This is a genomic window from Variovorax sp. Soil_C_17 (assembly GCF_057657265.1).
This window is the reverse complement of sequence record NZ_JBDGIT010000006.1, coordinates 1-109354: the sequence shown is the minus strand read 5'-3', so window position 1 is coordinate 109354 and position 109354 is coordinate 1. Positions and strand designations below refer to the sequence as shown.

General features: G+C 68.0%; 110 protein-coding genes and 2 tRNA genes (1 of these 112 cut by a window edge). 37 read left to right on the top strand and 75 right to left on the bottom strand.

What is annotated here, in order from left to right:
- The 4 genes from AC3A6Y_RS25335 to AC3A6Y_RS25320 all read left to right on the top strand — a co-directional run.
- Positions 1 to 33, top strand: the end of a protein-coding gene (locus tag AC3A6Y_RS25335) for a CDP-alcohol phosphatidyltransferase family protein (protein WP_487871000.1). It extends 741 nt beyond the left edge of the window; only the last 33 of its 774 coding nucleotides appear in the window; the start codon falls outside the window, past its left edge; its stop codon occupies positions 31 to 33.
- The gene (locus AC3A6Y_RS25330) at positions 30 to 620 is read left to right on the top strand and encodes a YceI family protein (RefSeq protein ID WP_487870999.1); all 591 of its coding nucleotides are present in this window, start codon (positions 30 to 32) and stop codon (positions 618 to 620) included. Before AC3A6Y_RS25335 ends, AC3A6Y_RS25330 begins: the two co-directional genes overlap by 4 nt.
- A complete protein-coding gene (locus tag AC3A6Y_RS25325; RefSeq protein WP_487870998.1) occupies positions 620 to 2281 on the top strand; it encodes a hypothetical protein in 1662 nt (553 codons plus the stop codon). The genes AC3A6Y_RS25330 and AC3A6Y_RS25325 overlap by 1 nt, the downstream gene beginning before the upstream one ends.
- A 70-nt stretch (positions 2282 to 2351) precedes the next feature.
- Positions 2352 to 2570 carry a hypothetical protein gene (locus tag AC3A6Y_RS25320; RefSeq protein WP_487870997.1) on the top strand — a complete coding sequence of 73 codons (219 nt, stop codon included), beginning with the start codon at positions 2352 to 2354 and terminating at the stop codon, positions 2568 to 2570.
- A 22-nt stretch (positions 2571 to 2592) separates the two neighbouring features.
- Here AC3A6Y_RS25320 and AC3A6Y_RS25315 read toward each other — a convergent pair whose 3' ends face one another.
- The 7 genes from AC3A6Y_RS25315 to AC3A6Y_RS25285 form a co-directional block, all read right to left on the bottom strand.
- Positions 2593 to 3600 carry an XdhC family protein gene (locus AC3A6Y_RS25315; protein WP_487870996.1) on the bottom strand — a complete coding sequence of 336 codons (1008 nt, stop codon included), beginning with the start codon at positions 3598 to 3600 and terminating at the stop codon, positions 2593 to 2595.
- A 25-nt stretch (positions 3601 to 3625) separates the two neighbouring features.
- A complete protein-coding gene (locus AC3A6Y_RS25310; protein ID WP_487870995.1) occupies positions 3626 to 4231 on the bottom strand; it encodes an SRPBCC family protein in 606 nt (201 codons plus the stop codon).
- Positions 4232 to 4248: 17 nt separating this feature from the next.
- The gene (locus AC3A6Y_RS25305) at positions 4249 to 5442 is read right to left on the bottom strand and encodes a vWA domain-containing protein (RefSeq protein ID WP_487870994.1); all 1194 of its coding nucleotides are present in this window, start codon (positions 5440 to 5442) and stop codon (positions 4249 to 4251) included.
- A 27-nt stretch (positions 5443 to 5469) separates the two neighbouring features.
- On the bottom strand, positions 5470 to 6369 hold the full coding sequence (locus AC3A6Y_RS25300) for an AAA family ATPase (RefSeq protein ID WP_487870993.1): 900 nt from the start codon (positions 6367 to 6369) through the stop codon (positions 5470 to 5472).
- Positions 6370 to 6504: 135 nt separating this feature from the next.
- Positions 6505 to 7296: an FAD binding domain-containing protein gene (locus AC3A6Y_RS25295; RefSeq protein ID WP_487870992.1), complete on the bottom strand. Its 792-nt coding sequence runs from the start codon at positions 7294 to 7296 to the stop codon at positions 6505 to 6507.
- A gap of 17 nt (positions 7297 to 7313) precedes the next feature.
- Positions 7314 to 9758 carry a xanthine dehydrogenase family protein molybdopterin-binding subunit gene (locus AC3A6Y_RS25290; RefSeq protein WP_487870991.1) on the bottom strand — a complete coding sequence of 815 codons (2445 nt, stop codon included), beginning with the start codon at positions 9756 to 9758 and terminating at the stop codon, positions 7314 to 7316.
- Between the two features lie 119 nt (positions 9759 to 9877).
- Positions 9878 to 10369 (bottom strand): (2Fe-2S)-binding protein, encoded by a 492-nt coding sequence (locus AC3A6Y_RS25285; RefSeq protein ID WP_487870990.1) that lies wholly within the window; start codon positions 10367 to 10369, stop codon positions 9878 to 9880.
- Between the two features lie 118 nt (positions 10370 to 10487).
- Between AC3A6Y_RS25285 and AC3A6Y_RS25280 the strand changes: the two genes are divergently transcribed.
- On the top strand, positions 10488 to 11684 hold the full coding sequence (locus tag AC3A6Y_RS25280) for a helix-turn-helix domain-containing protein (protein ID WP_487871181.1): 1197 nt from the start codon (positions 10488 to 10490) through the stop codon (positions 11682 to 11684).
- A 118-nt stretch (positions 11685 to 11802) separates the two neighbouring features.
- Positions 11803 to 12129 carry a thioredoxin family protein gene (locus AC3A6Y_RS25275; protein WP_487870989.1) on the top strand — a complete coding sequence of 109 codons (327 nt, stop codon included), beginning with the start codon at positions 11803 to 11805 and terminating at the stop codon, positions 12127 to 12129.
- Positions 12130 to 12233: 104 nt separating this feature from the next.
- On the opposite strand, the gene AC3A6Y_RS25270 is transcribed toward AC3A6Y_RS25275, so the two are convergent.
- Together AC3A6Y_RS25270 and aspA are read right to left on the bottom strand one after the other, a co-directional pair.
- Positions 12234 to 12560, bottom strand: a complete 327-nt coding sequence (locus AC3A6Y_RS25270; RefSeq protein WP_487870988.1) for a hypothetical protein — start codon at positions 12558 to 12560, stop codon at positions 12234 to 12236.
- A gap of 73 nt (positions 12561 to 12633) precedes the next feature.
- Positions 12634 to 14055: an aspartate ammonia-lyase gene (aspA, locus tag AC3A6Y_RS25265; RefSeq protein WP_487870987.1), complete on the bottom strand. Its 1422-nt coding sequence runs from the start codon at positions 14053 to 14055 to the stop codon at positions 12634 to 12636.
- 345 nt (positions 14056 to 14400) lie between these two features.
- Between aspA and AC3A6Y_RS25260 the strand changes: the two genes are divergently transcribed.
- Both AC3A6Y_RS25260 and AC3A6Y_RS25255 read left to right on the top strand, forming a co-directional pair.
- Positions 14401 to 14853: a carboxymuconolactone decarboxylase family protein gene (locus tag AC3A6Y_RS25260; RefSeq protein ID WP_487870986.1), complete on the top strand. Its 453-nt coding sequence runs from the start codon at positions 14401 to 14403 to the stop codon at positions 14851 to 14853.
- Positions 14854 to 14915: 62 nt separating this feature from the next.
- A complete protein-coding gene (locus AC3A6Y_RS25255; protein ID WP_487870985.1) occupies positions 14916 to 16130 on the top strand; it encodes a DUF418 domain-containing protein in 1215 nt (404 codons plus the stop codon).
- Positions 16131 to 16152: 22 nt separating this feature from the next.
- Here the strand turns inward: AC3A6Y_RS25255 and AC3A6Y_RS25250 are convergent, their stop codons facing one another.
- From AC3A6Y_RS25250 to AC3A6Y_RS25240, 3 genes are all read right to left on the bottom strand, one after another.
- Positions 16153 to 18426, bottom strand: coding sequence for a hypothetical protein (locus AC3A6Y_RS25250; protein ID WP_487870984.1), 2274 nt, complete (start codon positions 18424 to 18426; stop codon positions 16153 to 16155).
- A 65-nt stretch (positions 18427 to 18491) separates the two neighbouring features.
- Positions 18492 to 18998, bottom strand: coding sequence for a hypothetical protein (locus tag AC3A6Y_RS25245; protein WP_487870983.1), 507 nt, complete (start codon positions 18996 to 18998; stop codon positions 18492 to 18494).
- Between the two features lie 160 nt (positions 18999 to 19158).
- The gene (locus AC3A6Y_RS25240) at positions 19159 to 19911 is read right to left on the bottom strand and encodes a TOBE domain-containing protein (protein WP_487870982.1); all 753 of its coding nucleotides are present in this window, start codon (positions 19909 to 19911) and stop codon (positions 19159 to 19161) included.
- 56 nt (positions 19912 to 19967) lie between these two features.
- Between AC3A6Y_RS25240 and modA the strand changes: the two genes are divergently transcribed.
- Genes modA through modC form a run of 3 tightly spaced genes read left to right on the top strand, consistent with a single transcriptional unit; the run spans position 19968 to position 22505 of the window.
- The gene (gene modA, locus AC3A6Y_RS25235; protein ID WP_487870981.1) at positions 19968 to 20732 is read left to right on the top strand and encodes a molybdate ABC transporter substrate-binding protein; all 765 of its coding nucleotides are present in this window, start codon (positions 19968 to 19970) and stop codon (positions 20730 to 20732) included.
- Positions 20733 to 20742: 10 nt separating this feature from the next.
- Entirely contained in the window at positions 20743 to 21417 is a 675-nt protein-coding gene (gene modB, locus AC3A6Y_RS25230) for a molybdate ABC transporter permease subunit (protein ID WP_487870980.1), read from the top strand.
- Complete coding sequence (gene modC, locus AC3A6Y_RS25225) at positions 21414 to 22505, top strand: molybdenum ABC transporter ATP-binding protein (protein ID WP_487870979.1); 1092 nt, start codon at positions 21414 to 21416, stop codon at positions 22503 to 22505. Before modB ends, modC begins: the two co-directional genes overlap by 4 nt.
- A 3-nt stretch (positions 22506 to 22508) precedes the next feature.
- Here the strand turns inward: modC and AC3A6Y_RS25220 are convergent, their stop codons facing one another.
- The gene (locus AC3A6Y_RS25220) at positions 22509 to 22886 is read right to left on the bottom strand and encodes a nuclear transport factor 2 family protein (RefSeq protein WP_487870978.1); all 378 of its coding nucleotides are present in this window, start codon (positions 22884 to 22886) and stop codon (positions 22509 to 22511) included.
- Between the two features lie 209 nt (positions 22887 to 23095).
- Between AC3A6Y_RS25220 and AC3A6Y_RS25215 the strand changes: the two genes are divergently transcribed.
- Positions 23096 to 23995: a ketopantoate reductase family protein gene (locus tag AC3A6Y_RS25215; RefSeq protein ID WP_487870977.1), complete on the top strand. Its 900-nt coding sequence runs from the start codon at positions 23096 to 23098 to the stop codon at positions 23993 to 23995.
- A 116-nt stretch (positions 23996 to 24111) separates the two neighbouring features.
- Positions 24112 to 24657 (top strand): inorganic diphosphatase, encoded by a 546-nt coding sequence (locus AC3A6Y_RS25210; RefSeq protein ID WP_487870976.1) that lies wholly within the window; start codon positions 24112 to 24114, stop codon positions 24655 to 24657.
- Between the two features lie 12 nt (positions 24658 to 24669).
- Here the strand turns inward: AC3A6Y_RS25210 and AC3A6Y_RS25205 are convergent, their stop codons facing one another.
- The gene (locus tag AC3A6Y_RS25205) at positions 24670 to 25980 is read right to left on the bottom strand and encodes a D-amino acid dehydrogenase (RefSeq protein ID WP_487870975.1); all 1311 of its coding nucleotides are present in this window, start codon (positions 25978 to 25980) and stop codon (positions 24670 to 24672) included.
- A 130-nt stretch (positions 25981 to 26110) separates the two neighbouring features.
- On the opposite strand from AC3A6Y_RS25205, the gene AC3A6Y_RS25200 reads away from it, so the two are divergent.
- Positions 26111 to 26578: an Lrp/AsnC ligand binding domain-containing protein gene (locus AC3A6Y_RS25200; RefSeq protein ID WP_106555267.1), complete on the top strand. Its 468-nt coding sequence runs from the start codon at positions 26111 to 26113 to the stop codon at positions 26576 to 26578.
- Between the two features lie 14 nt (positions 26579 to 26592).
- Here AC3A6Y_RS25200 and AC3A6Y_RS25195 read toward each other — a convergent pair whose 3' ends face one another.
- The 3 genes from AC3A6Y_RS25195 to AC3A6Y_RS25185 all read right to left on the bottom strand — a co-directional run bounded on the left by AC3A6Y_RS25195 (position 26593) and on the right by AC3A6Y_RS25185 (position 28948).
- Positions 26593 to 27423, bottom strand: a complete 831-nt coding sequence (locus tag AC3A6Y_RS25195; protein ID WP_487870974.1) for an ABC transporter substrate-binding protein — start codon at positions 27421 to 27423, stop codon at positions 26593 to 26595.
- Positions 27420 to 28091: an ABC transporter ATP-binding protein gene (locus tag AC3A6Y_RS25190; protein WP_487871180.1), complete on the bottom strand. Its 672-nt coding sequence runs from the start codon at positions 28089 to 28091 to the stop codon at positions 27420 to 27422. Before AC3A6Y_RS25190 ends, AC3A6Y_RS25195 begins: the two co-directional genes overlap by 4 nt.
- Positions 28092 to 28198: 107 nt before the next feature.
- A complete protein-coding gene (locus AC3A6Y_RS25185; protein WP_487870973.1) occupies positions 28199 to 28948 on the bottom strand; it encodes an ABC transporter permease in 750 nt (249 codons plus the stop codon).
- A gap of 123 nt (positions 28949 to 29071) precedes the next feature.
- Between AC3A6Y_RS25185 and AC3A6Y_RS25180 the strand changes: the two genes are divergently transcribed.
- Positions 29072 to 30169, top strand: coding sequence for a substrate-binding domain-containing protein (locus tag AC3A6Y_RS25180; RefSeq protein WP_487870972.1), 1098 nt, complete (start codon positions 29072 to 29074; stop codon positions 30167 to 30169).
- A 3-nt stretch (positions 30170 to 30172) separates the two neighbouring features.
- Here the strand turns inward: AC3A6Y_RS25180 and AC3A6Y_RS25175 are convergent, their stop codons facing one another.
- The 15 genes from AC3A6Y_RS25175 to AC3A6Y_RS25105 form a co-directional block, all read right to left on the bottom strand.
- Entirely contained in the window at positions 30173 to 30673 is a 501-nt protein-coding gene (locus AC3A6Y_RS25175; RefSeq protein WP_487870971.1) for a hypothetical protein, read from the bottom strand.
- Positions 30674 to 30764: 91 nt separating this feature from the next.
- Positions 30765 to 31217 carry a DUF4259 domain-containing protein gene (locus tag AC3A6Y_RS25170; RefSeq protein WP_487870970.1) on the bottom strand — a complete coding sequence of 151 codons (453 nt, stop codon included), beginning with the start codon at positions 31215 to 31217 and terminating at the stop codon, positions 30765 to 30767.
- A complete protein-coding gene (locus tag AC3A6Y_RS25165) occupies positions 31214 to 32131 on the bottom strand; it encodes a DUF72 domain-containing protein (protein ID WP_487870969.1) in 918 nt (305 codons plus the stop codon). The genes AC3A6Y_RS25170 and AC3A6Y_RS25165 overlap by 4 nt, the downstream gene beginning before the upstream one ends.
- A 125-nt stretch (positions 32132 to 32256) precedes the next feature.
- Positions 32257 to 33003 (bottom strand): ABC transporter ATP-binding protein, encoded by a 747-nt coding sequence (locus AC3A6Y_RS25160; RefSeq protein ID WP_487870968.1) that lies wholly within the window; start codon positions 33001 to 33003, stop codon positions 32257 to 32259.
- Between the two features lie 208 nt (positions 33004 to 33211).
- Positions 33212 to 35050, bottom strand: coding sequence for a branched-chain amino acid ABC transporter ATP-binding protein/permease (locus tag AC3A6Y_RS25155; protein ID WP_487870967.1), 1839 nt, complete (start codon positions 35048 to 35050; stop codon positions 33212 to 33214).
- Positions 35047 to 36075, bottom strand: a complete 1029-nt coding sequence (locus AC3A6Y_RS25150; RefSeq protein WP_487870966.1) for a branched-chain amino acid ABC transporter permease — start codon at positions 36073 to 36075, stop codon at positions 35047 to 35049. Before AC3A6Y_RS25150 ends, AC3A6Y_RS25155 begins: the two co-directional genes overlap by 4 nt.
- Positions 36076 to 36235: 160 nt before the next feature.
- Positions 36236 to 37387, bottom strand: coding sequence for an ABC transporter substrate-binding protein (locus AC3A6Y_RS25145; protein ID WP_487870965.1), 1152 nt, complete (start codon positions 37385 to 37387; stop codon positions 36236 to 36238).
- A gap of 34 nt (positions 37388 to 37421) precedes the next feature.
- Positions 37422 to 38507: a 1,2-phenylacetyl-CoA epoxidase subunit PaaE gene (gene paaE / locus AC3A6Y_RS25140; RefSeq protein ID WP_487870964.1), complete on the bottom strand. Its 1086-nt coding sequence runs from the start codon at positions 38505 to 38507 to the stop codon at positions 37422 to 37424.
- Positions 38504 to 39037 (bottom strand): 1,2-phenylacetyl-CoA epoxidase subunit PaaD, encoded by a 534-nt coding sequence (paaD, locus tag AC3A6Y_RS25135; protein ID WP_487870963.1) that lies wholly within the window; start codon positions 39035 to 39037, stop codon positions 38504 to 38506. Before paaD ends, paaE begins: the two co-directional genes overlap by 4 nt.
- Positions 39037 to 39810: a 1,2-phenylacetyl-CoA epoxidase subunit PaaC gene (gene paaC / locus AC3A6Y_RS25130; RefSeq protein WP_487870962.1), complete on the bottom strand. Its 774-nt coding sequence runs from the start codon at positions 39808 to 39810 to the stop codon at positions 39037 to 39039. The genes paaD and paaC overlap by 1 nt, the downstream gene beginning before the upstream one ends.
- 13 nt (positions 39811 to 39823) lie before the next feature.
- Positions 39824 to 40090 carry a 1,2-phenylacetyl-CoA epoxidase subunit PaaB gene (gene paaB, locus AC3A6Y_RS25125; RefSeq protein ID WP_487871179.1) on the bottom strand — a complete coding sequence of 89 codons (267 nt, stop codon included), beginning with the start codon at positions 40088 to 40090 and terminating at the stop codon, positions 39824 to 39826.
- A gap of 107 nt (positions 40091 to 40197) precedes the next feature.
- A complete protein-coding gene (paaA, locus tag AC3A6Y_RS25120) occupies positions 40198 to 41208 on the bottom strand; it encodes a 1,2-phenylacetyl-CoA epoxidase subunit PaaA (protein ID WP_487870961.1) in 1011 nt (336 codons plus the stop codon).
- 17 nt (positions 41209 to 41225) lie between these two features.
- Positions 41226 to 42545 carry a phenylacetate--CoA ligase PaaK gene (gene paaK, locus AC3A6Y_RS25115; protein WP_487870960.1) on the bottom strand — a complete coding sequence of 440 codons (1320 nt, stop codon included), beginning with the start codon at positions 42543 to 42545 and terminating at the stop codon, positions 41226 to 41228.
- Between the two features lie 35 nt (positions 42546 to 42580).
- Positions 42581 to 43018, bottom strand: a complete 438-nt coding sequence (gene paaI / locus AC3A6Y_RS25110; RefSeq protein WP_487870959.1) for a hydroxyphenylacetyl-CoA thioesterase PaaI — start codon at positions 43016 to 43018, stop codon at positions 42581 to 42583.
- Positions 43019 to 43035: 17 nt separating this feature from the next.
- Positions 43036 to 43839, bottom strand: coding sequence for an enoyl-CoA hydratase-related protein (locus tag AC3A6Y_RS25105; RefSeq protein WP_487870958.1), 804 nt, complete (start codon positions 43837 to 43839; stop codon positions 43036 to 43038).
- Positions 43840 to 44021: 182 nt separating this feature from the next.
- Here AC3A6Y_RS25105 and AC3A6Y_RS25100 point away from each other — a divergent pair, with 182 nt between their 5' ends.
- Entirely contained in the window at positions 44022 to 44624 is a 603-nt protein-coding gene (locus tag AC3A6Y_RS25100) for a phenylacetic acid degradation protein PaaY (RefSeq protein ID WP_487870957.1), read from the top strand.
- Positions 44625 to 44628: 4 nt separating this feature from the next.
- Here the strand turns inward: AC3A6Y_RS25100 and AC3A6Y_RS25095 are convergent, their stop codons facing one another.
- The 20 genes from AC3A6Y_RS25095 to xseB form a co-directional block, all read right to left on the bottom strand.
- Positions 44629 to 45285 carry a TetR/AcrR family transcriptional regulator gene (locus tag AC3A6Y_RS25095; RefSeq protein WP_487870956.1) on the bottom strand — a complete coding sequence of 219 codons (657 nt, stop codon included), beginning with the start codon at positions 45283 to 45285 and terminating at the stop codon, positions 44629 to 44631.
- 89 nt (positions 45286 to 45374) lie between these two features.
- Complete coding sequence (locus AC3A6Y_RS25090) at positions 45375 to 45776, bottom strand: type II toxin-antitoxin system MqsA family antitoxin (RefSeq protein ID WP_487870955.1); 402 nt, start codon at positions 45774 to 45776, stop codon at positions 45375 to 45377.
- Position 45777: 1 nt separating this feature from the next.
- A complete protein-coding gene (locus AC3A6Y_RS25085) occupies positions 45778 to 45969 on the bottom strand; it encodes a type II toxin-antitoxin system MqsR family toxin (RefSeq protein ID WP_487870954.1) in 192 nt (63 codons plus the stop codon).
- Between the two features lie 59 nt (positions 45970 to 46028).
- Entirely contained in the window at positions 46029 to 46487 is a 459-nt protein-coding gene (locus tag AC3A6Y_RS25080) for a type II secretion system protein (RefSeq protein ID WP_487870953.1), read from the bottom strand.
- A gap of 5 nt (positions 46488 to 46492) precedes the next feature.
- A complete protein-coding gene (locus AC3A6Y_RS25075; protein ID WP_487870952.1) occupies positions 46493 to 46870 on the bottom strand; it encodes a type II secretion system protein in 378 nt (125 codons plus the stop codon).
- 5 nt (positions 46871 to 46875) lie between these two features.
- Positions 46876 to 47349, bottom strand: coding sequence for a type II secretion system protein (locus AC3A6Y_RS25070; protein WP_487870951.1), 474 nt, complete (start codon positions 47347 to 47349; stop codon positions 46876 to 46878).
- Entirely contained in the window at positions 47346 to 49172 is a 1827-nt protein-coding gene (locus AC3A6Y_RS25065) for a hypothetical protein (RefSeq protein WP_487870950.1), read from the bottom strand. Before AC3A6Y_RS25065 ends, AC3A6Y_RS25070 begins: the two co-directional genes overlap by 4 nt.
- 6 nt (positions 49173 to 49178) lie before the next feature.
- Complete coding sequence (locus AC3A6Y_RS25060; RefSeq protein ID WP_487870949.1) at positions 49179 to 49682, bottom strand: hypothetical protein; 504 nt, start codon at positions 49680 to 49682, stop codon at positions 49179 to 49181.
- The gene (locus AC3A6Y_RS25055) at positions 49679 to 50254 is read right to left on the bottom strand and encodes a GspMb/PilO family protein (protein ID WP_487870948.1); all 576 of its coding nucleotides are present in this window, start codon (positions 50252 to 50254) and stop codon (positions 49679 to 49681) included. The genes AC3A6Y_RS25060 and AC3A6Y_RS25055 overlap by 4 nt, the downstream gene beginning before the upstream one ends.
- A complete protein-coding gene (locus tag AC3A6Y_RS25050) occupies positions 50251 to 50757 on the bottom strand; it encodes a hypothetical protein (protein ID WP_487870947.1) in 507 nt (168 codons plus the stop codon). Before AC3A6Y_RS25050 ends, AC3A6Y_RS25055 begins: the two co-directional genes overlap by 4 nt.
- An 11-nt stretch (positions 50758 to 50768) precedes the next feature.
- The gene (locus AC3A6Y_RS25045) at positions 50769 to 51557 is read right to left on the bottom strand and encodes a hypothetical protein (RefSeq protein WP_487870946.1); all 789 of its coding nucleotides are present in this window, start codon (positions 51555 to 51557) and stop codon (positions 50769 to 50771) included.
- A complete protein-coding gene (locus AC3A6Y_RS25040) occupies positions 51538 to 53076 on the bottom strand; it encodes a GspE/PulE family protein (RefSeq protein ID WP_487870945.1) in 1539 nt (512 codons plus the stop codon). Before AC3A6Y_RS25040 ends, AC3A6Y_RS25045 begins: the two co-directional genes overlap by 20 nt.
- A gap of 106 nt (positions 53077 to 53182) precedes the next feature.
- Positions 53183 to 54406 (bottom strand): type II secretion system F family protein, encoded by a 1224-nt coding sequence (locus AC3A6Y_RS25035; protein ID WP_487870944.1) that lies wholly within the window; start codon positions 54404 to 54406, stop codon positions 53183 to 53185.
- Positions 54407 to 54411: 5 nt separating this feature from the next.
- Positions 54412 to 54837 carry a type II secretion system major pseudopilin GspG gene (gene gspG / locus AC3A6Y_RS25030; RefSeq protein WP_487870943.1) on the bottom strand — a complete coding sequence of 142 codons (426 nt, stop codon included), beginning with the start codon at positions 54835 to 54837 and terminating at the stop codon, positions 54412 to 54414.
- Positions 54834 to 55496 (bottom strand): transglutaminase domain-containing protein, encoded by a 663-nt coding sequence (locus AC3A6Y_RS25025; protein WP_487870942.1) that lies wholly within the window; start codon positions 55494 to 55496, stop codon positions 54834 to 54836. Before AC3A6Y_RS25025 ends, gspG begins: the two co-directional genes overlap by 4 nt.
- Before the next feature lie 122 nt (positions 55497 to 55618).
- Positions 55619 to 55750: an RHS repeat domain-containing protein gene (locus AC3A6Y_RS25020; protein ID WP_487870941.1), complete on the bottom strand. Its 132-nt coding sequence runs from the start codon at positions 55748 to 55750 to the stop codon at positions 55619 to 55621.
- Positions 55751 to 56082: 332 nt separating this feature from the next.
- A complete protein-coding gene (locus tag AC3A6Y_RS25015) occupies positions 56083 to 57162 on the bottom strand; it encodes a TRAP transporter substrate-binding protein (RefSeq protein WP_487871178.1) in 1080 nt (359 codons plus the stop codon).
- Positions 57163 to 57256: 94 nt separating this feature from the next.
- A complete protein-coding gene (dxs, locus tag AC3A6Y_RS25010; RefSeq protein ID WP_487870940.1) occupies positions 57257 to 59140 on the bottom strand; it encodes a 1-deoxy-D-xylulose-5-phosphate synthase in 1884 nt (627 codons plus the stop codon).
- A 15-nt stretch (positions 59141 to 59155) separates the two neighbouring features.
- Positions 59156 to 60052 carry a polyprenyl synthetase family protein gene (locus AC3A6Y_RS25005; protein WP_487871177.1) on the bottom strand — a complete coding sequence of 299 codons (897 nt, stop codon included), beginning with the start codon at positions 60050 to 60052 and terminating at the stop codon, positions 59156 to 59158.
- 107 nt (positions 60053 to 60159) lie between these two features.
- A complete protein-coding gene (xseB, locus tag AC3A6Y_RS25000) occupies positions 60160 to 60429 on the bottom strand; it encodes an exodeoxyribonuclease VII small subunit (RefSeq protein ID WP_487842280.1) in 270 nt (89 codons plus the stop codon).
- Between the two features lie 243 nt (positions 60430 to 60672).
- Between xseB and AC3A6Y_RS24995 the strand changes: the two genes are divergently transcribed.
- From AC3A6Y_RS24995 to AC3A6Y_RS24960, 8 genes are all read left to right on the top strand, one after another.
- Positions 60673 to 61812, top strand: coding sequence for an aromatic ring-hydroxylating oxygenase subunit alpha (locus tag AC3A6Y_RS24995; protein ID WP_487870939.1), 1140 nt, complete (start codon positions 60673 to 60675; stop codon positions 61810 to 61812).
- 4 nt (positions 61813 to 61816) lie between these two features.
- Positions 61817 to 62749, top strand: a complete 933-nt coding sequence (locus AC3A6Y_RS24990) for a DMT family transporter (RefSeq protein ID WP_487870938.1) — start codon at positions 61817 to 61819, stop codon at positions 62747 to 62749.
- Positions 62750 to 62765: 16 nt separating this feature from the next.
- Positions 62766 to 63677: a sulfurtransferase gene (locus tag AC3A6Y_RS24985; protein WP_487870937.1), complete on the top strand. Its 912-nt coding sequence runs from the start codon at positions 62766 to 62768 to the stop codon at positions 63675 to 63677.
- The gene (locus AC3A6Y_RS24980) at positions 63674 to 64219 is read left to right on the top strand and encodes a DUF2796 domain-containing protein (RefSeq protein WP_487870936.1); all 546 of its coding nucleotides are present in this window, start codon (positions 63674 to 63676) and stop codon (positions 64217 to 64219) included. The genes AC3A6Y_RS24985 and AC3A6Y_RS24980 overlap by 4 nt, the downstream gene beginning before the upstream one ends.
- 4 nt (positions 64220 to 64223) lie before the next feature.
- Positions 64224 to 64925, top strand: coding sequence for an ABC transporter ATP-binding protein (locus AC3A6Y_RS24975; RefSeq protein WP_487870935.1), 702 nt, complete (start codon positions 64224 to 64226; stop codon positions 64923 to 64925).
- On the top strand, positions 64922 to 66184 hold the full coding sequence (locus AC3A6Y_RS24970) for an ABC transporter permease (RefSeq protein ID WP_487870934.1): 1263 nt from the start codon (positions 64922 to 64924) through the stop codon (positions 66182 to 66184). Before AC3A6Y_RS24975 ends, AC3A6Y_RS24970 begins: the two co-directional genes overlap by 4 nt.
- A gap of 2 nt (positions 66185 to 66186) precedes the next feature.
- The gene (locus AC3A6Y_RS24965) at positions 66187 to 66786 is read left to right on the top strand and encodes a DUF3299 domain-containing protein (protein ID WP_487870933.1); all 600 of its coding nucleotides are present in this window, start codon (positions 66187 to 66189) and stop codon (positions 66784 to 66786) included.
- A 116-nt stretch (positions 66787 to 66902) separates the two neighbouring features.
- A complete protein-coding gene (locus tag AC3A6Y_RS24960) occupies positions 66903 to 67112 on the top strand; it encodes a dodecin (RefSeq protein WP_106555230.1) in 210 nt (69 codons plus the stop codon).
- Positions 67113 to 67144: 32 nt separating this feature from the next.
- Here AC3A6Y_RS24960 and AC3A6Y_RS24955 read toward each other — a convergent pair whose 3' ends face one another.
- The 4 genes from AC3A6Y_RS24955 to AC3A6Y_RS24940 form a co-directional block, all read right to left on the bottom strand.
- Complete coding sequence (locus AC3A6Y_RS24955; RefSeq protein WP_487870932.1) at positions 67145 to 67375, bottom strand: hypothetical protein; 231 nt, start codon at positions 67373 to 67375, stop codon at positions 67145 to 67147.
- Between the two features lie 136 nt (positions 67376 to 67511).
- On the bottom strand, positions 67512 to 68399 hold the full coding sequence (locus AC3A6Y_RS24950) for a ZIP family metal transporter (RefSeq protein ID WP_487870931.1): 888 nt from the start codon (positions 68397 to 68399) through the stop codon (positions 67512 to 67514).
- A gap of 143 nt (positions 68400 to 68542) precedes the next feature.
- A complete protein-coding gene (locus AC3A6Y_RS24945) occupies positions 68543 to 69277 on the bottom strand; it encodes an aspartate/glutamate racemase family protein (RefSeq protein ID WP_487870930.1) in 735 nt (244 codons plus the stop codon).
- A gap of 41 nt (positions 69278 to 69318) precedes the next feature.
- The gene (locus AC3A6Y_RS24940; RefSeq protein ID WP_487870929.1) at positions 69319 to 70200 is read right to left on the bottom strand and encodes a transporter substrate-binding domain-containing protein; all 882 of its coding nucleotides are present in this window, start codon (positions 70198 to 70200) and stop codon (positions 69319 to 69321) included.
- Between the two features lie 215 nt (positions 70201 to 70415).
- Between AC3A6Y_RS24940 and AC3A6Y_RS24935 the strand changes: the two genes are divergently transcribed.
- Positions 70416 to 71627, top strand: coding sequence for a D-amino acid dehydrogenase (locus AC3A6Y_RS24935; protein WP_487870928.1), 1212 nt, complete (start codon positions 70416 to 70418; stop codon positions 71625 to 71627).
- Here the strand turns inward: AC3A6Y_RS24935 and AC3A6Y_RS24930 are convergent.
- Genes AC3A6Y_RS24930 through polA form a run of 3 tightly spaced genes read right to left on the bottom strand, consistent with a single transcriptional unit; the run spans position 71624 to position 76663 of the window.
- Positions 71624 to 72526 (bottom strand): LysR family transcriptional regulator, encoded by a 903-nt coding sequence (locus AC3A6Y_RS24930; protein ID WP_487871176.1) that lies wholly within the window; start codon positions 72524 to 72526, stop codon positions 71624 to 71626. The two genes, AC3A6Y_RS24935 and AC3A6Y_RS24930, sit on opposite strands and share 4 nt — an antisense overlap.
- Positions 72527 to 72543: 17 nt before the next feature.
- Positions 72544 to 73833 (bottom strand): M20/M25/M40 family metallo-hydrolase, encoded by a 1290-nt coding sequence (locus tag AC3A6Y_RS24925; RefSeq protein ID WP_487870927.1) that lies wholly within the window; start codon positions 73831 to 73833, stop codon positions 72544 to 72546.
- A gap of 37 nt (positions 73834 to 73870) precedes the next feature.
- A complete protein-coding gene (gene polA, locus AC3A6Y_RS24920; protein ID WP_487870926.1) occupies positions 73871 to 76663 on the bottom strand; it encodes a DNA polymerase I in 2793 nt (930 codons plus the stop codon).
- A 97-nt stretch (positions 76664 to 76760) separates the two neighbouring features.
- Between polA and AC3A6Y_RS24915 the strand changes: the two genes are divergently transcribed.
- From AC3A6Y_RS24915 to AC3A6Y_RS24905, 3 genes are read left to right on the top strand one after another with little or no spacing between them, the layout of a single operon-like run.
- The gene (locus AC3A6Y_RS24915) at positions 76761 to 77114 is read left to right on the top strand and encodes a hypothetical protein (protein ID WP_487870925.1); all 354 of its coding nucleotides are present in this window, start codon (positions 76761 to 76763) and stop codon (positions 77112 to 77114) included.
- Positions 77115 to 77121: 7 nt separating this feature from the next.
- A complete protein-coding gene (locus AC3A6Y_RS24910; RefSeq protein ID WP_487870924.1) occupies positions 77122 to 78171 on the top strand; it encodes a homoserine kinase in 1050 nt (349 codons plus the stop codon).
- A 15-nt stretch (positions 78172 to 78186) separates the two neighbouring features.
- The gene (locus tag AC3A6Y_RS24905; RefSeq protein WP_487870923.1) at positions 78187 to 78990 is read left to right on the top strand and encodes a BPSS1780 family membrane protein; all 804 of its coding nucleotides are present in this window, start codon (positions 78187 to 78189) and stop codon (positions 78988 to 78990) included.
- A 108-nt stretch (positions 78991 to 79098) separates the two neighbouring features.
- On the opposite strand, the gene AC3A6Y_RS24900 is transcribed toward AC3A6Y_RS24905, so the two are convergent.
- The 3 genes from AC3A6Y_RS24900 to AC3A6Y_RS24890 all read right to left on the bottom strand — a co-directional run bounded on the left by AC3A6Y_RS24900 (position 79099) and on the right by AC3A6Y_RS24890 (position 86118).
- Complete coding sequence (locus AC3A6Y_RS24900) at positions 79099 to 80928, bottom strand: hypothetical protein (RefSeq protein ID WP_487870922.1); 1830 nt, start codon at positions 80926 to 80928, stop codon at positions 79099 to 79101.
- Between the two features lie 501 nt (positions 80929 to 81429).
- Positions 81430 to 83424, bottom strand: a complete 1995-nt coding sequence (locus tag AC3A6Y_RS24895; RefSeq protein WP_487870921.1) for a hypothetical protein — start codon at positions 83422 to 83424, stop codon at positions 81430 to 81432.
- Between the two features lie 327 nt (positions 83425 to 83751).
- Positions 83752 to 86118, bottom strand: a complete 2367-nt coding sequence (locus tag AC3A6Y_RS24890) for a UvrD-helicase domain-containing protein (protein ID WP_487870920.1) — start codon at positions 86116 to 86118, stop codon at positions 83752 to 83754.
- A gap of 241 nt (positions 86119 to 86359) precedes the next feature.
- Here AC3A6Y_RS24890 and AC3A6Y_RS24885 point away from each other — a divergent pair, with 241 nt between their 5' ends.
- The 3 genes from AC3A6Y_RS24885 to AC3A6Y_RS24875 all read left to right on the top strand — a co-directional run bounded on the left by AC3A6Y_RS24885 (position 86360) and on the right by AC3A6Y_RS24875 (position 89394).
- Complete coding sequence (locus AC3A6Y_RS24885; RefSeq protein WP_487870919.1) at positions 86360 to 88063, top strand: protein kinase domain-containing protein; 1704 nt, start codon at positions 86360 to 86362, stop codon at positions 88061 to 88063.
- Positions 88064 to 88288: 225 nt separating this feature from the next.
- Positions 88289 to 89266, top strand: coding sequence for a GMP reductase (locus AC3A6Y_RS24880; protein WP_487870918.1), 978 nt, complete (start codon positions 88289 to 88291; stop codon positions 89264 to 89266).
- Positions 89267 to 89318: 52 nt separating this feature from the next.
- Positions 89319 to 89394 (top strand) — tRNA-Ala (locus tag AC3A6Y_RS24875).
- A 55-nt stretch (positions 89395 to 89449) separates the two neighbouring features.
- Here AC3A6Y_RS24875 and AC3A6Y_RS24870 read toward each other — a convergent pair.
- On the bottom strand, positions 89450 to 90157 hold the full coding sequence (locus AC3A6Y_RS24870) for an SDR family NAD(P)-dependent oxidoreductase (protein ID WP_487870917.1): 708 nt from the start codon (positions 90155 to 90157) through the stop codon (positions 89450 to 89452).
- 101 nt (positions 90158 to 90258) lie between these two features.
- On the opposite strand from AC3A6Y_RS24870, the gene bktB reads away from it, so the two are divergent.
- A complete protein-coding gene (gene bktB, locus AC3A6Y_RS24865) occupies positions 90259 to 91440 on the top strand; it encodes a beta-ketothiolase BktB (protein WP_487870916.1) in 1182 nt (393 codons plus the stop codon).
- 64 nt (positions 91441 to 91504) lie between these two features.
- Positions 91505 to 91580: transfer RNA gene (locus tag AC3A6Y_RS24860), tRNA-Lys, on the top strand.
- A gap of 82 nt (positions 91581 to 91662) precedes the next feature.
- On the opposite strand, the gene AC3A6Y_RS24855 is transcribed toward AC3A6Y_RS24860, so the two are convergent.
- The 3 genes from AC3A6Y_RS24855 to araD are packed head-to-tail and all read right to left on the bottom strand — an operon-like array spanning position 91663 to position 95161.
- On the bottom strand, positions 91663 to 92643 hold the full coding sequence (locus tag AC3A6Y_RS24855) for a Bug family tripartite tricarboxylate transporter substrate binding protein (protein WP_487870915.1): 981 nt from the start codon (positions 92641 to 92643) through the stop codon (positions 91663 to 91665).
- A 35-nt stretch (positions 92644 to 92678) separates the two neighbouring features.
- Positions 92679 to 93389: a ribonuclease activity regulator RraA gene (locus AC3A6Y_RS24850; RefSeq protein ID WP_487870914.1), complete on the bottom strand. Its 711-nt coding sequence runs from the start codon at positions 93387 to 93389 to the stop codon at positions 92679 to 92681.
- Positions 93390 to 93433: 44 nt separating this feature from the next.
- Complete coding sequence (araD, locus tag AC3A6Y_RS24845; protein WP_487870913.1) at positions 93434 to 95161, bottom strand: L-arabinonate dehydratase; 1728 nt, start codon at positions 95159 to 95161, stop codon at positions 93434 to 93436.
- A 129-nt stretch (positions 95162 to 95290) separates the two neighbouring features.
- On the opposite strand from araD, the gene AC3A6Y_RS24840 reads away from it, so the two are divergent.
- From AC3A6Y_RS24840 to AC3A6Y_RS24830, 3 genes are all read left to right on the top strand, one after another.
- Positions 95291 to 95980 (top strand): GntR family transcriptional regulator, encoded by a 690-nt coding sequence (locus tag AC3A6Y_RS24840; RefSeq protein ID WP_487870912.1) that lies wholly within the window; start codon positions 95291 to 95293, stop codon positions 95978 to 95980.
- A gap of 164 nt (positions 95981 to 96144) precedes the next feature.
- Positions 96145 to 96843 (top strand): HAD-IA family hydrolase, encoded by a 699-nt coding sequence (locus AC3A6Y_RS24835; RefSeq protein WP_487870911.1) that lies wholly within the window; start codon positions 96145 to 96147, stop codon positions 96841 to 96843.
- Positions 96840 to 98021: a M20 aminoacylase family protein gene (locus AC3A6Y_RS24830; RefSeq protein ID WP_487870910.1), complete on the top strand. Its 1182-nt coding sequence runs from the start codon at positions 96840 to 96842 to the stop codon at positions 98019 to 98021. The genes AC3A6Y_RS24835 and AC3A6Y_RS24830 overlap by 4 nt, the downstream gene beginning before the upstream one ends.
- 85 nt (positions 98022 to 98106) lie before the next feature.
- On the opposite strand, the gene AC3A6Y_RS24825 is transcribed toward AC3A6Y_RS24830, so the two are convergent.
- From AC3A6Y_RS24825 to AC3A6Y_RS24785, 9 genes are all read right to left on the bottom strand, one after another.
- Positions 98107 to 98601 (bottom strand): Lrp/AsnC family transcriptional regulator, encoded by a 495-nt coding sequence (locus tag AC3A6Y_RS24825; protein WP_106555205.1) that lies wholly within the window; start codon positions 98599 to 98601, stop codon positions 98107 to 98109.
- Between the two features lie 80 nt (positions 98602 to 98681).
- Positions 98682 to 100085 (bottom strand): aminotransferase class III-fold pyridoxal phosphate-dependent enzyme, encoded by a 1404-nt coding sequence (locus tag AC3A6Y_RS24820; protein ID WP_487870909.1) that lies wholly within the window; start codon positions 100083 to 100085, stop codon positions 98682 to 98684.
- Between the two features lie 144 nt (positions 100086 to 100229).
- Positions 100230 to 101588, bottom strand: a complete 1359-nt coding sequence (locus AC3A6Y_RS24815; RefSeq protein ID WP_487870908.1) for a DUF3526 domain-containing protein — start codon at positions 101586 to 101588, stop codon at positions 100230 to 100232.
- The gene (locus tag AC3A6Y_RS24810) at positions 101585 to 103012 is read right to left on the bottom strand and encodes an ABC transporter permease (protein WP_487870907.1); all 1428 of its coding nucleotides are present in this window, start codon (positions 103010 to 103012) and stop codon (positions 101585 to 101587) included. The genes AC3A6Y_RS24815 and AC3A6Y_RS24810 overlap by 4 nt, the downstream gene beginning before the upstream one ends.
- The gene (locus AC3A6Y_RS24805; RefSeq protein ID WP_487870906.1) at positions 103009 to 103773 is read right to left on the bottom strand and encodes an ABC transporter ATP-binding protein; all 765 of its coding nucleotides are present in this window, start codon (positions 103771 to 103773) and stop codon (positions 103009 to 103011) included. The genes AC3A6Y_RS24810 and AC3A6Y_RS24805 overlap by 4 nt, the downstream gene beginning before the upstream one ends.
- A gap of 16 nt (positions 103774 to 103789) precedes the next feature.
- Positions 103790 to 105946, bottom strand: a complete 2157-nt coding sequence (locus AC3A6Y_RS24800) for a TonB-dependent siderophore receptor (RefSeq protein WP_487870905.1) — start codon at positions 105944 to 105946, stop codon at positions 103790 to 103792.
- Between the two features lie 137 nt (positions 105947 to 106083).
- On the bottom strand, positions 106084 to 106440 hold the full coding sequence (locus AC3A6Y_RS24795; RefSeq protein WP_487870904.1) for a DUF2946 family protein: 357 nt from the start codon (positions 106438 to 106440) through the stop codon (positions 106084 to 106086).
- Positions 106441 to 106505: 65 nt separating this feature from the next.
- Positions 106506 to 107441 carry a 2-hydroxyacid dehydrogenase gene (locus AC3A6Y_RS24790; RefSeq protein WP_487870903.1) on the bottom strand — a complete coding sequence of 312 codons (936 nt, stop codon included), beginning with the start codon at positions 107439 to 107441 and terminating at the stop codon, positions 106506 to 106508.
- Between the two features lie 5 nt (positions 107442 to 107446).
- Entirely contained in the window at positions 107447 to 108325 is an 879-nt protein-coding gene (locus tag AC3A6Y_RS24785) for a GNAT family N-acetyltransferase (protein ID WP_487870902.1), read from the bottom strand.
- A gap of 460 nt (positions 108326 to 108785) precedes the next feature.
- Here AC3A6Y_RS24785 and AC3A6Y_RS24780 point away from each other — a divergent pair.
- The coding region (locus AC3A6Y_RS24780) for a haloacid dehalogenase type II (RefSeq protein ID WP_487870901.1) at positions 108786 to 109354 on the top strand (569 nt) is incomplete at its 3' end.

Here is a 109354-nt window from a genome sequence, read left to right as displayed (position 1 = left end):
CATCGACAACTCTCACTGGAAACCGCGACATGAAAGCTCCCGCCGTGCGCACGCTCTGCGCCACCTTCCTGCTGGCCCTCGCCGCGCTCTCCGCGCGCGCCGAGCCGGCCCGCTACGAGCTCGACCCGGAGCATCTCACCGCGGCCTTCCTGGTCGACCACATCGGCTACGCCAAGGTGCTGGGCCTGTTCCGCGCCGCGCGCGGCAGCTACAGCTTCGACGAAGCCAGCGCCGCGCTCAGCCAGGTGCGCATCGAGATCGACACGCAGAGCGTGTTCAGCAACTACGCCAAGCGCGATCAGCACCTGAAGAGCGCGGACTTCCTCAACAGCGCCGAGTTTCCGCGCATGGTGTTCACCGCGGCCGGCGCCAAGCGCACCGGCGAGCGCACTTTCGAGATCGCGGGCCAGCTCGAGCTGCTGGGCCGCTCGCAGCCGCTCACCCTCAACGCGACCTGGAACAAGAGCGGCACCTCGCCCATCGACAAGTACTACATCATGGGCGTGTCGGCGCGCGGCAGCTTCAAGCGCAGCGCCTACGGCATGCGCTACGGTGTCGACAACGGCTGGGTCGGCGACGAGGTGGCGCTGATCATCGAGTTCGAGGCCAGGCGCAAATGATGACGAGCGCACAGCGGTCCTCGATGCCCCCGCCGGGCTGGGGCCGCTGGCTGGCGCACATCGCCTTGCCGCTGCTGCTGCTCAACGCGCTGCTGACGCTGGAGAACCACGGCCCCGGGCTGTGGCCGCGCCCGGCGCTGCGGCTGTCCTTCGAGCTGGTCGTGACGCTGGTGGCGCTCGCGGGCTGGGTGGCCTGGCGCGGCCAACCCCGAACGCGCGCGCTGCGCCTGCTGGCCGCCGCGAGCGCCTGCTGGATCGTCGCGCGCTACCTCGATGTCACGGTGTCGGCCGTGTTCGGCCGGCAGCTCAACCTTTACTGGGACAGCCGCCATGCGCTGGAGGTGCTGCGCATGGGCGAGTTCCCGGCCTGGCAGATCGGCCTGGGCGTGTTGGCCGTGCTGGCCGTGCCGCTGCTGCTGTACGTGGTGGCGCTGCGCTGCTGGCGCGTGGCCGCACAGGCCCTGGCCTGGCCGCGGCCGCGGCCCGTGATCGGGCTGGCCGGCCTGCTGCTCGGCGGCTGTTTTGCGGCGCACGGCATCGGCGGGCGCGACACGCGCTGGTTCTTCTCCATGCCGGTGGCGCCGATCCTCGCCCACCAGGCCGGCGTGCTGGCGGGCCAATTGCTGCCCGGCCAGGCGAGTGCGCGGCTCTCGCCCAGCCCCGACTTCGCGCAAGGCAGCCTCGCCGGCCTGCGCGGTGCCGACGTGCTGCTGCTCTTCGCCGAGTCCTACGGCGCCACCACGCTGGACCATCCGCAGCAGGCCGCCGCCCTCGCGCCGCGGCGCGCGGCCTTCGCGCAGGCGCTCGCGGCCGGCGGCCTGCAGGTGGTGTCGGCACGGGTGCGCTCGCCCACCTACGGGGGCGCGTCGTGGCTGGCCCATGCCGAACTGCTGAGCGGCGTGGACATGCAGGACCCCGGCGCCTACGAGCTGCTGCTGGCCACGCAGCGCCCGACGCTGGTGCGCCACTTCCGAGCCCATGGCTGGCGCACCGTGAACTGGATGCCCGGCCTGCAGCGGCCCTGGCCGGAAGGCAGCTTCTACGGCTACGACCGCTATGGCGATGCCAAAAGCATCGGCTACCGCGGGCCGGCCTTCGGCTACTGGCGCATCCCGGACCAGGCCTCGATGGCGTTGCTGCACGCGCAGGAACTGGCCGACCCGCCCGGCGGGCGGGCACCGCGCTTCATGGTCTTCGCGACGCTCGCCAGCCATGCGCCCTTCGGGCCGCTGCCACCCTACGTCACCGACTGGGACCAGCTCGCAGGCAGCGCGGCCTACACCCCGGCCGAGCTGGCGCGCTCGCTGGCCGCGCCGGTTTCGTGGCAGGCGCCGGTGCCGGCCTACATCGAATCCCTGGCCTACACCTTGCAGTGGCTGGGCGACTATCTCGCGCACCGCGCGCCGCGGCAGTTGCTCACCATCGTGATCGGCGACCACCAGCCGCTGGCCAGCGTGAGCGGCGCGGGCGCCTCGTGGGACGTGCCGGTCCACATCATCAGTGCCGATGACGCGCTGCTGCGCCGTTTCGAAGGCCATGGCTTCAAGCGTGGCCTGCTGCCGCACGAGGGGCCCGCGCAGATGCGCATGGAGGCGCTCACGCCCCTGCTGCTCGCCGTCTTCGATGGCGGCCCGATGCGCGTGCCCGGCACAGCCGAATGAGGACGGCCTGCCGGCTGCTTCCGAGCAAAAGTTCATAGCCGCGCGCGGCGTCCTCTGGTACTTTCACCCCATGCGTGCCCTACTCCTTCTCGCCAGCATCGCCGTCCCCGCCACTGCCTGGTGGCTGGGTTCCTTCACCGGTCTGCTGATCGCAGTGGGCGTCTGCTTCGCACTCGCTGCCGCGGTCTTCGCCTTCTCCCGGGCCGGCAAGGAGGCCCGCGAGTCGAAGGAAGTGCAGCGCGCCTTCGGCCGCAGCACCACCTTCCTCGCCGGCCTGCGCGAGCGCTGAACGCGGCGCTCGCGCCGCGCGCTCAGCCGAAGGCCGACTTGGCCACCGCGACCTCGGTCTCGCGCGGCAGCGTCACGCTGTTCTTCACCGCCAGGATCTCCGCCATCACGCTCACCGCAATCTCCGGCGGCGTCTTGCTGCCGATGTAGATGCCGATGGGTCCGCGCAAGCGCGCGAGCGAGGCCTCGGTCTGGTCGAAGTGCTCGATCATCCGCTCGCGCCGCGCCTGCGCATTGCGGCGCGAGCCGATCGCGCCGACGTAGAAAGCCTCGCTCTGCAGCGCCTCCAGCAGGGCCAGGTCATCGAGCTTGGGGTCGTGCGTGAGCGCGACCACGCAGCTGCGGCGGTCGGGCTTGAAGGCGAGCACGGCGTCGTCGGGCATCTCGGTGCTGATGTCGACGCCGGGTGTGGACCAGCCCGTGCGGTACTCGGCGCGCGGGTCGCACAGGGTGACCGCGAAGCCGCTGAACTTGGCCATGGTCGACAGGTATTCGGCCAGTTGGCCGGCACCGATCAGCAGCATGCGGTACTCGGGGCCGAAGGTGTTGACCAGCTCCTGGTCGTTGGCCACGAGCTCGGCCGGCGCGCCCGCCTCGGCCAGCCGCACGGCGCCATCGGCCAGCGAGACCGTGCGCTGCATCAGCCGCCCCTGTTCGAGCGCCTCGACGAGCGTGGCCAGCGAAGCGGCATCGGGGTCGTATTCGAGCAGCAGTTCCAGCGTGCCGCCGCAGGGCAGGCCGAAACGGTGCGCCTCGTCGGCGGTGACGCCGTACTTGACCAGTGCCGGCGGGCCGGAGGGCATCTCGCCCGGCGCCCCGTGGGCGCGGCTGTAGCGGGCGATCAGGTCGTCCTCGATGCAGCCGCCCGAGACCGAGCCGACCACCGCGCCATCCTCCGCCAGCGCCATGATCGAGCCGACCGGCCGCGGCGAGGAGCCCCAGGTGCGCACCACCGTCGTGAGCAGTGCGCGGCGGCCCGCGAGCCGCCAGTCGCGCAGCGTGCGCAGGACCATCACATCCAGGTTTTCCATTCCCGTCTTTCCGTCTTCCGTTGCGCTATTCGCCCGGTTTCTCGCCGCTGCCGGCCTCGGGCGTGTCGTCCTTCTTGCCGAAACCCATCTTGCGCATCAGGCCCGCCATCTTGCCGGTCTTCTCCGCCGGTTCGGCCACGGCCCCCTCCGTGCTCTCGACCGCAGGCGGCGGGCCGTAGCGCGCCTGCATCTCGGCCTCGAAGCGCTTGAAGAAATCGTCGGCCGTCGACTTGGCGGCGCCATCGATCAGCCGCTGGCCCAGTTGCGCGATCTTGCCGCCCACCTGCGCCTGCACCGTGTAGTCGAGCACGCAGGCCGGCGCCCCGGCATCGGCCACCGGCTTGAGCGAGACGCTGGAAGATCCCTTGGCAAAGCCTGCCACGCCGCCCTGCCCCTCGAAGGAGAGCCTGTAGCTGTCGGGCGGCATGATCTCGGCCAGACTGACCTTGCCGTTGAACTTGGCCGAGACCGGGCCGATCTTGACCGCCAGTGCCACGGTGTATTCGTTGTCGCCGGAGGGCTCGAACTTGTCGCAGCCGGGGATGCACTTCTGCAGCGTCGCCGGGTCGTTGAGCGCCTCCCAGGCCTGCTGCTGCGTGATCGGGAGCTGGCGGTTGCCGAGCATTTCCATGGTGGATTCCTTGTTGGTTAGCGGCCGCAGCGCATCAGCGCCGCGAGGCTCGAGGCCAGTTGTTCCAGTGCGTTGAGATTGTGGACCGCGAGCATCGCATCCGCATGGCGGTGCAGCACCGCCGCCCCGCGCGCGAGCGGGGCATAGCCTTCGTAGCGCAGCAGCGGGTTGAGCCACAGCACCCGCCGCGAATGGCGCTTGAGCCACTGAAGCTCTTGCTCCAGCACCTCGGGCTCGCCGGTGTCCAGGCCGTCGCTGATCACCAGCACCAAGGTTCGGCGGCCGGTCAGGCGGCGCGCATGGTTGCGGCGCAGCTCGGCCAGCGAGGCACCCAGCCGCGTGCCGCCGGCGAAATCGGCGATCGCTTCTCCGGCGGCCCCCAGCATCGCGTCGGTGTCGGCGAGTCGGAAGGCCGGCGTCAGGTCCGTCAGCTGCGTGCCGAAGGCGAACACGTCGCGCCGCCCCGCCCGCCGCGTCGCCGCATGCAGGAAGGCCAGCAGCAGGCGCGCGTAGCGCTCCATCGAGCCCGAGACGTCGATCAGCACCAGGAGCGGCAGCGGCTGCGTGCGCGGGGAGAGCCGCGGCAGGCGCAACATCTCGCCGCCGGTGCGGCCGGCCTCGTGCCAGACGCCGGGCCAGTTCATGCGCGAATGCGCACCCGCGTTGCCGGCCGCATGCAGGCGGCGCGCAGCCACGGTCGGCACCGGCAAGGCGACATCGCGCGCCAGCCGCTCGACCAGCCGGTACTCGGCGGCGCCCAGCGCGTTGAAGTCGGCATGGTGCATGCGCTGGCGGTCGCTGGCGGTCATGGCCGCATCGAAGTCCACCTCGCGCTCGGTCCGCGCAGCCTGCACCGGATCGCGCGGCGCCGCCAGCGCCTCGCGCACCCGCGGCCGGCGCTTCGAAGGCTCGGCCTTGCCCTCGGCGCTGGGCAGCATCTGCGCGAGCAGCTTGTTGGCGAGCTCCGGGTCGCGGAACCAGGCATCGAAGAGCTCGCGAAAGACCTCGCGGTCCTGCTCGCGGCTGATCATCACCGCCTCCATCGCGGCCGCAAGATCGGGCCGGCTGTCCACGCCCACCAGCATCGCGGCCTCGGCCGCGAGCGCGATGCGCGCGGAGTCGGTGCGCACGCCCGCGCGGCGCAAGGCGCGGCCGAAGCCGGCCATGTTGTCGGCCAGCTTGCCGCGGCGCGCGTCACCGAGCTGCTGCATGTCGCTACCCGTGAAGACCGACGGTCTTCATGTCCCCGCCTCCTCGGGCTTCAACAGTTCCGAGGCCAGCTCCAGCGTCAGCGCCGCCACGTCGTCGCGCTGCTTGAAGAGGATGCCGGCGGTGTCGACCACGACCTCGGGGTCGAGCGCCAGCGTGTCGAGCGCGATCAGCGCCCGGGCCCATTCGACACTCTCGGCGATGCCGGGCGCGCGCTGGAAGGCGTTCGCGAAGGGCGCGCTGCGCAGCCGCGCCACGAAATCCGCCACCTGCGCCGACAGCCGTTCGCCGGCGCCCGGCGCCTGCGCGCGCACGATGGCCAGCTCGCGCTCGCGCTCCGGGTAGTCCAGCCAGTGGTAGAGGCAGCGGCGCTTGACCGCGTCGTTGAGCTCGCGCGTCCGGTTGCTGGTGAGCAGCGTGACCGGCGGCACCAGCGCACGCACCGTGCCCAGTTCGGGAATGCTCACCTGGTACTCGCCCAGGTATTCGAGCAGGAAGGCCTCGAAGGGCTCGTCGGCGCGGTCCACCTCGTCGATCAGCAGCACCGCGCCGGGCGCCGGCGCCTGCAGGGCCTGCAGCAGCGGCCGGCGGATCAGGTAGTGCGGCTGGTAGACCTCGGCCTCGACGTCGCGGGCGGCGCCGTGCGCCTCGGCCGCGCGCATGTGCAGCAGTTGCGCCGCGTAGTTCCATTCGTAGAGCGCCTCGCGCTGCTCCAGGCCGTCGTAGCACTGCAGCCGCAGCAGTTCGCGCTGCAGGGCGCTCGACAGCGCCTTGGCCAGCTCGGTCTTGCCCACCCCGGGCTCGCCTTCCAGCAGCAAAGGGCGCTGCAGCTTGAGCGCGAGAAAAACCGCCGTCGCGAGCCGCCGGTCGGCGTAGTAGCCGGCCTGCTCGAGGGCCGCGATGACAGAGTCGATGCTGGGAAAAATCATTCTTGAACGCGAAGGACTCAGAAGATCCGCAGAAGTCGCAGACGATACCCGCCGAAGGCTTTCAATGTCTTTTCTGCGCCTTTTGCGCCTTCTGCGAAAGCTTCGCGCCTTGCGCGTTCGGCTCCCGCATCCTCCTCAGCCCAGCGCCTTGCGCACCGCCCGCTGCGTCAGCACGCTGATCAGGTTGGCGCGGTAGGCCGCCGTCGCATGCAGGTCGCTGTTGAGATCGCTCGCATCGATCTTCACGCCGGCCGCGGCCTCGGGGGTGAAGCTCCTGGTCAGCGCCTCTTCGAGCCCCGGGTGGCGGAACACGCCGTTGCCCGCGCCGGTCACGGCCACGCGCACGCCGCCGTCGCCCTGGGTCACGAAGATGCCGACCAGCGGGAAGTTGGAAGCCTTCTGCCGCAGCTTCTCGTAGGCCGCGCGCTTCGGGATCGGGAAGCGGACCGCGGTGATCAGCTCGCCCTCTTGCAGCGCGGTGGCGAACAGGCCCTGGAAGAAGTCGTCGGCCGCGATCTCGCGTTGGTTGGTGATGACGGTCGCGCCCGAGCCCAGCACCGCACTCGGGTAGCAGGCCGAAGGATCGTTGTTGGCCAGCGAGCCGCCGATGGTGCCCATGGCCCGGACCTGGCGGTCGCCGATGTGGTCGGCCAGCCAGGCGAGCGCCGGGAAGGCGGCCTTGATCTCGGCGTCGGCTCCGACGTCGAGATGGCGCGTCATGGCGCCGATCACGAAGGCGTTGCCCTCCTTCTTGATGCCGGCGAGCTCCTTGATGCCGCCGAGGTCGACCAGTTGCTCGGGCGCCGCGAGGCGCAGCTTCATCGAGGCCAGCAGGGTCTGGCCGCCGGCCAGCGGCTTGGCGCCGGCCGCAGCCAGCTTGACCGCATCCGCCACGCTGGCGGGACGTTCGAGGGTAAAGGCGTACATGTTCGATTCCTCCGTGTTCAGGGCGCCGGCCGGCCCTGGGTGCTGGCTGTCAGGGGGGCTTGTTGCGGTTCCTGCGTCGGGCTCACGCTGCCTTTGCGGATCGCTTCCCACACGCGGTGGGGCGAGGCCGGCATGTCGAAGTCCTTGACGCCCAGCGGTGCCAATGCATCGAGCACTGCGTTGATCAGCGCCGGCGGCGAGCCGATGGCGCCGGCCTCGCCGCAGCCCTTGGTGCCCAGCGGGTTGTGCGTGCAAGGGGTGCAGGTGGTGTCCAGCTTGAACATCGGGAAGTCGTGGGCGCGCGGCATGGCGTAGTCCATGAAGCTGCCGGTCAGGAGCTGCCCGCTCTCCGTGTCGTAGACGCAGTTCTCCATCAGCGCCTGGCCCAGGCCCTGCACGATGCCGCCGTGCACCTGGCCCTCGACGATCATCGGGTTGATGATGGTGCCGAAGTCGTCCACCGCGGTGAAGCGGTCGACCTTCACTTCGCCGGTCTCCTTGTCCACCTCCACCTCGCAGATGTAGGTGCCGCCCGGGAAGGTGAAGTTGGTCGGGTCGTAGAAGGCGGTCTCGTCGAGCCCCGGCTCCAGCTTGTCGAGCGGGTAGTTGTGCGGCACGTAGGCCGTCAGCGCCACCTGGCCGAAGGGGATCTTCTTGTCGGTGCCCTTGACGGTGAACTCGCCGTTGGCGAACTCGACGTCGGCATCGCTGGCCTCCATCAGGTGGGCGGCGATCTTCTTGGCCTTGGTCTCGATCTTGTCGAGCGCCTTCATGATCGCCGCGCCGCCGACCGAGATCGAGCGCGAGCCATAGGTGCCCATGCCGAAAGGCACGCGGCCGGTGTCGCCGTGCACCACGTCCACGTTCTCGACCGGAATGCCCAGGCGCGCCGCCACGACCTGCGCGAAGGTGGTTTCATGGCCCTGCCCATGGCTGTGCGAGCCGGTGAACACGGTCACGCTGCCGGTCGGATGCACGCGGATCTCGCCGCATTCGAACAGGCCCGCGCGTGCGCCCAGGGCGCCGGCGATGTTGGAAGGGGCGATGCCGCAGGCCTCGATGTAGCTGGAGTAGCCGATGCCGCGCAGCTTGCCCTTGGCCTCGGTCGCCTTCTTGCGTTCCGCGAAGCCCGCCACCTCGGCCAGCTCCTTCGCCTTGTCCATGGAGGCGTGGAAATCGCCCGTGTCGTACTGCAGCGCGACCGGCGTCTGGTAGGGGAACTGGGTGATGAAGTTGCGCTTGCGGATCTCGTCCTGGCCGAGGTTCATCTCCCAGGCACAGCGCGAGACCAGGCGCTCCAGCAGGTAGGTCGCCTCCGGCCGGCCCGCGCCGCGGTAGGCATCGACCGGCGCGGTGTTGGTGAACCAGGCATCCACCTCGACGTAGATCTGCGGCGTGGTGTACTGGCCCGCCAGCAGCGTGGCGTAGAGGATGGTCGGCACCGCGGTCGAGAAGGTCGACAGGTAGGCACCCAGGTTGGCGTCGGTGTGCACGCGCAGGGCGAGGAACTTGCCGTCCTTGTCCATCGCCATCTCGGCATGGCTCACGTGGTCGCGGCCATGGGCGTCGGACAGGAAGCACTCGGAGCGTTCGGCGGTCCACTTGATGCTGCGGTTGAGCTGCTTCGCGGCCCAGGTCAGCGCCACGTCCTCGGCATAGAGGAAGATCTTGGAGCCGAAGCCGCCGCCCACGTCGGGCGCGATCACGCGGACCTTGTGCTCGGGCAGGCCGAGCACGAAGGCCGTCATGAGCAGGCGTTCGACGTGCGGGTTCTGGTTGGCGACGTAGAGCGTGTACTCGTCGTTGGCGCGGTTGTAGCTGCCGATGGCGACCCGCGGCTCTATCGCGTTGGGCACCAGCCGGTTGTTGACGAGGTCCAGCCTGGTCACGTGCGCCGCCTTGGCGAAGGCCGCATCGACCTGCCCCTTGTCGCCCAGCGTCCACTTGTAGCACTGGTTGTCGGGCGCGGCGTCATGCAGGGTGACGCCGCCGGCCTTCTTCGCCGCGTCCGCCACGCTCACCAGCGCGGGCAGCACGTCGTAGTCGACCTCGATCGCCTCGGCGGCGTTCTTGGCGTTCTCCACCGTATCGGCCACCACGATCGCCACGTGGTCGCCGACGTAGCGCACCTTGCCGATGGCGAGGATGGGATGCGGCGGCTCCTTCATCGGCGTGCCGTCGGGGTTGTTGATGAGCCAGCCGCAAGGCAGCCCGCCCATCTTGCCGTCGATGTCCTTGCCGGTGAAGATGCCCGCCACGCCCGGCATCTTCGAAGCCGCAGCGGTGTCGATGGACTTGATCGCCGCATGCGCGTGCGGCGAGCGCAGGAACACGGCGTGGCTCTGGTTGGCCAGGTTCACGTCGTCGGTGTACTGCCCGGCACCGGTCAGGAAGCGGTAGTCTTCCTTGCGCTTGAGTGCCTCGCCGATGTGCGGCAGCTTCGCGAAGTCGGGTGCGCCCATATTGAATCCTCTTTTCGTTTGGCTAGTGACCCTTCGGGAAACACCGCGGAACCGGCCTTGGCCTTCCTGAGCCCGGCGAAGGGCCGGGCCGCTGGTGTTGCCCCTCGAGGGGGAGACGGCTACACGGAGTGAGCAGGAGACGGGGTGGCCGCCATTTTTTCGCCGCCCATCTGCACGGCCTTGACGATGTTCTGGTAGCCCGTGCAGCGGCACATGTTGCCGTCCAGCAGCTCGCGGATCTCGGTCTCGCTGGCCTTGGGGTGGTGCGTGCACAGATCGATGGCGCTCATCACCATGCCGGGGGTGCAGAAGCCGCACTGCAGGCCGTGGCACTCCTTGAAGGCGGCCTGCATCGGATGCAGCGTGCCGTCAGGCTGCGCGATGCCCTCGATGGTGGTGATCTCGGCGCCGGCCACCTGGGCCACCAGCACGTTGCAGGACTTGACCGCGCGGCCGTTGACGTGAATCGTGCAGGCGCCGCACTGCGCGGTGTCGCAGCCCACATGCGTGCCCGTGAGGTTGAGGCGCTCGCGGATCGCTTGCACGAGGAAGGTGTTGGGAGGCGCATCGACCGTGACCGCGCGGCCGTTGACCGTGAATGAAACCTGCATGTGGCTGTCTCCGTTTTGGTGATGGCTGGGTCCACAGAAGTGAACTCATGGAATGTTGGACGCCGGACAGGTCCACAACCCTAGGCAAAACCCTAGGCGCTTGCGGGTTGTCCTTGAAATTCTCAAAATGAAACATCCTGCCGAGCGGGGCAGTCCCCAGCATGCGTCGAAGGCGACGCCCTCCATCACCATGAGCCCACCTTCAACGCCCCTGCCTGAGCGCTCCCTGACCATTGCCCAGGCGCGGCGCGAATGGATCGAAGGCGAGCCCGCCGGTGCACGCGGCGCCCGCATCGAACCCTGGCTGCTGCGCTCCTGGCAGCGCTGCCTCGCGGCCGGCCACCGGCCGGCGCAGCGGGTGAGCTTCGACCCCGTCCCGCGCCAGGCGATCCAGCGCGTGGCCGAGCGCAACCGGACCCTGCTCGCCGCCGCGCGGCCGGTGCTGGCCCGGCTCTCGCGCGCCATCGCCGACACCCGCTACTTCGCCATCCTGACCGACGCCGAGGGCATCGTGATCGAGGTCGGCGCGCTGCCCGGCGGCAGCGACCCGGCGGACCGCCATGCGCGCGACATCGCGCGCGTCGGCGTCGACCTGTCGGAACGCGCGGTCGGCACCACCGCCATCGGCGCCGCGCTGGCCGAGCACGAATCCGTGTGGCTGCACCGCGGCGAGCACTTCTTCGACGCCACCAGCATCTACAGCTGCGCGGGCGCCCCCCTCTTCGGCCCGCAAGGGGAATGCATCGGTATGCTGGACCTGACCGGCGTGCAGGTGGCCGAGCGCCCCGAACTGCGGCATCTGGCGGCGCAGTCGGCGCGCAGCATCGAGAACGCCCTGGTGCACAGCCATCCCTGCGCGCTGCGGCTGCGCCTGGACTGGCCGGGCTACGGCGCCGGGCCGGGCAGCGAAGGCCTTCTCTGCATCGATGCCGACGGGCGCGTCACCGCCAGCAACACGGTGGCGCGCCAGATGCTTCACCAGCCGCCGGGCGCGGAGGCGACGCCGCACTGCAACGACCTGTTCGCGCTGCCGCCGCAGATGCTCTTCGACGCGGCGCGCCGCGGCGACGCGTTGCTGGAGGTGCCGCTGTGGTCGGGCCTGCGCGTGCAGGCCAGGCCGCAGCTCGCCGACCACCCGGCGCTGCCGCACGCGGCCGGCCCCGAGCGCCCGCGCTTGCGCGACGTCGAGGCCGCGTTGATCCGCCGTGCCGTCGACGATGCGCGCGGCAACGTGGCCGAGGCGGCGCGCGCGCTGGGCATCAGCCGCGCCACCGTCTATCGCAAGCTCGGTGGGAGCCGGAGCAAGGCAGCGTGAGGCCGCCGCGCTGGCTCCTGCGACCGCGCTGGCTCGTGCGCCTCGTCGGCGCAGACCGACGCGAGCCGCCGAAATCCCCGTGCAAGCGCGGCCGGGCCGGCCATTCCAGAATCCCGGCATGAACACGAACTATGCAAGCATCGAGCCCTCCCGTGCGGAGGTCGACGGTCTGTCCGGTCCCACCGTGGTCGAGTTCGGCGCCCCCTGGTGCGGCATCTGCAAGGCGGCGCAGCCGCTGATTGCGAAGGCCCTGGCGGGAACGCAGCCCCTGCGCCATTTGAAGATCGAGGACGGCAGTGGCCGGCCGCTGGGCCGATCGTTCGGCATCAAGCTGTGGCCGACGCTGATCTTCCTGCGCGATGGCCGGGAGGTCGGGCGGGTGGTGCGGCCCACCAGCGTCGATTCGATCTCGGATGAGCTCATGCGGCTTGCCCAGCCTGCCTAGGGGCAGTCGCCGGGCTTGGGGCCCATGGCCGGTGCCCCCACCCCGACGCTCCCCCGCGGGGGCAAGGCAGCCACGCGCCTCGCTTCAGCTTGCGTGCAGGCGCCTCAGAAGTCCTGCACCTGCCACTCGTAGTCGAGCGCCACCTCGCCCAGCAGGCGCAGCCGCGTGCCCGCATCGCCCGACAGCGCCTCCACGATTGTTGCGTTGTAGCCCACCAGAATCGCCTTGGCCTTGTCCGCAAACTCCGGCGCCACCCCCTGGTCCTCGTAGCGGCGCACGTAGGACTGCGCCGCGACGCCGATCACGAAGTACAGCCCCGCGTTGCCCGGGTCATCCTTCATCGCCTGGTAGGCATCCTTCGCCAGCATCTTGAACGAATCGGTGCCTGATTCGGCCCGCTCGAAGCGGGTCGCGGTGTCTTTGAAATTCATCGCTTCCTCGTCAAACTGAATCGGGTGGGCTGCCATGCCTTTCATGGCATTGAAGCAGCCAGGTTGCCGGGCGTCAGCCGGGCTTCTGCGCCTTCTCGTAGGCCCGCGGCTGGGTCAGCACCTCGTGGCGCAGCGCGTCGTCCAGCTCGGCCTCGGTCATCAGCTTGCGCCTGAGCACCACCTCGCGCACGTTGGTGCCGTTGGCATAGGCCTCGGTCGCGACCTCGGTCGCCTGCTTGTAGCCGATGATCGGATTGAGCGCGGTGACCAGCGCGATCGAGCGCTCGATGCTTTCGCGCAGCCGGTCGGGGTTGGCCGTGATGCCCTTGACGCACAGGTCGGCCAGCGTCCTCGAGCCGTTGGTCAGGTGCTTGAAGCTGCGGAACAGGGCGCTCGCGATGATCGGCTCGAAGGCGTTGAGCTGCAGCTGCCCGGCTTCGGCCGCGAAGGTCACGGTCAGGTCGTTGCCGAAGACCTCGAAGCAGACCTGGTTCATCACTTCCGGGATCACCGGATTGACCTTGCCCGGCATGATGGACGAGCCGGCCTGCATCGGCGGCAGATTGATCTCGCCGAAGCCCGAGCGCGGGCCGCTGGAGAGCAGCCGCAGGTCGTTGCAGGTCTTCGACAGCTTGACCGAGATGCGCTTCAGCACGCCGGACAGCTGCACGAAGGCGCCGCAGTCCTGCGTGGCTTCGATCAGGTTGGGCGCCGTGGAAAGATCCAGCCCGGTGATCTTGCGCAGCGCCGCCAGCGCCTTGCCCGCGTACTCGGGATGCGCGGTGATGCCGGTGCCGATGGCGGTGGCGCCGAGATTGATCTCGCGGATCAGGGCCGAGGCCTCGGTCAAACGCGCGATGTCTTCCTCGATCATCACCGCGTAGGTCGAGAACTCCTGGCCCAGCGTCATGGGCACCGCATCCTGCAGCTGGGTGCGGCCGATCTTGAGCAGGTGCGCAAACTCGGTGGCTTTCTCCGCAAAGGCCGAGCGCAGGTGCTCCATGGCGGCGAGCAGCCGCTCGATGGCGAAGCAGGTGGCGATGCGGATCGCCGTCGGGTAGACGTCGTTGGTGCTCTGCGCCATGTTGACGTGCTCGTTGGGGTGCAGGTGCTGGTACTCGCCGCGCTTGTGGCCGAGGATCTCCAGCGCGCGGTTGCACACCACCTCGTTGGCGTTCATGTTGGTGGAAGTGCCGGCGCCGCCCTGGATCACGTCGACCACGAACTGCTCGTGCAGGGCGCCGTGGCGGATCTCCTCGCAGGCCGCCACGATGGCGTCGCGCAACCCGGCGGGCAGCAGGCCCAGCTCGGCATTGGCCTGCGCCGCCGCTTCCTTGACGGAGGCCAGCGCGATCACCAGCTCGGGGAAGGCCGAGATGGTGGTGCCGGAGATCTGGAAGTTCTCCTTGGCCCGCAGGGTGTGGACGCCGTAGTAGGCCTCGTCCGGCACTTCGCGATCACCCAGCAGGTCGTGTTCGATTCGCATCTTGCTCATGGTTGCTCTCCTCGGTGTTGTTTCGGACTCGGCCCTCCAGCACCCAGGGCAGCGTACTGCCGCCCAGGATCGGATGAAGGCTGCCACCGCCGGGCAGTGCGATGTCCTGCGGCACATCGCACCGCGCCCTGCGCAGCATGAGTGTGCTCCCATTCGGAGGCAGGCCAAACAACGCGCGCCGTGGACGCCGGCGAAGGCCTCGAAGCGCTCCAGCACGCCCTCCTCGTGCAACGTCGGCACGCGTGTGCCTTCAGGGCCTGTCACAAACGCGCCCCGCGGCGCGTCTTGAGTGCATGGAGGGCCGCACGGGGCGGCTCTCCGTCGCAACTTTCCAAGGACATTCTCATGACGCACACTGCCCGCATTCCCTTCCACCAGCTCGCGCCCAAGGCCTTCCAGTCCCTGCTCACCCTCTCCGGTGCCGTCCGCAAGGACCTGCTGGGCCATCGCCTGTACGACCTGGTGCTGCTGCGCGTGTCGCAGATCAACGGCTGCGCCTTTTGCATGGACATGCACTGGCAAGACCTGATCAAGCAGGACATCGACGCGCGCCACCTCAACGCCGTGGCCGGCTGGCGCGAGGCGCCCTTCTTCACCGAGCGCGAGCGTGCCGCGCTGGCCTGGGCCGAGATCGTCACGGCCATCCCGAACCGGGACCCGAGCGACGAGGAGTTCGCCAAGCTCAAGGCGCAGTTCTCCGACGAGGAGATCGCCGAACTCGGCTTCACCATCGCGGTGATCAATGCGTGGAACCTGCTCAATGTGAGCTTCCGCAATCCGGTGCCGGAAAAGGCTTGACAGGCTGAGCGCGCCCGCGCCTCGGAGCGCGGCCCAGTGGCCATGGGCTCTACGATCCGCCCATGGCCACCCTCTCATCCGATGCCCACCAGCCGGCGCGCCTGCTCCAGCTCGATGCGCTGCGCGGCTTCGCGCTGGCGGGCATCCTGGTCGTCAACATCGCTTCCTTTTCCTCCGCCTACTACGTCGCAGGCGCACCCGATCCGCACTTCGACAGGCCTGTGGACCACGCCGTGCGCTGGCTGGCCGCCTTCCTGTTCGAGACCAAGTTCTACCTGCTCTTCTCCTTCCTCTTCGGCTACAGCTTCACCCTGCAGATGAGCGCGGCCGGGCACAGCGGCGCGGCCTTCGTGCCGCGCATGCTGCGGCGGCTGCTCGGGCTCGGACTTCTCGGCACTGCGCATGCGATCTGGCTCTATCACGGCGACATCCTCTGCGTGTATGCGGTGCTGGGCCTCGTGCTCCTCGCGGCACGGCACCAGCACGAGCGCCAGGCCTTGCGGCGCGCCTTGGTCCTCACGCTGCTGCCGGCGGTGGTCCTGATCGTCCTGGGCTCGCCGCACATGCGCCCGGGCGAGATGACGGACTTCGCCGCGGCCCTGGCGCGCGCGGAAGCCGCCCAGCAGGCCTGGCTGGGCCCGCCCGCGAGCGTCATCGCGCAGCGCCTGCGCGAGCTGGCCAACAGCTGGTGGGTCGTGGTGCTGATCCAGGGCCCGTGCGCGCTGGCGATGTTCATGGTCGGCTTCGCGGCGGGCCAGCGCCGCGTCTTCGCACACCTCCACGCGTGGCGCGGCCTCCGGCGCCGCTTCGTCACCTGGGGGCTGGCCGTGGGCCTGCCCGGCGCCGTGTTCTACGCGAACGCGACGGCAGGGGGCCTGGGTTCGGGCCGGGAGATCCTGGGGCTGGGCGTGAGCCTCCTGACCGCACCCTTCCTCAGCGCCGCCTACATGGGCCTTGCGCTGATGCTGTTCCAGCGCGACGCCGGTGCGCGCATCGCCCGCGCGCTGGCGCCCGCGGGGCGCATGGCGCTGTCCAACTACCTGCTGCAGTCGCTGGCCTGCGCGCTGATCTTCACCGGCTACGGGCTCGGCCTCATGGGCCGGGTCTCGCCGGGGCTCGGCATGCTGATTGCACTGGGCCTCTTCGCCGGCCAGATGGTGGCCAGCGCGTGGTGGCTGCGCCGCTTCAGCTATGGCCCGGTGGAATGGGTCCTGCGCGCGCTGACGGTCGGCCGCTGGCCGCCGATGCGCAAGACGGCGCAGTGGCCGATGCGCTGAGGCTCGAGGCTCGCCGCTTCCCCTACGAATCCGCTTTAGCTTTAGACACTATTGTTGCCCAAGCTTCCTCGCCTACTCCTTTCTGTATTTCATCGGCCAAGCCGCTATCAGTGACAAGAGCCTTGGCAACCGCCACTGCCGCGTGGTCGGCAGCAAGTTCTGGATTGAACCTGCACGTAGACTCATCATCCAGGATGTCGATGAGCGCATGCGCCATAGCGATGCCCAACTTCACACGTGTGGGCATCGTGGAACGAGTCGATATCAAATCGAACGCAGCCACTCCCAGATCCTCGTCGCTCACAACGGCGCGCATGACATTGCGCACCGCCTCATCGGACAACAAGGGCAAGGGCTCCGTGGTGCCCGGCACCAGCACATCCATCATCTTGCCCAGGATTTGCATGGACACCCCCGAGTGGAATTGATTGAGCAATTCTTCCGCTCCGCCGCACACGGGATCGCCAGCGGCAGCATCGACTGCTTTGGCTGCGAACAGCCAAAGGGGATCGTGTACAAGTCCGGGCTCCAGGTTCATGAACAACAACAGCCTCCAGCCAGGGGCCCATTGACGCAAGAGTCGGGTGCAGTCAGCAAGTTGAGCGCCGAGCTGGACCCGCTTCATGCGCGCTGACATGGTTTTCATCACGCCTGTCCCCAGACCACCAGGTTCAATTCGGTCGATCGGTCCAGTTTCAGAACTCCTCACCGCGACGGTCTGGACCGCCGGCATCGCAGCCCGAAGGTCCACCCGATGCGCGAGCGCCTTGAACAGCGAGGCGACTGTGGCGGCGTCGGGTTGGTGGTGCCTCAAAAGCTTCACCACGGCTTCCGCGACGAGCTTTTGCCCTTCATTCATCGCCAGAATGACGTCGAGCTCGAAGGAAGCATCGGCACTGCAGAGCGTCGGCAGCGCATGAACCATATTGCTTTCGAGGGTGTCGACGAGGATTCCGTGTCGAAGCCCTTCAATCAGCTTCTGGATGACTGCTCGTTGATGTTCGGGCTCTGCACAAGCTGCCGAGAGAATCGTTTTGGCAGCTTCGACATAGTACGGCTCACCGGTCATCACGAGCACGGTGACCATCTCCCGCGCCACGGAAGCCTGTTTCGCCGCAAGCTCTGCATCTTTCTGCCCGATCTTCGTGATCTCGAAAGAACTTGCCTGAGCCAGGATTCCGACCTCCGCAAGTTCCAGGTGGACAGCCTTAAGCAGTGGTCTGTATGCTGCGTCGCGATTCGGCGAGTCATCTCTCAGCCCTTCGATGGCAACCTCCGGCATGCAACCCATGCCTCCCTGGATGACCAACGGATTCGCTGCCTGATCCACCGCGACGCGCAGGACTTCTCGCCGTAGGCTAGCCGGCATGTCACCGAGCAGTCTTAGGATCAGGTCTGCGTCGGGAAGCCGAGCCATCTCATCAAGTCTCGTGAGTTCCAGGTCCCCAGGCGAGCTGCCAACCCGAGCAGCGACCGCACGCAGAGCGGGCCAGATGATGCATTGCATCGCCAGAGCCCGTGGTTCAAACGCGAGACGTTGAGCGATCTGCAAAAGTGACCCCATCTCGCGCAAACACTCTGGAGTGTCCTGCTTCGAGATCCGTTCCAGCGTCGTGCGCACAGCCTCGACCAACGTGTCGTCCTTCAATGCCTCGACCATGTCCATGGTGAGTGGCGGAAACATCTCGACCAGCTTCATCCTTGCCTTGGGCGAGCAGGATGGCAGCAGTTGGAAGAACTTGGGAAGATCCGGGCGGCGCAATGCTCCGCGGGCCTCTGCGCTCAGCAACCGGTCCTTTGCACCGCCCTCATCGCTGGCCTTCACGCTGGCCTTCAGCGTGTCGATGTGATTCGAGCACAGCAGCCCACGCCGCGCCGATTGCGTGCACATGAGCATCAGCGTGCATGCCGCATTGAAGCGGCGCGCGTCCATCAGGATTCCGATGGCCTTTGCAATACCTTGACACGCTTCCTTGTCCCGCTTGTCCAGCTTCGACGACGCGGCGATATGGGAGTCTTGTACATCAAGGGCAGCGATGCCTGTCAGGCAGCGCTGCACCGCTGGCCATTCTTTGGGGCAGTCTATGAGCTGCAGAGGCTGAGGTTGCTTGGTTGGATTTCTCGGTTGGTAAGCGTCATCCCGATCGCGCTTGAGCGGATCGGCGGGCGCTTGCGCATTGGAACTGGACTGTTGGCCCCCTGCGCGGCGCTGCAGGGTCGAAGAGTGCTTCTGCCGAGTCAAGCCGCGCCGCCGCTCGGGCGCGTTGTTGGCTTTTTGCTTGCTTGCCTTGTTCATGGTGTTTGTCCATCTGAAGTGAGTAGTAGAGAAAGGGCTTGCGGGCAGGGCAGCTTCTGCCGTCCTCAGCAGCGCAGGAATGCGCCAGAGCTGATGTCGGCCAGCCCCGGGCCGGGGTGCGGCAAGGGATCGGGCGGATCGCGTTGGAGGCGGGCGACCCACGATGCGCTGGCGTGCCTGAACGCATCCACGGTCGCTGCCCATTCCGTCGGATCGCCCGGGATGGCCTTAACGAACATGCACAAGGTCAGCAAGCCCGTGCGTCGATGGACGTCGACGGCCCACTGCGCGCCCTCGCCCGCCCAGCGCACCATGACGTCCGCCACATGGCGCGGCACGTCCTCGTCGAAGGCGTCGTCCTCGTCGGCTTCCTCAATGGCCTGCAGCAGTTCCGCGCGCACATAGCCCATGCCGGCGAACAGTTCGAGCCGTCCGTCCGGCACCAGGGCGGCGTACGCCCGCAGCTGTTCGCCCGCTTCGAACACGAGGCTGCCATCAGCAACGATGCACGCGGGCGCCTGCTCCACGGAGGTCAGGTACTGATCGAGGCTGTGATGCAATTCAACGGTCATCGTGGTTTTCCCTCCCGGTGCGCACCGTGCGCCTACCATGAGTGACCGCTCTTTCGCTTCGGTTCCATGGCGATGTTCGCAGGACCGCAGCATTCTCTGAAAGCATCGCAAAGACCTGCAACGCCGCAATGACTCGGCCTGCACAAGCCGAGACTCTGATTCAGCCCGGTAGCGCCACCACAACCGCCGCCTCGTCGACGGTGGCCAGCACGCGCTGCCGCGCACGCAGCCCCGACCCGCAGGGCGCAAAGCCGACGAGCTGCAGGCCCCCTTCCAGCGCCACCGCGATCTCGTCGCCGTCCTCGCCGCGCGCCACGCCCTGCACCACGCCGGCCAGCCGGTTGCCGCGGCTGCGGCGCGGCGCGGAGGCACGCTCGACGCGCACCGCCGTCGCCTTGCACAGCGCGATGGCTGCCATGCCCTCGGCCAGGCCCAGCAGTTCGGCGCTCTCCTGAGTGATCCGCGCCGCGATCGGCAGTGCATCGCCCAGCGTCAGCTGCACGCGCACGATGCGCCCGGTGGATTCGATCGCCTGCACCGTCGCCGGCAGCTGGTTGCGCATGCTGGTGCGGATGGCGAGCCGCGCGAGCGCCGTGCCCGCACCGCCCGCACTGCTGCGCGACTGCACGTCCCGACGCGCCAGCGCGAGCGCATCGGCGAGCTCGAGCAGTTGCGCGCCGTGCGCCGTGAGCGAGGCTCCCCCGCCGCCCGCGCCGCCGACCGCCCGCTCCACCAGCGGCACGCCGGCCAGGTTGGTGAGCGTGGCCACCGCCTGCCACGCCGCCTTGTAGCTCACCGCCGCGTCGCGTGCAGCTTGCGAGATGCTGCCCGTGCGGCCGATGCCGCGCAGGATGTCGATGCGCTTGTCGCTCATGCCGTGGCCGAGCGCGTCGCCGAAGCGGGGAGATGCCATGCGCCGCATTGTGCCGCCGGGCTTACACTCGCGCTATTCCATCGATGAATAGCGCGATGACGTCCAGCCTCTTGCTCTCCCGTTCGCTCGCCGCCCTCCTCGCGCTCGGCGCGACGCTCGCCGTCCATGCGGCCGAGGTCCAGGTCGCCGTCGCGGCCAACTTCGCCGGGGCGATGAAGGCGCTGGCTGCGGACTTCGAGAAGGCGACCGGCCACAAAGCCGTTCTCGCCTCCGGCGCAACGGGCAAGTTCTACGCGCAAATCCGCAGCGGCGCCCCCTTCGACGTCTTCCTCGCGGCCGACGACGAGACGCCCGCCAGGCTCGACAAGGAAGGCGCTGCCGTGCCGGGCAGCCGCTTCACCTATGCGACCGGCAAGCTGGTCTTGTGGTCGGCCAAGCCCGACCTCGTGGACGCCAGGGGCGAGGTCCTCCAGAACGGGCGGTTCGCGCACATCGCGCTGGCCGCGCCCAAGCTCGCGCCCTACGGCTCGGCCGCGGTCGAGACGATGACACGCCTGGGCGTGCTCGCCCGGCTGGCGCCGAAGTTCGTGCAGGGCGAGAGCATCGGCCAGACCTTCGGCTTCGTTTCCAGCGGCAACGCGGAGCTCGGCTTCGTCGCGCTGTCGCAGGTGTGGGAGAAGGGCAAGCTCAAGAGCGGCTCGGCCTGGATCGTGCCGGCCGAACTGCACGCCCCTCTCCGGCAAGACGCGGTGCTGCTGGTTCGGGGCAAGGACAACGCAGCCGCCGTGGCGCTCATGGCCTTTCTCAAGTCCGACGCCGCCAAGGCGGTGATCCGCTCCTTCGGCTACGAGACGGCGTGAAACACTGCACATGACCACCGCGGCCGACCTCGGCGCCATCGTCCTCACGCTCAAGCTGGCGGCGCTCACCACGCTGATCCTGCTGCTGCTGGGCACGCCTTTGGCCTGGTGGCTGGCACGCACCCGCTCGGCGTGGAAGGGGCCGGTCGGCGCGCTGGTGGCCCTGCCGCTGGTGCTGCCGCCCACCGTGCTGGGCTTCTATTTCCTGGTGGCGATGGGGCCGAGCGGGCCGATCGGCGCGTTCACCCAATGGCTGGGCGTCGGCCTGCTGCCTTTCAGCTTCGCGGGCCTGGTGATCGGCTCGGTGGTGTATTCGATGCCCTTCGTGGTGCAGCCGATCCAGAACGCCTTCGAGGCCATGGGCAGCGAGCCGCTCGAGGCGGCGGCGACGCTGCGGGCATCGCCGCTCGACCGCTTCTTCAGCGTGGCGCTGCCGCTGGCGCGGCCCGGCTACCTCACGGCGGTGGTGATGGGCTTCGCCCACACGGTGGGCGAGTTCGGCGTGGTGCTGATGATCGGCGGCAACATTCCCGAGAAGACGCGCGTGGTGTCGGTGCAGATCTACGACCACGTGGAGGCACTGGAGTACACGCAGGCCCACTGGCTGGCCGGCGGCATGGTGGCCTTCTCGTTCCTCGTGCTGCTGGCGCTCTACGCGCTCCATCCCACGGGGCGGCGGCGATGACGGGCGATGCGGCGGCAGCCACGGGCGTGCAGGCACGCCTGAAGGTCGAGCACCCGGGCTTCTCGCTGGAGGTCGCGCTGGAGCTGCCGGGCCGCGGCGTGAGTGCGCTGTTCGGCCCCTCGGGCTGCGGCAAGACCACCTGCCTGCGCGCCATCGCGGGGCTGCAGCACGCACCGGGCGCCTTCGTGGCCGTGAACGGCGAGCGCTGGCAGGACGACACGAGCTTCGTGCCGACCCACCGGCGAGCGCTGGGCTACGTGTTCCAGGAGACGCGCCTCTTCGCGCATCTCGACGTGCGCCGCAATCTCGAATACGGCATGAAGCGGGTCGCCGCCGCGCAGCGTCGGGTGCCGCTCGAACAGGCGGTGGAACTGCTGGGCCTCGGCCCTCTGCTGGCCCGCCGGCCCGATGCGCTCTCGGGCGGCGAGCGCCAGCGCGTGGGAATCGCACGCGCACTGGCCACCAGCCCGCGGCTGCTGCTGATGGACGAGCCCCTGGCGTCGCTCGACCTGGCGCGCAAGCGCGAAATCCTGCCCTACCTCGAACGGCTCCACGCCGGGCTCGACATCCCCGTCATCTACGTGAGCCACGCGGCCGACGAGGTGGCGCGCCTGGCCGATCACCTGGTGCTGATGGAGGCCGGGCGGGTGCTGGCCAGCGGCCCCGCGAATGCGCTGATGACGCGGCTGGACCTGCCGCTGGCGCACGGCGATGCGGCCGGCGCCATCATCGACGCGACCGTCGCGGGCTTCGATGCGGCTTTCGGCCTGACGCAGCTCGCCTTCGCCGGCGGCACGCTGTGGCTGCCGCACGGCGGCACGCGCATCGGCCAGGCCGTGCGGGTGCGCATCCAGGCACGCGACGTGAGCCTCACGCTCACCCTCCAGGCGGACACCAGCGTGCTCAACATCGTGCCCGCGACCGTGGCCGATCTCGCGGAGGACGGCCCCGCGCAGGTCATGGTGGGGCTGGACGCCGGCGGCGCGCGCCTGCTCGCGCGCATCACGCGCAAGTCGGCCGCGCTGCTGCGCCTTCGCGCGGGCGCGGCCGTGCATGCACAGGTCAAGGGCGTCGCGATCGTGGAGTGAGGTTCACGCGCCGACCGGCACCTTGTCCAGGAAGCCGGTCACGACGCGCAGCTTGCCGGATTCGAGCTGCACGAAGTCCGTGCCTTCGACCAGGTCCTCGGCCCCGCTCGGTCCCAAGGTCCACGAGAAGCGCAGGTGCTCGCCGTGCGCATCGGCCTGGCCCTTGAGCTTGAAGCGGAAGCCCGGATAGCGCTGGTGCACGCCGCCGACCAGCGCGCTGATCTGCGCGTGGCCGCTGCCTTGCATCATGGGGTCGACGTAGCGCGCATCGGCGCTCCAGTGGGTTTCGAGCAGCTTCAGGCGGCGCTCGGCATCGGTCTCGTTCCAGACGGCGATGTACTGTTCGGCGATGCGTGCGGCATCGGGTGCGGCGGTGTTCATGGTGGCGATTCCTTTCGTCTTGAAGGCCCGCAACGGCGCGGGGTGAACGAATGGTCGCCGCGGACGCGCCGCGGGTCGATGACGTGGGAGGTCATGGCGGGCGGTGCCGCCCTCGCCGGTCCCCATGGCGGGCCAGCCGATCGTGCCCGGGATCACCATGGCCGCGGAGAGCGCACTACCATGCACCCAGTTCGTCGACGGAGCAGGTCATGAGGATTGCGGTGATGGGCGCGGGTGCGGTGGGTTGCTACTACGGCGGCATGCTGGCGCGCGCGGGACATTCGGTCGTGCTGGTCGGGCGGCCGCAGCATGTGGAGGCGATCCGTCGCGACGGCTTGCTGCTGGACACGCAGTCCTTCCAGGCCCGGGTGCCGATGGAGGCCAGCACCGAGGTCGATGCGGTGCGCGACGCCCGGCTGGTGCTCTTCTGCGTGAAGTCCACCGACACCGAGAGCGCCGCCGCGGCAATGCGCCCGCACCTGGCGCCCGATGCCCTGGTGCTCACGCTGCAGAACGGCGTCGACAACGCGACGCGCCTGCAGGCCGCGCTGGCGCAGGAGGTCGCGGCGACGGTGGTCTACGTGGCCACCGAAATGGCCGGGCCGGGCCACGTCAAGCACCACGGGCGCGGCGAGCTGGTCATCGCGCCCTCGACCAAGAGCGCCGAAGTCGCCGAGCTGCTGATCGCCGCCGGCGTGCCCACGCAGATCTCGGACAACGTGACCGGCGCGCTTTGGGCCAAGCTGATCCTCAACTGCGCCTACAACGCGCTGTCGGCGATCACGCAGCTGCCTTACGGCCGCATCTCGCAGGGCGAAGGCGTGCAGGCCGTGATGGGCGACGTGGTGCGCGAATGCCTCGCCGTGGCCGAGGCCGGCGGCGTGACGATCCCCGGCGACACCTGGGCCGCCGTGCAGCGCATCGCCGAGACCATGCCGTCGCAGTTCTCCTCCACCGCACAGGACCTGGCACGCGGCAAGCGCAGCGAAATCGACCACCTCAACGGCTACGTGCTGCGACAGGGCGAAGTCCTGGGCGTCGCCACGCCGGTCAACCGCGTCCTGCACACCTTGGTGAAGTTGCTCGAGGCGCGCGCAGCGGCGGCGTGACGCGGGCCGGCCGGCCCGGGGCAGGTTCGGATTTTTCCTTCATCGAGCCGGGTCATCGTCTGCCTGCCGCGCAGCGGCTGAACGCCCAGTGTGCAGGCATCAGAAAGGCCGCAACCATGAGCGCGACGCCGAAACCGCTGCCCCTGCATCGCCTGCCGCTTCGCGATCACGACGGCGAGTTTCGCGTCGTGATCGAGGCCAACCAGGGCTCGCGCAACAAGCTCAAGTACGACCCGCAACGCGCCATGATGGAGCTCCATCTCGTGCTGCCGCTCGGCGTGGCTTTTCCTTATGACTTCGGCTTCCTCCCGAGCACGCTGGGCGCCGATGGCGATCCGCTGGACGCGCTCGTGCTCATGGACGAATCGGTGCCGCCGGGCGCGGTGGTGCCCTGCCGTCTCGTCGGCGTGATCGAGGCCGAACAGACAAAGAAGAAGAAAAAGACCAGGCGCAACGATCGCTTCCTGCTGGTCGCGAGCTCGTCGCACCGCTTCCGGAACTGCAAGGACCTGGCCGATATCTCGGCGGATGTGCTGGACGAGATCGAGCGCTTCTTCGAGTTCTACAACAAGCAGAAGGGCGTGGACTTCCGCCCGATCGGGCGCTACGGAAGGAACAAGGCCGAGGCGCTGCTCAAGGCGGGCGAACGCGAAGCCGCTTGACGGAATGCCCGGTCAGGCGGGTGCGCCGCTCGGTGCCGCGCCCAGTGCGCGCCGCGGCTCGGCCGCGCCGTAGCGGTCCATGGCGAGGCCGTCGGTGCGGATGTCCGGCCGCCGTCCCATCACCTGGTCCGCCACCAGCTTGCCGGAGCCGCAGGCCATGGTCCAGCCCAGCGTGCCGTGGCCGGTGTTCAAGTACAGGTTCGAGAACGGCGTGGGGCCGATGATCGGCGTGCTGTCGGGCGTCATCGGGCGCAGGCCGGTCCAGAAACTGGCGCGCGGCAGGTCGCCGCCCGGGAACAGCTCGCCGACCACGCGCTCGAGCGTGGCGCGCCGCTGCGGGTTCAGGCGCAGGTCGAAGCCGGCCAGCTCGGCCATGCCGCCCACGCGGATGCGGTCGTCGAAGCGCGTGATGGCGATCTTGAAGGTCTCGTCGAGCACGGTGGATTGCGGCGCCAGCGTGGGGTCGAGCAGCGGCACGGTCAGCGAATAGCCCTTGACCGGATAGACCGGAATGTGCAGCCCCAGCGGGGCAATCAGCGCGCGCGAATAGCTGCCGAAGGCGAGCACATAGCGGTCGGCCTTGAGCACCTCCGCCTTGGGCCCGGCCAGCCGCACGCCGGCAATGCGGCCGCCTTCGGTGAGCAGGCTCTCGACGGCCTCCTCGAAGCGGAAGCTCACGCCCAGCCCGCGCGCCACCTCGGCCAGGCCACGGGTGAACAGATGGCAGTCGCCGGTCTCGTCGTTCGGCAGGCGCAGGCCGCCGGCCAATTGCCCTGCGCTGCGCGCCAGTGCGGGCTCGACCGCGGCGAGCTGGTGGCGGTCGAGCAATTCGAAGGGCACGCCGCATTCCTGCAGCACCGCGACATCGCGCTGCACCGCATCGAGCTGCGCCTGCGTGCGGAACAGCTGCAGGGTGCCTTGCGTTCGGTGCTCGTAGCGCACGCCGGTCTGCGCACGCAGCTCGCGCAGGCAGTCGCGGCTGTACTCGGCCACGCGCATCATCCGTTCCTTGTTGGTCGCGTAGCGTTCGGGCGAGCAGTTCTTCAGCATCGCGGCCATCCAGCGCAGCTGGAACAGGCTGCCATCGGGCCGGATCGCCAGCGGCGCGTGCTTCTGGAACATCCACTTGAGCGCCTTGAGCGGAATGCCCGGCGCGGCCCAGGGGGTGGAATAGCCCGGCGAGACCTGGCCTGCATTGGCGAAGCTGGTCTCCAACGCGGGACCGCCCTGGCGATCGACCAGCGTGACGTCGGCGCCGGCGCGCGCCAAATAGTAAGCCGTCGTGATACCGATGACGCCGCCGCCCAGAACAATCACTTTCATTGAAAGACCCCGTCGACTTCAAGAGAGAAGCCAAGGTTATTCATGTTCTTGCCATAAACTTCACTCAAATATGGCGGCATACCAGTGTTTCTTGCTGCCGTCACGGCCCCAGGGCGCCTGCAGGAGTGAAATGACCGAACTCGACCGCACCGACCGCAAAATCCTCGACATCCTCCAGCGCCAGGGCCGCATCCCCATGACCGAGCTGGCGCAGCAAATCGGCCTGTCGACCTCGCCCTGTACCGAGCGCGTGCGGCGGATGGAGCGCGAAGGTGTCATCACCGGCTACCACGCCCGCATCGATCCGCAGGCCATCGGCAAGACCTTGCTGGTGTTCGTGGAGATCACGCTGTCGTCGAAGTCGGCCGACGTCTTCGACAAGGTGCGCACCGAGCTGTTGCATGTGCCGGAGGTGATGGAATGCCACCTGGTGTCGGGCGGCTTCGACTACCTGGTGAAGGCGCGGCTGCGCGCGATGAGCGACTATCGGCGCCTGCTCGGCGACCTGCTGAAGAAGCTGCCCGTCACGGCCGAGTCGAACAGCTACGTGGTGATGGAAGAAGTGAAGGAAAGCCTGTACCTGCCGCTGGACCGGTGAGCCGCGACATTGCCCTATGGGCTGGCCGCATTCGGGAAGAACAGCTGCTCGCCGCCGATCTTGTAGCTCGCGATGCTCGACTGCCCCGCCGGCGAGATCACCCAGTCAACGAACTTCTGCGCAGCGGCGCCGTTGAGCTGCGGAAACTTCGAGGGGTTCACCACCATCACGCCGTACTGGTTGAAGAGCCGCTTGTCGCCCTCCACCAGCACCGCCAGGTCGGCGCGGTTCTTGAAGCTGAGCCAGGTGCCGCGGTCGGCCAGCACGTAGGCGCCGCTGGAGGCCGCAATGTTGAGCGCCGGCCCCATGCCGCAGCCGCACTCCTTGTAGCCCGTGCCCTTCTTGTCGTTGGCCACCGGCTGGCCCGCCCCGGCCAGGCCGGTCTGCGTCCAGAGCCGGCGCTCGGCGGCGTCGGTGCCGCTCTTGTCGCCGCGCGAGACGAAGGCGGCGTTGGCCGCAGCCACCTTCTTCAGCGCCACGGCGATGTCCTTGCCCTTCGCCGCCGCCGGATCGTTCTTCGGCCCGATCAGCACGAAGTCGTTGTACATGACCTCGAAGCGCTTCGCGGCGAAGCCTTCGGCGACGAACCTCTCCTCCGCCGCGGTGTCGTGCACGAAGAGCACGTCGGCATCGCCGCGCCTGGCCATGTCGATGGCCTGCCCGGTGCCGACCGCCACCACCTTGACGTCGATGCTGCTGGCCTGCCTGAAGGCCGGCAGCAGGTGCGCGAACAGGCCCGACTGCTCGGTCGAGGTGGTGGACGCCATGGTGATCGTCTCGGCCTGCGCCGCGGCGCCGGCCGCCGCCAGGACGAGTGCCGCCGCCACGAACTCGAATGCCTTCATGCCAGCTCTCCTTTGACAAATTGGCGGGCTTCCTCGGGGAGAGGCCCGTTGAAGAAATCATGGACCGGCAGGTCCGCCAGCACCCGGCCGTGCTCGAGGTAGACCACGCGGCTCGCGAGCCGCTTCACCTGGCCCAGGTTGTGGCTCGCGAACACCAGCGTGCGGCCCTGTGCCGCGTCGGCGATGAGGGCCTCGACCTCGCGCTTGGCCGTCGGGTCCAGGCTGGCGGTCGGCTCGTCCAGCAGCAGCACCGCCGGCTTGAGCGCCCAGGCGCGCGCCAGCGCCATGCGCTGCTGCTGCCCGCCCGACAACGTGCGCGCATTGCGCCCGGCCACCTCGGCCAGGCCGACCCGGCCCAGCGCCGTCACCGCCTCGCGCTGCGCGTCGCGCCACCGCGCGCCGTGCAGCCAGAGCGCCAGCGCGACGTTGTTGCGCACGCTCATGCGCAGCATGTGCGGACGCTGGAACAGCATCGCCTGCGCCTGCGGCGGCACCGCGTTGACGAAGGCGCCGCCCGCATGCGGCAACAGGCCGTGCAGCACACGCAGCAGCGTGCTCTTGCCGCTGCCGTTGGCGCCGATCAGCGCGACCCGTTCGCCGGCATGGATGGACAGCGTGACGCCGGCGAGCGCCGGCACGCGGCCGTAGCGCACGTCGATGTCGCGCAGGGCGAAGAGCGCCGCGCCGGCCGTGGCCGCTGCTTCCGGCGCATCGCCGCTTCGCGCGGCCACCACGCGAAGGCGGGCGCGCCCATCGCCATGCGGCCGGATGCTGCTCACGAGACCACCTCCGCCCGCCGCAGCCCCGCCGCGTCGACCGCGCCGCCATCGACCCGCTCGCGCCAGCCGCGCAGTGCGCTGATGGCAAGGTTGAGCAGCAGCACCACCCCCAGCAGCACCAGGCCCAATGCCAGCGCCAGCGGCAGATCGCCCTTGCTGGTCTCCAGCGCGATGGCGGTGGTCATGACGCGCGTGAAGCCGTCGATGTTGCCGCCCACGACCATCACCGCGCCGACCTCCGACACGGCGCGGCCGAAGGCGGCGATCAGCACGGTGACCAGTGCATAGCGCTCGTCCCACACCAGCAGCAGCGCCCGCGCCAGCGAATGCGCGCCCAGCGAGCGTAACTGCTCGCCATGGGCGCGGTCCGCATCCTCGATGGCCTGGCGCGTGAGCGCCGTGACCACCGGCAGCACCAGCAGCGCCTGCGCCAGCACCATCGCCTTGAAGGTGAAGAGCCAGCCCAGGAAGCCGAGCGGCCCCGAGCGCGACAGGAGCAGATAGATCACCAGCCCCACCACCACCGAGGGAAGCGCCAGCAGCGTGTTGAGCAGCGTGAGCAGCAGGCCGCGGCCGGCGAAGCGCGCGACGGCGAGCCAGGCGCCGAGCAGCAGGCCGAGCCCGCAGGCCAGCGCGCAGGCCGCGGCGCTGACGGCCAGCGAGCGGCCGACGATGCCGAGCAGAACGGGATCGCCGGAAACCAGCAGTTGCCACGCGGCGATGGCGCTGTCTGTGAAGGTGTTCATGGGGGCGTGACGGTCAAGTCGCCAGTATCGGCAAGCTGGGCCTCCCAACTTATGCAAACACTTGCATAGGTGACGGACGACCTTTGCATAATCCTTGGCGCCACTCCGCCTTCCGCTTCCAACGTGCAACAGATCGAACTGTCTTACGCCATCGCCCCGCGCCGGAGCGGCCGTACGCTGATCCGCAATCCGCTGATGGAGCTCTTGCACGCGGTGCGCGAGCACGGCTCCATCTCCTCCGCGGCGCGGGCGCTCGGCCTGTCGTACCGCCACGTCTGGGGCGAGCTCAGGCGCTGGGAGCAGAACCTCGGGCATCCGCTCGTGAGCGGCGAGCAGGGCCGCTCGGCGCAGCTGTCCGAGTTCGGCGACAAGCTGCTGTGGGCCGAGCGCCAGGCGCAGGCCCGGCTCGCGCCGCAGATCGAGGCCCTGCATGCGGACCTGGAACGCGCCTTCGCCATGGCCTTCGACGACAGCCTGCATGTGCTCAGCCTGCACGCGAGCCACGACGATGCGCTGGTTCTGCTGCGCGCCCACGCGGCCGAGCGCGCGCGGCTGCAGCTCGACATCCGCTTCACCGGCAGCGTGGACGCGATCAGCGGCCTCAACCAGGGGCGCTGCGTGATGGCGGGCTTCCATACCCTGGAGCGGCCGCCGGCCGGTTCGCTCGCGCAACGCACCTACAAGCCGCTGCTCAAGCCCGGGCTGCACAAGATCATCGGCTTCGCCCGCCGCACCCAGGGCCTGATCGTCGCGCCCGGCAATCCGCTGGGCCTGCGCGGCATCGCCGATGTCGCGCAGCGGCGCGCGCGCTACGTGAACCGCGCCCTCGGCACCGGCACGCGCGTGCTGCTCGACGAGCTGCTGGCGCAGGAGGGGCTGGGCCCGGATGCGCTCGAGGGCTACGAACGCGACGAGCCTTCGCACGCGGCCGTTGCGCACGCGGTGGCCTCGGGCCGCGCCGATGCCGGCTTGGGCATCGAATCGGCGGCGCGCGGCCCGGGCCTGGGCTTCGTGCCGCTCGTGAACGAGCGCTACCACCTGGCCTGCCTCAAGTCGGCGCTGGAGCAGCCGGCCGTCCAGGCCCTGCTGGTGCTGCTGCGCAGCGCGGCCTGGCGGCACCAGCTCGGCACGCTCGCCGGCTACGAGAGCGCCGGCAGCGGCGAGGTGCAATCGCTGAGCGCGCTGCTGCCGTGGTGGAGCTTCAAGGCGCCGAAGCGCTAGGGGTCAGTCCAGCTTGCGGTCCTCGCGCTTGGCTTCTGCCATGGCCTCGGGCTCCAGCTCTTCGGCCGATCGATTGAGGTGGACGAACAGGCCCCATCCCGCCAGCAGCAGCCCGACCGAACACACCATGCCGCTCGCATAGAGCAGCTGCGCCGGGTCGTCATGCGCCCTGAAGGTCGCGACCAGCCCTTCCACCGCCAGCGCGACCACGATGACCACCATGAAGCGCGACAGAAAACGCCGCACGCGGGTGGGCGCGCCGATGTGGGCGTCGCGCACCACTTCTTCCTCCGTGATGGTCTGCGCCACCTGCAGCGCAACCACCCCCGCTGCCAGCAGGCCGACCGCCTCGATGATCACTTCCGCCGCTGCGCGATCGAGGCCCTGGGCGAACGCCGACCAGCCGATGCGCGCCGACACCACGATCAACATCAGCGCGGCGCAGGCAAAGAGAAGCGCCATGAAGGCATGAATGCCGGAAAACACGCGCAGTAGCCATTTCATCGCCGGGCTTCCACTTGTTCTCGAATGGTGCAGTGTGGCGCCCTTTGCGACGCGCCGGTGTCAGCCGGCGCCCCCCGTTTTGGGGAGCGCCCTAGCGCCGAAGACGCGCCGCCAGCTGCCGCATGCCGGTCGACCAGCGGTTCGGCTTCTCGTCGGCCCACTGCTGCGCGAGCTCGGAAACGGCAGGGTCCGCGACCCGTTCCACGGCGCGTACCGCGGCCGGCGCCAGCGCACGCAGCTGCTCGCGCGGCATCGCGGCCAGGCACGGCACCGCCTTCGGCGCTGCGCTGCTGCCGAGGGCGCCGGCAATCAGTTCGCCGGCCGCCACCGCCATTGCGCCGTCATCGGCATCGACGAAGCTCGCGACCAGCGCCAGCTCGATGGCCTGCGAGACCCGCTCCGCATCTGCCGAGCGCGTGCATTCCGCCAGGAAGTCCTGCGCCGCATCGTTGTCGAAGGCGCCCTCGCCCCAGGCGCCCGCGTGCGCCGAAACAGTCAGCACATACGCGAGAGCGGCGGCGCAGGCAGGCTTGCGACAAATCATGCAGCGAATTCTCCATCAGGCCCCAGCCCCGTCGGCACGCCCAGCCGCAGCGCCAGGTTCGCCGCGTCGTAGGGCGCATGCACCTTGATGTCGTTGTCGAAGTAGCAGTACACGTCGCGCCGGGCGCGGCGCGGTGCGGCGCGGCCCGAGGCCCGGCGTGCATCCTTCACCTGGCGGCCCTGGCGCCACGCGTCGATCCGCGCGGCCCAGCGGTCGAGCGCGGCATCGTCGTAGCCGCTTGCATAGAGCTCCTTGTCCCCGTGCAGCCGCAGGTACACGAAGTCCGCGGTCAAATCCTCGAGCAGGGGCCAGCGCCCGGCCGTGTCGGCGACCACCAGGGCGATCTCATGGCGGCGCAGCTGGGCAACGAAGGCCGCGTCGACGAAGCTCGGATGTCGCACTTCCACCGCGTGCCGCAGCGGCCGTTTCGCGGAACGCTTGAGCCAGGTGCGGCCCTCGAGCCGATCGTCGTGCAGGCGCGCGAGGGCCAGGGCCGAACTCGTGTCGCGTGGCAGCAGCGAGAAGAAGTCGTCGAGCCGCTCCGGCTCGTAGGCCATCGAAGGTGGCAGCTGCCACAGCATCGGCCCCAGCTTGGCGCGCAGCGCCAGGACGCCCGATGCCAGGAAGTTCGCCAAGGCAGTGCGTACGTCCTTGAGCCGCAGCATGTGGGTGATGTAGCGCGAGCCCTTGACCGCGAAGACGAAGCCCTCCGGCGTCTCGTCGTACCAGCCCAGGTACGACTCGGGCCGCTGCAGTGAGTAGAAGGAGCCGTTGAGCTCGATGGTGGGCAGCATGCGCGAGGCGAAGGCAAGCTCCTGGCGCTGTGGCAGTCCTTTGGGATAGAACTTGCCGCGCCAGGGCGCATAGCGCCAGCCCGAGATGCCGACGCGGGTCTCGCCGGGGCTTCCAGCCATGATTTCCCGGCCTCCGCAAAGAGGCCTTCGCGTGCGGGCCCGCGCGGGATGCCGGGCCTCGGCGCGCGATTCTGTGCCGCGGCACGGCCCCGCAGTGAAGGACAAGGCCGCGCCTGCTGCGCCTGCTATTCGACCTTGTCGGCGCGCGCCCCCAGCCCCAGGTAGGTGTCGATGATCCGGCGGTCGTGCAGCAGTTCCGAGGCCGCGCCCTGCAGCGCGACCGCGCCCATTTCCAGCACATAGGCCCGGTCCGCAACCTGCAGGGCGGCCCGCGCGTTCTGCTCCACCAGCAGCACCGACACCCCGTGCTTGCGCAGCGAAGACACCACCTGCAGCACCTCGCGCACGATCAGCGGCGCCAGGCCCAGCGAGGGCTCGTCCAGCATCAGGAGGCGCGGGCGCGCCATCAGCGCGCGGCCGATCGCCAGCATCTGCCGCTCGCCGCCGGAGAGCGTGGAGGCCAGCTGCGCGCGGCGCTCGGCCAGGCGCGGGAAGATCGCGAAGACCTCGTCCATGCGCTGGCGCTGGTCGCGCTCGCCGCGCCACCAGCGCGAGAAGCCGCCCAGGAGCAGGTTGTCCTCGACCGGCATCTCGCCGAAGAGCTCGCGCTTCTCGGGCACCAGGCCGACGCCGCGCGCCACCATCGCTTCCACGCTGATGCGCGTCATGGCCTCCCCGCCCAGCAGCACCCGGCCGCGCGAAGGCAGAAGGCCCATGGCCGCGCACAGCAGCGTGGTCTTGCCGGCGCCGTTGGGGCCGATCACGGTGACGATCTCGCCGGTGTCGACGCGCAGGTCGACGTGGTGCACGGCTTCGACGGGGCCGTAGGAGACGCAGAAGTCTTCGAGCTGGAGCAGGGGGGAGGAATTCATTGGGTCATCCTCTTCGGAGCCTGTTGCTCCTGGCGACGCAAAAGAAAGTGACTCGCCCGCCGGGGCGACATCCCGGCTCCAGCCTTGGAACAGGCGCAACACCCAATCAAGCGCCCAAAGCCCTCACCCCAGCCATCTCCCCAGCCATCTCCCGCAAGCGGAAAAGGGTCAGGCAGAGGAAGCACGACAACCGAAATCCAAGCGAAACTCATGCAGTCTGCTCCACAAGGCCTTCGTTCGCGGGCTCGTCTACCCCGCCCAGATAGGCATCCAGCACCTTGGGATCGCGCTGCACCTCGGCCGGCGTGCCGCGCGCGATGACGGCGCCGAACTCCAGCACGGTGACGCGGTCGGCCAGGTTCATCACGAACTCCATGTCATGCTCCACCACCAGGATGCCCAGGCCCTCGGCCCGCAGCTGGTCGAGCAAGGTGGCGAGCGCACGTTTCTCCAGATGGCGCAGGCCGGCCGCGGGCTCGTCCAGCAGCAGCACCGCGGGCTGGCCCGCCAGGGCGCGCGCGATCTCGACCACGCGCTGCTGGCCCAGCGCCAGCGAGCCCGCCAGCACTTCCGCGAATTCGCCGAGTCCGCAGCGCTCGATCTGCCGGCGCGCCTGCGCGAGCAGCGCGGCCTCTTCGGCACGGTCCAGCCGCAGCATCGAGGCGATCCAGCCGCGCTGTCCGCGCCGGTGCGCACCCAGCGCGACGTTCTCGATCACGCGGCGCTGCCCCAGCAGGCGCACATGCTGGAAGGTGCGGCCCAGGCCCAGCGCCGCGAAATCGCGCGAGGGCTTGCCGGTCATCGGCCGGTCCATCAGCCGCACTTCGCCTTCGGTCGGATCGTCGACCCCCGAGATCATGTTGAAGAAGGTGCTCTTGCCCGCCCCGTTGGGCCCGATCAGCGCATGGATCTCGCCGGCCTTCACGTCGAGGCCGACGGCATCGTTGGCCACCAGGCCGCCGAAGCGCTTGGTGACGGCCTTGGCCTCCAGCACGACCTGCCCGCGCGGCGGCAAGGCGGTTTCGGGCAGCGCCAGCACATGGCGCGGCGCACGCGCTGCAGCAGGCTTCAGGAAGCGGTTGACGAGCCGCGCAAGGGTCGGCCACAGCCCGTCGGCGAAGCGCTGCAGCACCACCAGCATCAGCAGGCCGAACACGATCACCTCGAAGTTGCCGCTCGATCCGAGCAGGCTGGGCAGGATGTCCTGCAACTGCTCCTTCAGCAGGGTGATCAGCGCCGCGCCCAGCACCGCGCCCCACAGGTGGCCCGCGCCGCCGACCACCGCCATGAACAGGTACTCGATGCCGATGTTGAGGTTGAAGGGCGTGGGGTTGATGAAACGCTGCAGGTGCGCGTAGAGCCAGCCCGACACCGCCGCGAGCAGCGCCGCGAGCACGAACACCTTGATGCGGTAGCGGCCGGTGTCCACGCCCATCGACTCGGCCATCACCCGGCCACCCTTGAGCGCGCGGATGGCGCGGCCCTCGCGCGAGTCGAGCAGGTTGTGCAGCGCCCACAGCGCCAGCAGCAGCACGCCCCAGATGACCAGGCCCAGCGAGCGCGGCGATGCGAAGGAGACGCCGGCGACCACGATCGCCGGCACGCCCGCCACGCCCGTGTGGCCGCCGAGGAACTCGAGGTTGCCGAACAGGAAGTAGAAGCTCAGCCCCCAGGCGATGGTGCACAGCGGAAGGTAGTGGCCCGACAGCCGCAGCGTGATCGCGCCCAGGCCCCAGGCGATGAGAAAAGTCACGGCGATGCCGAACAGCAGGCCGATCCACGGCAGCAACGCCGGGCTGATGCCGCCCAGCGCCGAGGCGACCATCGGCGACGTGCAGATCCATGCGGTCGCATAGGCGCCGGTGCCGACGAAGGCAGCCTGGCCGAAGGAGGTCATGCCGCCCACGCCGGTGAGCATGACGAGGCCGGCCGCGACCAGCGCGTAGAGGCCGATGTAGCTGAGCACCGTGACCGAGAAGTCCGGCAGGAAGCCCCACACCGCCGCGAGCGCGACGATGAAGGCCAGCGTCAAGTGCCGCCGCGTCATTCTTCGTCCTCCACATGGCGGCTGCTGAGCGAGCGCCACCACAGCACGGGAATGATCAGCGTGAAGACGAACACCTCCTTGAAGGCGCTGGCCCAGAAGGAAGAGAAGGCCTCCAGCTGGCCGACGATCAGCGCGCCCACCAGCGCCAGCGGGTAGCTGGCCAGCCCGCCGACGATGGCGGCGACAAAGCCCTTCAGCCCGATCAGGAAGCCGGTGTCGTAGTAGATGGTCGTGATCGGCGCGATGAGCAGGCCCGAGACCGCGCCGATCGCCGCCGCCAGCGCGAAGCTCAGGTCGCCCGAGAGGCCGGTGGGGATGCCCATCAGCCGCGCGCCCACGCGGTTGATGGCGGTGGCGCGCAGTGCCTTGCCCACGATCGAGCGTTCGAAGAACAGGAACATCAGCACCACCAGTGCCGCCGTGACGGCCACCACCACCAGCGCCTGGCCGGTGATCGCGACCCCGCCCAGGTCCAGCCGCATCTCCGAGAAGGCCGGCGTGCGCGAGCCCTCGGCACCGAAGAAGAGCAGCCCCAGCCCCACCAGCACGCCATGCAGCGCCACCGAGACGATCAGCAGCGTCAGCACGGTCGCGTCGGCCAGCGGGCGGTAGGCCAGGCGGTAGAGCAGCGGGCCCAGCGGCACGATCACGGCGAGCGCGGCCAGCGTCTGGGTGAACTGCGATTCGGGCCGCAGCAGCAGCACCAGCGCGCAGGCCACCAGCGGCAGCACCACGCACCACGCCAGGGTCGAGGCCCAGTCCACAGGCGCGCCGCGCTTCCAGCGCCACAGCTCCACGACCAGCGCCGCGGCTGCCAGCACCAGCAGCAGCCACAGCGTGGCCGGCACGCGGCCGGCCTGCAGCGCCACCACCGACAGCGCGCTGAAGGCCACGAACTCCCCTTGCGGGATGAAGATGACGCGGGTCACGGAGAACACCAGCACCAGCGCCAGCGCCATGAGCCCGTAGATCGCCCCGTTGACGATACCGTCCTGCCCCAGGATCAGGGCGATTTGCATGTCCATGCGGTTCCTCGACCACGACGTATGAAGCCGCGCAAGTCATTCGGGGAACACCGCGGAACCGGCCTTGGCCTGTCCTGAGCCTGGCGAAGGGCCGGGCCGCTGGTGTTGCCCCCGGAAGGGGGTGGGCGGCTACACGAAGTGAGCCAACCTGGGGGAGAGCTTAGTCCTGCGGCTGGTACTTCCAGGCGCCGTTCTCGATCTTGACCATCACGCGCGCGCGCTGGTCCAGGCCCAGGTGGTCGGTGGGCGACATGGTGAAGATGCCATGCGCGCCGGGGACGTTCTTCACCTCTTCCAGCGCATCACGCAGCGCGGCGCGGAAGGCCGGCGTGCCGGGCTGCGCCTTCTTGAGCGCCACGGGAATCGCAGCGCTCATGATCAGGCCGGCGTCCCAGGCATGGCCGCCGAAGGTGGACACGCTGCCCTTGCCGTGGGCCGCCTCGTAGGCGTTGACGTAGGCCAGCGCGGACTTCTTGAGCGGATGCGAATCGGGCAGCTGCGACGCCACCAGCATCGGGCCGGAAGGCAGCAGCGTGCCTTCGACATCCTTGCCGCCGACGCGCAGGAAATCGGCGTTGGCGACGCCGTGGGTCTGGTAGACCTTGCCGGCATAGCCGCGCTCCTTGAGCGTCTTCTGCGGCAGCGCGGCCGGCGTGCCGGAGCCGGCGATCAGCACGGCATCGGGCTTGGCGGAGATCAGCTTGAGCGACTGGCCGGTGACCGAGGTGTCGCTGCGCGCATAGCGCTCGCTGGCCACGATCTTGAGCTTCTTGAGCTCGGCGGCCTTGGTGAATTCCTGGAACCAGCCTTCGCCGTAGGCGTCGGAGAAGCCGATGAAGCCTACCGTCTTCACGCCGTTGGCGGCCATGTGCTCGGCGATGGCGAGCGACATCATGATGTCGTTCTGCGGCGTCTTGAAGACCCACTTGCGCTTGGCATCCATGGGCTCGACGATGCGCGAAGAGGCCGCCATCGAGATCATCGGCACCTTCTCCTCGGCCACCACGTCGATCATGGCGAGCGAGTTCGGCGTCACGGTCGAGCCGAGCACGACGTCGACCTTGTTCTCGCTGATGAGCTTGCGCGTGTTCGACACCGCGGCGGTGGTGTCGGAAGCGTCGTCGAGCACGATGTAGTTGATCTTCTGCCCGCCGATGGTCTTGGGCATCAGCGCGATGGTGTTCTTCTCGGGGATGCCGAGGGAAGCGGCCGGCCCGGTCGCCGACAGCGTCACGCCGACGTTGATGTCGGCCTGCGCGGCAAAGGCCATGGCGCACAGCAGTGCCACGCCGAGGCGGGTGAAAGAATTCATGAACAGTCTCCGGTAGTTGATAAATCGCTCGCGCTCAGCGTTCGTCGAAGGACAGCCGCACGCGTTCGGTCAGGGGATGCGCCTGGCAGGTGAGGATAAAGCCGCCCGCGACCTCATTCTTGTCGAGGGCGAAGTTGCGCTCCATCCGCACTTCCCCTTCCAGGAGCTTGGCGCGGCAGGTGCCGCACACGCCCGAGGTGCAGGAGTATGGGACCTCCAGGCCGGCGGAGGACGCGGCATCGAGGATGCTGGGCTGCCCTTTGGTGAACGGGATCTCGCGGGCCAGCCCGTCGCGCACGATGGTGATGCGTGCGGTCTCGGCATCGCCGGGCTGCGGCTCGTGCACCACCGCGCCGACGGTGCCGGTGGGCGACTGGGCCAGGCCGAAGCGCTCGATGTGGATGCGCTCCTCGGGCACGCCGGCCTCCAGCAGCGCGGCCTCGGCCTCGTCGTTCATCTGGAAGGGGCCGCAGACATAGACGTGGTCGATGCTGCCGGGCGGCACCAGGCCCTGCAAAAACTCGGCGATCTTCTCGCGGTTCATGAGGCCCGCGTTGATCGGCACGTCGGTGTGCTCGTCGGAGAACACGAGCTGCAGCGACAGACGCGTCATGTAGCGGTTCTTCAGGTCCTCGATCTCCTCCTTGAACATCGTGGACCGCAGCTGCCGGTTGCCGTAGATGAGCGTGAAGCGCGACTGCGGCTCGCGCGCCAGCACCGTCTTCATGATCGACAGGATGGGTGTGATGCCGCTGCCGCCCGCGATGCCCACGTGGTGCCGGCGCGCCTCCGGCTCGATCGGCACGAAGAAGCGGCCCTGCGGCGCCATCACCTGCAGCGTGTCGCCGGGCTTGAGGCTGGTGTTGATCCAGTTGGAGAACATGCCCTGCTGCACCTTGCGCACGCCCACGCGCAGCTCGCCGTCGTCGACCCCGGCGCAGATGGAATAGGAGCGGCGCAGGTCCTGGCCGTCGATCTCCTTGCGCAGGGTGAGGTACTGGCCCTGGGTGAAGCCGAAGACGCCGCGCAGTTCCTCGGGCACGTCGAAGGAGACGACCACCGCCTCGGCAGTGTCGGGCTCGATGCTGCGCACGCGCAGCGGGTGGAAGATGACGCTCATATCGGCTTGAAGTGTTCGAAGGGTTCTCGGCAATCCAGGCAGCGGTAGAGCGACTTGCAGGCCGTGGAGCCGAAGGCCGAAAGACGCTCCGTGTGGGCGCTGCCGCAATGCGGGCAGGCCACCGGCGCGGCAGCCTGGCGCCGCACCAGGCGAATGGGCACCGCGCCGCCGGGCAAGGCCGCCGCGCCGGGCGGTGCGATGCCGTACTCGCGCAGCTTGCGCCTGCCTTCGGCGCTGATCCAGTCGGTGGTCCAGGCCGGGGCGCGGCGCAGCGTCACGCGGGCCGGGCCGAGTCCCGCGGCGTCGAGGGCTTCGAGCACGCTGCGCTCGATCACCTCGGTGGCCGGGCAGCCGGAATAGGTCGGCGTGAGCACGATCTCCAGGCCATCCTCCCGCGGCAGCACCTCCCGCACGATGCCCAGGTCGCAGACCGACAGCGCCGGCACTTCGGGGTCGAGCACCGTGCCCAGCACGTCCCAGGCGCGCGCGATGCGGGCCTCCTCGGCTTCGAGCGTGCGCAATGCGCTCATCACCACACCCCACCCGGATAGGTCCGCTGCAGGTACTGCATCTCGGCCAGGATGTAGCCCATGTGCTCGCTGTGCACGCCGCGCTTGCCGGTGCTCATGAAGGCCGACTCGGCCGGCATGGCCAGCGTGGCCTCGTCGAGCACCGAAGCCATCTCGGCAAACCAGGCCTCGCGCAGCTCGGACCAGGCCGGGCCGAGGCCGCTGGCGCGCGCCGCTTCGTCGACGGCATCGGCCGCGAAGAGCTCGGGCACGTAGCGCCACAGCTGGGCCAGCGCGGCCTCCATGCGCGCATGCGATTCGCCGGTGCCGTCGCCCAGGCGCACCACCCAGTCGGCCGCATGCTGCTGGTGGTAGCGCGCCTCCTTGATCGCCTTCGCCGCGATGGCGGCCACTTCGGCATCGCTCGAGTCTTCGAGCTTTTCCCACAGCAGCTTGAGCAAGGTCGCGGCCATCGCGTTGCGCAGCACGCTGAAGGCGAAGTCGCCGCGCGGCAGCTCGACCAGCGTGGCGTTGAAGTAGTCGCGCTCGTCGCGCAGAAAGGCCAGCTGGTCCTCGTCGTGCGCGCGGCCCTCGAGCTGGCCTGCGCGGGTGAGGAGCGCGCGCGCCTGGCCCACCAGGTCCAGCGCCATGTTGGTCATGGCGATGTCCTCTTCCAGGATGGGCGCGTGGCCGCACCATTCGCCCAGGCGCTGGGCGAGGATCAGGCAGGTGTCCCCGATGCGCAGCAGGTACTGCACGTCGGCGCGGCGGTCGAGTTCGATGGATGCTTGCATGACTCGCTTCGGCTCACATGTGGTCGACCGACTTCGGCAACTCGTAGAACGTGGGATGGCGGTAGACCTTGTCTTCCGCCGGGTCGAAGTACATGTCCTTGTCGCCCGGATCGCTGGCCACGATCTGGTCGGAGCGCACGACCCACACGCTCACGCCTTCCTGGCGCCGGGTGTAGACGTCGCGCGCCATCTGCAGCGCCATCTTGGGGTCGGGGGCGTGCAGGCTGCCGCAGTGCTTGTGGTCCAGGCCGGCTTTGCTGCGCACGAACACTTCCCACAGGGGCCACTCGCGTCCTGCGGCTGCGGCGGCCTTCGGCGCTTCCGTGCCCGATCCCGCGCCGGCCCTCCCCTCGCCGGGCGAGGGCAAGGTGCCTTCTTCAACGCTGCTCATGCTGCCAACCTTTCTGCTCGTTCGTGCTTTGCCGCGTGCGCCAGGGCCGCTTCCCGCACCCAGGCGCCGTCTTCCCAGGCCTTGACGCGCGCGCCCAGGCGCTCGCGGTTGCAGGGCCCGTCGCCGCCGATCACCCGCCAGAACTCGGCCCAGTCGATCGCCCCGTGGTCGTGCGCCTGGCGCTCCTCGTTCCACTTCAGGTCGGGGTCGGGCAGGGTCACGCCCAGCACCTTGGCCTGCTCGACCGCGGCATCGATGAACTTCTGCCGCAGCTCGTCGTTGGTAAAGCGCTTGATGCCCCAGCGCATGGACTGCGCGCTGTTGGGCGACTGGTCGTCGGGCGGGCCGAACATCATGATCGAGGGCCACCACCAGCGGTTCACCGCGTCCTGCACCATGGCTTTCTGCGCCTCGGTGCCGTGCTGCATCATGGTGAGCAGTGCCTCGTAGCCCTGGCGCTGGTGAAAGCTTTCTTCCCGGCAGATGCGGATCATGGCGCGCGCATAGGGCGCGTAGGAACAGCGGCAGATCGGCACCTGGTTCATGATCGCCGCCCCATCCACCAGCCAGCCGATGGTGCCCATGTCGGCCCAGGTCAGCGTCGGGTAGTTGAAGATCGAGCTGTACTTGGCCTTGCCGCCATGCAGTGCGTCCAGCATCTGGTCGCGGCTGGTGCCCAGCGTTTCGGCGGCGGCGTAGAGGTAGAGGCCATGGCCGCCCTCGTCCTGCACCTTGGCCAGCAGGATGGCCTTGCGCTTGAGCGTGGGTGCGCGGCTGATCCAGTTGCCCTCGGGCAGCATGCCGACGATCTCGGAATGCGCATGCTGGCTGATCTGGCGCACCAGCGTCTTGCGGTAGTGCTCGGGCATCCAGTCCTTGGCCTCGATGAAGCCGCCGGCATCGATGCGCTCGTCGAAGCGCTCTTCCAGCCGCAGCTCCTCGGCCGAGCGAACGGCCTTGGGGCCGTCCTTGTCCTTGCCCATGGTGTCCATGGCCTGGGTGTACATGGCGTGTCCTTTGCTTTTCAGGTCTTGGGGCGCTCGTCGAGCACGCGCCGGGCCTTGCCGGTCAGCGTGCGTTCGAGCGATTGAGGGGGCTGCACCACCACCGTGGTCGAGATGCCGACGAGGGTCTTGACGCGCTGCTGCACCCATTGCGCGATCCGGTCGCACTCGTCGTCGGGGATGTCGGAGGCCCCCTGCTGCAGCTCGCAGCGCACTTCCACGTGGTCCAGGTGGCCTTCGCGGCCGACCTTGATCAGGTACTGGCCCGAGAGCTTCTCGTGCGCCAGCACGATCTCCTCGATCTGCGTCGGGAAGACGTTGACGCCGCGGATGATCAGCATGTCGTCGCTGCGCCCGACGATCTTGCCCATGCGGCGGAAGCTGCGCGAAGTGGGCGGCAACAGGCGCGTGAGGTCGCGCGTGCGGTAGCGGACGATCGGCAGCGCCTCCTTGGTGAGCGAGGTGAAGACCAGCTCGCCCTCTTCGCCGTCGGGCAGCACCTCGCCGGTCTCGGGATGGATGATCTCGGGATAGAAATGGTCTTCCCAGACCACCGGGCCGTCCTTGCTCTCGATGCACTCGCTGGCCACGCCCGGGCCCATCACTTCCGACAGGCCGTAGATGTCGACCGCGTCCATGCCGCCCTTGTGCTCGATCTCGCGGCGCATGGCCTCGGTCCAGGGCTCGGCGCCGAAGATGCCGACCTTGAGCGAGTTCTCGCGCGCATCCAGCCCCTGGCGCTGGAACTCCTCGATGATCACCTGCATGTAGCTGGGCGTGACCATGATGATGTCGGGCCGGAAGTCCCGAATGAGCTGCACCTGCTTCTCGGTCTGGCCGCCCGACATCGGGATCACGGTGCAGCCGGCGCGCTCGGCGCCGTAGTGCGCGCCCAGGCCGCCGGTGAAGAGGCCGTAGCCGTAGGCCACATGCACGATGTCGCCCGGCCGCCCGCCCGCGGCGCGGATCGAGCGCGCCACGAGGTTCGCCCAGTGCTCGATGTCCTGCAGGGTGTAGCCCACGACGGTCGGCTTGCCGGTGGTGCCGGAGGAGGCGTGGATGCGCGCCACCTGCTCGCGCGGCACCGCGAACATGCCGAAGGGATAGTGGTCGCGCAGGTCCTTCTTGACGGTAAAGGGGAACTTCGCGATGTCGCTCAGCTGCTTCAGGTCGCCGGGATGCACGCCGCGCGCCTCGAAAGCCTGGCGGTAGTGCGGCACCTTGTCGTAGGCCCGCTGCAAGGTGGCCTGCAGGCGCTGCAGCTGGAGCGCGGCGATCTCGTCGCGGCTGGCGGTTTCGATGGGCTCGAGCTCGCCGGGCGCGGGGCATTTCACGGGCATGGAAGGGTCTCCTTTTGGCGTCTTGGGGGCTGCATTCAGGCCGGTGCGACCGGCTTGCCCTTGAGTGTGTAGGAACGTCCGCGGAACACCGCGACCCGCTCGCCGCGCTGGTTCAGCACCTCCGTGTCGTAGACGCCCGTGCGCCCGGACTTCGAGATCTCGACGCAGCGTGCCACCAGGCGGTCGCCCTGGCGCGCGGGCGCGACGAAGTCGATGCCGAAGCCGGAAGCCACCGTCACTTCGTTGTAGGAGTTGCAGGCGTAGGCGAAGGCCGAATCGGCCAGTGCCGAGATGAATCCGCCGTGGCAGATGTCGTGGCCGTTGAGCATGTCCTCGCGCACGGTCATGGCGACGTCGGCCCGGCCGGGCGCGATGGCCTCGATCTCCATGCCGAGGCCGCGCACGGCGCGGTCGTTGGCGAACATGGCATCGCGCACGCGTTCGGCGGTTTGCTGGGCGTGGGGGTCGCTCATCGATGGGGCTTTCGGTCTCAACGGTCGTTGAACTGCGGCAGGCGCTTGGCGCGGAAGGCCTCCACGCCTTCGCGGTAATCGGCAGCGGCGCCGAGCTCGCGCTGCAGCGCGGCTTCGCGCGCCAGCGCGGCGGGCAGGTCGAGCGTCTGGGCATCGGCCAGGGCTTGCCGGGTGGCCACCAGCGCGCGCACGGGCATCGCCGCCAGGCGGTGCGCCAGGCCCTCGACGGTGAGGCTGAGCTCGTCGTCCTCCACGCATTTCCAGATCAGGCCCATCTGCGCCGCCTCGGCCGCCGGCAGCTTGTCGCCCAGCAGGGCCAGGCCCAATGCGCGCGCCGGGCCCACCAGCCGCGGCAGCAGCCAGGTGCCGCCGGTGTCGGGCACCAGGCCGATCTTGGTGAAGGCCTGGATGAAGCTGGCCGAGCGGCCGGCCACCACCAGGTCACAGGCCAGCGCCAGGTTGGCGCCCGCGCCCGCTGCGACGCCGTGGACCTCGGCGATCACCGGCACGGGCATCGAGCGGATGCGCAGCACGAGAGGCGCGTAGAGCGATTCGATCACCCGGCCGAGGTCCTTGGGCGCGGCGCCGGGCGAGAAGTCGGGCGCGACCATCGGGTCGGACAGGTCCTGCCCGGCGCAGAAGGCGCGGCCCGAGCCGCCCAGCACGACACAACGCACGGTGCTGTCGGCCGCCGCCTCGTCCAGCGCGGCCATGAGCTCGGCATGCAGTTGCGAGGTGAAACTGTTGAGCGCTTCCGGCCGGTTGAGCTGGAGCGTGCGCACGGCGCCCGAATGGCTGATGCGTACCAGAGCTTCGTTCATCGTGGTGCTGGGGTGTGGGATTGGGTTGGCGATCGGTCCCAAGGAAGGCGCTTCTAATAATTGACCGACCGTTCGGTTGATTATAGGATTCGCGATCTTGCCCGCGCAAGCTTTGGTCCTCGGTGCTAACCCGAAGGCTAGCGCGGGCCGCCCATTTTTCCAATCCGTACGGAGCCGATTTCATGCCCTGCTATGCCCTCGAAGGCGTGGTGCCGGTGGTCGACCGCGACGCTTATGTCCACCCCACCGCGGTGTTGATCGGCGACGTCATCGTGGGCCCCGGCTGCTACGTCGGTCCCTGCGCCAGCCTGCGCGGCGACTTCGGCCGCATCGTGCTGGAGCGCGGCTCCAACGTGCAGGACAACTGCGTGATCCACGGCTTTCCGGACCAGGACACGGTGGTGGAGGAAAACGGCCACATCGGCCACGGCGCGGTGCTGCACAGCTGCGTGGTGCGCCGCGATGCGCTGGTGGGCATGAACGCGGTGGTGATGGACGAGGCCGAGGTCGGCGAATCGGCCATCGTCGCGGCCTGCGCCTTCGTGCCGGCCGGGATGAAGGTGCCGGCGCGCAGCCTGGCGGCCGGCGTGCCGGCCCGGGTGCGGCGCCAGCTCGGCGACGAAGAGATCGCCTGGAAGCAGGAAGGCACCCGGACCTACCAGGACCTCACCCGCCGCTGTCTCGCCAGCCTGGTCGAGGTGCAGCCGCTGGCCGCAGCGCAAGAGAACCGGCCACGCCTGCAGTCGCCGGACGTGCGCCCGCTGATCGCCACGCGGCGCGGCTGAGCCCTCAGCGCAGCTTGCGCGCGCCGGCGGTCGCGCGATCGCCCTTCGCCGCCAGCGCGGGCGGCAGCTGCACCGCCCGCACGCCGCCGAAGAACAGGTCGGCGACGATCTCGCCGATCGCCTCGTGGTCGAGCTCGCGGCCGGGCTTCATCCAGGTGAACATCCAGTTGATCATGCCGAAGAGCAGCATGGCCATCGGCTTGCCGAGCTTGCTGGTCGCATCCTCGCCGCGCACCTCGGCAATGGTGCGCGCGAAGGCCGCGACCACGCGCCGCTCGACGCCGATGATGCGGGCCTGGTCTTCCTCGCGCAGGAAGCGCACGTCCTCCGTCAGCACGCGCTGGGCGTTCTGCGCCATCGCGTACTCGGCCACGAAACTGCGGATCAGCGCTGCGAGGCGGGCCTCGGGCGTGGAGTGCTCGCGCATCACCTCTTCCACCACGGCTTCGAGGCGCTGCACATGCTCCTCGGCGATGCGCACGGCGAGATCGTGCTTGTCGCGCACGTAGTGGTAGAGCGTGGCCTTGGAGACGCCGCAGGCCGCGGCCACCTCGTTCATCGAGGTGCCCGCATAGCCGCGCTGTGCGAACAGCTGCGCCGCATTCGAAAGAATCATTTCTCGCTGGCCGTCGTAGCCAGCCGGGTCACGCACGCGAGCCATCCGGCAGCGCCCTTTCCATGAAGGAGGATGTCATCGTCGACAGACGATGCCCGATGATGGCACGGACACCAGCGATGGATCTCGACGACTCACGCGCCGCGGACCTCAGGCAACAACTCAGGGTGACGGTCGAGCACTTTGAGCAGTTTCACCAAGGCCAGCGGTGGCTTGGTCTTGCCGTTCTCGTAGCGCGAGAAGGCGTTGACGCCGCCACCAAAAATTTCCGCCGCCTCCCGCTGGTCGAGGTCCAGCTTCTTGCGCACGCTCGTGATGAAGCCGGGGTCAACGATCGACGCATTGATCTGCTTGTTGAACGCCAGCATCAGCTGCATCGTCCGCCGCGACTCCGCAGCGTCCAGCACGGACTCGTCGCAGGCCAGGCAAAAGTCTCCCGTCACCTGGGGAATCACGGTGGACTCGCCTTTATAGGTATAGGGCAGGTCGCGAGTGTCATGAACCAGCTTGGCCGCTCCGCAGTTGGGACATTTCATGTCATAGCTCCTTGAAGGAAACGATGAGCACGTCATCGATCACGGTCAACTTCAGATACACCCCTCCTGCAACTGTCATCGGGCGATACACGTCCTGCCACACGCGGTGATGGGCATGCGTTGTCATGCTCTTGTAGAAGTCAGCATGCGTCAGCCGCAAGGAGAGCTTGCAGTGAGGTGTCCCCTTCTCCATTGATGCTAACCTACTAGCCAAAATAAACCAAGTAGGTTAAACATGACGTCCGCACCGCATCAGGCGCCGTCATAGATGAACCGCCAATCCTGGTAGCTCGGCGCCGAGCCGGTCCCGACGGTCGCCTCGTTCGGGCTCTTCGCGCGTATCGGCGATTTCGACGAACTGCTGGCCACGCCCCAGACGCCGCCTTGCGGCGCGAGAAGCGGCGTGAACGCCTGCGCGGTCATGGGATCGACGTAGAGCTGGCGCAGATAGCGCCGCGTCACCAGGTGGCGGGAATCCTTCAACAGGTCTTCCAGGCGCGCCGGATACCGGTGCTGTCCGCCCGGTGCGCTCAGGTAGTAGTCCTTGATCGCCTGGCGGTAAAGGGCGCCCACATGCACGAGTTCGGCCTCCCTCTCGCGCTGGGCCGAGGTGGTGTAGACCTCCACCGCCTTGCCGATGCCGAGCGACAGCACCGCCACCGCCAGCAGCATGAACAGATAACCGACCCCACGCTGACGCTTGCGCCGCATGCCGTCTACCACGACGCGAAGGGCGTGCCGTCGGTGGCATGGCCGGCCGCGCCGCTGCGCACGTCGTGGACGACTTTCCTGCCGCCCTCTTCCTCCCGGATGGCGGGCACCCAGGTGTCCCGGCGCTCGGTCACGGGGTCGAGCGGCAAGGCGCGCAGATAGCGCCGGACGACCAGGTCGCCGAGCGCCTCGGGGTACGTTCCCCTGTCGCTGTAGTACTGGTCGAGCCCGATGCGCAGCGCCGAAAGGTTCTCCTTCAAGGCCGCTTCCCTGGCCACCGCGACCTTGTGCATGTAGCGGGGCGCAACGATGCCGAGCAGGGCCGAGACGATGGCCATCACGACCAGCAGTTCGATCAGCGTGAATCCGAGGCTGCGCTTCATCGGCGTCACCATTGCGCGTACGGAAGGCCGTTCAAGCCGACGCGGCTGCTGAGCGAGCGGACGTCATAGACGTCGTCCCCCTCCATCGGCCGATCGGCTTCGCTCGAATAGGCACGCTTGCCCCAGGTGGCCGCCGGCGCCAGCGCCATGTCGGCATTCATCGGATCGCGCGGCACGCGACGCAGGAAGAAGATCTTTCGACGGCCCGGGTCCTTCAGGTCTGCCGCACCCTCGACCAGGGCTTCCAGCGAAGGCGGGTAGCCCGTGGTCGTCGCCGAACGATGGACCCGCCCCTCGTCGCCCGCGCGCTTGTAGGCATCGATGGCGCTTCGGATCTCGCGCAGCGCGGCCCGCAGTTCCTGCTCCTTCTGTCGCTGGACGGCCATCTGCGTCAGCGGCACGGCCACGGACGCCAGGATACCGACCAACGCCACGGTGACCATCATCTCGATCAGCGTGAATCCGCGGCTGGGGCTCATGGGCTGGACTGCGCCGGTTGCGAGTCCGAGGCGCCGTAGCGCCCGCCCGGCGTGAGCCTCATGGGCCGGATGCCGGCGCTGTCCGCGGTACCGGAAGCGAACTCGACCGCATGGGCCGGCGGTGTCGGCATCGCGCGAACGATGCGGGGCGTGATGAGCAGCACGATTTCCGAGCGCCCATGGGTGGAGGTCTGATTGGAAAACAGCCGCCCCACCCCCGGCACCTGGCCCACGCCGGGAATGCCCGCGGCATTGTGGTTCTGCTCGTCCTTCAACAAGCCCGCCAGGACCTGCGTCTCGCCGTCGCGCAGCCGCAGCACCGTGTTCGCATTGCGCGTCCCGATCTGGTAGGCCAGCAGGCCCGTGGTGGACCGGATCTCCTTGACCACATTGCTGACCTCGAGATCGACTGCCATCGTCACCTCGCCATCGACGTGGATCTCCGGCATCACCTCCAGCTTGAGACCGACGTCGAGGTAGCTGATCGACTCCGTCGACGCACTGGAGCTCTGGTTGACCGTCGTGGTGATCACCGGCACCTTGTCGCCGATCAGGACCTTGGCCTTGTGCCGGTTGCTCACGCGGATGCGCGGGTTGGCCAGGGTCTTCGCATCGCTGCGGGTCTGCTTCAGATGGAGCACCAGCAGGGGGTCCGGCAGGAACAGCTGGAAGTTGCCCTTGCCGAGATGCCTCAGCTCGTCGACCGTCAGCTGGCCCGGCATGCCAGCCCTGCCGTAGACGCTGGCAGCCAGGCGATCGGGCACCTGCACGCCGGCATTGAGCAGCCCGTTCTCATTGAGCTCGAGGATCTCCACCTCGAGCACCACCTCCGGATCGGCCATGTCGTAGGTCGCGATCAGGCGCTCGATGGCTGCGATGACCTGGAGCTTGTCGCGCACGATCAGCATCTTGAGCCTGTCGTCCATGAACATCGACTGCGGCGCGACCAGCGTGCGCACCATTTCCTGGACCTTCTTCGGATCGGCGTTCTTCAGGTAGAAGGTCCGCATCACCAGGTCTTCGTAGCGCTTGCGCTTTTCCTCGATGTCCGCATAGATCAGCAGGGTCGATTCGTTGAGCACCTTCTTGTTGAGCTGGCTGGTCCGCAGCACCAGGTTCAACGCGTCCTCGACGGTGGTGTCCTTGGCGAAGATGGTGGTCTTGATGTCGCTCTTGACGTCCTTGTCGAGCACGAAATTGACGTTCGACGTGCGGGACAGGATTTCGAGCACGGTCTGGATGCCGACGTCGCGCAGCTCCAGCGTCACCGGTTTCCTGAGCGACTCGGCAAGCACCGGCTCCGACGCCAGGCCTCGGTTGCGTTCGATTTCGATGTCCTGGCGCTGCCGCAGCGCCTCGGCCTGGCCGGGGTTCTCCAGCAGCAGCTCGTTCAGCGAGCGCAACGCGGCTTCGGGGTCGCCCTGGTCCAGGGATGTCTTCGCCCGCGCCATCTGTTCGGATTCGCGTGCTTCGCGGGAGAGCGCGGCGATGCCGGCGAGCGCGGCATCGCTGTGCGGGTCGAGCCGCAGCATCGCCTCGAAAGTCTCCCGCGCCTCTTGCGTCTTCTTCTGCGAGGCGAAACGCCGCGCCTTCTGCAGAAGGTCGCGCAGGACGCCATCGCGGGTCTGGATGTACTTCAGGCGGAAGCCGGTGGGATCGGTCTTCGCCAGTTCGGCCAGGCTCGCTAGGCCCGCGTCGACCTGGCCGTCCGCCAGCAACCGGTCGGCGCGACGTTCCTCCAGATAAGTGGCGCATCCCGACAGCAGTCCCAGCGCCAGCAGGCAAGACGCGACGATCGGGGTTGACGAGAACGACAAGCTCATGAGGGTTCATTGCACCGCGATGAAGCGGATCTGGTTCAAGGGCAGGTAGCGCAGTTCGACCTGCGTCGCGGTGACTTTCTCCACCTTCCAGAGGCCGTCGATCGTGCTGCCGATCTCGACGACCCGCGGATCGGCCCCGGTGCCGAGAAAGACGTAGCTGCGGCCGTCCTGCTCGAGGCGCCCGAGATAGCTCATCGCGGGCTCGGGCGCCATCGGCGCGGGGGGCTGCATCGGAACCGGCGGCGGCACCGGGTCCGGCACCGGCGCGGGCGGCGCGAGCGCTGCCTGCTGCCGGGCTTCTGGCGGCATCCACGCTTCTTCGGGCACGCGAATCCACGGCGCAGCAGGCGCGGTTGCATCGCCACCCGCCGGCGACGCGTGTTCTCGTCGCGCCGGCGCTTCCGCGGCGGGCGCGCCGGCGCCGTCGGGCTTCAGCAAGGCCAGCAGCGTCAGCACCGCGGTCAGCCACAGCGCCGCCTGCAGCGGCTTGGAAAAGGCCGGCGTGTTCATCGCGCCCGCGCGTCGCCGGCCTGGCGGTAGTACAGGCTGGCGTCCAGCCGCACGGCCAGGCGGTCCGGCTGCTCCGGCGACTTCTCCATCGCGATGCGGTCGATGGCCAGGTTGGGCATGCTCGCCAGAAGGCTGTGCAGAAACTTCCGATACGGCGCATATCCGGCCACGAGCGACATCTGCATCGACAGGCTTCGAACCGGCAGATGCTGCAAGCGGCCGTGCGTGTACTCGATGCGCGACAGCGTCACGCCGCTTTCTCCGGCCAGCGCGTGCAGGGTCTGCAACTGCTGCTCCCGCACGTCGACCGGCGGCAGGAAGGCCAGAAAGGCATCGACGCGCTCGGGAGATCCAGGCGGCGCTGCGCGCGGCACTGCGGCTTCCGTCGCGGCCGCGGTCTGCGACGCAGCGCTCGCGCGCAAGGCATCGATCTCGTGGCGAAGCGGCTTGTTCACGATGAATAGCAGCCCCATCCACAGGGCCAGGGCAGCGGCGCCCGCGAACACCGGACCCTCCGCGTGTGCCCACGCGCGGCGCACCATCCATCGGGCACGGCCGATGACGGCATTCATGGCTGCCGCCACTCCGCGGCCAGCACGAAAGTCAGCGCCTTGCCGCTCTCGCCTGCTTCGGGCTGCCGCGCCTCGGACAGCGGCTCGACCACGCGCCAGGATGCGTCGTCCTGAAGCCGCTGCACGAAATCGACGAAGGCCCGGCTGCTGTCCGCCTGGCCTGCGATGCGCAGGCGGAACGCATCGGCTTCCGGCTGCACGCGCGTGACGGAAACGTCGTCCTTGATGGCGGCCTGCAGCGCGTTGAGCATCGCTTGCCACGGACGCTGCAAGCCGGCAACCAGCGTCTCCATCTCCACCCTGGCCTCGGGCCGCGCCACCCGCAGATCAGATGGCCGATGCTTCACGGCGACGCGTTGTTGCGCCTCGATCTGCGACAGCACCGCGGTCCGCTGCTGCAGGAGTGCATGGCGCTGCCAGAGCGCGTGCGCGCTGCCGATGGCGCCGGCCAGCAGGACCACGATGCCGGTCCTGCGCCAGGTGGGCCGCGGTGCGAAGTCCATGCCCATCGCCATCAGAACACCCCGCACAGCGCGAAGGCGTAGTCGGCGTCGTGGGCTGCAACGAAGCCGCTGCCGTCGGCGAGCAGCAACGCGGCAGCGGGTGCCGCGACAGCCGCGGCGGCCGGATGCGACGAGAACACCCTCAGCGCTTCATCGCCAGCACCTGCCACGGCAGGCGCCGCGGTCGTCACGACGCCGAAGGGCCGGAGCGACACGTGGCCGATCTGCCCTCGATCGTGGCGCACGACCAGCTGGCGCTCGCCGTCGATCAGCAACAGCGTTCCCCGTTCCTTGCGCAACAGCGCCCGGAAACGCGCCCACACCAGGGCAAGGGCCGGCTCGATGCGCGACACGCCGCAGTGCGATTCGCTCGCGTGCGCACCGATCTCTGCGACCAGTTCCTTCGGCACGAAGGCGGCCAGCTGCGCTTGTCCGTACACCGGCACGGCAAAGCGCACTGCGAACAGCGCGGGGTCGTGCCGGAACTGCTGCTCGAACAGCGCCGCCGCCAGCGCATCACGAAAACCCGGATCGGCGAGATCGGGTGTCCACGGCAGCATCAGGTAGCGCGCCTCCGAGGCACCCAGCACCCACTCGAGCAACGGCCTGCGCCGACGCGTCTCGCCGCCGATCCATTCGCGCAGCGACAGCATGGCCGTCCCGCGCGCGCCCGGTTCGTAGCCGAAACGCGCCTTGCGGAGCACCCGCGCGCCGCGCCCACGGCCTTGCACCTCGCACGCCGCCAACGCGCCGGCCGAGAGATGCACGCGGAAGCGGGCGCTACGCCACGAAGGTGACACGGTTGATCTCCTGCAAGGTGGTCTGGCCCTGCTTGACCGCCTCGATCGCCTGCTGCCGCATGAAGGCCATGCCATGTGCGCGCGCGGCCTCCTTGAGCTGCGCGATCGGTGCCTGCTGCAGGATGAGCTCGCGCATGTCGTCGTCGAGCACGAGCACCTCGGTCAGGGCACGGCGCCCCTTGTACCCGGTGCCGCGGCAATGGGCGCATCCCCGGCCCTGCCGCAGCAGATGCCCGGCGAGAGCGCCGCGCTCCAGACCGGACGCGCGCAGCAATTCCTCGTCGGGTTCGCACGCCTCGCTGCAATGCGGGCAGTTCAGACGCACCAGCCGCTGCGCCACCACGCCGTTCAAGGCCGTGACGAAGCTGTACGCATCCACGCCCATGTGCCTGAATCGGCTCAGCACGTCGAACACGTTGTTGGCATGAACCGTCGTGAACACCAGGTGCCCCGTCAGCGCGGCCTGCACCGCGATCTCCGCCGTCTCGCGGTCGCGGATCTCGCCCACGAGAATGCGGTCGGGATCGTGGCGCAGGATCGAACGCAGGCCCTTGGCGAAGGTGAGGCCCTTGCGCTCGTTGACCGGGATCTGCAACACGCCCGGCAGCTGGTATTCGACCGGGTCTTCGATCGTGATGATCTTGTCGTCGCCGCGGTTGATCTCGCTGAGCGTCGCGTACAGCGTCGTCGTCTTGCCCGAGCCGGTCGGCCCGGTCACCAGCAGCATCCCGTAGGGTTGGCTCGCCAGCTTGCGGATCGTGCGCTGCGCACCGGCATCGATGCCCAGCACCTCGAGCGTCAGCCGCGCGAGCTCGGCCGAGAGCGACTGCCTGTCGAGGATTCGCAGCACCGCGTCCTCGCCGAACAGGCCGGGCATGACCGACACCCGAAAGTCGATGTCGCGACCTGCGATGTTCACCGCAAAGCGCCCGTCCTGCGGGATGCGCTTTTCGCCGATGTCGAGCTCCGCCATCACCTTCACGCGCGAGACCACCTGCTCGGCCAATCTGGCGTCGGGCAGCTGCCGGGCCTGCGACAGCACGCCGTCGATGCGGTACTTGATGACGAGGCCCTGCGTCGTGTTCTCGAAGTGGATGTCGCTGGCACCGCTCTTGTGCGCGTCGTAAAGCGTGGAGTTCGCCAGCCGCACCACCTGGCTCTCGTCCCTGGCGATCGACTTCAGCGTGATCTCTTCGTTCGCGGCGTGCGGCACACCGGCATGCTCCAGGCGAATGACCTGCGCGATCGCCTGCCCGTGCGCCTCGAGTCGCGACAGCATCGCCTTGAGCTCCGCCGGATGGGCCAGGGCCAGCGCGAAGCCGCCCGGGATCTTGAAGCTCGCCCAGGTGCAGAGCGCTTCGTCGAGCGGATTCGCGCTCACGAAATAGCGCACGTCCCGCCCGTCCGCGACCAGCAGGCATTCGCGTTCGAGGCATTCCCCGTAGCTCAGCAGGGAGAAGTCCGGCGTCATCGCGCTCAGCTCGCCGAGCGTGAGCGTCCGCAGTTCGAGCGCGCTCATCGATCGGCTCCGGCGCTGCGCGCTGCCTCTTGCGCCCTCTCCCGCTTGCGGGAGCGGGCTGGGGTGAGGGCACTGGGCGCTCGTTTGGGTGTTGTCACCGAAGATCTCATTGCAGATTCCCGGCAAGTTCGAAGATCGGCAGATACAGCAGGATCACGATGCCGCCGATGGCCAGGCCGATGACCAGCATCAGCACCGGCTCGAAAAGCCGCGTGAAGCGGTCGATCCAGTGCGCCATCTCCGTGTCGTGGAAGGCCGCGGCCTGCTCCAGCATCTCTGCCATCTGGCCGTTGCGTTCGCCCGCGCGCAGCAGGCGCAGCGCGACCGAGGTGGTCAAGGCCGCCGACTGCAGCGCGTCGCTCAGGCTGCGGCCCTGCGTCACCTCCAGCGTGGCCGCGCCCGCGGCGCCGCGCAACGAGAGGGGCAACAACGCCTGCGCCATGCCCAAGGCTTTGGTGACGGGAATGCCGCCGCTCAGGAGCAGCCCGAGCGATCGGTAGAAGCGCGACAGCTGCAGGAGCCGCAGCCGCGCCCCGATCCAGCGATTGCGCTGCACGGCCGAGCCCAGCCGGCGGCGTACGGACGGCTGCGCGCTCGCCGTCAGCGCCGCCACGATGCTCGCGACCGAAGCCGCGACGATCGGCGCCCAATACTCCGACGCGAAGCCGCCCCATTGCATGAGCCATCGCGAAGCCAGCGGCAAGCGGTCTTCCATCCCCTCGTAGACGCGGCTGAAACGCGGCACCAGAAAGCACAGCAGGAACAGCGCCACGGCCGACCCGACCACGCAGAGCATGGCCGGATAGAGCGAGGCGCTGACGATCTTCCGGCGGATCGCGCCGAGCTGCTCGTGGTAGCGCAGGTAGCGCTGCAAGGCGTGGGCCAGTTCGCCCGTGTGCTCGCTGGCAGCGACCGAGGCGACGAACAGTTCCGGGAAGACCGAAGGAAAGGTTCGCAGTGCGGCGGAGAACGCCTGCCCTTCCTGCATGCGGCGCACCAGTTCGCCCAGCACCTGGCCTGCACGCGCGTGCCCCTTCTCGCGCTCGGCCAGCGTTTCGAGGATCTCGATCAGCGACAGGCCGGCGCCCAGCAGGGTTGCGAGCTCGTGCGCGAAGAGTGCGAGGTCGAAGCTGCCGGCGCCATCGCCTGTGGGGCCGATGCGAGCGGCGAACGACGGCGCGCTGAAAAAGCCTTGGGCCCGCACGTCCAGCACCTTCAGGCCGATCGATCGCGCCGCCCGTTCGGCTTCTTCGCGGTCGCCGGCATGCACGCTGCGCTCCAGCAACTCGCCCTGCGCGCCGAGACCGCACACCTTGAACAAGGTCGCCATGGCGGTCAGCGCCCGATGTCCGCGTTGTCGCCGTCGCCGCCCGGCAGCTTGTCGCGCCCGAAGGACAGCAGCTCGAAATCATCGGGCTGCTTGCTGCTCGGGTAGCGGTACTGGTACGGCATGCCCCAGGGGTCCGCCGGCACGTCCTTGCGCAGGTACGGGCCGCGCCACCGCGGGTCGCCGGCCGTGGGAACCATCAGGGCAGCCAGGCCTTCCTGGTTGGTGGGGTAGCGCCCCATGTCGAGCCGGAAGTGGTCGAGCGCCTTGCCCAAGACATCGATCTGGGCCTTGGCGGTGGTGACCTCGGACTTGCTGACGTTGCCGAACAGGCGCGGGCCGACGATGCCGGCGAGGAGGCCGATGATGACCATGACGACCAGGAGTTCGAGCAAGGTGAAGCCGTTGCTCGGACGACAACGAGCCGTTCTCACGCGCCCCCTCCGTTGCCGGGGCAGCTGCCGGCGCTGGTGGCGTTGATCTCGTAGACGGGGATCTGGGCCTGGCCGAGGAGCGACAGGACACCGCAGGCGTTGGCGATGCTCACGCCCCACCACTCGGCCAGCTGCGCGGCGCTGAGCTTGGCGATGCCGCGCACGTAGTTGGCCTCGACGCCCGAGGCACGCAGCAGCTCGACTATCAAGGTGGCCTGGTCGTGGGCGGTGGCCTGGTTGTCCAGCACTGTGCCGAGGGCGCCCTTTTGCGATCCGAAGACGGGGTAGTACTCGATGTTGTTGCGGACGTACTGGTAGATGAGGTCGGGGTGGTGGCGCAGGGAGCGCGCGAGCTCGGCGATGGAAGCCGGGCCCAGGGCGTTGGCATCGCCGGAGATCTTCATGACCGCGGTCGAGGCCGAGGTCGAGGCCGAGGTCTTGCTGGTCTTGGGAGCCGCAGGGACGCCTTGATTGAGGTTGGCCGGAAGGACCCTCGCCTTCAGGATGCGCTCGGCGTCGGCGAAGCTGACCGGGGGCATGTTGGCGCGCAGCACGCCCGGGGCGGGAGCGAACTCGCTGGTGTTGCCGGCTGGGCCTGCGCCACGGGCGGACGCACCGGCATCCTTGGCACCGTCCTTGGGCAGCGATGCCGCCTGCAAGCGATGTGGCAACGACCACGACAACGGCGCAGGCGCGCGCGAGCTTGGACATGGGAACTCCCCGAGGTTTTTTGTTGGAGAACTTGCTGCACGCATTGCGACGTGCAGCGAGAGCCGACTGGCTACGGCGAAGTGGTCACCACCGAGGTGCGATTGCCTGCGGCGTCGAAGCTGTAGGTGATCGTGTTGGTGGAGGTACCGTTGCTGTAGACGGTGCTGGCCAGGCGGCCCAGCGCGTCATACGTGTAGCTCACGGAACCGGCATAGGCGGGAGCGCCAGCGAGCGTGGCGGCGCACAGGCAAGCGGCGAGGACTGTGCGGAACGGAATCCGGATCGATACACGGCGATCGGATGGCATCGATGCGTGCGAACTCGATGCGTGCGCTGGCAATGCAGCGGAATTTTTCTTTCTCATGGGACCCTGGCTTCTTGATGTGGCGCGGACTGTAGCCGAGCCAGGGGCTATCAAAAACTCGTTTTTTGTCGCGCAATCTTGTGGCCCCCTCTTGCCTTGGGCGCACCAAAAGAAAAAAGCCCCGCCGTAACCGGCGGGGCTTGTTCGCATCAGGAAGCGAGGCGCGGCGCTTACAGCTTCTGCTGCTGCATGAAGCGATCGTAGGTGCCTTCGGTGAAGCGGAACCAGGCATTCTGGTCGGCCAGGAACTTGGCGTAGTCGGTGTAAACCTTCTTCCACTCCGGGTTGCTGTTGTTCAGGTCCGCGTAGATCTGCTGGGACGACTTGAAGGCCGCGTTCATCACGTCCTGCGTGAAGGGGCGCAGCTTGGTACCGGAACCGACCAGCTGCTTGAGGGCGATCGGGTTTTTGGCATCGTACTTGGCCGTCATCGTGACGTGGGCATGCGCGGCCGCCACTTCGACGATGGCCTTGTACTCTGCCGACAGGGCTTCCCATGCCTTGTTGTTGATATAGAAGTCCAGCTGCGGACCGCCTTCCCACCAGCCGGGGTAGTAGTAGAACGGCGCAACCTTGTTGAAGCCAAGCTTCTGATCGTCGTATGGGCCGACCCACTCGAGCGCATCAATCGTTCCCTTTTCGAGCGCGGGGTACAGATCGGCACCCGGGATCGATTGCGGAATCATGCCGAAGGGTTCGAGCACCTTGCCCGCGATCGGGTTGGTGCGGAACTTCAGGCCTTTCAGGTCGGCAAGCGACTTGATTTCCTTGCGGAACCAGCCGCCCATCTGCGCGCCCGTGTTGCCGCCCGGCAGGTTGATGACGTTGTACTTGGCGTAGAAGTCGCGCATCAGCTTCAGGCCATTGCCTTCGTACATCCATGCGTTCATCTGGCGCGTGTTCATGCCGAAAGGCACCGCACAGCCCAACGCGAAGGTCGGATCCTTGCCATAGAAGTAGTACGGCGCGGTGTGCGCAATCTCGACCGAAGCGTTCTGGACCCCGTCGAGCACACCCAAGGCCGGCATCAACTCACCACTGGCATGCACCGAGATCTGGAACTTGCCGCCGCTCATGTCGCTCACCTTTTTCGAGAACGTCTCGGCCGTCCCAAAGATGGTGTCCAGCGACTTGGGAAAGCTCGAGGCCAGGCGCCAGCGCACGGCCGCCTGCGCGTGGACTGCGGGCGCGATGCCGGCAGCGAGGACGCCGGCGATGCCTGCGTTTTTGATGAGGGAACGACGATCCATTGAGGTTGACTCCGAGTGCTTGGAAAAAACAAGAACGCGGCTCGTGGCCGCGTTGCCGACATCGCTGTCGAGGCAGCGAGATTGTAAAAAGTGCTTACAGCGCACCGGGGCGGGTTTTCCCTGCGGGCTCGCCGGCGCCGAAGCGCTCGAGTATCGATTGCTCGATGCCCGCCGCGTCGAGCCCGATGCTCGCCAGCAGCTTGCCCGGATCGCCATGCTCGATGAAGCGGTCGGGCAGTCCGAGCTGCAGCACCGGCAGTTGCACATCGGCCGCCTGCAGCGCCTCGATGACGGCGCTGCCTGCGCCGCCCATCACGGCGCCCTCCTCGAGCGTCACGATGCATTCGTGCGCGGCCGCGGTCTTCAGCAGCAGCTCGACATCGAGCGGCTTGACCCAGCGCATGTTGAGCACCGTGGCATCGAGCGCCTCGGCGGCCTTGAGCGCCGCATGCAGCAAGGTGCCGAAGACCACGATCGCGATGCGCTGCCCCGAACGGCGCAGCTCGCCCTTGCCGAAGGGCAGCGGCTCGAGTCCGGGCGGCGTCGCGACGCCGGCGCCCGCACCGCGCGGATAGCGCACCGCCACCGGATGGTCCTGCGCGAAGGCGCTGGAAAGCAGCTGGCGGCATTCGGCCTCGTCGGCCGGGCAGGCCAGGCTCATGTTGGGGATGCAGCGGATGAAGGCGATGTCGTAGGCGCCCGCATGGGTGGCGCCGTCGGCGCCCACCAGGCCCGCGCGGTCGAGCGCGAAGACGACCGGCAGGTTCTGGATCGCCACGTCATGGATCATCTGGTCGTAGCCGCGCTGCAGGAAGGTCGAGTAGATCGCGACCACCGGCTTGAGCCCCTCGCAGGCCAGGCCCGCCGCGAAGGTGACGGCGTGCTGCTCGGCAATGCCGACGTCGTAGTAGCGCTCGGGAAAGCGCTGCTCGAACTCCACCAGCCCCGAGCCCTCGCGCATCGCCGGCGTGATGCCGACCAGCCGGCTGTCCTGCGCGGCCATGTCGCACAGCCAGTGGCCGAAGACCTGCGTGAAGGTCTGCTTGGGCGCGGTCGCGGGCTTGACCAGTCCGATGGCGGGATCGAACTTGGTCGGCCCGTGGTAGGCCACCGGGTCGGCCTCGGCCAGCTTGTACCCCTGCCCTTTCTTGGTGACGACGTGCAGGAACTGCGGGCCATGCAGGTGCTTGAGGTTCTCCAGTGTGGGCACCAGCGAGTCGAGGTCGTGGCCGTCGATGGGGCCCACGTAGTTGAAGCCGAACTGCTCGAACAGCGTGGCAGGCACCACCATGCCCTTGGCATGCTGCTCCAGGCGCTTGGCCAGCTCGAACAGCGGCGGCGCGGCGCGCAGCACGCTCTTGCCCACGTTCTTGGCGGCGGCATAGAAGTTGCCGCTCATCAGCTGCGCGAGGTAGCGGTTGAGCGCGCCGACCGGCGGGCTGATCGACATGTCGTTGTCGTTGAGGATGACGAGCAGCTTGCAGTCGTACACGCCCGCGTTGTTGAGCGCCTCGAAGGCCATGCCGGCAGTCATCGCGCCGTCGCCGATGATCGCGACCGCGTGCCGGTCCTCGCCCTTCTGCTTGGCGGCCAGCGCCATGCCGAGCGCGGCCGAGATGCTGGTGGACGAATGGGCGGTCCCGAAGGTGTCGTACTCGCTCTCGCTGCGCTGCGGGAAGCCGGAGATGCCGCCGATCTGGCGCAGGCTGGGCATGCGCTCGCGGCGGCCGGTGAGGATCTTGTGCGGATAGGTCTGGTGGCCCACGTCCCACACCAGCCGGTCATGCGGCGTGTTGAAGACGTGGTGCAGCGCAACCGTGAGCTCGACCGTCCCCAGGTTGGAGCTCAGGTGCCCGCCGGTGCGCGAGACGTTGTCGAGCACGCAGCTGCGCACCTCGTCGGCCAGCTGCTTGAGCTGGGCGCGGTCGAAATGGCGCAGGGCGGAGGGATCGTGGAGGGTGGGGAGCAGCGGGGACATGGGCTTTGTAGTTGTCTATCGATCGCGGTCCACGACCATGTAGGCCAGCGCACGCAGGGCGCCGGTGTCGGGCAGCGCACTGCGGTCGAGCGCTTCCAGCGCCTGGGCGAGCAGCTCATGGGCCTGGGCACGCGCGCCGTCGAGTCCGAGCAAGGAGACGTAGGTGGGCTTGTCGCTCGCGGCGTCCTTGCCGGCGGTCTTGCCGAGGGTCTGCGAATCGGCGGTGACGTCGAGGATGTCGTCCACCACCTGGAAGGCCAGCCCGATGGCGGCGCCGTAGGCACGCAGCGCATCGAGCGCTTCGGCATCGAGGGTGCCGCAGGCCGCGCCCATCTCGACGCTGCCCTGCAGCAGGGCGCCGGTCTTCAGGCGATGCATCTCGCGCAGCTGGGCCTCGTCGAGAGCAAGGCCGACGCTGGCCAGGTCGATCGCCTGGCCACCCGCCATGCCCTGGCTGCCGGCTGCGCGCGCCAGCAGGCGGCAGAGCCGGGCTTGCACCGCGGGCGCGATGTCTTCGCGCTCGGGCGTGAGCAGTTCGAAGGCCAGGGCCTGCAGGGCATCGCCGGCCAGCAGTGCATCGGCCTCGCCGAACTTCACATGCACCGTGGGCTTGCCGCGGCGCAGCACGTCGTTGTCCATGCACGGCAGGTCGTCGTGCACCAGCGAATAGGCATGGATCAGCTCGGCCGCGCAGGCCGCGCGCAGCGCGGCCTCGGCCTGCCCATCCGCCGCCTCGCTGGCGGCGAAGACCAGCAAGGGCCGCAGCCGCTTGCCGCCGTCGAGCACCGCATAGCGCATCGCATCGCCCAGCAGCACGGGCGCATCGACGCCGACCCATTGCGAGAGCGCGGCCTCGACGCGCGCCAGCAGCGGTTCGCTCCAGGCTGCGAGGCGCCGCGCGTCCCAGCGCAAGGCGTCGCCGGCATCTGGGGTAGCCTCCCCCAGGCTCGTGGCTTCTTGTACTTCGCGCACCTCCTCCTGGAGGAGGGGGCGAGCGCCTTCGTGCGACCGGGCGGCGCTCATTCGCCTGCCCAGGCCTTGAGGCCGTTCGCGTCGAGCACTTTGATTTGATCTTCGACCGCCTGCAGCTTGTCGCGGCAGAAGGCCAGCAGCGCCGCGCCCCGCTGGTAGCTGCCGAGCAGCTGGTCGAGCGGCAGTTGCCCCGATTCGAGCTCGGCCACCAGCTGTTCGAGTTCCTGGAGCCCGGCTTCGTAGCTCGCAGGCAGCGCACCGGTGTCGAGGGCGGCGGGCGAGGACGCTGGTGGGGAGGGAGGAGGCACCTTGGGCATTCGGCGATGGGGGATGAAACAGGGCATTTTAGGGCGGGGGCTCCGCGGCCCGGCTCCGGGGGGGCCGGCGCGGCCTGCCGGGACGCGCAGCCTGCGGGTAAAGCAGCGGCACGCCGATTTTTCCCGGGGTACAATCGCCCGCTCTCGCGCCGGCGCCTGCCGGCGATTTTCTTCGGGGCGCCCACCCGTCAGCGGCACCTCTTTCTCGTTTTTCTCCCTGTGGGGAGCTTGGTCAGGTCACCCATGTCTGATTTAAGTCTTCAACTGCAGCAGGCTTCGAGCCAACTTCCGGTTTCCGCGTACTTCGACGAGGCGCTCTACGCCCGCGAGCTGCAAACGCTTTTCGCCGGCGGCCCGCGCTACGTCGGCCACCGGCTCGCCGTGCCCGAGCCGGGCAACTACCACGCATTGCCGCAGGAGCAGCAGGGCCGTGCGCTGGTGCATACGCCCAAGGGCGTGGAGCTGATCTCCAACGTGTGCCGGCATCGCCAGGCGCTGATCTTGCAGGGCCGCGGCCAGCTCGATCCGCAAGCCGGCGGCGGCAACATCGTGTGCCCGCTGCACCGCTGGACCTATGCGGCAGCCGACCCTCGCACCACCGGCAAGCTGATCGGCGCCCCGCATTTCGCGCAGGACCCCTGCCTGGACCTGCACAACTACCCGCTGACCGAATGGAACGGCCTGCTCTTCGAGCAGAACCCGCAAGGCGTCGGGCGCGATGTCGCGGCCGACCTGGCCCGGCTGGGGCCGCGCGCGGACCTCGACTTCGAGGGCTATGCGCTGGACCGCGTCGAGCTGCACGAGTGCAACTACAACTGGAAGACCTTCATCGAGGTGTATCTCGAGGACTACCACGTCGGTCCCTTCCACCCCGGCCTCGGCAGCTTCGTGACCTGCGACGACCTGCGCTGGGAGTTCGGCCACCACCACTCGGTGCAGACGGTGGGCGTCGCCAACCGCCTGGGTCGCGCCGGCAGCCCGGTGTACCAGAAGTGGCAGGAAGCGTTGCTGAAGTACCGCGAGGGCAAGCCGCCCAAGTACGGCGCGATCTGGCTCACCTACTACCCGCACGTGATGATCGAGTGGTATCCGCATGTGCTGACCGTCTCCACGCTGCACCCCATGGGACCGCAGAAGACGCTCAACATGGTCGAGTTCTTCTACCCCGAGGAAATCGTCGCCTTCGAGCGCGAATTCGTCGAGGCGCAGCAGGCCGCCTACATGGAGACCTGCGTGGAAGACGACGAGATCGCCGAGCGCATGGACGCCGGCCGCCGCGCGCTGATGCTGCGCGGCGTCGACGAGAGCGGCCCCTACCAGAGCCCGATGGAAGACGGGATGCAGCAGTTCCACGAGTGGTACCGCCGCGAGATGAAGTCATAGGGGGATGCAGGCCCTCTGGATGGTGCTGGCCGCACTGATTTTCGCCACCATGGGCGTGTGCGTGAAGATCGCTTCGGCCTGGTTCACGAGCGCCGAGCTGGTGCTCTACCGCGGCCTGATCGGCATGCTCTTCCTGTGGGCGCTGGCGCGACAGCGCGGCATCACGCTGGCCACGCCCTACCCCGGCATGCACGCCTGGCGCAGCCTGATCGGCGTGTTCTCGATGGGCGCCTGGTTCTACGCCATCGCGCACCTGCCGCTGGCGACCGCGATGACGCTCAACTACATGAGCAGCGTCTGGATCGCGGCCTTCCTGGTCGGCGGCGCCCTGCTGGCCTGGGTGCCGGTGCCCGGCCGCGACGGGCGCGTGGCGCGGCCGCCGTTGCAAGGTGCGCTCGTGCTCACCGTGCTGGCGGGCTTCGGCGGCGTGGTGCTGATGCTCAAGCCCAGCGTCGGCGAGAGCCAGGGCTTCGCGGGGCTGGTGGGACTGATGTCGGGGCTGACCGCCGCTTTCGCCTACATGCAGGTGGTCGCCCTGTCGCGCGTGGGCGAGCCCGAGTCGCGCACGGTTTTCTACTTCGCGCTCGGCTCGGCGGTGGCGGGCGGCCTCGTCACGGTGCTGGGCAGTTCCACGCCCTGGGCGCAATGGACCTGGGCGCACGCAATGTGGCTGCTGCCGGTCGGCGTGCTCGCAGCCGTGGGACAGCTGTGCATGACGCGCGCCTATGCCAGCGCCAAGACCCAAAGCGGTACGCTCGTGGTGGCCAACCTGCAATATTCCGGCATTGTCTTTGCAGCCATCTACAGTGTGGTGTTGTTCGGCGACCGCATCGACGCGGGCGGCTGGGCCGGCATGGCATTGATCGTCGGCAGCGGCATCGCGGCCACGGTGCTGCGCCAGCGCTCGCTGCCGAAGGCACCCGCGGAAGAGCATTGAGCAAGGAAGGATTGCCATGTACACGACCCTGATCTCCGTCGAAGAACTCATGACCCTGCAACGCGGCAATGCACCGCAGATGGTGTTCGACTGCAGCTTCGACCTGATGAAGCCCGAGGCCGGCATCGAGCAGTACCGGGCGGCGCATATCCCGGGCGCCATCTACGCCGATCTCGACAGCGACTTGAGCGCGAAGCACGGCGTGCCGGGCGCGCGCGGCGAAGTGGTGGTGGCGCAGGCCGACGAGGGCCCGCCCGCCTCCGGTGGCCGGCATCCGCTTCCCAGCCGCGAGCGTTTCGCAGCCTGGTTGTCCAGCGTCGGCTTTGCCAACGACATGCAGGCCGTGGTCTACGACCGCAACGGCGCCAATTACTGCGGCCGGCTCTGGTGGATGCTCAAATGGATGGGCCATGAGGCCGTGGCCGTGCTCGATGGCGGCCTGCAGGCCTGGCAGGCGGCGGGCGGCACGACGAGCGGTGGCGACGAGCCGGCGCGCTTCCAGTCGAACTTCGTGCCCCAGCAACCGCTCGTGGCCCTGGTCGACACACGCACTGTCGCCGCCCGGCTCGAGAAAGCCGACCAGACGCTGATCGACGCGCGCGCGGCGGCACGGTATCGCGGCGAGGTGGAACCTCTGGACCCGATCGCAGGTCACATCCCCGGGGCCCTGAACCGGCCCTTCACCGAGAACCTCGGCCCCGAGGGCAAGTTCAAGCCGGCCGCGCAGCTGCGCGCCGAGTTCGAAGCACTGCTGGCGGGCCGGGACCCCGCAACGGTCGTCCACCACTGCGGCAGCGGCGTGAGCGCCGTGCCGAATGTGCTCGCGATGCAGATCGCCGGGCTCGGGCCGACCGCGCTCTATGCCGGCAGCTGGAGCGAATGGAGCAACACGCCGGGACTGCCGACCCGGCAAGGTGCGAATGCATGAATCTCCAACGCGTTCTTCCCGCGTTAACGCTGGCAGGCCTGATGGCCGCCACGCCGCTGGCCGCCGTGGCGCAGGCGCGCGCCCATGTGCATGGCCAGCTCAAGCTCGACATTGCGATCGACGGCCCGACCGTCGTCATCGAGATGCAATCGCCGCTCGACAACTTCGTCGGCTACGAGCATGCGCCCAGGACCGAGGCCGAAAAGAAGATGGCCGACGACGTGGTCGCGCAGCTGCGCGCGGCCGACCAGCTGTTCAAGATCGACCCGGCCGCCAATTGCAAGCTCGGTCCGGTCACGCTGCGCTCCGCGGCGCTGGGCCTGGGCAAGGCTGAACCGAGCGCGGGCGAAGGCCATGCCGACCTCGACGGCACCTTCGCCTTCAACTGCACCAAGGCCCCTGAGGCCAGGTTCATCGAGCTCGGCCTGTTCGGCGCTTTCAAGGGCCTGCGACAGGTCGACGCGCAGATCGCCTCGCCGGACGGCCAGTTCAAGCGCACGCTCAAGCGCCCCGCCGCTCGGTTGACGTGGGGCAGCAAGTAATTCGGTGAGTGCCGTTCTTCGCGCCGAGGCGCTGCGCTTCGCCTGGCCGGGCGCCGCTCCCTGCATCGACATCGAACAGCTCGAGATCGAAGCCGGCGAGGCCGTGTTCCTGCACGGCCCCAGCGGTTGCGGCAAGAGCACGCTGCTGTCGCTGCTGGCCGGCGTGCTGGTCGCCGATGCGGGCCGAGTCACGCTGCTGGGCCAGGACTGGGCCGCGCTCTCCGGCGCCGCGCGCGACCGCCAGCGCGTCGCGCACGTGGGCTACATCTTCCAGCAGTTCAACCTGCTCCCCTACCTGAGCGTGCTCGACAACGTGCTGCTGCCCTGCCGCTTCTCGGCGCGCCGCCGCGAGCAGGCCGGCCGCGAAGGCGGCGCCCGCGCCCAGGCCGCGCAATTGCTCGGAGCGATGGGCTTGCCGCAAGCCTTGTGGAAACGCCAGGCGATGCAGCTCTCGGTCGGCCAGCAGCAGCGGGTGGCTGCGGCGCGCGCGCTGATCGGGCACCCCGAGGTGGTGATCGCCGACGAGCCCACCTCGGCCCTCGACGAAGACCGGCGCGAGGCCTTCCTCGACGTCCTGGTCGAGGCCTGCCGCGCGAACCGCAGCGCGCTGGTGTTCGTGAGCCACGACCAGCGCATCGCGGCGCGCTTCGGCCGGCACCTGCTGCTGCCCGAGATCAACCGCGCGGCGATGGGCGAGCCCGCATGAAGGCGCTGTTCTCGATCGCGTGGAAGAGCGCCTGGAACCGGCGCTTCACGCTGGCGCTCACCGTGCTGTCGATCGCGCTGTCCACCTTCCTGCTGCTGGGCGTCGAGCGCATCCGCACCGAGCTGCGCGACAACTTCTCCGCATCCGTCTCGGGCACCGACCTCATCGTGGGTGCGCGCACCGGCGCCTCGCAACTGCTGCTGTACTCGGTGTTTCGCATCGGCGCCGCCACCAACAACATGCAGTGGCAGAGCGTGCAGGCGCTGGCCGCGCACCCGGGGGTGGACTGGGTGGTGCCGCTGTCGCTCGGTGATTCGCACCGCGGCTTCGCGGTGCTCGCGACCTCGCCGGACTACTTCCGGCATTTCCGCTACGGCAACCGCCAGCCGTTGCGGCTGCGCGAAGGCAAGCCTTTTGCCGAGCTCTTCGATGCGGTGGTCGGCGCCGAGGTGGCGGACCGGCTGGGCTACCAAGTGGGACAGCGCATCACGCTGGCGCACGGCAGCGGCGAACTCAACGTGGCCGAGCACGCCGACAAGCCCTTCACCGTGGTGGGCGTGCTCGCGCGCACCGGCACGCCGGTCGACCGCACGGTGCACATCGGGCTGGAGGCGATGGAGGCCATTCACCTCGAATGGCGCGGCGGCGCACCGCTGCCTGGCGTGCACATCCCGGCCGAGCAGGTGCGCAAGTTCGATCTGAAGCCCAAGACCGTGACGGCCGCGCTGGTCGGCCTCAAGAACCGGGCCGCGGTGTTCGGGGTGCAGCGCTGGGTCTCGACCTACCAGCCCGAGGCACTGATGGCCATCCTGCCCGGCGTGGCGCTGGACGAGCTGTGGAGCGTGATCGGCGTCGGCGAGAACGCGCTGCTGCTGATGTCGGCACTGGTCGCGCTGGTCAGCCTCGCGGGCCTGGTCTCGGTGGTGATGGCCGGCCTGAACGAGCGGCGCCGCGAGCTCGCGGTGCTGCGCGCAGTGGGCGCCAGCCTGCGGCATGTGCTGGCGCTGCTGGCGCTCGAAGGCGCGATCGTCACGCTGCTGGGCGTGGCGCTCGGCCTGGTCGCTGCGGCGCTGGGCATCGCCCTGCTCTCGCCATGGCTGCAGGCCCGGTTCGGGCTGACGCTCTCGCTGTCCGAACCTACACTCAACGAATGGAGCCTGCTCGCCGGCCTGCTGGTGGCGGGCTGGCTGGCCAGCCTGCTGCCGGGCGTTCGCGCCTACCGCCTCTCCCTTGCTGACGGGCTCTCCCCAAGGATCTGAACATGCTGAAGACATTGCGCCTCCTGCTCCTCGCGCTGTGCGCCGCGGCCGTCACGGCTTACGCGGCCGACCCCGCGCCGCCGTCGACCTCGGCCACCAACCCGCTGGGCGGCAAGGGCGCCGCCGCCCAGGCTGCGCCGGGCCAGCCGCGGCTGATCGCGTGGGAAGAGCTGGTGCCGAAGGACTGGGACCCGATGAAGGAATTCAAGGGGATGGACCTGAGCAAGCTCGAGGACGGCGACCCGCGCGCCAACGATCTGCTGATGAAGATGCAGGAAGTCTCGAACAACGCGCCCACCAATCCGGAAATGAACGGCGTCGAAATCAAACTGCCGGGCTTCATCGTGCCGCTGGAAGAGAACAAGGGCGAGGTCACGGAGTTCCTGCTGGTGCCCTACTTCGGCGCCTGCATCCACACGCCGCCCCCGCCAGCCAACCAGATCGTGCACGTGCGCCCGCGCAAGGGCGCGAAGTTCCGCGCCATGGACACGGTGTGGATCACCGGCAAGTTGCAGACCCTGCGCAACGACTCGATGATGGGGGTGAGCGGCTACCACATGACGGCGGAGAGCGTCACCAAGTACACCGGCGGCGCGAAGTAGCCGGGCGCAAGGAAGAGCGGATGGCGCAGGTGCCAACCCCGGTCCGAGGCCTATGATGCACGGACCGCTGCCCCGTTCGCGGCAGCGTGCCCGCATCCACCCACCAGGAGCGCTTCATGTCCAATCACGTCTACAAACTCCTCGAACTCACCGGCTCCTCGCCCACGAGCAGCGACGATGCCGTGCAGCGTGCGATTGCCAAGGCCAACGAGTCGGTGCGCAACATTCAGTGGTTCGAGGTCACTGAAACCCGCGGCCATGTGAAGGACGGCAAGATTGCCCATTGGCAGGTCACGATAAAGGCCGGCTTCACGCTCGAGGACTGAAAGCCCGAGGTCCGGCGCAAGCCGGCGGCCGATCAGTCCGGCGCCTGCATGACGCGGTCGAACTCCTCGTCGGCCGGCACGTTGTCGGCGTCGAGCTCGCTGGCGTCGCTCAGGTCGATGCCGGTTTCTTCGGAGAGCTCGTCGAACACCTCGGCGTCTTCTTCGTCCATGGCTTCTTCTGCAGAGAGCTCGTCGTCCTCGATTTGTTCGTCCGGTTCGTCGACGGGATCGACGGAACGCAGCGGGGGATCGGCGCGGTTCATGATCGGCTCCTAAGCTGTTTTGCTCGCGGTGAGGCGAGCCCCCAAGTGTGAGCCTCCTCGCCCGACTTGGGTAGCCCAAGTTTGCAACCGGCCGTCTGTTCGCCGTGTCGGAAAGCGCCGCGTCCGACGAGCGGCTTCAGTGCTTGTGTCCGTGCTCCTCGTGGGCCGGCTCGGCATGCTCGTGCGCATGGCCGTGCTCGCCGTGGGCCAGGCGGCTCACGCCCATGACCATCAGGAGTCCGGCGGCGAGCCAGGCGACCTGCCACGCGGTCTGGCGCGCGCTGAGGCGTTTTTGCAGCTGCGGAATCAGGTCCGCCAGCGCCACGTAGACGAAGCTGCTGGAAGCCAGCACCAGGAAGTAAGGCAGCCAGCCATGAAGCTGGTCGACCAGCCACCAGCCGGCCACGCCGCCCAGCGCCGTCATGGTGCCGGCGAGCGACACCTTGACCAGTGCGGCCCGCGCATCGGGCGAGCTCTGTCGCAGCACGACGAGATCGCCGATGTGATGCGGCACCTCGTGCGCCAGTACCGCGAGTGCCGCGACCAGGCCCAGGCGCAGGTCGGCGACGAAGGCCGAGGCAATCAGGATGCCGTCGCCGAAGCAATGCACGCTGTCGCCGGTGAGCACGGCCCAACCGCCGCCCTTGCGCTGGTGATCGTGACCATGCGAATGCGCGTGCCCGTGTGCATGTCCGTGTTCGTGCCCTTGCTCGTGACGCGCGCCCTTGCCATGGTGATGCTCGTGGCCGTGATGCCAGAGCTCCGCCTTGTCGAGCAGGAAGAAAAGCACCAGCCCGCAGAGCAGCACCCCGAACAACAGGCCCGGCTCGATGCGGCTCTCGAAGGCCTCGGGCAGCAGGTGCATGAAGGCCGTGGCCAGCAGTGCGCCGGCCGCCAGGCTCAGCAGGTGCTGCGGATCGACGCCGGCGCCCCTGCGCACGCCCACGCGCAGCAGCAGCGCCGCTATCCAGACACTTCCGATGCCGGCGACCAGGGTCGCGGCGATGATGACGAACAGGTTCATGACGGCTTCAACAAAGAAAAACAAAAAGCCGCCCATCGGGACGGCTTTCAGGGTGGCCACAGCCGCCTTGATCTTATCAACCGTGTCAAGGGGGGAATGCTGCAGCCTTCCGCCTGAGGAACCCGGGCAACGGCAAGCTGCTTTCAGGCCCCTCGATAGGCCCGCACGGCCAGCGCCGAGGCCAGCACCTGCGCCGGATCGACCAACCGCAGCCCCGCAACTGCCGCCGAATTCTGCAGCCCCAGTGGAATTTCGGTGCAGCCCATGACGATGGCCACCGGCCCATGCCGATCCGCCAACTGCAGCGCAACCCGGCTGAAGCAATCCTCGGCCAGGCGCAGGTCACCGGCCTTCACGCCCTCGTAGATGCCGCGCATCAGCAGCTTGCGCTCCCCGGCCAGCGGCAGGTGGCAGGCCAGGCCCGCATCGCCCATCGCCCGCTCGTAGAGGCCGACACGGTAGGTGCCCTCGGTCGCCATCAGCGCCGTGTCGCGCACGCCCTCCGCCGCCAGTTGCGCCGAGACCTCGCGCGCCACATGGAGCACCTCGATCTGCGGGAAACGCTCCTGCAGCGTGGCATGCCAGGCATGGGCCGTGTTGCAGGCGATCGCCACCGCGCGGCTGCCGAGTGCGGCCAGCCGGCCCAGCGCCTGCAGCATCGGTTCGAGCGGCTGGTGGGCGCCGAGCGCGGTCGATTCGAGCGCGCCGCTGCGGTCGGGCACCGGCACCTGCGCCAGCCAGTGCTCGGGGAAGGCCTGGTCGCGCACCGGCTCGCCCCGCTGGCGCATCAGCCGCGCGCAGGCCTCGACGAAGAGGCGCACGAAGTCGGCGCCCGCCGCCGGGCCCATGCCACCGAGGATGCCAACGACGTTTGTCATTCCACGAAAGCGACACGAAGTGCGCGAAGCCTGGGGAGCGCTTATGTCGCAGGCTTGTCGCTCGGAGACTTGATGTTGTCGCGCAGTTGCGGGCTCATCGGCAGGTTCAGCGGCACGTTCTTCGGCGGAATCGGCTGCAGGAACCACTTGGTGTACATCTTTTCGAACTCGCCGCTCTTCATCAGGCCGATGAAGGTGTCGTCCACCAGCTTCTTGAACGCCGCGTCGTCCTTGGCCAGCATGCAGGCGTAGGGCTCGACCTGCAGCGCCTCGCCCACCACCTCGAACTCGGCGGGGTTCTTGGCATTGGCCATCAGCCCGTACAGCAGGATGTCGTCCATCGCGAAAGCCACGGCGCGGCCGCTCTCGACCAGCAGGAAGGCGTCGGCATGGTCCTTGGCCAGCACGATGTCCATGTCGAGGTTCTTCTCGGCGTTGTACTTGCGCATGACCAGCGCATTGGTGGTGCCCGTCGTGCTGGTGACCGTCTTCTTGGCGAGGTCGGCATAGTCCTTGATGTTGGAGGACTTCTTCACCAGCAGGCGGGTGCCCGTGTAGAAGTGGTTCACGGCGAAGCTCACGTCCTTGGCACGTGCGCTGTTGTTGGTGGTGGAGCCGCACTCCAGGTCGATGGTGCCGTTGCTCAGCAACGGGATGCGGTTCTGCGAGGTCACGGCCATCATCGCCACCTCGAGGTTGGGCTTGTTGAGCTTCTTCTTGACCGCCTCGACCACGGCATTGGACAGCTCGACCGAGAAGCCGATCGGCTTGCCTCCATCCAGGTAGCTGAAGGGCACCGAGGATTCACGGTAGGCGAGCGTGATCTTGCCGGAGGCAGCAATCTTGGCCAGGGTGTCGGCGGCCTGGGCGCCCGTTGCGACGGCGGCGAGCGCCACGGCGGCCATCAATGCGGAAATCTTCATGCGAGCCCTTTCGGATTGGAATGTGTTGCGGAGTGTAGGAACGATTCACGCGGAGGTCACAATTCCTTTTGCGGGCACGGCCATGATCAAAAGTTATGGCCTCGTTTTGGGGGCATGAGCTTTGGCTATGGGCCGCCCCGCTTTTGGCATTTCACGCCCGGGCGGCCACCGCCTAGAGTCGGCGCATTCCAAACAAGCGGCAGGAAGTAAGCGTCATGCATGTGGGTGTGCTGGGTGCGGGCATCGTGGGCCTGGCCACCGCCTGGCAGTTGAGCCGGCGGGGCTTCCAGGTGAGCGTGGTCGATCGCGCGGTGCCCGGGTCCGGCGCCAGCGGCGGTAATGGCGCGCAGCTGAGCTACTCCTACGTGCAGCCGCTGGCCGATCCGTCGATCTGGAAGCAGTTGCCCAAGCTGCTGTTCTCGCGCTCCTCCCCGCTCAAGCTGCGGCCGCAGCTCGATCCGCTGCAGTGGCGCTGGGGCCTTGCCTTTCTGGCAGCCTGCAACGCCCGCACCTCGCACCAGACCACGGCGCAGCTGCTCGCGCTCGCGGCCGAGAGCCGCACCGCCTTCGAGGCCATGCTGGCCGAACTCGAGCCCGACTGCGATTTCTCCGCCACCGGCAAGCTGGTGCTGTACGGCAGCGCCGCCGCGCTGGAGGGCGCGCGCCGGCAGCTCGAGCTTCAGCGCACGATGGGCAGCGAGCAGCGCCTGGTCACGCCCGACGAATGCATCGCGATCGAGCCGGCGCTCGCGGGCTACCGCACGCAGATGGCCGGCGCCATCCACACGCCGAGCGAGTGCGCGGCCGACTGCCTCAAGCTTTGCAGCGCGCTGGAACATGCGCTGCGGGCGCGCGGCGTGCGCTTCCTGCTCGACTGCGAAGTGCAGGGTTTCGACCGGCGCCACGGGCGCGTCGCCGCGGTGCAGACCAGCGCCGGCGACCTGGAGGCCGACGCCTTCGTCATGGCTCTGGGCACCGCTTCCCACCGGCTGGGCCGCCAGCTCGGCGCCTACCTGCCGGTCTATCCGCTCAAGGGCTACAGCATCACCGTCGAGGTGGACCCGGGGGCGGAGGCCGCGCCACGCGTGAGCGTGACCGACAGCGCGCGCAAGGTGGTGTTCGCGCGCATCGGTTCGCGGCTGCGCGTGGCGGGGATGGCCGAGCTGGTGGGGCACGATGCCAGCATTCCAGCAACGCGCATCGAGACACTGGCCGCAGCGACCCGCGCCGTCTTCCCGCAAGCGAGCGGCCTGGAGGCGCTGCACCCCTGGACCGGCATGCGCCCCGCCACGCCGACGGGCGTGCCCGTCATCGGGCGCCTGGCCGCCGCACCTTCGAACATGCTGTTCAACACCGGCCACGGCGCGCTGGGTTTCACCCTGGCCTTCGGCTCGGCGGAGCGCGTGGCGCGGCAATTGGCGGCTTAGGCCATCTCCTCGATTGCCTCGCGCATGAATCGCGTGATGCCGCGCACCGTTACCGAGTCGGGCCGCTCGGCAAAGCGCAAGGCACGGATCGGCACCGGGATGCGCGGCTCCAGTGCCAGCACATCCACCTTGTCACGATCCGCCGAGCTGGCGGTGCAACCGTCGACCAGGGCCACGCCCAGCCCGTGGTGTGCCATGGCCAGCGCCGCATGGTAGGTCTGCACCGTGACCACCGCCTGCTGGAAGCCCACGCCCGCCTGCCGGCAGGCCTGGCTCAGGCTGGTGCCGACCGGATCGCGGCTGTCCAGCCCCACCACCGGCAGCTTGACCAGGTCGTGCAGCGCTGCCGAGCCGTTGCGCACCAGCGCGCGCGGCAGCATGCCCTTGGGCGCGATGCACACCATGCGGCTGTCGGCCAGCGCCTCCTGCGTGAGCGAGGGATGCACCGCCGGACTGAAGGCGAAGCCGACGTCCGCCTCCTGGCGCAGCAGCGCCGACATGATCTGCGGCGAGTGCAGCGCCTCCACCGTGACGGCGATGCCCGGATGCTTCTGGCGGAAGGCCTTGAGCGCGCGCGGCAGCACCTCGTAGCTCAGCGCCAGCACCGTGAGGATGCGCAGCTCGCCCGCGTCGCTGCCCGCGCGGAGGTTGGCCGCCAGCCGCTGCACCTCGTCGAGCTGCGCGAACAGGCGCTCGATGTGCGGATAGAGCGCCTGCGCCTCGGTGGTCGGCGTGAGCCGTCCCTTGGCGCGCTGGAACAGCGGGAAGCCCAGCTGGATCTCGGCGTGCTGCAGCGTGCGGCTGACGGCGGGCTGCGTGATGTTGATGAGCCTGGCCGCCGCGCTCACGCTGCCGGTGAGCATGATGGCGTTGAAGACCTCGATGTGGCGCAGGCGCATCGCGTCGAGCAATCGCGCTAGTGGCCGCCGGTCTTGCCGCGCGAGATGTCCATGACCATGCGCGCCGCCAGGTAGAGCCGCGGCTCGATGGAGTCGATCAGCACGTACTCGGCATCGGCCGAATGCGCGCCGAAGCCCTGCAGGCCGAAGCGCTCCACCACCGGCGCCTTGGTCTTCAGCGCGGCAAAGGCCGCATCGGTGCCGCCGCCGGCCACCTTGTCGTCGGCGCCCAGCTCGCGGCCCAGTTCCTTGTAGACCGCCTGCGCATGCGCGGCCAGCGCGCGCGAGGCGTCGGTCGCCTCCAGCGGCGGACGGCGGCGCTCGAACTTCATCTCGACCTTGGCCTCGGGGATCAGTTGCTTCTTGACGCGCTCCTGCACCTGCTTCTCGATGCGGTCGTAGTCGCTGACCTTCAGCACCCGCACGTCGGCGGCGGCATTGGCCGAGGCCGGGATCACGTTGCGGTTGGTGCCCGACTTCGAGATGGTCCAGTTCATCTTGAGCCCGGTGGCCGGATCGGACAGGTCGCGCATCTGCAGGATCTGGTGCGAGAGCTCGTAGAGCGCGTTCACGCCCAGCTCCGGCGCCGAGCCCGCATGCGAGGCCTTGCCCGTGACGTTGAGCGAGACCGAGGCGATGCCGGCGGTGGCGAGCGAGAGCTTGTCCTCCTTGACCGAAGCGCCCTCGTACGACATCACCACGTCGTGCTCCGCGCCGAGCCGGCTGATGAGCGCGCGCGAGCCGGGGGAGCTGATCTCTTCGTCGCCGTTGATCAGCACGGTGAGCGTGCCGTATTCCTTGAAGTCCAGCGCCTTCAGCAGCGCCACCGCGTGCAGGATGACGGCCACGCCCTGCTTGTCGTCGGCGATGCCGAGGCCGTAGGCCTTGTCGCCGTCGATGCGAAAGGGCTGCTTGTTCAGCATGCCGATCGGGTAGACCGTGTCCATGTGGGCGATGAGCATGATCTTCTTGCTGCCCGTGCCCTTGAAGGTGGCGCGCACCGCCTTGCCGATCTTCTCCGGCGTGTCTTCCATGCGGTAGGCCTCGGCCGTCGGGTCGACCAGCTCGACCTGGCCGCCCATGGCCTTGAGGCGGTCGGCGATCAGGCTGGCGATCTTGTCCAGGCCCTCGAGATCGCGGCTGCCGGACTCGATCGAAACCAGCTGCTTGAGGGTGTCGAGCAGCGCGGGCTTTTCCTTGGCGGCCAGCGCGGCGATGCGCTCGTCGGGTGCGGCCGAGGCGATGCCCAGCCAAGCGGCGCAGACGGCGCCGAGGGCGAAGATGCGGAGGGAATGCGAGAACTTCATTCGTTTGTCTTTCCTTGGGTCTTGTGTTGGTCTTCTTTCAATGCGCCTTGTCCCAGTTGGGGCCAAAGCCGATCTCGGCGAGCAGCGGAACCTTGAGCTCCGCCACGCCGGCCATGAGCCGCGGGATCTCGCTGCGGACCCAGTCGGCTTCATCCTCGGGCACCTCGAACACCAGTTCGTCATGCACCTGCATGATCATCTTCGTGCGGCGTTTCTCGGCGTCGAGCACCGCCTGCACCTTGACCATGCTGAGCTTGATCAGGTCGGCCGCCGTGCCCTGCATCGGCGCGTTGATGGCGGCACGTTCGGCCCCGCCGCGGCGCGGGCCGTTGGGCGAGTTGATCTCGGGCAGGTAGAGGCGGCGGCCGAACACGGTCTCCACATAGCCCCGCTGCTTGGCCAGGGCCTTGGTCTCGTCCATGTAGACCTTCACGCCCGGGTAGCGCGCGAAGTAGCGGTCGATGTAGGAGGCCGCGGCCTTGGTCTCGATGCCGAGGTTGCGCGCCAGGCCGAAGCTGCTCATGCCGTAGATCAGCCCGAAGTTGATTACCTTGGCATAACGTCGCTGCTCGCTCGAGACCTGGTCCACCGGCACGCCGAAGACCTCGGCCGCGGTGGCGCGGTGCACGTCGATGCCCTCGGTGAAGGCGCGCAGCAGCGACGCATCGCCGCTGATGTGGGCCATGATGCGCAGCTCGATCTGCGAGTAGTCGGAGCTCGCGATCACGCTGCCCGCCGGCGCCACGAAGGCCTCGCGCACGCGCCGGCCCTCGGGCGTGCGGATCGGGATGTTCTGCAGGTTGGGATCGTTGCTCGACAGCCGGCCCGTCACCGCCACCGCCTGCGCGTAGTGCGTGTGCACCCGGCCCGAGCGCGGATGGGCCAGCTGCCCCAGCTTGTCGGTGTAGGTGCCCTTCAGCTTGGAAAGGCCGCGGTGCTCGAGGATCTTGGCCGGCAGCGGGAAGTCCTCGGCCAGCTTCTCCAGCACCTCCTCGTCCGTGCTCGGCGCGCCGCTGGGCGTCTTCTTCACCACCGGCAGGCCCAGCTTGGTGAAGAAGACCTCGCCGATCTGCTTGGGCGAGCCCAGGTTGAAGGGCTGGCCGGCGAGCTCGAACGCCTCCTGCTCCAGCGCCAGGATGCGCTTGCCCAGCTCGTTGCTCTGCGCGGCCAGCGTCGGGGCGTCGATCAGCACGCCGTTGCGCTCCACGCGGTAGAGCGTCTCGCTGGAGGCCATTTCCAGCTCGTAGATGAAGCGCAGCTTGTCGTCGGCCTGCAGCTTCGGCCAAAGCGCGAGGTGCACGTCCAAAGTCTGGTCGGAGTCCTCGCAGGCGTACTCGGCCGCCTTCTCGATCGACACCTGGCTGAAGGGAATCTGGTGCGCGCCCTTGCCGCACAAGTCCTCGTAGTCGATGCCGCTGCGGCCCAGATGGCGCTCGGCCAGGCTGGCCAAGCCGTGCGGCTTGTGCACTTCCAGCACGTAGCTCTGCAGCATGGTGTCGTGCGCGTAGCCCTGCACCTCGATGCCGTGGTTGGCAAACACGTGGCGGTCGTACTTGACGTGCTGGCCCAGCTTCTTCTTCGTGCCGTCCTCCAGCCAGGGCTTGAGCTTCGCGAGCACCTCGTCACGCGGCAGCTGCGCCGGCGCGTCGCCGTAGTTGTGGGCGAGCGGCACGTAGGCCGCCTCGCCGGGCTTGACGCTGAAGCTGATGCCCACGATCTCGGCGTGGATTTCGTCCAGCGAGGTGGTCTCGGTGTCCAGCGCGACCAGTTCGGCCGCCTCGACCTTCCCCAGCCAGGTGTCGAAAAGCTCCCAGCTCAGCACCGTGTCGTAGACCAGGTTGGAGGCCCTGTCCGCGGCGTCGGCAGCCGGCTTCTCGAGCAGGCCGGTGCCGCCCTCGGGGCCGCCCTTCGCCCTGTTCTCCTCGATGAGCTCGGGCGGGACTTCGTGCGCCTCCAGCGTCTTCACCAGGCTCTTGAAGCCGTACTTCTCGTAGAAGCCCTTCAGGGGCTCGACCTGCTGCGGGCCGATGGCGATGCCGTCGAGCGCGGGCAGGCCGGGCACGTGGCCGTCGAGCTCGCAGTCGGTGCGGATGGTCACCAGCCGCTTGCCCTGTGGCAGCCAGTCCAGCGCCTTGCGCAGGTTCTCGCCGGCCTGGCCCTTGACCTCGCCGGCGCGGGCCATCAACGCATCGAGCGAGCCGTATTCCAGCAGCCACTTGGCGGCTGTCTTCGGACCCACCTTTTCCACGCCGGGCACGTTGTCGACGGTGTCCCCCACCAGGGTCTGGTAGTCGATCATCAGGCGGGGCGGCACGCCGAACTCGGCCGTCACGCCGGCCACGTCGCGCTTCTTGCCGTTCATCGTGTCGATGATGGTGATGTGCTCGTCGACCAGCTGGCTCAGGTCCTTGTCGCCGCTGGAGACGATCACCTCGACGCCCTGGTTCGCCGCGGTGCGCGCCAGGGTGCCGATCACGTCGTCGGCCTCGACATCGGGCACGCACAGCACCGGCCAGCCCAAAAGCCTCACCACTTCGAGGATCGGCTCGACCTGGCTGCGCAGATCGTCGGGCATCGGCGAGCGGTTGGCCTTGTACTTGGGATACCACGTGTCCCTGAAGGTCTTTCCCGGCGCGTCGAAGACGCAGGCGGCGTAGTCGGCCCGCACCTCGCGGCGCAGCAACTGCAGCATGTTGATCATGCCGCGGATGGCGCCCGTCGCCGGGCTGGCCGGGTCGCCCGGCACCGCGCGCAGATCGGGCATCGCGTGGAAGGCGCGGTAGAGGTAGCTCGAGCCGTCCACGAGCAGCAATGTTTTCTTGTCGGTCATCGGGGCATTTTGCCGTGCCGCGTTCGGGCGCCCGCACGACGGCGACCGTCGCCGCCGGCTGACAGCGCCCCGCAGGGCCGCCGCCTACAATCGCCTCATGTCCTCCACTCCTCTTCTGCTCGCCCGCGGCGCCCTGCTGGCCGCGCTGGCCTGTGCCGCACCGCTGGCCGCCGTTCATGCCCAGAGCGCACCGCCGCCCGGCGCCGCCCAGGCCGCGCCCGAGTCGCCGCGCAGCAACCAGAAGATCGAGCACATTCGCGTCGAGGATGCCGGCGCGCGCGTCGACGAGGTGCGCTACGGCGGCCAGACCCAGAGCATCACGGTACAGCCCAAGGCGAACGTGCCCTCCTACGAGGTGCTGCCGAACAACAGCGGGCGCGACCGGCAGAGCCAGACCGAGACCGGCGGCAACGGCAACGGCGCGCGGGTCTGGAACGTCCTCAAGTTCTGAAAAAGCTGTGGCGGTCTTTACCGAAGTCGGGTTCGACGAAGCCGATGCGCTCGTCCAGCGCCTGGGCTTGGGCCCGCTCAGCGGCCTGCGGGGCATCGAGGGCGGCATCGAGAACACCAACTACTTCGCGAGCACGGCATCGGGCGAATTCGTCCTGACGCTGTTCGAGCGCCTGGGGCCGGAGCAGCTGCCCTACTACCTCTGCCTGATGAAGCACCTGGCGTCGCGCGGCATTCCGGTGCCTGAACCGGTGGCCGACCCGGCGATCGAGCCGCCCAGCGGCCACGCGCTCTCCATCCCGGCCAATGCGCCCTGCGAGTTCCTGCACCGGGTGGCGGGCAAGCCGGCGGCCCTGGTGCAGCGGCTCCAAGGGCGCAGCGAACTGGCGCCCACGGCCGCCCATTGCGCCGAGCTGGGCCGCCTGCTGGCGCGCATGCACCAGGCGGCACGCGACTTCCCCCGCATCCAGCCCAACCTGCGCGGCCTGGCTTGGTGGAACGACACCGCGCCGGTGGTGCTGCCCTACCTCGAAGCGCCGCAAGCGGCACTGCTGAAGAGCGAGCTGGCCTACCAGAACCATGTTGCCGAGTCCTCGGCCTACGCGGCGCTGCCGCGCGGCCCGGTGCATGCCGACCTGTTCCGCGACAACACGATGTTCGCCACCAGAGGCGAGTCGCCGCGCCTGACGGGCGTGTTCGACTTCTACTTCGCCGGCACCGACACCTGGCTCTTCGATTTGGCGGTGTGCCTCAACGACTGGGCGATCGACCTGCCCACCGGCCGGCACGATGCGCTTCGCGCCGACGCCCTGCTGGCTGCCTACGGCACCGTGCGGCCACTGACCGCCGCCGAGCGCGCCCTGCTGCCCGCCATGCTGCGCGCCGCGGCCCTGCGCTTCTGGATCTCGCGACTTTGGGACTTCCACCTGCCGCGCGAGGCGAGCATGCTCAAGGCGCATGACCCGACCCACTTCGAGCGCGTGCTGCGCGAACGCTCGCGGGCGCCGGCCGCACCCTTCTCTTCCAGCGCCGCCCTCGGCGAGCCCCAGGCCGCCTGAGGGGCCTGTCCATCCATGAAACTGAACCTCGTGCCGGCACGTACTGGCGCCGAATGGGTCCGCATCGGGCTCAAGACCTTCTGGCGGCAGCCGCTGGCCTTCATTTCGCTGTTCTTCCTGTTCATGGCCTCGATCTCGATCGCCTCGCAGCTGCCGCTGGTCGGCAGCGTGCTGGCGCCGATCCTGCTGCCTTTCATGACGCTGGGCCTGATGGTCGCCACCTCGGTGGCCTACGCCAACGACCGGCAGAAGCCCGCCGCGCCCGCCATGTTCACCGCCGCCGCCGAAGCGGTGCGCGGCGAGTGGAAGCCGATGATCGTGCTGGGCCTCATCTCGGCGGCCTACTTCGTGATCGTGGTGGGCCTCTCGGCATTGTTGGACGACGGCTCCTTGGCGCGCGCCTATTTGCTCGACGAGACGCTCTCGGCCGAAGTGATGGCCAGCAGCGACTTCCAGACTGCCCGCCTCTTCGTCATGGTGCTCAACCTGCCGCTGTCGCTGGCCATGTGGCATGCCCCCGCGCTGGTGCATTGGCACCACGTGGAGCCGGTGAAGAGTCTCTTCTTCAGCCTGGTCGCGCTGTTCCGCAACTTCGGCGCCTACGCGATGTTCTGCCTCTCGTGGTTCGGCGTATTCCTCATCGCCGGCATCGGCATCGGCTTGGTGGCCACGGTGCTGGTCGGCGTCGGCGCCGTCGGCATGGGCGGCGGCGCCTCGGCCCTTGGCGGGGCGCTGATGATCGGCAGCGCGCTGGTGCTGGCAGCGATGTCGCTGAGCTCGACGTGGTTCACGTTCAGGGACAGCTTTCGGGCGGATTAGGGGATTGCATCCCCCTCATTTGCAGCGACCAGTGCGCTGCAGGACGATCTGTGTCACGCAGCGCGCGCAATGTCCTCGTTCATTGCGCCCAGCGAAAGCCAGAGCCGATTACGACGGAAGGTGCGTCTTCCGCAGGACAACATCAGGTCTCTCGTCCGCTATCAGCTCCTGCTCGCGAGGCGTAAGTAGAAGAACTGCGGAGTCTAAGATGCCGCGTGGAAACTCCGCCTTAAATTCGGTGGCGGCGAAAGTGTACGGGGGAGCGGACACGGAGCAGAACTGGCGCAAGAGAGCCGCTAGGCAGCCCACGAGCCCCGCCGGCTTCCATTCGCCAGACGCCGCGGAACGTTTGCACAGGGCTGCGAGCAGGCGTATATCGGCAATCGTCCATAGAACACGGCGCTTGTCGAATGGGTTCTCAGACAGCAGGCTGGGTTCGTCGCCCACACCGTGGTGCTCCTGCAGCGCCAAGAGAAGGGCGTCCGCCATGGCCGCGTACTCGAGAACCGTGCCGGGATCCTCGAGCAGAGCGAGCATGCCATCCAAGTTGGACCATTGACAACGCAGCAATGCACGGGGCGGGGTCGGCCATAGATCCAACTTGCCCATGAGGTCGTGGAGACGAGCCATGATCTTGGCCTTGCTACTCGGATCAGGAAGCATCGACAACAGACTGATCAAGGTCTGCGCCTGAACATCCGCCGGGTACTCCGGAAGACTGTAGGCTACAAGAACCGCCAAATCCTGGACGTCCGGTGCCATGAGGCCCCGCATACGGTATGCCATCGTCAGGAATTGCAGGGGCAGCGCCGACAGATCGACGTGCTCTGCAAAATAAGGTGACATCGCCTGTCTTTGGCTCGCCAACTGGAGTACCGCCCGGTTGTGCAGTTTGAGGTAGCCGGACTTCAGTTCCTCGCTCTGATCCATGGAGATCGCGAGCGAGACCATGAACGTCCACAGCACCAAGTCGAGGCGGCGCTCCGCAACGCCTGGGGCGCGCGGCAGAATCGACCTGACGTCTTGCGCCTTCAGATCCACCAGGCAGTGGACCAGGGTGTCCATCCGGAAAGCAACGTTCGCCGTGTCTTCTTTAACAAATCCTCTCCGAATATCGGATTCCCACTGCATCCAGGTTAAGTTGGTCAGCATCGGCGCAAGGCGGGTGAAGAAAGCCTTGTCAACCAGTGCCCAATTCGCCAGCTCTTTCCGACCTTCATCCGGCGGCCCTTCGAATTCGGGCCTCATCCAATCCATGTCCAATATTTGGAGTATGTGCGTCAACACCAACGTGACCATATCGCGAGGCAGTTCCATGGGCCCGTCATCCGTCGCCGCACCTGGCGCCCGAATCGCATGGCGCTCGGTACCTGTGTCGATCACGGCGATCTCGTCGTCCTGGAGCGCAACCTTGGTGTTCTCGATGGGTATGACCAACGTATTGGCGCAAAAGCCCAACGCGGGCAAGGTCTTGCTCATGCCGTCAATGACAGATTGCACGTAATCGATCAGAGGACTCTCGTCCTCCGGGAGCTGCCCGCAAGCCCTTTGGCCATGCAAACAAGTCAGCAACGCTTGCATCGCAGGCAGCGGCAAACCATGAAGCCTCGAGCAAAGATTCAACAACACTCCGGAGGACTGCTGCGAGGCCCACGCCGCGTTCAAGCAATGCGTCACGCACGCGGCGGCCTTCTCCGGGGCGAGCCCGGCCATCAAGAGAGCAAGGCGCTCGGACATTTGCATCAGCAAGTCTGGACATGCTTCACAAAGATCCGCGGTCAGCTCGCCGAGCCAGTCATGGACGTCCGCGGCCGTCTTGACGTGCGGGAGCAATCTCAGCAATTCCGAGACCAATTGGTCTGGCGACAAACTCGCCACTTGGTCGTGAAGGGCGGCGAGGCACATGCCCACGGAAGAGCCATCCGGCTGCATGTCCATCGGGTCGTGCTGGACTTCTTGCCGCTGCGAGGACTGCAACTCTCCGGCTGACCTCGGGCTATTGGGATTGCAAACTCTTGGGGTCCTGGGTGGCGTCGCTCTGAATTCCATGATATCTAGTCGTGTCTGATGGCTTGAAGGATGAATGGAACTGAACAAGCACGCTGACGCTCCCGCCACGTGCGAACTCGGCTCACAGTTGAGTGACCACGCTTGCACGTAGGTTCCGAGCTGCTGCCGCAAGATGGGACTTGACAATGCCGAAGACTGGCGGTTTCAAGAGCGAAGTGCAACACCCGATTCAATGGCAGGTACTGACGCAACAGCCCATGGTGTTCTCGCAGGTGCCGCGTTGCGGGGGGCTGTGCGGGTCGCAGAAGTTGCCCGCGCGCTTGATGAAGTCGCCCTCCCAGTACCCTGGCATGACGCGATCGTCGATCTCGAGGTGATGGGCAGCAGCGACTCCAGGCGGCGCGCCTGTTCGTCATGGTTCTTGGCAGGTTATTGAGGCATTTCGTCACTCATTTCCTGCGGCATTTCTTTCATCAGACGATCGACAAGCTCTATGCAGTTCAAATGCTGGCCCCAAATTCCCTTGATGATCTCCAGGACAAACTCTCGATCGTAGACAGGAATGTCCCCATTCCTCGCAAAGCTCGCGATCAGTTCCATGTGATCTGACCAGTTCTTCTGTTCGTCAGGAGCGTAGATCCTGCACAAAATCAGTGCCTGTTCTTTGAACGTGAGTCGAGCAAATGCAAGACTCAGAATAGAGGCCGGAAACAGCGCCATGAACTGAGGGGCCGCGAACCTGTAGGCCGGAGCAGATACTGAGCAGAACTGCCGTAAGAGATCTGCCAGGCAATGAACGAGCCCCGACGGCTTCCACCCTTCGAGCTTCTCCGCACGTTTGCACAAGGCGCAGAGCCAACCTATGTCGCCCATAGTCCATAAGACATAGCGCTCGCCGAACGGATCGTCGATCAGCATCCTCGGCTCGCCGCCCACACCGTGGTGCCGCTGCAGCGCTGCAAGCAGCCCGTTTGCCTCTTCTTCGAGCACCGGGCTGGAGCCGTCGATCAGCGCGAGCATGACGTTCAAGCGAGATGCCTGGTAGAGCAGCCAATCATGGGCTGGGCGCTTCCAGAGAACGCCCTTGTCCATGAGCTTCTGGATGCGGCCCAGGAACTTATCTATGAGCTCTTGAGAATTGCCCAGGAGGGGCAAAACGCCGATCAGGGTCTGCACCTCGACATCTTCCGGATAAGCCCGGAGACCGTCGAGTGTCAGTTTAGTCAGCATCCTGAAACCCAGCGTTGTGCCCCCGAGCATACGGTAGGCCATGGTCAGCAACTGCAAGGGCATCGCTGACAGATCGACGTGCTGGGCAAACGAAGGCGACATCGCCTGGCCCGCGCTTGCGAGTTGGACTACAGCTCGGTTGTGTAACTGCGAATACACGCCCTGCAGCAACGGAAGACTTATTTGAAGCCCGGGCTGCGTCAGGCATAACGACAAGGCCCGCAACACCAGGTCGAGGCGGCGCTGCGCTATGCCCGGCGCACCAGGCAACATCGATTTGACCGTTTGCGCATCCAGATCGACGATGTCATGGATCAGCCCTGACATCGCGTCGGCAGGCTCAATACCCGAGAACAACTCCAGCCTGCTGTCGGCCTCCCTCTGCATCCATGAATAGTTGGCCAGCATCGGTTGGAAGCGGGCAAAGAACTGCTTGTCAACCCGCGCCATGTTCCACAGGGCTTTGCCGTGTTCCTTAGACGGCCCGTAATACTGGGGCTGCATCCAATCGACGCCCTCGGCCCTAAGCTCGTGCGCCATCATCAAAGTCAGCACATCGTGGTTCAATTCGGGCAAAGCTCGCGTCGTCGTACCCGGAGCCTGGATTGCATGACGATCGGTGCCCGTATCGATCGCCATGATCTCGTCTTCTCCGAGCACACCAGGGGGGAGCTCGATCGGTACGACCAACGTGGTGCCGGGCCCTGTGCCAAACCCCGAGGTTGGCAGCGACAGACTCAGATCAATGACTTCCTTGATATGAACAATAAGGCCCGCTCCGATGGCAGGCGGATTCTCTTGGCCCCGCAAACATTCCAACAACGCCTGCATGGCAGTCAGCGACATGCTGGGGAGCGCAGCGCCAAGAGCCCTCCACACCACGACAGACTGGCCCGCACCCGCTGCCACGTTCAGACAACGCTCCACACACGCGGGCAAACTCTCCGGGGTCCATTGAGGCAGCAGGCAAGAGAGCCGCTCGGAGAAGCTCGACAGCAGGTCCGGACAGGATGTGCAGAGTGCCGAGTTCAGCGCACCGAGCCAGTCATTGACCTCCTGGACCGTTGCAACCTGCTGCACCATGGCCAGCAATTGCGTGGGCCAGCCCTCCTCGCTCCCCGATCTCTCTACCCAGCGGCGGAAGGCGAGGAGGCGTTCGCCAATGGAAGGAGCATACGATTGCTCGCTGGTCACGGTTGGGGTTGTAGAGCCGTTATCAGGCTTTTGCCGCTTTGCGGATGGCAAGTCTTCGGACGAGCTCGAGCTTCCGGACGGACGCCGGGTGACTGAATGCATGATGTGTGATCCTCTTCTGGGTGCTTTTTGAAGTGAGCGAAGGCGAGTGGCATGAAAGCACTTCAGCCATGCAAGCTCCGCCCATCCTGGGTAACGACGCTTGCCCATCGGTTCCTTCACATGGCCGCGCACCACGCCGAGCGCGATCCGGCCTTTGATAGCCAGATGCGCGCGGTTCTGCGATCAGCGGAGAAGAAGCACTCCAGGAACCCAGTGTCTTGAGCGCTACACCGGCGTCAGCTTTGCCACCGACAGCGCCAGCCACTTGATACCGTGGCGCGGGAAGTTGACCTGCGCCCGCGCATCGTCCCCGCCGCCTTCCAGCGCCAGCACGGTGCCCTCGCCGAACTTGTTGTGGAAGACCTGCATGCCCGAACGCAGGCCGTGCGAAGGCGCGGCCTTTTGCGGCGGCATGGGCGGGCTGGCGAAGCTCTCCTTGCTGCCGCCGTAGCTGCCGCCGCGCGTGCTCGCGTAACCCCCGCCGTAGCCGAACGCCGAAGGCGTGAAGCCCTGGTTCTTCGGTGTCAGCCACTTCAGCGCGGCCTCCGGCAGCTCGTCGAAGAAGCGGCTCTTCACGTTGTAGCGGGTCTGGCCGTGCAGCATGCGCGTCTGCGAATGGCTCAGGTACAGGCGCTGGCGCGCACGCGTGATGGCCACGTACATCAGGCGACGCTCCTCCTCCAGGCTTTCGTGGTCGGACAGGGAGTTCTCATGCGGGAACAGGCCCTCCTCCATGCCGGTGATGAACACGCAATCGAACTCCAGGCCCTTGGCCGCATGCACGGTCATCAGCTGCACCGCGTCTTGCCCGGCCTGGGCCTGGTTGTCGCCGGATTCCAGCGCGGCATGGGTCAGGAAGGCGGCGAGCGGGCTCATGGTCTCGCCGGTCTCGGCGTCCGGCACCAAGGGCTCGTCGGTGATCGGCAGGTCGAGGTCGAGGCCCTGGCTGACCGGCGACTGCCGAAGCTCGTCCACCGGCATCGCCACCGCGTCGCGGCCGAAGCCCTCCTGCGTGACGAAGCTCTCGGCCGCGTTCACCAGCTCCTCCAGGTTCTCGATGCGGTCGGCGCCTTCGCGCTCGCTGCGGTAGTGCTCGATCAGGCCGCTGTGCTGCAGCACCAGCTCGATGATCTCGCGCAGCGACAGGCCCTGGGTCTGCTCGCGCAGCACGTCGATCTTGGCGACGAAGGCCGACAGGTTGGCGCCGGCCTTGCCGCCCACGACGGCGACGGCATCGTGCAGCGATCGGCCTGCGGCACGGGCTGCGTCCTGCAGCTGCTCGATGCTGCGCGCGCCGATGCCGCGCGGCGGAAAGTTGACGATGCGCAGGAAGCTGGTGTCGTCGTCCTTGTTCTCCAGCAGCCGCAGGTAGGCCAGCGCATGCTTGATCTCGGCGCGCTCGAAGAAGCGCAGGCCGCCGTAGACGCGATAGGGCACGGCGGCATTGAAGAGCGCGGTCTCGATCACGCGGCTCTGCGCGTTGCTGCGGTAGAGCACCGCCATTTCCTTGCGATCGATGCCCTCGCGCACCAGCTGGCGCATCTCCTCCACCATCCACTGCGCCTCGGCGAAGTCGCTGGTCGATTCGTAGACGCGTACCGGCTCGCCGGGGCCCTGGTCGGTGCGCAGGTTCTTGCCCAGCCGCTTCTTGTTGTGGCTGATCAGCGCGTTGGCCGAATCGAGGATGTTGCTGTAGCTGCGGTAGTTCTGCTCCAGCTTGATCTGGTGCGTGACTTCGAACTCCTGCACGAAGTCGGCCATGTTGCCCACCCGCGCGCCGCGGAAGGCATAGATGCTCTGGTCGTCGTCGCCCACCGCGAGCACGCTGTTGTCGCCGGGCACGAAGCGGCCCTCGACCGTGTTGCCCGCGAGCATCTTGATCCAGGCGTACTGCAGGCGGTTGGTGTCCTGGAACTCGTCGATCAGGATGTGGCGGAAGCGGCGCTGGTAGTGCTCGCGCACCGGGTCGTTGTCGCGCAGCAGTTCGTAGCTGCGCAGCATCAGCTCGCCGAAGTCGACCACGCCTTCGCGCTGGCACTGCTCCTCGTAGAGCTGGTAGAGCTCGACCTTCTTGCGGTCGTCCTCGTTGCGGGCCTCGACGTCGCGCGGCCGCAGGCCGTCTTCCTTGGCGCCGGCGATGAACCACTGGGTCTGCTTGGCCGGGAAGCGCTCCTCGTCGACGTTGAACTGCTTCATCAGCCGCTTGATGGCCGAGAGCTGGTCCTGGGTGTCGAGGATCTGGAAAGTGGACGGCAAGCCGGCCAGCTTCCAGTGCGCTCGCAGGAAGCGGTTGCACAGGCCGTGAAAGGTGCCGATCCACATCCCGCGCGCGTTGATCGGCAGCATGGCCGTGAGGCGCGCCAGCATCTCCTTGGCCGCCTTGTTGGTGAAGGTGACGGCCAGGATGCCGCCGGGCGAGACCTGGCCGGTCTGCAGCAGCCAGGCGATGCGGGTGGTCAGCACCCGGGTCTTGCCGGAGCCGGCGCCGGCCAGGATCAGGGCGTTGCCGGCGGGCAGCGTGACGGCGGCGAGCTGCTCGGGGTTGAGGTTTTGCAACAAAGTGGAGGTGGGCGCGGGGTGGGCGGAGGGCATGGTGCATTGTAGGAAGCACCGACTCGTACGACGTTCCCGACAGAGGAACTCTTCCCCGACGATTGTTACTGACTCGTTGGAGAAATCGCCTGCTCCAAGCTACCTCGACTCGTGAATACCGCAGTTAGTAGCGAACGAACTGTTTCCGGCGAATCGTTCTTAACCTTCATCCGCCTGCTCAAATCTCGCTATGCACCGAACTGTCAAGACCCTCTTCTTTAAAGCACAAGGAGGGGTAGCAATGCCGCCTAATAACAAAACTGTTCAACAGATGGGGTTGGAAAAGAAGCCCGATGCACGCATCGGTTTCAAGGTCAAGGGGACCATCGTCTATGCAAAGAGACGGACGAATGCAGGGCGAGCCCAGCTTGCATGGGACACATGGGTGGGTCGCCCCCAAAACCGCAAGGAAGCGGCGGCACTTGCCGTCCGACGTCTAGAAACAAGAATCAACAGTTTCGCGGGCGCTGCCAGTCTCCTGCAAGGTCAACTGCAAGCAGTGCAGTCACAGATCGCAGAATCAGACTCCGTTCGCGCGAAGGATCTTCGAGCGCTTCTTGACGGCATCGCCGGCCTTGAGACAAGAGAGCTGCGATTCAACAAGCACGTTCAGTCTGCTGCCGCGCAGCTAGACACTAACTCCACCAAGCTCTCCATCCGTGCGCTGTACGCAAAAAGGGTGACCCCAAAGTTCTCGCGAACAGACATTGCGAGCTTTTTGGCCTTCATCCAAAAGACGGCCGCATGCGACCTGAACCTTGTCGGCAAAGACCCACTTGACTATAGACAGGCCCTCGCCTTCGCAAAAAATTGGGTGGACGCCGAGCCGAAACAGAATCTCGGCAGTCCCAAGGACAGGTATCTCATCGATAACCTCGTGAACCTCGTTCTGCGCGGTAGCGGCGTGAAGGCAAGTCCCCCTGCTCAACCATCGTTGACAGCTTTCCAGTTGGAAGGCACGACGTTGAAACGCAAAGACGGCAAGCCCTTCGTGCGCGATGAGGTGCCGCTGGGCGAGGGGGCGTTCGGGTCGGTGCACATCTACAGGTGTGCAGAGGACGACGAAACGGTGGTCGGCAAGGTCTTCAAGCAACCGGACGACAGCGATCCGCAGGCGGAAGCACAGGTACACGCCCAGGCACAGTCAGGCCAGGCCGGCTACATCGTGCCTCTCTTAGGCGCTGTAAAGCTCCCCGACGACGGCCTCATGCTGGTCCTCGAACATGCGCCGAACGGCGACGCCGCAAAAATCCACGACAGCATTCTGTCGAAGTTGAAAACTGACAAACTTGATGGGCCATCCGCGTCGCACGCTTTCATGACCATGTTCGCGGACATGGTCCAAGGCGTGGTGAACGCCCACTCCAATGGCGTGATGCATCTCGACCTGAAGCCCGACAACTTCGTCGTAGACAGGGACGGCAAGTCCCACTTGGTCGACTTTGGCGTTTCGCAGAATGGGCTCGCTAAGACAATGTTGCGTCCAGTCGAGTCGCCAGACTTCGCCGCTCCAGAGGCGATCCGCAATCTCAAGCAACAAGGGTTGATAACCTATCAGGCTGACATCTGGTCCCTGGGTGCAATCCTGTATCAGTTCAATTCGCCCCGTCTGACAGACGCCAACAAGACTAGCGCTACCCCAAGCGACCTCCGGCCATTCCCCCACAAATTCTTGCATGAAGGTGACGGACTCATCGAAGCTTTCGCCCAGGCGGATGAGTCCAAACGACGCGCGCAACTCGGTCTATTCGAGGATAACCAGCTGCATGAGCTCATCTTCAAGATGCTCGATCCAGACCCATCGAAGCGGCCATCGCTCGAGGCCGTTCTCGCGCATCCACGCGTCGCCCCCTACGCGAATCCAAGCGGTCCGGATGAAGAAGCGATCGAACGAAGCGCACGCCGGTTGATTCTCGAAGCAGGAGAGCAGTTGCTCGATGTTTAGCGGATCACAAGCCACGAGCGCGCTAATAGGGCCATGCCCTTCCTCATATAGTCGGAATTTGCATCCTCGTCTACCGGCGCGCGTGCACGCTACTAGAATCGCGCACCGGGCCCAAGTTTCTTGCGCCCGGTTTTTTGCGCGCGCTTCCTTTGCAGGACGCGCCCGAAAGCCGGCCAGACCAAGCGCTCATTCGTTCTTCAACGACCCTTCCAGGAGCTTGGTTCCATGCAGATCTTCGACTACGACAACATCCTTCTCCTGCCGCGCAAATGCGTGGTGGAAAGCCGCGCCGAGTGCGACGCCAGCGTCACCCTGGGCGGCCGCAGCTTCCGCATCCCGACGGTGCCCGCCAACATGAAGACGGTGGTCGACGAGCCCATCTGCACCTGGCTCGCCCAGAACGGCTACTTCTACGTCATGCACCGCTTCGACCTCGACAACGTGCAGTTCGTCAAGGACATGCATGCCAAGGGCGTGTTCGCCTCGATCTCGCTGGGCGTCAAGAAGGCCGACTACGAGACGGTGGACCGCCTGGTTGCCGAGGGCCAGGCACCCGAGTACATCACGATCGACATCGCGCACGGCCATGCCGACACGGTGAAGAACATGATCGCCTACCTCAAGAAGCACCTGCCCAAGGCCTTCGTCATCGCGGGCAACGTGGGCACGCCCGAGGCGGTGATCGACCTCGAGAACTGGGGCGCCGACGCGACCAAGGTCGGCATCGGCCCAGGCAAGGTCTGCATCACCAAGCTCAAGACCGGCTTCGGCACGGGCGGCTGGCAGCTGTCGGCGCTCAAGTGGTGCGGGCGGGTGGCGACCAAGCCCATCATTGCCGACGGCGGCATCCGCGACCACGGCGACATCGCCAAGAGCCTCCGCTTCGGCGCCTCGATGGTGATGATCGGCTCGCTGTTCGCCGGCCACGAAGAATCACCGGGCAGGACAGTGGAGGTCGACGGCGCGCTCTTCAAAGAGTACTACGGCTCGGCCAGCGACTTCAACAAGGGCGAGTACAAGCACGTGGAGGGCAAGCGCATCCTCGAGCCGATCAAGGGCAAGCTGGCCGACACGCTGGTCGAGATGGAGCAGGACATCCAGAGCTCCATCAGCTACGCAGGCGGGCGCAAGCTCATGGACATCCGCAAGGTCAACTACGTCACGCTGGGCGGCGACAACGCCGGCGAGCACCTGCTGATGTAAGACGCCGATCGCGCTGGGGCCTCTCGATTCTGGTTAGAATTTGCCCTGCGTTGGGGGGGTAGCTCAGCTGGGAGAGCGCCGCGTTCGCAATGCGGAGGTCGGGAGTTCGATCCTCCTCCTCTCCACCAACTCTTCTCATGAGGCCTCGGCATCCGCCGGGGCCTTTTTGTTTTCAGGCTCTTCTCAGGCGTCCAGCGTCAGGTGCTGGCCGTGCAGCGCGGCGGCTGCGGGCGAGGCCAGGAAGCCGATGGTCTGGGCCGCCACCGCGGTCGACACCCAGCTCTCGGGCTTGGCATCGGGCATGGCCTGGCGGTTGGCGGGCGTATCCAGCGTACTGGGTGCGATGCTGTTCACCGTAATGCCGTGCGGCGCCAGTTCGGCGGCCGAGGCCTCGACCAGCCGCTGCAGCGCGCTCTTGGACGCGATGTAGGCGGCCATGGCGGCGGCGCCGCGCGCCGCACCCTTGGCGGTGACGGCAACCACGCTGCCGGCCTTGCGCTGGATCATCGAGGGCACCAGCGCCTGCGAGACCGCGACGAAGGACCAGGCGTTCAGTTTCATCATTCGGTCCCAGGCGCCGCGGCTCAGCGCGTGTACCTCTTCGCCCATTTCGAAGCCGCCGGCAATATGCACCAGCGCATCCACATGCTTGAAGGCTGCGAGGATGCGGCCGGCGACCTCCCCCATGCGCTCCACGGACGTCACGTCGGTCTCGAGCAACAGGTGTTGCGAGTTGTCCAGCCCGGGAAAGACGCTGACGATGTGCTCCATCCTGTGGTCGAGCAGGGCGATGCGCGCGCCCTGGTCCAGGAAGTGCTGCACGACGGCGCGGCCCAGCGCGCCTGCGGCGCCGGTCACCACGACATGGCGAGGGGTGTTGGGGTCGATCATTTCGCGGCTCCTAGTTCGGGCAGGCATCGTAACGCCGCGGTCGCGCAGGAAACGTGCATCATTGCCCCTTTCCTCCCCTTCCACTGCACCGGAGACTCGTCATGAAAGAAGTGGTTGTTGTCAGCGGCGTTCGCACCGCGATCGGTACCTTCGGCGGAGCCCTCAAGGACGTGCCGCCCACGAAACTCGCCGCACTGGTGACCCAGGAAGCGCTGGCACGCGCCCAGGTCGATGGCAAGGACGTGGGCCACGTGGTCTTCGGCCACGTGGTCAACACCGAGCCGCGCGACATGTACATGGCCCGTGTGGCCGCCATCGAGGGCGGCTGCGCCCAGGAGACCCCGGCCCTCACCGTCAACCGCCTCTGCGGCTCGGGCCTGCAGGCGATCGTGAGCGCGGCGCAGAGCATCCAGCTGGGCGACGCCAAGGTGGCCGTCGGCGGCGGCGCCGAGAACATGAGCCGCGCCCCCCTGTCCTCGCTCACCGCTCGCTGGGGCGTGCGCATGGGCGACGCCAAGCTGGTGGACATGATGATCGGCGCGCTGCACGACCCCTTCGAGAACATCCACATGGGTGTGACGGCCGAGAACGTCGCCAAGAAGTGGAACATCAGCCGCGAGACGCAGGACCAGACGGCGCTCGCCAGCCACCAGCGTGCGCAGAAGGCGATCGAGGGCGGCTATTTCAAGAGCCAGATCGTCCCGGTGCCGCTGCAGAGCCGCAAGGGCCCCACGCAGTTCGATACCGACGAGCATGTGCGCTTCGACGCCAAGATCGAGGACATGGCCAAGCTCAAGCCCGCCTTCCTGAAGGAGAACGGCACGGTAACCGCCGGCAACGCCTCGGGCATCAACGACGCGGCCGCGGCCGTGGTGCTGATGGAGAAGGAAGAAGCGGCGCGCCGCGGCCTGAAGCCGATGGCGCGCATCGTGGCCTACGCCTTCGCCGGCGTGGACCCGAACTACATGGGCATCGGGCCGGTGCCGGCCTCGCGCAAGGCGCTGGAGAAGGCCGGGTTGAAGGCTTCGGACATGGACGTGGTCGAAGCCAACGAGGCCTTCGCCGCGCAGGCCTGCGCGGTCACGCAAGACCTTGGCCTGGACCCGGCGAAGGTGAACCCCAACGGCTCCGGCATCTCGCTCGGCCACCCGATCGGCGCCACCGGCGCGCTGATCACCGTCAAGGCCTTGTACGAGCTGGAGCGCATCCGGGGCCGCTACGCGCTGGTGACCATGTGCATCGGCGGCGGCCAGGGCATTGCCTGCATTTTTGAGCGCAGCTGAGCGGAAGGCTCAAACATTCTGGCTATAATCTTTGGATTGCCTGAATGACAGCAATGTCGATCAGGGGCTCTTAGCTCAGTTGGTAGAGCAGCGGACTCTTAATCCGTAGGTCGAGTGTTCGAGTCACTCAGGGCCCACCAAAACAACCGCGCCAACGCTGAAAAGCCCGCTATCCAACGATAGCGGGCTTTTTTCATTCCAAGCCGTCGAGGACGGCAGCCCTCAGTCCGCCGTCGCGCCGGACTTCTTCACCAGTTCGGCCCAGCGCGGGATCTCCTTGGCCATGTGGTCGCGCAGTTCTTCCGGCGTGCTGCCCACGATGTCCATCGCCAGCTGGTCCGAGAGCCTGGCCTGCACGTCGGGCTGCTTGAGCGCCTTGACGATCTCGGCGTTGAGGCGCTGCACGATCGGCTTGGGCGTGCCCTTGGGCGCATACACCGCCTGCCACGACGACATCTCGAACCCGGGAATGCCCGATTCGATCATGGTCGGCAGCTCCGGCACCAGCGCGATGCGCTTGCTCGTCGTCACGGCCAGCAGCTTGAGCTTGCCGCTCTTGACCAGCGGCAGCGCCGCCGTCACCTGGTCGAACATGAAGGGCACCAGCCCCGCGGCGACGTCGGTCATGGCGGGCGGCGTGCCCTTGTACGGCACGTGGGTGAGCTTCACGCCGATCAGGTCGGCGAACATCTCGCCGGCCAGGTGGGTGGAGGTGCCGGCACCGGAAGAGGCAAATGTGCGCTTGCTCTCGTCCTTTTTCAGCAGGGCCACCAGTTCGGCCACCGAGTTCACGCCCAACTGGCTGTTGACGATCAACACGTTGGGCAGCCGGGCCACCAGCGAGACCGGCTCGAAGTCCTTCATCGGGTCGTAGGGCAGCTTCTTGTAGAGGCTGGCGTTGATGGCGTGCGTGCTGATGGTGCCGCCGAAGAGCGTGTAGCCGTCCGGTGCCGCCTTGGCGACGTAAGCGGCGCCGATGCCGCCGGCCTGGCCGGGCTTGTTGTCGACCACCACCGATTGCTTGAGGCTTTCTCCCAGCTTCTGGGCGAGCGTGCGCCCCACGATGTCGGTGGAACCTCCTGCCGTGAAGGGCACCACGTACACGATGGGCTTGGCGGCCGGCCATTCGGGGGCCTGGGCCCAGGTGGCCACAGGGGCGAGCGCGGCCAGAAGCAGCGCCGCGGCGCGGCGGGTGAAACGCATAGTTTGTCTCCTCGGGTCGTCGGAAAGAAAAGGACTCAGCGGCCGTGAGCCTGGCGCCAGGCCGCGAAGTCGGTGCGGCTCTGTTCGTCGGTGGGCGGGTACAGGCCCAGGATGGAGCGGCCTTCGAGCACCTTTTCCTGCACGAAGTCCTCGAAGGCAGTCATCTCGGTCGCCTCGGCAGCGATCTCGTCGGCGATGTGGGCGGGAATGACGATCGCGCCTTCCGCATCGCCCACGATCACATCGCCGGGAAACACCGGCGCGTCGCCGCAGCCGATCGGCACGTTGATGTCGATGGCCTGGTGCAGCGTGAGATTGGTCGGCGCGCTGGGGCGGCTGTGATACGCCGCAAAACCCAGCTTGGCGATGTCGGGACTGTCGCGGAAGCCGCCGTCGGTCACGACGCCGGCGGCGCCGCGCTTCATCAGCCGCGTGACCAGGATGCCGCCGGCCGACGCGGCGCGCGCGTCCTTGCGGCTGTCGATCACCAGCACCGCGCCTTCCGGGCACTGCTCCACCGCCTGGCGCTGCGGATGGTTGCGATCGAGGAAGACGTTGATGGGATTCAGGTCCTCGCGCGCCGGCATGTAGCGCAGCGTGAAGGCCTCGCCCACCATGTTGGGCAGGCCGGGGTTGAGCGGCCGCACGTCCTGGATGAACTGGTTGCGCAGGCCGCGCTTGAACAGGGCCGTGCACAAGGTGGCGGTGCTCACCTTCATGAGCTGCTCGCGGGTAGCGGGATTCACGGGTCGTCTCCGTTCTCTGAAGAAAAAATGGATGGGAAAGCCGGTCAGAAGATGTCGGGCTCGGGCACCGGCTTGCCGAAGGTCGTTTCAAGAAAGTCGAAGTCGCAGCCCTCGTTGGCCTGCTTGATGTGGCGCCCGAACATCCAGCCGTAGCCGCGCTCGTAGCGCGGCGGCGGCGGCAGCCATGCGGCCCTGCGCCGAGCAAGCTCCTCGTCGTCGACCTCGAGGTGGATGCGCCGCCCGGGCACGTCCACGCTGATGCGGTCGCCGGTCTTCACCAGTGCCAGCGGGCCGCCGATTGCGGATTCGGGCGAGCAGTGCAGCAGGCAGCCGCCGTAGCTGGTGCCGCTCATGCGTGCGTCGGACAGGCGCAGCATGTCCTTCACGCCCTGCTTCAGCAACTTGGTCGGGATGGGCAGCATGCCCCACTCCGGCATGCCGGCACCGCGGGGGCCGGCGTTGCGCAGCACCAGGATGTCCTCGCCCGTCACGTCCAGGTCCGGGTCTTCCACCGCCTTCTTGAGGGCCGGGTAGTCGTCGAACACCAGCGCCCGGCCGGTGTGCTGCAGCAGGTGCGGCGCGCAGGCGCTGGGCTTGATCACCACGCCGTCGGGCGCCAGGTTGCCGCGCAGGACGGCCAGCGCCCCTTCGGCGTAGATGGGGTTGGACATCGGCCGGATGACGTCGTCGTCGTAGACCTCGGCCCCTGCGATGTTCTCGCCGAGCGAGCGGCCGTTGACGGTGCGCGCATCGGTCTGGAGGTGGCTTCGGATGCGCTCCAGCAGTGCGGGCAGGCCGCCCGCGTAGAAGAAGTCCTCCATCAGGTAGGCATCGCCGCTGGGGCGGATGTTGGCGACGACGGGCACGCGGCGGCTGAAGTCGTCGAAGTCGTCCAGGCTCACCGGGTGGCCGGCACGCCGCGACATCGCGATCAGATGAACGATGGCGTTGGTGCTGCAGCCCATGGCCATCGCGCAGGCGATGCCGTTCTCGAAGTTGGCGCGCGTGAGCAGCTTCGCGGGCGTGAGGTCTTCCCACACCATCTCGACGATGCGGCGTCCGCACTCGGCGCTCATGCGGATGTGGTTGGCATCCGCCGCCGGAATGCTGGAAGCGCCCGGCAAGCTCAGGCCCACCGCCTCGGCGATGCCCATCATGGTGGCAGCCGTGCCCATGGTCATGCAGGTGCCGTGGCTGCGCGCGATGCCGGCTTCCATCTCGGACCAGGCCTGCTCGCTCAGACGGCCGGCGCGGCGCTCGTCCCAGTACTTGAAGGCATCGGAGCCCGAACCCAGCACCCTGCCCTTCCAGTTGCCGCGCAGCATGGGGCCGGCCGGCAGGTAGATGAAGGGGATGCCCATGCTGAGCGCGCCCATCGTGAGGCCGGGCGTGGTCTTGTCGCAGCCGCCCATCAGCACCGCGCCGTCCACCGGGTGGCTGCGCAGCAGCTCTTCCGTTTCCATCGCGAGGAAATTGCGGTAGAGCATGGTCGTAGGCTTGACCATGCTTTCCGACAGCGAGATGGCCGGCAGTTCCAGCGGAAAGCCGCCCGCCTGCAGGATGCCGCGCTTCACGTCCTCCACCCGGTGCTTGAAGTGCGCATGGCACTGGTTGGCGTCGCTCCAGGTGTTGACGATGGCGATCACCGGCTTGCCCATCCAGTCGTCATAGCTGTACCCCATCTGCAGCACGCGCGAGCGGTGGCCGAAAGAGCGGAAGTCGTCGGGCGCGAACCAGCGGGCGCTGCGCAGGGATTCGTAAGGGCGATTCATCGGGGGTCGTCTCCGGCACCATGGGCCGCTGCGGCTGAACGAAGGACGGTCGCGCGGCCAGCCGGGGTTGCGTGTGCGGCGGATTAAAACACTAATATATTAGTACGTCAATGCCAGAATCCATCCCCGATGAGTGCCCTTCCGAAGATCCGACTCGACCGCACGCGCCAGGCCACGCCACAGGTGCTGGAACAGCTGCGCGATGCCATCCTCTCGCTGGACCTGGTCCCCGGCACCGTGCTGGCGCGGCAGGAGCTGGCCGACCACTTCGGGGTGAGTCAGACGCCCGTGCGCGAGGCGCTGCTGCGTCTGAGCGAGGAAGGCCTGGTGGACGTGTTCCCCCAGCACGCCACGCTCGTCAGCCGCATCGACATCGCGGCGGCGCGCCAGGCGCATTTCCTGCGCCGCTCGATCGAGCTGGAGCTGGTGCACCAGCTCGCGCTCGCGGCACCGGCCGGGCTGGTCGAGCAGATGAAGGCCATCATCGCCCAGCAATCCGCGCTGTCGGCGGCGCAGCGCTACGGCGACTTCGTCGGTGCAGACCGGGCGTTCCATCGACTGATGTACGAAGCCGGTGGCGTGCCCGGCCTGTGGGAGATGGTCGGCCGAGTCTCCGGCCACGTCGACCGCTTGCGGCGCCTGCACCTGCCGACGGCGGGCAAGACCGAGGCGATCCTGCGCGACCATCGCGCCATCGTGCGCGCCATCGAGGCGAAAGACCCGGCCGCCGCCCAGGCCGCGCTGCGCAAGCACCTGTCGGGCACGCTCAGCGCTGTGGACGAGATTTGCAGGCAGTACCCCGAGTACGTCGCGGCCTGAGGCATCCGTCCATCGGCATCCGGCAAGCCACAGAAGAACATGCCGGCAAGAGACGGACAACGAAATCCTGTGCCGCAACGCGGGCTCAGTTCGGTTCGGGCATGCAGGAAGCGGCACCTATGCTTTGGGGCAACCGGCATCGCCGTCATCCCTGGAGCTTTCCCATGTCCCTCAAAGATTTCAAGGTCCTCACCTTCGACGTTGTCGGCACGCTGATCGATTTCGAGGGCGGCATGCTCGCCTACCTGCGCAGCGCGGCGCCCGATGCGCGCGTGACCGACGACGACTTTCTGGCCGCCTACCGGCGAGCCCGCGCCGACGGCACGTCCGGCTGGTACCCCGACGACCTGGAACGCTGCTGGCACGCCATTGCGCCCGCACTGGGCCTGCCCGACAACGACGCCATCGCGCGCGGCCTGCGGGATTCGGTGGCGCAGTGGCCGGCCTTCCCCGATTCGGTGGAAGCCCTGAAGCGCCTCGGCAAGCACTTCAAGCTGGTGACCATGACCAATGCGCAGCACTGGGCGCTCGCCCATTTCGACAAGACCCTGGGTTCGCCCTTCGACATGCTGCTGAGCTGCGACGACGCGCTGTGCGAGAAGCCCGATGCGCGCTACTTCGCCTACGCCCGCGGCCGCATCGAGGGCGCCTGGGGCTACAAGCAGGCTGACAACCTGCACGTGGCGCAAAGCCAGTACCACGACATCGGCGTGTCCAAGCGGCTGGGCATCGCCACCTGCTGGATCGAGCGGCGCCACGGACAAAAGGGCTCCGGCGGCACGCTCGAATCCGAGCACACCGTGCCCGACTACCACTTCCACACGCTCGCTGCGCTGGCCGACGCCGTCGAGGCCGGGCTTTGAGCCTGGAAACGATCGCCGCGCCGGTCGCCGACCTGCTGCCCGATCTGGTCGCACTGCGCCGCGACCTGCACGCGCACCCCGAGCTCGCCTTCGAGGAACGGCGCACGGCCGGCGTGGCGGCGCAGGCGCTGCGCCTGCTCGGCCTGGAGGTGCATGAAGGCCTGGGCGGCACCGGCGTGGTGGGCACGCTGCGCTGCGGCAGCGGTTCGCGACGCGTGGGCCTGCGCGCCGACATGGACGCCCTGCCGATGGTCGAGCTGGGGCGCACCGCACACGCCAGCCGCACGCCAGGTATTCACCACGGCTGCGGGCACGACGGCCACACCAGCATGCTGATCGGCGCCGCGCGCCAGCTGGCGCGCACGCGGCGCTTCGACGGCACGGTGCACTTCATCTTCCAGCCGGCCGAGGAAGGCAGGGGCGGCGCGCGCGCCATGATCGAGGACGGCCTGTTCGAGCAGTTTCCCTGCGACAGCGTCTTCGCGCTGCACAACTGGCCCGACCTGCCGCTGGGCCGGGCGCAGACGCGGGCCGGCCCCATCATGGCGGCGGCCGACCGCTTCGACATCGTGCTGCGCGGCCGCGGCGGCCATGCGGCGCAGCCGCATCACACACCCGATGCCATCCTCGCGGCGAGCCAGCTCATCTCGCAGCTGCACACCATCGTCTCGCGGCGCATCGATCCCGGCGAATCGGCGGTGCTCTCGGTTACGCGCATGGAAGGCGGGCACAGTCACAACGTGCTGCCGGCGGAGATCTCGATCACCGGCACCGTGCGCAGCTTCGACCTCGCCTCGCAGGATCGCATCGAGGCGGCGCTGCGCGCCACGGTCGACGGCGTGGCGCTGGCGAGCGGCGTGCAGGCCGAGGTGCGCTACGTGCGCTACTACCCCGCCACCCTCAACACGCCGGAAGAAGCGGCACTCGCCCTCGCCGCGGCCCGAGCCGTCGGCCTGCAGGCCGACATGGCGCCGCGGGCAGCCTTCACCTCGGAAGACTTCGCCTTCATGCTGCAGCGCCGTCCGGGCGCCTACCTGTGGCTGGGCCAGGGCCGCGCCGAACCGGGGCCGGACGGGGAGCGCCCATTGCACCACCCCTGCTACGACTTCAACGACGACGCACTGCCGCTGGGCGTGCGCTGGCTGTGCGAAGTCGCCGAGCGCGCGCTCGCAAGGTGAGCCCTCGGGCCGCCTGCTTCGCGGCTCGGCCGCAAAGCGCCCGAGGTGCGCAGCGGCGCCTGCGGCACGGGGATGCGAAAGCCGGTCAGCGCTGGTTGGGAAACAGCCGTTCGATCGGACAGTGCGTCTTGATGAACGGCGACTTGATGACGATGTAGCTGAAATACTTCGCGATGCCGATGTTGCGTTCGAGCAGTTCCTCGATCACTTCCTGGTAGTGATTGACGCCGCGCGTCAGGAAGCGCAGCAGGTAGTCGTAGCCGCCGCTCACCAGGTGGCATTCGAGCACCTCGTCGACGTCGCGGATCGCCGTCTCGAAGCGCACGAAGTCTTCGCGATGGTGATCCTGCAGCGTGACCTCGGTGAACACGGTCAGCGTGTCGCCCAGCTTCTCCAGCCGCAGGTGCGCACCGTAGCCGGCGATGTAGCCGGCCTGCTCCAGCCGCTTGACGCGGATCAGGCAGGGGCTGGGCGACAGGCCCACCGCATCCGCCAGGTCGACGTTGGTCATGCGGCCGTTCTTCTGCAGCTGCGCGAGGATGCGCAGGTCGAGCCGGTCGATCTTGAATGCTTCTGACATGGGTAGTGACGATGAACGCGAAGGACTCGATTCTGCGTCTGCCGCGGCGCGCTGCTTCCAGTGTTCTCCCCGGGGTCGCCTCAGCCGGCCAGCGCCGCGCGGACGTCGGGTGCCTGGAGCACCTCGTCGAGCGTCTTCCTGAGCCGCACGAACATCTGCGCGAACTCGTCCTCGGTGAAAGTGAGCGCCGGCGCGAAGCCGAGGATGTGGTCGCCGAAGGAGCGGAACACCAGCCCGTTGCGGTAGCCTGCGGCGAAGATGCGGTCCGGCAGGCCGAGCGCAGCATCGAAGCCGCGCTTGCTGGCCTTGTCGCTCACCAGCTCCAGCGCGCCCAGCAGGCCGCGGTGGCGCGCGTCGCCCACCAGCGGATGCGCGCGCAGCGCATCGAGCCCGGCCGCGAAATGCACCCCGCCGCGCTGCCCATTGGCGAGCACGCCGCCTTCCTCGTACAGCCGCAGCACCTCGAGCGCGACCGCGGCGCTGACCGGGTGCGCCGAATAGGTGGCACCGTGGCCGATCGAAGCACCCGCAGGCGCGCCGTCTGCGATGCCCGCATAGACCTTCTCCGACATCAGCGTCGCGCCCATCGGCGCATAGCCGGCGGTCAGGCCCTTGGCCACGGTCATGAGGTCGGGCTCGACGCCCTCGGCCTCGCACGCGAACATCGGCCCGGTGCGACCGAAGCCGGTGATGACTTCGTCCACCACGAAGAGGATGTCCAACTCGCGCGCGGCCTCCTGCATGGCCTTCATCCAGCCCTTGGGCGGCACGATCACGCCGCCCGAACCCTGGATCGGCTCGCAGAAGAACGCGGCCACGTTGTCCGCGCCCAGCTCCGCCACCTTGGCGCGCAGCGCCGCCACCGAGGAAGCGATCAGCGCCTTCGGGTCGGCCCCGTCGGCATGGCGGTACGGGTTGGGCGAAGGGATGTAGTGCTGCGTGGGCAGCGGCAGGTCGAAGCCGCGATGGAACACCGGCAGCGCCGTGAGGCCCGCGCCGGTCGAGGAGGAGCCGTGGTAGCCGCGCTCCAGCGCGATGAACTGCTTCTTCGACGGTTTGCCGATCGCGTTGTAGTACTGCACGATGAAGCGCACCGCGGCATCGACCGAGTCGGAGCCGCCCAGCGTGAGGTACACGCGGGTCAGCGAGGCGGGCGTGATCTGCACCAGCTTCTCGGCCAGGCGAATGGCCGGCTCGCTGCTGAAATGGAAATAGCCGGTGGCATACGGCAGCCGGCGCATCTGCTCGGCCGCGGCCTGCACCACGCTCTCCTGCCCATAGCCGACGTTCACGCACCAGAGGCCCGCGAAGGCATCGAGCAGTTCGTGGCCGTTGGCATCGGTCAGCCACGCGCCGCTGCCCGAGGCGAGCACGGTGGGCCCGCGCTCTTCGTGCACGCGCCAGGGCGAGACGGGGTGGATGAGGTGGGCGCGGTCGAGGGCGTCGAGCGCGGCCTTGTTGGGCAATGCGGTGGGGTGTGTCATGAGGGGCGGTGGGTCGGGCCTTTGGATGTCCAAAAGCTTAGGCCGCGGGCCCCTCCTGAGGGTGCTGCATTGGGGGCCCTGAGCGAAGCAGGCTGCGGTTGTTCGCGTCGCGACAGCAGATCCTGCCGCCGTGCCTGGGCGCCGTCACGCCGGGCGTACTCGACCGCTTGCGGCCGCTCCCAGCAGCAAGGCCACCACACCCATCAGCACCGCTCCCGCCCATACACCCACAGGGGTCTGCGCCGGGCGGGCGATCGGGCTGAAGCGCGGCTGGGCGGCGAAATCCTGGGGACCGAAGTGCACCTCGTTGAACAGGTAGGCGTAATAGTAGGACCGCAACTGCGCGTGGAAATCGGCGATGCGATCCTGATACGCGAGCTGCGCCTGCAAATCGGTATCGGCCTGGCGATGCAGCGCGGCCTGCACGCCGACCCCAGGCAACAGCCATCCCAGGCGAGCGGTCCAGCGTTGGCGCGCGAGCAAGCCTTCGCGGTAGGCAGCCACCTGCGGCGCCACGCTCTCGTCGCCGAGCTGCTGGAAGGCGTAATACCACTTCCAATGAAAGCCCGAAGGCAGTGGCGCGGTGTGCTTCCATTCGGGATGCGTGCGGAAGAACTTCTCCATCGTGGCCGCCGGAGACAGGTCCCACGCGCCATTCACGGCCTCGCGCTGCCCCAGCATCAGTTCCACGCCTTGGTGCACCGGCAAGGCACGCGCAAGCGCGGCGTTGGCGACGGTGGGCAGCACGAGGGTCAGCACCGCCCAGCAGCCCATGAGCGCCGTCGCATTGGCGGCGCAGCTTCTGCCTCGCATTGCCACGATCAGCGCCAGGCCGCACCAGAACGCCAGGTAGGCCGCCGCAACCAGCAGTGCCGTGGCCAGCGCGGTGATCGCGGTGCCGCTGCTCAGCCCACCGGCAAGCACAGGCAGCCCGAGGCAAGCGAAGACCAGCGCCATGCGCAGCCCTGCACGGCGCAGCCACAGGCGCCGGCCGGCGCCGGCCATGGCCAGCAGCGTGCCCAGCCGGCCCGACCGCCGCTCGCTCGAAACCAGGTCGTACAACAAGGCGATCACGAACAGCGGCGCCAGGTACACCAGCACGAAAGCGAAGTCGAAGCGCCCGGCCAGCGCCAGTTCGGGGTTGAAGCTTTCGCCTTCGTGCAGCTGAGCCTGCAGCGCCAAGGCGCGCACGCGCAGCACATAGGGGGCGGCGTCGCGCAGGCCGAGGGCAAGGAAGGCTGTGGGAGACGGCGCATCCCAGGTGCCGTGGAGGGTGTAGTACGCAGCAGCGCCGGCATCGCCGCCTTGTCCGTACTTGCGCGCCTGAGCAGCCAGGTCCTGCTGCTGCAGCTCGGCCAGGCGCGCAATCGTCTCCTGCTGGCGCGCGACCTCGCGAATGCCTGAAACGACGGCCAGGGTCGACAGCGCCAGCAGCAAAGCCAGCGCCATCGAGGCCAGTCTCGAGCGCGCCAGGAGGCGCCATTCATGGGCGAGCCAGCTCATCGCGCGACCCTCCCCAGATGGCGCGTCGCCAGCCCCAAGAGGCTTCCGAGCGCCGCCAGCCAGAGCAGCAGCACACCTGCGGCATGCGCCCCTCGGCGCAGCCCGTCGGCGGGCGGCGCGGTTTCGTAGTGAAAGTCGGCGAGATCGTGCCAGTGCGCGTGGCCGATGCGACTGTCGCGGCTAGAACGGTCATCGGCGAAGCTGAGCTTCTCGGCCTGCAACCGGTTGAGTTCCTGCACCAGTCGATAGCGATGGCGTTCGGCCTGCTCGAGGAAGCGGCGGTAATTCTGCAGGTCGGTGCCGGCGGCCGCCATCGAGAGGCGCCGCAACGCGATGACCGGGCTCAGCAGTGCGAAGCGGTCGACTCGGCGCAACTGGGCATCCTGGAGGTCGAAGCTGGCTTTGGCATAGCGCTGGAAGAGCGCACTGGTCAGCCGCTCGCCCTCCATGCCGAGCAGGCCCTTGTAGTTGACGGGAAGCTCTTCCACGCTCGCGACGCCGTACTGCGCGAGCACCTGCCTCTTGAAGCCCGCGAAGTAGGGGTCGTCGGGGTCGTGGCTGTCGCCCAGTGCCGCCAGGTCGCGCGCCACCGCAATGTCGGTCTCGAAGCGCGTGGGCAGCGCCAGCGTCGAGGCCACGAGCTCGGGCGCCAGGCGCGGCACGAGCACGACACCGACCGCCCAGACCGCCAGCAATGCCAGCAGGGCGTCGCGCCCGCGCACGAAACATGCCGAGAGGCCGACGATGCCGACCGCCCAGATCAGCAGCCACAGCCCGTGGCCCGCGGCCAGCGCGACCGCCAGGCTCGCCGATGCCGGTGTTGCCGCGCCGATCCAGACCAGCGCCAGCAGCGCCGGCAAGAGCACCAGCGCGGCCACGCCGCTCAGGGCCAGCAGCTTGCCCAGCACGATCTCCCGCGCTCGCACGCCCTGGGCCAGCAGGATGCGCAGCGTGCCCGACTCGCGCTCGCGCGCCACGACCGCATGGCCCACGAAGACGAGCAGCAGCGGTGCCAGCACCTGCAGCACGAAGGCCGGCGTGAGCTGGCCGAAGCGCAGCAGCAGCGAAGATTGCCGCACGTCGCCGAAGTTGGCGCTGTTCTGGCGATGTCCCTCGAGGAAGAGCGTGTGGCCCGTGAAGGCATCCACCCCGGAATCGAAGGCCGCCAGCGGGCTCAGCGGCCGGAACGCGAAGTGGCCGTAGTGCACCATGCGGTGCGGGTGCCGGTCGGGCTGGGCCTCGAACGCGTGATCGACCCGTGCCTGGTGGCGCGCACGCTCGGCATCGGTCGTGCGGCGTTGCTCCCAGGCCGTGAATGCAGCCACGGCCGTCAACAGCAGCAACAACGTCAATCCGAGCACGGCCACCCGGTCGCGCCGCAGCAGGCGCCATTCCTCGCCTGCGATGCGCAGCGCGGCGCTCATCGCAGACCTCCCTCGCCGCCGTAGCGCCGATGCAATGCCCGCACGTCGAAGCGCTCCGAGCCTGAGGCTGCGACTTCCTCGACCAGCCTTCCCCGGTCGATGAAGCCGATGCGATCGGCGACATCGGCGGCACTGAGCAGGTCGTGCGTGACCATGAGAATCGCCACGCCCTGGGCGCGCAGCAGCCCCAGCAGGCAGCTGAATTCGGCAGTGGCCAGCGGGTCGAGGCCGGAGGTGGGCTCATCGAGCAGCAGCGCCGGCACCTTGCGCGCCAGCGCCAGCGCGATCGACACCTTCTGGCGCATGCCCTTGGAAAAACCCGCCACGCGCCGCCCGTGCGCTGCAGCCTCCAGACCCGCGGATGCGAGCGCCTGGTCGATTGTCTGCGCGCCGGCGGGCCGACCCGCGAGGTCGAGCAGATAGGCCACGTTCTCGCGCGCACTCAGGTGCTCGTAGAGCGCCACGTTTTCGGGAATGTAGGCGAGCTGGCGCCGCGCTGCCGTCGGGTCGGCCACGGGGTCCGCCCCGTTCACGCGCACGCGGCCATGCCTGGGTTGCACGAAGCCCAGGAACAGGCTCAGCGTGGTGGTCTTGCCGGCCCCGTTGGCGCCCAGCAGCGCGTAGATCTCGCCGGCTTCGACCCTGAGGTCCAGCCCGTGCAGGATGGTGTGCCCACCGTAGCCGGCGATCACGCCGGCGGCTTCGAGGGCGGGATGGGGCGCGGCCGCGGCGCGCGGCCGGGGAAGGTCAGTCGAATACATGATGCATCTCTCGCGTTCAGAACCTGGCTTGCAAGCCGATGGTGACGGTGCGTGCCGTGCCCGGCGCCACCCAGAGGCGGCTGTAGGAACTGGCGTAATAGGTGGTATCGAAGAGGTTCTCGACGTCCAGCGTCGCGCGCAGGCTCCGGTTGATGCGCCAGTAAGCGACCAGCTTGGCGGTTGTGTAGCTCGGCAGATCGAAAGCCGGCGTTGCAGCATCGGCTTCGGCTTGCGTGCGGGCCTGGCCCAGCCGCTTGCCCACGTGCGTGATGCCGCCGCCGATGCCGTAGCGCTGCCCGTTGGCGAAGGCATTCTCATAGATCGCCAGCACGCTGCCGCTGACCCGGGGAACGTTGAGCAGTCGGCCCCCGGCTTCCAGCGTGTTGTCCTTCGTGATCTCCACGTCGTTGAGGACCAGGCTGGCGTTGAGCCGCCAGTTCGCCGTCAGCTGACCCGCAAAGTCGAATTCGAGGCCGCGGCTGTGGATCTCGCCGGCGGCCATCGAGTAGCCGGGGTTGGCCGGGTCGGCCGTCAGCACGTTGCGCTTGCGGATGTCGAACAGCGAGGCGGTCGCGCCCATGCGCTGGTCCGCGCTTTCCCACTTGGTGCCGAGCTCGAATGCACGGCCGGTTTCCGGCTCGAAACCCCGGGCGGCGACGTCGGAACCTGCGTTGGGGCGGAACGAGCGGCCGGCGTTCGCGAAGAAAGTCCATTGCGGCGTCGGCAGCCAGGCGAGGCCGACACGCGGCGAGGTGGACGACGGCTGCTGGCGGGCAGTGGTGCCGGCGATGCGGTTCTCGAGCGACTGGCGGTAGTCGTCCACGCGCGCGCCGGCGACCAGCCGCCATTCGGGCGCGAGCTTGATCGCGTCCTGCACGTAGAGCGCGGTATTGCGCTGGTGTTCCAGCGTGTCGGTGTTGCGCCCCGGCACCGGCTGAAGCTGACCGTAGACCGGGGCGTAAATGTTGATCGCATAGGGCCGTGCGCCCGTCGGATTGGCGCGCAGCATGAGCGAGTCCATGTCGAAGCGGAAGCTCTCCAGCCCGAACAGCAACTCGTGCTCGACCGCGCCGGTCTTCACCTTGCCTTGCAGTTCGGCCTGCACGGCGATGTCGTCCGAGGCGAAGTCACGGAAGCGCCGCTGGCGCGTGAGCGTCGCGTTGTCGGCGCGCAGGGCCGCCGCCTCGGTCGAGAACCCTCTCAACGACGTTTCGCGGTAGGACAGGCCCAGCCGGCTGCGCCAGGCGGGATTCCATTCGTGCGAGAGGATGAACTGATGGGTCTGGTTCTCCACCGTCACGTCGCCGTCGGCCGGCTCCCCCAGGAAGCGGCTGCGCGGGATCGCGCCGAGGCGGTTGTCGACTGCGACCACGCCCCGGTCGAGCGGCGTGGCGTGCCGCAGGAGCTCTCCCGAATACTCGAGCACGGTGTCGCGGCTGAGCTTCCAGGTGAAAGCCGGAGCGATCACGCCGCGCTGCGCGTTCACGTGGTCGCGAAAGCTGTCGCGGTCTTCCACGGCGACGTTGAGACGGTAGGCGAAGTTCTCGCCCACCGGCCCGGTGCTGTCGAAGGCGCCGCGCTTCCGGCCGTAGCTGCCAAGGTAGCCTTCCACGGAATGGGCCGCCTTCCACAGCGGCCGCTTGGACACGATGTTGAGCGTGCCGCCCGGCTCGCTGCTGCCATAGAGCGCGGCCGCGGTCCCCTTGAGGAACTCGATGCGTTCGACACCGGCCAGGTCGCGCGGGGCGTTGAAGCCCCGGTTCGAGGAGAAGCCGTTCAGCAGCGTGGCGGTGCCGGTGTTCTCATTACCGGGCAGGCCCCGGATGGCGATGTTGTCCCAGAGGCCACCGAAATCGTTCTGGCGCGAGACGCCGCCGACGAAGTCGAGCACGTCGTCGAGCTTGGTTGCACCCAGGTCCTCGATGGCCTGGCGCGTGACGACGCGCACCGACTGGGGCAGTTCGCGCAGCGGCAGCTCGGTCTTGGCGCCGGCGGCTTCGTCGGCGTGGTAGGCACCCGATTCGGTGCGCCCGGTCACTTCGATCGTCGACAACTGGGCGGGCTCGGGGCCGGCCCCGGATGACTGGGCCATCGTTGGGCCGGCGAACAGCGCTGCGACAGCGAGGCACAGGGGAAGGGGCGCGCTGGGCGCCGGGGGTTGAATGGAATTCATGAGGAGACTCGGCAAGCCAAAAGGGGGACGCAGCAGCGAGCCCGGCGAAGGCCGGGCACACGCCGCCCGTGACGCGTGACTTCACGCGGGGCGGCGGGACTGCGGAAGGTGGGAAGGCGCCGCCGCAACGGCGGACTTCAGGAGACGGCTCGAGGCGGGTCGCGCGAGGCGAAGGGCCAACGGCCTGGGCTGGGGACGAAGGCCCCTGGTGCATGCGGCCGCGGAAGGCCGGCTTGCACGACCAATGCAAGCGCCGGCAGCGATGTGGGCGCGATGCCCGGATGCGCGAAGGCGAGGCACCACGCGCACGCGCCGTGGACCTCGCTGCCATGCTCCGGGGCATCGGCGTCTTCGTCCGCTGGCTGAGCGGACAGTGCCGCCATCTCGGCCGCAGCCTGGTGCAAATGGTCTGCTTGGTGCGCAGGCAGGCCGACCACCGTGTTGAAGAACACGGCCAGCAACAGGAGTCGGATCAGTACGCGGCGCAAAAGCATGGCAGGCTTGGGGCCGGAATCATACTGTCGCGCCGGATGCCTCCGCACATCTGTCGGTGCGCCCCTCAGTATCCTCGCGCGCGATCCACGAGCCCGATCATCGGCTCGCCATCCTCGAAGCGCTGCAGGTTGTCGAGCACCACCTGCGCCGCGCTCAACGGCTGCGTCACGCTCGCGATGTGCGGCGTGAGCTGGATGTTCGGATGGCGCCAGAAGGCATGCTCCGGCGGCAGCGGCTCGGGATCGGTCACGTCCAGCACGGCATCGCCGATGCGGCCGCTGGCCAGCGCGGCCAGCAGGTCGGCATCCACCAGCTGCGGTCCGCGGCCGACGTGGACCAGGCCCGCGCCTTCGGGCAGCATCGAGAACAGGCGCGCGTCCAGAAAGCCGCGCGTCGAATCGGTCAAGGGCAGCAGGCACACGAGGATGTCGGTGCGCGCGAGAAAGGCCGGCAGCTCGTCGGCGCCGGCATGGCATGCCACGCCCTCGACCGCATGCCGCGAGCGGCTCCAGCCCGCGCAATCGAAGCCCAGGCCCACGAGCTGCGCCAGCACGGCCTGACCGAGCGAGCCCAGCCCGAGCACACCCACGCGCCGCTCGCCGGCGGGCCGCACGGGCAAGGGGCGCCACTGGCCTTGCTGCTGCTGGCGCCGGTAGCGCGGCATGTCGCGATGCAGGCCGAGCACGGCGTGCGTCACGTACTCGACCATGCCCTGCACGATGCCGGGCTCGACCATGCGCACCACCGGCAAATCCGGCGGCAGCGCCGCGAAGTCGAACTGGTCGACACCGGCGCCGGAAGAGAACAGGACTTCCAGGTTCGGGAAGCGCTCGGCCAGGTTCGCCGGCGGCTCCCAGGCCGCGAGGAAGCGCACCTGCGCCGGATCGCCGATGTCGGGCCAGATGCGGAAGTCGATCCCGGGCGCGCGGCGCTGGAACACCTGGGCCCATTGGCGGCCGCGCACCGGGTCGGACTTGTAGAGGAAGGTCGTGGCGTTCATGGGGGTCAACCCACCGCCTGCGTGACGATCGCGAACAGCGTGGGCCCTCCCGGCGCCTTGGCGAGCGGCGTGCCGCGCACCATCGTCGTCGGCGCATCCACGCGCAACAAGCCGATGCTCTCGAGCCATTCGGCCAGGCCGCTGGCGAAGTCGATGTCGATGCGCGTGAAGTTTCCGGCGTTCATCCCGGCGAGGTGCGCGATCAGCGCCTTGGCGCCCTCGGCATCGGGTGCCACCACCGGACCGATCGCGTGCCCGCGCCCGAAGCGGCGCAGCATCGCAAAGCCGCGCGGCGCGTTGTCATGGTCGAGCACCACGCAGGCCTCCGACGCAGCGAGCAGGTCCGCGATCAGCGCATCGCGCGGCATGCCACGCGCCGCGGCGTCGAGCGCCTGCAGGGATGCGGCCTCGCTCTGGCCGGCAGGCCGCAGGCGCCAGCCCGCGGGCAGCGCGACCAGCGGCGCAGGCTGGGCCACGCCCTGGTGCTGCCGCAGCTCGCCGGTGCGCACGAAGCCCAGCCGCTCATACAGGCCTCGGCCTTCGGCCGTGGCATGCAGCAGGACCGTGTGCTCCTCGAGGCCTTCGAGCACCGCGCTCATGAGCCGGTGGCCGAGGCGGCGGCCCTGGCAGGCCGGCGACACGATCACCAGGCCGATGGTGGCGTGGCGCTCGCCCCAGCGCCAGCGCAGGACGGTGCCGATCAGCTCGCCGTCGCGCTCGGCAACGATGCCTTCGGCATGGGCGAAGACCTGCGCCCAATCGGCGGGGCGGTGCGGCCAGCGCAGCTCGGCAGTCAAGGCATGCGCGAGCGGCAGGTCGGCCGCGGTCATCGGTCTGAGCACCACGCCATCGAGAGCGGGTGCGGTCGTTGTCTGGGCGGGCATGGCGTGGTCTTGGTGCGAGCAAAAGGGCAGGCCATCTTGGACGACATCCGCTGCTTCCGCCAGAGCGAATTTGCGCTTCGCCGCAACTTGCAAGCTTCGTCTGTCGCGGTGCCGCGTTTCGCAATTCGATGCGGTGGCGCGCCCGCTTACGCACACAAATGCGGCGCCAACCTGCCTAGCATCGAGCGCCGTTCCGGCCACCCGCCTCCGACCACCGCTCGAGCTCAACCAACCATGCCAACCTGCATCAAAAGCGTGCTCATCGATTCTTGCTGCGGCGCATCAAGGTGCATGGCCGCACGTCGCAGGGGCAGACCGCATGGCATGCCGTCGGCGCCCCATCAAACCGCAGCTTTCATGCGCCGGGCACTTCATTTCCCTACAACCTCGACGCGGCTGCGTGCTGCAATCGCTTCGTAATGAGCTTGTCGCATTTGTCATTCAAGGAACCGAGACCATCATGACCTTTCGTCCCAAGTACATCACCTTCGACTGCTACGGCACGCTGACGCGCTTTCGCATGGGCGAGTTGACGCGCGACATCTTTGCCGACCGCATCCCGGCCGAGCGGATGGAGCAGTTCATCGCCGACTTCACGTCCTACCGCTTCGACGAAGTGCTGGGCGACTGGCAGCCCTACGAAGTGGTGCTGAAGAACGCAGTGCGCCGCCTGTGCAAGAAGTGGAAGATCCAGTACCTCGACAGCGAAGCGCAGAAGTACTACGACGCGGTGCCCACCTGGGCGCCGCATGCGGACGTGCCCGCGGGCCTGGCCAAGATCGCCAACGAGATCCCGCTGGTGATCCTGTCCAACGCCTCGGACGACCAGATCCAGAAGAACGTGGCGCTGCTCGGGGCGCCCTTCCACCGCGTCTACACCGCGCAGCAGGCGCAGGCCTACAAGCCGCGCCTGAAGGCCTTCGAATACATGCTCGACTCGCTGGGCTGCAACCCGGAGGACGTGCTGCACGTGTCCTCCAGCCTGCGCTACGACCTGATGTCGGCGGACGACCTGGGCATCGTCAACAA

Excerpts from the sequence above, each read along its gene's own strand:
- AC3A6Y_RS25330 (WP_487870999.1), top strand. The coding sequence starts at position 30 with ATGAAAGCTCCCGCCGTGCGCACGCTCTGCGCCACCTTCCTGCTGGCC.
- AC3A6Y_RS25325 (WP_487870998.1), top strand. The coding sequence starts at position 620 with ATGACGAGCGCACAGCGGTCCTCGATGCCCCCGCCGGGCTGGGGCCGC.
- AC3A6Y_RS25320 (WP_487870997.1), top strand. The coding sequence starts at position 2,352 with ATGCGTGCCCTACTCCTTCTCGCCAGCATCGCCGTCCCCGCCACTGCC.
- AC3A6Y_RS25315 (WP_487870996.1), bottom strand. The coding sequence starts at position 3,600 with ATGGAAAACCTGGATGTGATGGTCCTGCGCACGCTGCGCGACTGGCGG.
- AC3A6Y_RS25310 (WP_487870995.1), bottom strand. The coding sequence starts at position 4,231 with ATGGAAATGCTCGGCAACCGCCAGCTCCCGATCACGCAGCAGCAGGCC.
- AC3A6Y_RS25305 (WP_487870994.1), bottom strand. The coding sequence starts at position 5,442 with ATGCAGCAGCTCGGTGACGCGCGCCGCGGCAAGCTGGCCGACAACATG.
- AC3A6Y_RS25300 (WP_487870993.1), bottom strand. The coding sequence starts at position 6,369 with ATGATTTTTCCCAGCATCGACTCTGTCATCGCGGCCCTCGAGCAGGCC.
- AC3A6Y_RS25295 (WP_487870992.1), bottom strand. The coding sequence starts at position 7,296 with ATGTACGCCTTTACCCTCGAACGTCCCGCCAGCGTGGCGGATGCGGTC.
- AC3A6Y_RS25290 (WP_487870991.1), bottom strand. The coding sequence starts at position 9,758 with ATGGGCGCACCCGACTTCGCGAAGCTGCCGCACATCGGCGAGGCACTC.
- AC3A6Y_RS25285 (WP_487870990.1), bottom strand. The coding sequence starts at position 10,369 with ATGCAGGTTTCATTCACGGTCAACGGCCGCGCGGTCACGGTCGATGCG.
- AC3A6Y_RS25275 (WP_487870989.1), top strand. The coding sequence starts at position 11,803 with ATGAACACGAACTATGCAAGCATCGAGCCCTCCCGTGCGGAGGTCGAC.
- AC3A6Y_RS25270 (WP_487870988.1), bottom strand. The coding sequence starts at position 12,560 with ATGAATTTCAAAGACACCGCGACCCGCTTCGAGCGGGCCGAATCAGGC.
- aspA (WP_487870987.1), bottom strand. The coding sequence starts at position 14,055 with ATGAGCAAGATGCGAATCGAACACGACCTGCTGGGTGATCGCGAAGTG.
- AC3A6Y_RS25260 (WP_487870986.1), top strand. The coding sequence starts at position 14,401 with ATGACGCACACTGCCCGCATTCCCTTCCACCAGCTCGCGCCCAAGGCC.
- AC3A6Y_RS25255 (WP_487870985.1), top strand. The coding sequence starts at position 14,916 with ATGGCCACCCTCTCATCCGATGCCCACCAGCCGGCGCGCCTGCTCCAG.
- AC3A6Y_RS25250 (WP_487870984.1), bottom strand. The coding sequence starts at position 18,426 with ATGAACAAGGCAAGCAAGCAAAAAGCCAACAACGCGCCCGAGCGGCGG.
- AC3A6Y_RS25245 (WP_487870983.1), bottom strand. The coding sequence starts at position 18,998 with ATGACCGTTGAATTGCATCACAGCCTCGATCAGTACCTGACCTCCGTG.
- AC3A6Y_RS25240 (WP_487870982.1), bottom strand. The coding sequence starts at position 19,911 with ATGGCATCTCCCCGCTTCGGCGACGCGCTCGGCCACGGCATGAGCGAC.
- modA (WP_487870981.1), top strand. The coding sequence starts at position 19,968 with ATGACGTCCAGCCTCTTGCTCTCCCGTTCGCTCGCCGCCCTCCTCGCG.
- modB (WP_487870980.1), top strand. The coding sequence starts at position 20,743 with ATGACCACCGCGGCCGACCTCGGCGCCATCGTCCTCACGCTCAAGCTG.
- modC (WP_487870979.1), top strand. The coding sequence starts at position 21,414 with ATGACGGGCGATGCGGCGGCAGCCACGGGCGTGCAGGCACGCCTGAAG.
- AC3A6Y_RS25220 (WP_487870978.1), bottom strand. The coding sequence starts at position 22,886 with ATGAACACCGCCGCACCCGATGCCGCACGCATCGCCGAACAGTACATC.
- AC3A6Y_RS25215 (WP_487870977.1), top strand. The coding sequence starts at position 23,096 with ATGAGGATTGCGGTGATGGGCGCGGGTGCGGTGGGTTGCTACTACGGC.
- AC3A6Y_RS25210 (WP_487870976.1), top strand. The coding sequence starts at position 24,112 with ATGAGCGCGACGCCGAAACCGCTGCCCCTGCATCGCCTGCCGCTTCGC.
- AC3A6Y_RS25205 (WP_487870975.1), bottom strand. The coding sequence starts at position 25,980 with ATGAAAGTGATTGTTCTGGGCGGCGGCGTCATCGGTATCACGACGGCT.
- AC3A6Y_RS25200 (WP_106555267.1), top strand. The coding sequence starts at position 26,111 with ATGACCGAACTCGACCGCACCGACCGCAAAATCCTCGACATCCTCCAG.
- AC3A6Y_RS25195 (WP_487870974.1), bottom strand. The coding sequence starts at position 27,423 with ATGAAGGCATTCGAGTTCGTGGCGGCGGCACTCGTCCTGGCGGCGGCC.
- AC3A6Y_RS25185 (WP_487870973.1), bottom strand. The coding sequence starts at position 28,948 with ATGAACACCTTCACAGACAGCGCCATCGCCGCGTGGCAACTGCTGGTT.
- AC3A6Y_RS25175 (WP_487870971.1), bottom strand. The coding sequence starts at position 30,673 with ATGAAATGGCTACTGCGCGTGTTTTCCGGCATTCATGCCTTCATGGCG.
- AC3A6Y_RS25170 (WP_487870970.1), bottom strand. The coding sequence starts at position 31,217 with ATGATTTGTCGCAAGCCTGCCTGCGCCGCCGCTCTCGCGTATGTGCTG.
- AC3A6Y_RS25165 (WP_487870969.1), bottom strand. The coding sequence starts at position 32,131 with ATGGCTGGAAGCCCCGGCGAGACCCGCGTCGGCATCTCGGGCTGGCGC.
- AC3A6Y_RS25160 (WP_487870968.1), bottom strand. The coding sequence starts at position 33,003 with ATGAATTCCTCCCCCCTGCTCCAGCTCGAAGACTTCTGCGTCTCCTAC.
- AC3A6Y_RS25155 (WP_487870967.1), bottom strand. The coding sequence starts at position 35,050 with ATGACGCGGCGGCACTTGACGCTGGCCTTCATCGTCGCGCTCGCGGCG.
- AC3A6Y_RS25150 (WP_487870966.1), bottom strand. The coding sequence starts at position 36,075 with ATGGACATGCAAATCGCCCTGATCCTGGGGCAGGACGGTATCGTCAAC.
- AC3A6Y_RS25145 (WP_487870965.1), bottom strand. The coding sequence starts at position 37,387 with ATGAATTCTTTCACCCGCCTCGGCGTGGCACTGCTGTGCGCCATGGCC.
- paaE (WP_487870964.1), bottom strand. The coding sequence starts at position 38,507 with ATGAGCGTCATCTTCCACCCGCTGCGCGTGCGCAGCATCGAGCCCGAC.
- paaD (WP_487870963.1), bottom strand. The coding sequence starts at position 39,037 with ATGAGCGCATTGCGCACGCTCGAAGCCGAGGAGGCCCGCATCGCGCGC.
- paaC (WP_487870962.1), bottom strand. The coding sequence starts at position 39,810 with ATGCAAGCATCCATCGAACTCGACCGCCGCGCCGACGTGCAGTACCTG.
- paaA (WP_487870961.1), bottom strand. The coding sequence starts at position 41,208 with ATGTACACCCAGGCCATGGACACCATGGGCAAGGACAAGGACGGCCCC.
- paaK (WP_487870960.1), bottom strand. The coding sequence starts at position 42,545 with ATGCCCGTGAAATGCCCCGCGCCCGGCGAGCTCGAGCCCATCGAAACC.
- paaI (WP_487870959.1), bottom strand. The coding sequence starts at position 43,018 with ATGAGCGACCCCCACGCCCAGCAAACCGCCGAACGCGTGCGCGATGCC.
- AC3A6Y_RS25105 (WP_487870958.1), bottom strand. The coding sequence starts at position 43,839 with ATGAACGAAGCTCTGGTACGCATCAGCCATTCGGGCGCCGTGCGCACG.
- AC3A6Y_RS25100 (WP_487870957.1), top strand. The coding sequence starts at position 44,022 with ATGCCCTGCTATGCCCTCGAAGGCGTGGTGCCGGTGGTCGACCGCGAC.
- AC3A6Y_RS25095 (WP_487870956.1), bottom strand. The coding sequence starts at position 45,285 with ATGGCTCGCGTGCGTGACCCGGCTGGCTACGACGGCCAGCGAGAAATG.
- AC3A6Y_RS25090 (WP_487870955.1), bottom strand. The coding sequence starts at position 45,776 with ATGAAATGTCCCAACTGCGGAGCGGCCAAGCTGGTTCATGACACTCGC.
- AC3A6Y_RS25085 (WP_487870954.1), bottom strand. The coding sequence starts at position 45,969 with ATGGAGAAGGGGACACCTCACTGCAAGCTCTCCTTGCGGCTGACGCAT.
- AC3A6Y_RS25080 (WP_487870953.1), bottom strand. The coding sequence starts at position 46,487 with ATGCGGCGCAAGCGTCAGCGTGGGGTCGGTTATCTGTTCATGCTGCTG.
- AC3A6Y_RS25075 (WP_487870952.1), bottom strand. The coding sequence starts at position 46,870 with ATGAAGCGCAGCCTCGGATTCACGCTGATCGAACTGCTGGTCGTGATG.
- AC3A6Y_RS25070 (WP_487870951.1), bottom strand. The coding sequence starts at position 47,349 with ATGAGCCCCAGCCGCGGATTCACGCTGATCGAGATGATGGTCACCGTG.
- AC3A6Y_RS25065 (WP_487870950.1), bottom strand. The coding sequence starts at position 49,172 with ATGAGCTTGTCGTTCTCGTCAACCCCGATCGTCGCGTCTTGCCTGCTG.
- AC3A6Y_RS25060 (WP_487870949.1), bottom strand. The coding sequence starts at position 49,682 with ATGAACACGCCGGCCTTTTCCAAGCCGCTGCAGGCGGCGCTGTGGCTG.
- AC3A6Y_RS25055 (WP_487870948.1), bottom strand. The coding sequence starts at position 50,254 with ATGAATGCCGTCATCGGCCGTGCCCGATGGATGGTGCGCCGCGCGTGG.
- AC3A6Y_RS25050 (WP_487870947.1), bottom strand. The coding sequence starts at position 50,757 with ATGGACTTCGCACCGCGGCCCACCTGGCGCAGGACCGGCATCGTGGTC.
- AC3A6Y_RS25040 (WP_487870945.1), bottom strand. The coding sequence starts at position 53,076 with ATGAGCGCGCTCGAACTGCGGACGCTCACGCTCGGCGAGCTGAGCGCG.
- AC3A6Y_RS25035 (WP_487870944.1), bottom strand. The coding sequence starts at position 54,406 with ATGGCGACCTTGTTCAAGGTGTGCGGTCTCGGCGCGCAGGGCGAGTTG.
- AC3A6Y_RS25015 (WP_487871178.1), bottom strand. The coding sequence starts at position 57,162 with ATGGATCGTCGTTCCCTCATCAAAAACGCAGGCATCGCCGGCGTCCTC.
- dxs (WP_487870940.1), bottom strand. The coding sequence starts at position 59,140 with ATGTCCCCGCTGCTCCCCACCCTCCACGATCCCTCCGCCCTGCGCCAT.
- xseB (WP_487842280.1), bottom strand. The coding sequence starts at position 60,429 with ATGCCCAAGGTGCCTCCTCCCTCCCCACCAGCGTCCTCGCCCGCCGCC.
- AC3A6Y_RS24995 (WP_487870939.1), top strand. The coding sequence starts at position 60,673 with ATGTCTGATTTAAGTCTTCAACTGCAGCAGGCTTCGAGCCAACTTCCG.
- AC3A6Y_RS24990 (WP_487870938.1), top strand. The coding sequence starts at position 61,817 with ATGCAGGCCCTCTGGATGGTGCTGGCCGCACTGATTTTCGCCACCATG.
- AC3A6Y_RS24985 (WP_487870937.1), top strand. The coding sequence starts at position 62,766 with ATGTACACGACCCTGATCTCCGTCGAAGAACTCATGACCCTGCAACGC.
- AC3A6Y_RS24980 (WP_487870936.1), top strand. The coding sequence starts at position 63,674 with ATGAATCTCCAACGCGTTCTTCCCGCGTTAACGCTGGCAGGCCTGATG.
- AC3A6Y_RS24970 (WP_487870934.1), top strand. The coding sequence starts at position 64,922 with ATGAAGGCGCTGTTCTCGATCGCGTGGAAGAGCGCCTGGAACCGGCGC.
- AC3A6Y_RS24965 (WP_487870933.1), top strand. The coding sequence starts at position 66,187 with ATGCTGAAGACATTGCGCCTCCTGCTCCTCGCGCTGTGCGCCGCGGCC.
- AC3A6Y_RS24960 (WP_106555230.1), top strand. The coding sequence starts at position 66,903 with ATGTCCAATCACGTCTACAAACTCCTCGAACTCACCGGCTCCTCGCCC.
- AC3A6Y_RS24955 (WP_487870932.1), bottom strand. The coding sequence starts at position 67,375 with ATGAACCGCGCCGATCCCCCGCTGCGTTCCGTCGATCCCGTCGACGAA.
- AC3A6Y_RS24950 (WP_487870931.1), bottom strand. The coding sequence starts at position 68,399 with ATGAACCTGTTCGTCATCATCGCCGCGACCCTGGTCGCCGGCATCGGA.
- AC3A6Y_RS24945 (WP_487870930.1), bottom strand. The coding sequence starts at position 69,277 with ATGACAAACGTCGTTGGCATCCTCGGTGGCATGGGCCCGGCGGCGGGC.
- AC3A6Y_RS24940 (WP_487870929.1), bottom strand. The coding sequence starts at position 70,200 with ATGAAGATTTCCGCATTGATGGCCGCCGTGGCGCTCGCCGCCGTCGCA.
- AC3A6Y_RS24935 (WP_487870928.1), top strand. The coding sequence starts at position 70,416 with ATGCATGTGGGTGTGCTGGGTGCGGGCATCGTGGGCCTGGCCACCGCC.
- AC3A6Y_RS24930 (WP_487871176.1), bottom strand. The coding sequence starts at position 72,526 with ATGCGCCTGCGCCACATCGAGGTCTTCAACGCCATCATGCTCACCGGC.
- AC3A6Y_RS24925 (WP_487870927.1), bottom strand. The coding sequence starts at position 73,833 with ATGAAGTTCTCGCATTCCCTCCGCATCTTCGCCCTCGGCGCCGTCTGC.
- polA (WP_487870926.1), bottom strand. The coding sequence starts at position 76,663 with ATGACCGACAAGAAAACATTGCTGCTCGTGGACGGCTCGAGCTACCTC.
- AC3A6Y_RS24915 (WP_487870925.1), top strand. The coding sequence starts at position 76,761 with ATGTCCTCCACTCCTCTTCTGCTCGCCCGCGGCGCCCTGCTGGCCGCG.
- AC3A6Y_RS24905 (WP_487870923.1), top strand. The coding sequence starts at position 78,187 with ATGAAACTGAACCTCGTGCCGGCACGTACTGGCGCCGAATGGGTCCGC.
- AC3A6Y_RS24900 (WP_487870922.1), bottom strand. The coding sequence starts at position 80,928 with ATGGACATGCAGCCGGATGGCTCTTCCGTGGGCATGTGCCTCGCCGCC.
- AC3A6Y_RS24890 (WP_487870920.1), bottom strand. The coding sequence starts at position 86,118 with ATGCCCTCCGCCCACCCCGCGCCCACCTCCACTTTGTTGCAAAACCTC.
- AC3A6Y_RS24885 (WP_487870919.1), top strand. The coding sequence starts at position 86,360 with ATGCCGCCTAATAACAAAACTGTTCAACAGATGGGGTTGGAAAAGAAG.
- AC3A6Y_RS24880 (WP_487870918.1), top strand. The coding sequence starts at position 88,289 with ATGCAGATCTTCGACTACGACAACATCCTTCTCCTGCCGCGCAAATGC.
- AC3A6Y_RS24870 (WP_487870917.1), bottom strand. The coding sequence starts at position 90,157 with ATGATCGACCCCAACACCCCTCGCCATGTCGTGGTGACCGGCGCCGCA.
- bktB (WP_487870916.1), top strand. The coding sequence starts at position 90,259 with ATGAAAGAAGTGGTTGTTGTCAGCGGCGTTCGCACCGCGATCGGTACC.
- AC3A6Y_RS24855 (WP_487870915.1), bottom strand. The coding sequence starts at position 92,643 with ATGCGTTTCACCCGCCGCGCCGCGGCGCTGCTTCTGGCCGCGCTCGCC.
- araD (WP_487870913.1), bottom strand. The coding sequence starts at position 95,161 with ATGAATCGCCCTTACGAATCCCTGCGCAGCGCCCGCTGGTTCGCGCCC.
- AC3A6Y_RS24840 (WP_487870912.1), top strand. The coding sequence starts at position 95,291 with ATGAGTGCCCTTCCGAAGATCCGACTCGACCGCACGCGCCAGGCCACG.
- AC3A6Y_RS24835 (WP_487870911.1), top strand. The coding sequence starts at position 96,145 with ATGTCCCTCAAAGATTTCAAGGTCCTCACCTTCGACGTTGTCGGCACG.
- AC3A6Y_RS24825 (WP_106555205.1), bottom strand. The coding sequence starts at position 98,601 with ATGTCAGAAGCATTCAAGATCGACCGGCTCGACCTGCGCATCCTCGCG.
- AC3A6Y_RS24820 (WP_487870909.1), bottom strand. The coding sequence starts at position 100,085 with ATGACACACCCCACCGCATTGCCCAACAAGGCCGCGCTCGACGCCCTC.
- AC3A6Y_RS24815 (WP_487870908.1), bottom strand. The coding sequence starts at position 101,588 with ATGAGCTGGCTCGCCCATGAATGGCGCCTCCTGGCGCGCTCGAGACTG.
- AC3A6Y_RS24810 (WP_487870907.1), bottom strand. The coding sequence starts at position 103,012 with ATGAGCGCCGCGCTGCGCATCGCAGGCGAGGAATGGCGCCTGCTGCGG.
- AC3A6Y_RS24805 (WP_487870906.1), bottom strand. The coding sequence starts at position 103,773 with ATGTATTCGACTGACCTTCCCCGGCCGCGCGCCGCGGCCGCGCCCCAT.
- AC3A6Y_RS24800 (WP_487870905.1), bottom strand. The coding sequence starts at position 105,946 with ATGAATTCCATTCAACCCCCGGCGCCCAGCGCGCCCCTTCCCCTGTGC.
- AC3A6Y_RS24795 (WP_487870904.1), bottom strand. The coding sequence starts at position 106,440 with ATGCTTTTGCGCCGCGTACTGATCCGACTCCTGTTGCTGGCCGTGTTC.
- AC3A6Y_RS24790 (WP_487870903.1), bottom strand. The coding sequence starts at position 107,441 with ATGAACGCCACGACCTTCCTCTACAAGTCCGACCCGGTGCGCGGCCGC.
- AC3A6Y_RS24785 (WP_487870902.1), bottom strand. The coding sequence starts at position 108,325 with ATGCCCGCCCAGACAACGACCGCACCCGCTCTCGATGGCGTGGTGCTC.